Origin of the sequence: Moraxella sp. CTOTU49803, assembly GCF_032097965.1 — a bacterium.
GTDB lineage: Bacteria > Pseudomonadota > Gammaproteobacteria > Pseudomonadales > Moraxellaceae > Faucicola > Faucicola tetraodonis.
Genome location: NZ_DAMCJP010000003.1, coordinates 92409 through 194553 on the forward strand (window position 1 = coordinate 92409; position 102145 = coordinate 194553).

The 102145-nt window shown below is 44.0% G+C and carries 88 protein-coding genes and 3 tRNA genes (1 of these 91 running past the window's edge); 49 read left to right on the forward strand and 42 right to left on the reverse strand.

The window, feature by feature from the left end; genetic code table 11:
- From RT422_RS05805 to rnt, 3 genes are all read left to right on the forward strand, one after another.
- Positions 1–163: the end of a hypothetical protein gene (locus RT422_RS05805; protein WP_313421625.1), read on the forward strand. It extends 1370 nt beyond the left edge of the window; the window shows 163 of its 1533 coding nt (coding positions 1371–1533); the start codon falls outside the window, past its left edge; the stop codon is at positions 161–163.
- Between the two features lie 176 nt (positions 164–339).
- Complete coding sequence (gene pyrC / locus RT422_RS05810; RefSeq protein WP_313421626.1) at positions 340–1422, forward strand: dihydroorotase; 1083 nt, start codon at positions 340–342, stop codon at positions 1420–1422.
- A gap of 43 nt (positions 1423–1465) precedes the next feature.
- Positions 1466–2200 (forward strand): ribonuclease T, encoded by a 735-nt coding sequence (rnt, locus tag RT422_RS05815; RefSeq protein ID WP_313421627.1) that lies wholly within the window; start codon positions 1466–1468, stop codon positions 2198–2200.
- A 67-nt stretch (positions 2201–2267) separates the two neighbouring features.
- Here the strand turns inward: rnt and RT422_RS05820 are convergent, their stop codons facing one another.
- The 4 genes from RT422_RS05820 to RT422_RS05835 all read right to left on the reverse strand — a co-directional run bounded on the left by RT422_RS05820 (position 2268) and on the right by RT422_RS05835 (position 5924).
- Positions 2268–3467: a hypothetical protein gene (locus RT422_RS05820; RefSeq protein WP_313421628.1), complete on the reverse strand. Its 1200-nt coding sequence runs from the start codon at positions 3465–3467 to the stop codon at positions 2268–2270.
- A gap of 187 nt (positions 3468–3654) precedes the next feature.
- Complete coding sequence (locus RT422_RS05825) at positions 3655–4284, reverse strand: 3-oxoacid CoA-transferase subunit B (protein ID WP_065252965.1); 630 nt, start codon at positions 4282–4284, stop codon at positions 3655–3657.
- A 17-nt stretch (positions 4285–4301) separates the two neighbouring features.
- Positions 4302–5009, reverse strand: a complete 708-nt coding sequence (locus tag RT422_RS05830; RefSeq protein ID WP_007114900.1) for a CoA transferase subunit A — start codon at positions 5007–5009, stop codon at positions 4302–4304.
- A 279-nt stretch (positions 5010–5288) separates the two neighbouring features.
- Positions 5289–5924 carry an FxsA family protein gene (locus RT422_RS05835; RefSeq protein WP_060994365.1) on the reverse strand — a complete coding sequence of 212 codons (636 nt, stop codon included), beginning with the start codon at positions 5922–5924 and terminating at the stop codon, positions 5289–5291.
- A 270-nt stretch (positions 5925–6194) separates the two neighbouring features.
- Between RT422_RS05835 and ruvC the strand changes: the two genes are divergently transcribed.
- The 6 genes from ruvC to RT422_RS05865 all read left to right on the forward strand — a co-directional run bounded on the left by ruvC (position 6195) and on the right by RT422_RS05865 (position 11613).
- Complete coding sequence (gene ruvC / locus RT422_RS05840; protein WP_060994366.1) at positions 6195–6797, forward strand: crossover junction endodeoxyribonuclease RuvC; 603 nt, start codon at positions 6195–6197, stop codon at positions 6795–6797.
- 166 nt (positions 6798–6963) lie between these two features.
- Complete coding sequence (purU, locus tag RT422_RS05845) at positions 6964–7824, forward strand: formyltetrahydrofolate deformylase (protein ID WP_100270229.1); 861 nt, start codon at positions 6964–6966, stop codon at positions 7822–7824.
- 103 nt (positions 7825–7927) lie between these two features.
- Positions 7928–9325 (forward strand): MFS transporter, encoded by a 1398-nt coding sequence (locus RT422_RS05850; RefSeq protein WP_313421630.1) that lies wholly within the window; start codon positions 7928–7930, stop codon positions 9323–9325.
- 86 nt (positions 9326–9411) lie between these two features.
- On the forward strand, positions 9412–10515 hold the full coding sequence (locus RT422_RS05855; protein WP_284034267.1) for an ionic transporter y4hA: 1104 nt from the start codon (positions 9412–9414) through the stop codon (positions 10513–10515).
- Between the two features lie 266 nt (positions 10516–10781).
- Complete coding sequence (gene lysM / locus RT422_RS05860; RefSeq protein ID WP_284034266.1) at positions 10782–11291, forward strand: peptidoglycan-binding protein LysM; 510 nt, start codon at positions 10782–10784, stop codon at positions 11289–11291.
- Between the two features lie 97 nt (positions 11292–11388).
- A complete protein-coding gene (locus RT422_RS05865; protein WP_313421632.1) occupies positions 11389–11613 on the forward strand; it encodes a hypothetical protein in 225 nt (74 codons plus the stop codon).
- Positions 11614–11667: 54 nt separating this feature from the next.
- Here the strand turns inward: RT422_RS05865 and RT422_RS05870 are convergent, their stop codons facing one another.
- The 5 genes from RT422_RS05870 to leuC form a co-directional block, all read right to left on the reverse strand.
- The gene (locus tag RT422_RS05870; RefSeq protein ID WP_313421634.1) at positions 11668–12993 is read right to left on the reverse strand and encodes a L,D-transpeptidase family protein; all 1326 of its coding nucleotides are present in this window, start codon (positions 12991–12993) and stop codon (positions 11668–11670) included.
- Positions 12994–13209: 216 nt separating this feature from the next.
- Positions 13210–14280, reverse strand: a complete 1071-nt coding sequence (gene leuB, locus RT422_RS05875; protein ID WP_313421635.1) for a 3-isopropylmalate dehydrogenase — start codon at positions 14278–14280, stop codon at positions 13210–13212.
- 146 nt (positions 14281–14426) lie between these two features.
- Positions 14427–15071 (reverse strand): hypothetical protein, encoded by a 645-nt coding sequence (locus tag RT422_RS05880; protein WP_313421637.1) that lies wholly within the window; start codon positions 15069–15071, stop codon positions 14427–14429.
- A 287-nt stretch (positions 15072–15358) separates the two neighbouring features.
- The gene (gene leuD / locus RT422_RS05885) at positions 15359–16009 is read right to left on the reverse strand and encodes a 3-isopropylmalate dehydratase small subunit (RefSeq protein ID WP_007114912.1); all 651 of its coding nucleotides are present in this window, start codon (positions 16007–16009) and stop codon (positions 15359–15361) included.
- Between the two features lie 9 nt (positions 16010–16018).
- Positions 16019–17437 (reverse strand): 3-isopropylmalate dehydratase large subunit, encoded by a 1419-nt coding sequence (leuC, locus tag RT422_RS05890; RefSeq protein WP_099808268.1) that lies wholly within the window; start codon positions 17435–17437, stop codon positions 16019–16021.
- A 247-nt stretch (positions 17438–17684) separates the two neighbouring features.
- Here leuC and RT422_RS05895 point away from each other — a divergent pair, with 247 nt between their 5' ends.
- A complete protein-coding gene (locus RT422_RS05895; RefSeq protein ID WP_065252955.1) occupies positions 17685–18575 on the forward strand; it encodes a LysR family transcriptional regulator in 891 nt (296 codons plus the stop codon).
- A 52-nt stretch (positions 18576–18627) separates the two neighbouring features.
- On the opposite strand, the gene RT422_RS05900 is transcribed toward RT422_RS05895, so the two are convergent.
- Both RT422_RS05900 and RT422_RS05905 read right to left on the reverse strand, forming a co-directional pair.
- The gene (locus tag RT422_RS05900; RefSeq protein ID WP_313421639.1) at positions 18628–20031 is read right to left on the reverse strand and encodes an outer membrane protein transport protein; all 1404 of its coding nucleotides are present in this window, start codon (positions 20029–20031) and stop codon (positions 18628–18630) included.
- A 272-nt stretch (positions 20032–20303) separates the two neighbouring features.
- Positions 20304–20999 (reverse strand): DUF3108 domain-containing protein, encoded by a 696-nt coding sequence (locus RT422_RS05905; RefSeq protein ID WP_065252953.1) that lies wholly within the window; start codon positions 20997–20999, stop codon positions 20304–20306.
- 397 nt (positions 21000–21396) lie between these two features.
- On the opposite strand from RT422_RS05905, the gene RT422_RS05910 reads away from it, so the two are divergent.
- Positions 21397–21690 carry a co-chaperone GroES gene (locus RT422_RS05910; RefSeq protein ID WP_198001374.1) on the forward strand — a complete coding sequence of 98 codons (294 nt, stop codon included), beginning with the start codon at positions 21397–21399 and terminating at the stop codon, positions 21688–21690.
- A gap of 171 nt (positions 21691–21861) precedes the next feature.
- Positions 21862–23502, forward strand: coding sequence for a chaperonin GroEL (gene groL, locus RT422_RS05915; protein ID WP_007114919.1), 1641 nt, complete (start codon positions 21862–21864; stop codon positions 23500–23502).
- Positions 23503–23729: 227 nt separating this feature from the next.
- On the opposite strand, the gene yaaA is transcribed toward groL, so the two are convergent.
- The 8 genes from yaaA to RT422_RS05955 all read right to left on the reverse strand — a co-directional run bounded on the left by yaaA (position 23730) and on the right by RT422_RS05955 (position 30249).
- Positions 23730–24536, reverse strand: a complete 807-nt coding sequence (gene yaaA / locus RT422_RS05920) for a peroxide stress protein YaaA (RefSeq protein ID WP_313421640.1) — start codon at positions 24534–24536, stop codon at positions 23730–23732.
- 101 nt (positions 24537–24637) lie between these two features.
- The gene (gene argF / locus RT422_RS05925; RefSeq protein WP_096489138.1) at positions 24638–25558 is read right to left on the reverse strand and encodes an ornithine carbamoyltransferase; all 921 of its coding nucleotides are present in this window, start codon (positions 25556–25558) and stop codon (positions 24638–24640) included.
- A gap of 126 nt (positions 25559–25684) precedes the next feature.
- The gene (gene alr / locus RT422_RS05930; protein WP_313421641.1) at positions 25685–26770 is read right to left on the reverse strand and encodes an alanine racemase; all 1086 of its coding nucleotides are present in this window, start codon (positions 26768–26770) and stop codon (positions 25685–25687) included.
- 27 nt (positions 26771–26797) lie between these two features.
- A complete protein-coding gene (gene dnaB, locus RT422_RS05935; RefSeq protein WP_282841928.1) occupies positions 26798–28219 on the reverse strand; it encodes a replicative DNA helicase in 1422 nt (473 codons plus the stop codon).
- A 274-nt stretch (positions 28220–28493) separates the two neighbouring features.
- Positions 28494–28952 carry a 50S ribosomal protein L9 gene (gene rplI / locus RT422_RS05940; protein WP_065252950.1) on the reverse strand — a complete coding sequence of 153 codons (459 nt, stop codon included), beginning with the start codon at positions 28950–28952 and terminating at the stop codon, positions 28494–28496.
- A gap of 15 nt (positions 28953–28967) precedes the next feature.
- Complete coding sequence (gene rpsR, locus RT422_RS05945) at positions 28968–29195, reverse strand: 30S ribosomal protein S18 (RefSeq protein WP_036594162.1); 228 nt, start codon at positions 29193–29195, stop codon at positions 28968–28970.
- A gap of 15 nt (positions 29196–29210) precedes the next feature.
- Positions 29211–29639: a 30S ribosomal protein S6 gene (gene rpsF / locus RT422_RS05950; RefSeq protein WP_007114929.1), complete on the reverse strand. Its 429-nt coding sequence runs from the start codon at positions 29637–29639 to the stop codon at positions 29211–29213.
- A gap of 145 nt (positions 29640–29784) precedes the next feature.
- Positions 29785–30249, reverse strand: coding sequence for a hypothetical protein (locus RT422_RS05955; protein ID WP_313421643.1), 465 nt, complete (start codon positions 30247–30249; stop codon positions 29785–29787).
- Between the two features lie 411 nt (positions 30250–30660).
- On the opposite strand from RT422_RS05955, the gene RT422_RS05960 reads away from it, so the two are divergent.
- The gene (locus RT422_RS05960) at positions 30661–30873 is read left to right on the forward strand and encodes a hypothetical protein (protein ID WP_309576718.1); all 213 of its coding nucleotides are present in this window, start codon (positions 30661–30663) and stop codon (positions 30871–30873) included.
- A 138-nt stretch (positions 30874–31011) separates the two neighbouring features.
- Here the strand turns inward: RT422_RS05960 and RT422_RS05965 are convergent, their stop codons facing one another.
- Positions 31012–32484 (reverse strand): L,D-transpeptidase family protein, encoded by a 1473-nt coding sequence (locus RT422_RS05965; protein ID WP_313421645.1) that lies wholly within the window; start codon positions 32482–32484, stop codon positions 31012–31014.
- A gap of 656 nt (positions 32485–33140) precedes the next feature.
- Between RT422_RS05965 and prmB the strand changes: the two genes are divergently transcribed.
- From prmB to RT422_RS06005, 8 genes are all read left to right on the forward strand, one after another.
- On the forward strand, positions 33141–34199 hold the full coding sequence (gene prmB, locus RT422_RS05970) for a 50S ribosomal protein L3 N(5)-glutamine methyltransferase (RefSeq protein WP_313421681.1): 1059 nt from the start codon (positions 33141–33143) through the stop codon (positions 34197–34199).
- Positions 34200–34353: 154 nt separating this feature from the next.
- Positions 34354–35457 carry a chorismate synthase gene (aroC, locus tag RT422_RS05975; protein ID WP_313421646.1) on the forward strand — a complete coding sequence of 368 codons (1104 nt, stop codon included), beginning with the start codon at positions 34354–34356 and terminating at the stop codon, positions 35455–35457.
- A 75-nt stretch (positions 35458–35532) separates the two neighbouring features.
- A complete protein-coding gene (locus RT422_RS05980; protein ID WP_313421647.1) occupies positions 35533–36414 on the forward strand; it encodes a hypothetical protein in 882 nt (293 codons plus the stop codon).
- A 115-nt stretch (positions 36415–36529) separates the two neighbouring features.
- On the forward strand, positions 36530–37633 hold the full coding sequence (serC, locus tag RT422_RS05985; RefSeq protein ID WP_312177290.1) for a 3-phosphoserine/phosphohydroxythreonine transaminase: 1104 nt from the start codon (positions 36530–36532) through the stop codon (positions 37631–37633).
- Between the two features lie 166 nt (positions 37634–37799).
- A complete protein-coding gene (locus RT422_RS05990) occupies positions 37800–39671 on the forward strand; it encodes an extracellular solute-binding protein (protein WP_313421648.1) in 1872 nt (623 codons plus the stop codon).
- Positions 39672–39685: 14 nt separating this feature from the next.
- Complete coding sequence (gene gloB, locus RT422_RS05995) at positions 39686–40486, forward strand: hydroxyacylglutathione hydrolase (protein ID WP_313421649.1); 801 nt, start codon at positions 39686–39688, stop codon at positions 40484–40486.
- Positions 40487–40533: 47 nt separating this feature from the next.
- Complete coding sequence (gene yejB, locus RT422_RS06000; RefSeq protein WP_159374976.1) at positions 40534–41583, forward strand: microcin C ABC transporter permease YejB; 1050 nt, start codon at positions 40534–40536, stop codon at positions 41581–41583.
- A complete protein-coding gene (locus RT422_RS06005) occupies positions 41583–42605 on the forward strand; it encodes an ABC transporter permease (protein WP_284034251.1) in 1023 nt (340 codons plus the stop codon). The genes yejB and RT422_RS06005 overlap by 1 nt, the downstream gene beginning before the upstream one ends.
- A gap of 1 nt (position 42606) precedes the next feature.
- On the opposite strand, the gene RT422_RS06010 is transcribed toward RT422_RS06005, so the two are convergent.
- The gene (locus tag RT422_RS06010) at positions 42607–43017 is read right to left on the reverse strand and encodes a PIN domain nuclease (RefSeq protein ID WP_007114941.1); all 411 of its coding nucleotides are present in this window, start codon (positions 43015–43017) and stop codon (positions 42607–42609) included.
- Positions 43014–43217 (reverse strand): type II toxin-antitoxin system VapB family antitoxin, encoded by a 204-nt coding sequence (locus RT422_RS06015; RefSeq protein WP_284034250.1) that lies wholly within the window; start codon positions 43215–43217, stop codon positions 43014–43016. Before RT422_RS06015 ends, RT422_RS06010 begins: the two co-directional genes overlap by 4 nt.
- A 141-nt stretch (positions 43218–43358) precedes the next feature.
- On the opposite strand from RT422_RS06015, the gene RT422_RS06020 reads away from it, so the two are divergent.
- The 3 genes from RT422_RS06020 (at position 43359) to RT422_RS06030 (ending at position 48609) form a co-directional block, all read left to right on the forward strand.
- Complete coding sequence (locus tag RT422_RS06020; protein ID WP_313421650.1) at positions 43359–45002, forward strand: ATP-binding cassette domain-containing protein; 1644 nt, start codon at positions 43359–43361, stop codon at positions 45000–45002.
- A gap of 186 nt (positions 45003–45188) precedes the next feature.
- On the forward strand, positions 45189–46658 hold the full coding sequence (locus RT422_RS06025; protein ID WP_284034248.1) for a DHA2 family efflux MFS transporter permease subunit: 1470 nt from the start codon (positions 45189–45191) through the stop codon (positions 46656–46658).
- Positions 46659–46836: 178 nt separating this feature from the next.
- A complete protein-coding gene (locus tag RT422_RS06030) occupies positions 46837–48609 on the forward strand; it encodes a GspE/PulE family protein (protein ID WP_313421651.1) in 1773 nt (590 codons plus the stop codon).
- Positions 48610–48720: 111 nt separating this feature from the next.
- On the opposite strand, the gene RT422_RS06035 is transcribed toward RT422_RS06030, so the two are convergent.
- Positions 48721–48807: transfer RNA gene (locus RT422_RS06035), tRNA-Leu, on the reverse strand.
- Positions 48808–48968: 161 nt separating this feature from the next.
- A tRNA-Cys gene (locus tag RT422_RS06040) sits at positions 48969–49042 on the reverse strand.
- 223 nt (positions 49043–49265) lie between these two features.
- Between RT422_RS06040 and folD the strand changes: the two genes are divergently transcribed.
- From folD to RT422_RS06075, 7 genes are all read left to right on the forward strand, one after another.
- Entirely contained in the window at positions 49266–50135 is an 870-nt protein-coding gene (gene folD / locus RT422_RS06045) for a bifunctional methylenetetrahydrofolate dehydrogenase/methenyltetrahydrofolate cyclohydrolase FolD (protein ID WP_036589930.1), read from the forward strand.
- 150 nt (positions 50136–50285) lie between these two features.
- Complete coding sequence (locus tag RT422_RS06050) at positions 50286–50996, forward strand: 50S ribosomal protein L11 methyltransferase (protein ID WP_313421652.1); 711 nt, start codon at positions 50286–50288, stop codon at positions 50994–50996.
- A 266-nt stretch (positions 50997–51262) separates the two neighbouring features.
- Positions 51263–52408 carry a beta-ketoacyl-ACP synthase III gene (locus RT422_RS06055; RefSeq protein WP_099834189.1) on the forward strand — a complete coding sequence of 382 codons (1146 nt, stop codon included), beginning with the start codon at positions 51263–51265 and terminating at the stop codon, positions 52406–52408.
- 134 nt (positions 52409–52542) lie between these two features.
- Positions 52543–53637, forward strand: a complete 1095-nt coding sequence (gene prfA / locus RT422_RS06060) for a peptide chain release factor 1 (protein ID WP_076774066.1) — start codon at positions 52543–52545, stop codon at positions 53635–53637.
- A 1-nt stretch (position 53638) separates the two neighbouring features.
- On the forward strand, positions 53639–54427 hold the full coding sequence (locus RT422_RS06065) for a phospholipase D-like domain-containing protein (protein WP_159676477.1): 789 nt from the start codon (positions 53639–53641) through the stop codon (positions 54425–54427).
- Between the two features lie 15 nt (positions 54428–54442).
- Positions 54443–55975: a lysine--tRNA ligase gene (lysS, locus tag RT422_RS06070; protein ID WP_313421654.1), complete on the forward strand. Its 1533-nt coding sequence runs from the start codon at positions 54443–54445 to the stop codon at positions 55973–55975.
- Between the two features lie 245 nt (positions 55976–56220).
- Positions 56221–57573 carry a S1C family serine protease gene (locus tag RT422_RS06075; protein WP_282849793.1) on the forward strand — a complete coding sequence of 451 codons (1353 nt, stop codon included), beginning with the start codon at positions 56221–56223 and terminating at the stop codon, positions 57571–57573.
- A gap of 76 nt (positions 57574–57649) precedes the next feature.
- Here the strand turns inward: RT422_RS06075 and RT422_RS06080 are convergent, their stop codons facing one another.
- From RT422_RS06080 to rsgA, 5 genes are all read right to left on the reverse strand, one after another.
- Positions 57650–58450, reverse strand: a complete 801-nt coding sequence (locus tag RT422_RS06080; RefSeq protein ID WP_313421655.1) for a pteridine reductase — start codon at positions 58448–58450, stop codon at positions 57650–57652.
- A gap of 327 nt (positions 58451–58777) precedes the next feature.
- Positions 58778–59209 carry a protein-export chaperone SecB gene (gene secB / locus RT422_RS06085; RefSeq protein ID WP_007114956.1) on the reverse strand — a complete coding sequence of 144 codons (432 nt, stop codon included), beginning with the start codon at positions 59207–59209 and terminating at the stop codon, positions 58778–58780.
- A gap of 130 nt (positions 59210–59339) precedes the next feature.
- Complete coding sequence (gene grxC / locus RT422_RS06090; RefSeq protein WP_065264204.1) at positions 59340–59600, reverse strand: glutaredoxin 3; 261 nt, start codon at positions 59598–59600, stop codon at positions 59340–59342.
- A gap of 134 nt (positions 59601–59734) precedes the next feature.
- Positions 59735–60163, reverse strand: coding sequence for a rhodanese-like domain-containing protein (locus tag RT422_RS06095; protein WP_076774070.1), 429 nt, complete (start codon positions 60161–60163; stop codon positions 59735–59737).
- A 131-nt stretch (positions 60164–60294) separates the two neighbouring features.
- A complete protein-coding gene (rsgA, locus tag RT422_RS06100) occupies positions 60295–61365 on the reverse strand; it encodes a ribosome small subunit-dependent GTPase A (RefSeq protein WP_313421656.1) in 1071 nt (356 codons plus the stop codon).
- Between the two features lie 201 nt (positions 61366–61566).
- Between rsgA and orn the strand changes: the two genes are divergently transcribed.
- The 3 genes from orn (at position 61567) to RT422_RS06115 (ending at position 64966) form a co-directional block, all read left to right on the forward strand.
- A complete protein-coding gene (gene orn, locus RT422_RS06105; RefSeq protein WP_065252875.1) occupies positions 61567–62118 on the forward strand; it encodes an oligoribonuclease in 552 nt (183 codons plus the stop codon).
- A 302-nt stretch (positions 62119–62420) separates the two neighbouring features.
- Positions 62421–64115: an AMP-binding protein gene (locus tag RT422_RS06110; protein ID WP_313421657.1), complete on the forward strand. Its 1695-nt coding sequence runs from the start codon at positions 62421–62423 to the stop codon at positions 64113–64115.
- Between the two features lie 86 nt (positions 64116–64201).
- Positions 64202–64966 (forward strand): SDR family NAD(P)-dependent oxidoreductase, encoded by a 765-nt coding sequence (locus RT422_RS06115; RefSeq protein WP_313421658.1) that lies wholly within the window; start codon positions 64202–64204, stop codon positions 64964–64966.
- A gap of 135 nt (positions 64967–65101) precedes the next feature.
- Here the strand turns inward: RT422_RS06115 and hemP are convergent, their stop codons facing one another.
- Positions 65102–65266, reverse strand: a complete 165-nt coding sequence (gene hemP, locus RT422_RS06120) for a hemin uptake protein HemP (RefSeq protein ID WP_072092918.1) — start codon at positions 65264–65266, stop codon at positions 65102–65104.
- Between the two features lie 122 nt (positions 65267–65388).
- On the opposite strand from hemP, the gene RT422_RS06125 reads away from it, so the two are divergent.
- The 4 genes from RT422_RS06125 to obgE all read left to right on the forward strand — a co-directional run bounded on the left by RT422_RS06125 (position 65389) and on the right by obgE (position 70032).
- Positions 65389–66438 (forward strand): NUDIX domain-containing protein, encoded by a 1050-nt coding sequence (locus RT422_RS06125; protein WP_313421659.1) that lies wholly within the window; start codon positions 65389–65391, stop codon positions 66436–66438.
- Between the two features lie 149 nt (positions 66439–66587).
- Positions 66588–67193 carry a lipocalin family protein gene (locus tag RT422_RS06130; protein WP_312534503.1) on the forward strand — a complete coding sequence of 202 codons (606 nt, stop codon included), beginning with the start codon at positions 66588–66590 and terminating at the stop codon, positions 67191–67193.
- A gap of 125 nt (positions 67194–67318) precedes the next feature.
- A complete protein-coding gene (locus RT422_RS06135) occupies positions 67319–68671 on the forward strand; it encodes a glyceraldehyde-3-phosphate dehydrogenase (protein ID WP_313421660.1) in 1353 nt (450 codons plus the stop codon).
- 140 nt (positions 68672–68811) lie between these two features.
- The gene (obgE, locus tag RT422_RS06140) at positions 68812–70032 is read left to right on the forward strand and encodes a GTPase ObgE (protein ID WP_313421661.1); all 1221 of its coding nucleotides are present in this window, start codon (positions 68812–68814) and stop codon (positions 70030–70032) included.
- A gap of 74 nt (positions 70033–70106) precedes the next feature.
- On the opposite strand, the gene RT422_RS06145 is transcribed toward obgE, so the two are convergent.
- On the reverse strand, positions 70107–70988 hold the full coding sequence (locus tag RT422_RS06145; RefSeq protein WP_313421662.1) for a DegV family protein: 882 nt from the start codon (positions 70986–70988) through the stop codon (positions 70107–70109).
- A gap of 314 nt (positions 70989–71302) precedes the next feature.
- Between RT422_RS06145 and proB the strand changes: the two genes are divergently transcribed.
- The 6 genes from proB to clpA all read left to right on the forward strand — a co-directional run bounded on the left by proB (position 71303) and on the right by clpA (position 79270).
- Positions 71303–72451, forward strand: coding sequence for a glutamate 5-kinase (gene proB, locus RT422_RS06150; protein ID WP_313421663.1), 1149 nt, complete (start codon positions 71303–71305; stop codon positions 72449–72451).
- A 102-nt stretch (positions 72452–72553) separates the two neighbouring features.
- Positions 72554–73663, forward strand: a complete 1110-nt coding sequence (hemE, locus tag RT422_RS06155; protein ID WP_284034234.1) for a uroporphyrinogen decarboxylase — start codon at positions 72554–72556, stop codon at positions 73661–73663.
- Between the two features lie 21 nt (positions 73664–73684).
- Positions 73685–74752, forward strand: a complete 1068-nt coding sequence (gene argC, locus RT422_RS06160) for an N-acetyl-gamma-glutamyl-phosphate reductase (RefSeq protein ID WP_313421664.1) — start codon at positions 73685–73687, stop codon at positions 74750–74752.
- A 288-nt stretch (positions 74753–75040) separates the two neighbouring features.
- The gene (locus RT422_RS06165; protein WP_284034232.1) at positions 75041–75901 is read left to right on the forward strand and encodes a hypothetical protein; all 861 of its coding nucleotides are present in this window, start codon (positions 75041–75043) and stop codon (positions 75899–75901) included.
- 42 nt (positions 75902–75943) lie between these two features.
- Entirely contained in the window at positions 75944–76417 is a 474-nt protein-coding gene (locus RT422_RS06170) for an ATP-dependent Clp protease adaptor ClpS (RefSeq protein WP_239742729.1), read from the forward strand.
- Between the two features lie 393 nt (positions 76418–76810).
- On the forward strand, positions 76811–79270 hold the full coding sequence (gene clpA, locus RT422_RS06175; protein ID WP_076774081.1) for an ATP-dependent Clp protease ATP-binding subunit ClpA: 2460 nt from the start codon (positions 76811–76813) through the stop codon (positions 79268–79270).
- 107 nt (positions 79271–79377) lie between these two features.
- Here clpA and RT422_RS06180 read toward each other — a convergent pair whose 3' ends face one another.
- From RT422_RS06180 to RT422_RS06210, 7 genes are all read right to left on the reverse strand, one after another.
- The gene (locus tag RT422_RS06180) at positions 79378–80529 is read right to left on the reverse strand and encodes an AAA family ATPase (protein ID WP_239742727.1); all 1152 of its coding nucleotides are present in this window, start codon (positions 80527–80529) and stop codon (positions 79378–79380) included.
- Positions 80530–80782: 253 nt separating this feature from the next.
- Positions 80783–80867, reverse strand: a tRNA-Leu gene (locus RT422_RS06185).
- A gap of 111 nt (positions 80868–80978) precedes the next feature.
- Positions 80979–81947, reverse strand: a complete 969-nt coding sequence (locus RT422_RS06190) for a serine/threonine-protein kinase (RefSeq protein ID WP_284034231.1) — start codon at positions 81945–81947, stop codon at positions 80979–80981.
- Entirely contained in the window at positions 81944–83716 is a 1773-nt protein-coding gene (locus RT422_RS06195) for a sigma 54-interacting transcriptional regulator (RefSeq protein ID WP_313421665.1), read from the reverse strand. Before RT422_RS06195 ends, RT422_RS06190 begins: the two co-directional genes overlap by 4 nt.
- Before the next feature lie 84 nt (positions 83717–83800).
- Positions 83801–85057, reverse strand: coding sequence for an ATP-binding protein (locus RT422_RS06200; protein ID WP_313421666.1), 1257 nt, complete (start codon positions 85055–85057; stop codon positions 83801–83803).
- Between the two features lie 283 nt (positions 85058–85340).
- Positions 85341–87278, reverse strand: coding sequence for a TonB-dependent receptor domain-containing protein (locus RT422_RS06205; RefSeq protein ID WP_284034228.1), 1938 nt, complete (start codon positions 87276–87278; stop codon positions 85341–85343).
- Positions 87279–87439: 161 nt separating this feature from the next.
- The gene (locus tag RT422_RS06210; protein ID WP_284034227.1) at positions 87440–87928 is read right to left on the reverse strand and encodes a hypothetical protein; all 489 of its coding nucleotides are present in this window, start codon (positions 87926–87928) and stop codon (positions 87440–87442) included.
- Positions 87929–88270: 342 nt separating this feature from the next.
- Here RT422_RS06210 and recJ point away from each other — a divergent pair, with 342 nt between their 5' ends.
- The 4 genes from recJ (at position 88271) to RT422_RS06230 (ending at position 95143) form a co-directional block, all read left to right on the forward strand.
- Positions 88271–90049, forward strand: a complete 1779-nt coding sequence (gene recJ / locus RT422_RS06215; RefSeq protein WP_313421667.1) for a single-stranded-DNA-specific exonuclease RecJ — start codon at positions 88271–88273, stop codon at positions 90047–90049.
- Positions 90050–90334: 285 nt separating this feature from the next.
- A complete protein-coding gene (locus tag RT422_RS06220) occupies positions 90335–91405 on the forward strand; it encodes a helix-turn-helix transcriptional regulator (protein WP_313421668.1) in 1071 nt (356 codons plus the stop codon).
- A 52-nt stretch (positions 91406–91457) separates the two neighbouring features.
- Complete coding sequence (locus tag RT422_RS06225; protein WP_313421669.1) at positions 91458–92525, forward strand: TerD family protein; 1068 nt, start codon at positions 91458–91460, stop codon at positions 92523–92525.
- A 380-nt stretch (positions 92526–92905) separates the two neighbouring features.
- Positions 92906–95143: an NADP-dependent isocitrate dehydrogenase gene (locus RT422_RS06230; RefSeq protein WP_313421671.1), complete on the forward strand. Its 2238-nt coding sequence runs from the start codon at positions 92906–92908 to the stop codon at positions 95141–95143.
- A gap of 124 nt (positions 95144–95267) precedes the next feature.
- Here the strand turns inward: RT422_RS06230 and RT422_RS06235 are convergent, their stop codons facing one another.
- Together RT422_RS06235 and RT422_RS06240 are read right to left on the reverse strand one after the other, a co-directional pair.
- Positions 95268–96620: an adenylate/guanylate cyclase domain-containing protein gene (locus RT422_RS06235; RefSeq protein WP_313421672.1), complete on the reverse strand. Its 1353-nt coding sequence runs from the start codon at positions 96618–96620 to the stop codon at positions 95268–95270.
- 32 nt (positions 96621–96652) lie between these two features.
- On the reverse strand, positions 96653–97090 hold the full coding sequence (locus tag RT422_RS06240; RefSeq protein WP_036601311.1) for an HIT domain-containing protein: 438 nt from the start codon (positions 97088–97090) through the stop codon (positions 96653–96655).
- Between the two features lie 202 nt (positions 97091–97292).
- On the opposite strand from RT422_RS06240, the gene RT422_RS06245 reads away from it, so the two are divergent.
- Positions 97293–99056, forward strand: a complete 1764-nt coding sequence (locus tag RT422_RS06245) for a mechanosensitive ion channel family protein (protein ID WP_313421673.1) — start codon at positions 97293–97295, stop codon at positions 99054–99056.
- Here the strand turns inward: RT422_RS06245 and RT422_RS06250 are convergent.
- Entirely contained in the window at positions 99053–99223 is a 171-nt protein-coding gene (locus tag RT422_RS06250) for a hypothetical protein (RefSeq protein WP_313421675.1), read from the reverse strand. The two genes, RT422_RS06245 and RT422_RS06250, sit on opposite strands and share 4 nt — an antisense overlap.
- A gap of 195 nt (positions 99224–99418) precedes the next feature.
- A complete protein-coding gene (gene nrdA / locus RT422_RS06255) occupies positions 99419–101707 on the reverse strand; it encodes a class 1a ribonucleoside-diphosphate reductase subunit alpha (protein WP_313421676.1) in 2289 nt (762 codons plus the stop codon).
- Between the last annotated feature and the right edge of the window lie 438 nt (positions 101708–102145).

Below are 102145 nucleotides of genomic sequence, written 5' to 3' on the forward strand. Positions count from 1 at the left end.
ATCTAAGGCTAAGGACAAAGCGGTAAAAGAAAAATCGCCAAAAGAAAAAGACAAGTCACCATCATCAAAAACCGCCCCTGACAAAAAATCGGTCAAAAAGCCCGACGATAAGGCTAATAATAAAACAGATAAAAAACCTAGCAATAAATCCAAAATCCATTAACACCGTTATTAAAACGACATAAACTGACGTATTATTTGTCAGTGTACTTGGCTTGCGAATATTTTCATGTCGTTTTTTGCCTAAAACTGCTATGATGCACAAGTTTTTCAACGCTTCAATTATCGGTTTTTGACGTTGTTTTTTTTAAGGCACTCTCAAAACTGTTCGAGGAAATCATGAGCGCAGCGACTGCACCTATCAATACTTTTACTATTACTGCCCCTGATGACTGGCATATTCATTTACGGGACGGGCAGGCGCTTGCTACGACGGTGCCACATGCCGCTGCCAATTTTCGCCGCGCTATTTGTATGCCAAATTTGGTGCCGCCCGTCAAAACAGCCGCTGATGCTATCGCTTATCGTGAGCGTATTTTGGCGCAAGTGCCCAACGACAGTATCTCCCAGCAATTTGAGCCATTGATGACGCTTTACTTGACCGAGTCACTGACAGCAGAAGACATCGAAACCGCCGTTGATTCAGGTGTAGTAAAAGCAGTCAAGTTATATCCTGCAGGTGCGACCACCAATTCTGCGGATGGGGTAAGCCATATCAATCATTGCACCGATGTATTTGCCAAGATGGAAGCGTTGGGTTTGCCGCTTTTGGTACATGGTGAAGTGACGCACCACCATATTGATATTTTTGACCGTGAAAAACGCTTTATTGATGAAGTGATGGTCAATCTCATTGATAAATTTCCAAAATTAAAAATCGTCTTTGAGCACATCACCACCAGTGATGCCGCTGACTTTGTGTTGTCACAGGGCAAAAATGTCGCAGCGACGATTACCCCGCAGCATTTACTGTTTAATCGTAATCACCTGCTGGTGGGCGGCATTAAACCACATTTTTATTGCTTGCCGATTTTAAAACGCCAAAGTCACCAAAAAGTATTACTTGATGTAGCAACCAGTGGCAATCCCAAATTCTTTATTGGCACTGACTCTGCGCCCCATGCGACTCATACTAAGGAAAATGCTTGCGGTTGTGCAGGCTGTTATAGTGCATCGATTGCGCTGCCTTTGTATGCACAAGCCTTTGAAAGCGTGGGCAAACTTGATAAGTTAGAAGGCTTTACCAGTATTCACGGGGCAAAATTTTATGGCTTACCTATCAATAGTGATAAAGTCACCTTGGTGCGTGAAGCATGGCAAGTCCCCGAGCATTATCCTTATCTTGACGGTAAAGATTTGACCCCGCTGATGGCTGGACAAACGCTGGACTGGAAAGTGATGCCATTTAATTTAGCCGTATGATTTTTAATCCTTTATTTTTTCTGTTTTTTCCGCAAGGTAACGTATGACCGCCACAACTGAACCCATGACTATTGCCAACCGTTTTCGCAATTACTTGCCCGTGGTGGTGGATGTAGAGACAGCAGGGTTCAATCCAAAAACCGATGCCTTGCTTGAGATTGCCTGTATTCCAATTTTGATGGATGATAGCGGGCGTTTTTACCCAGGTGAGGCGGTCAATGCCCATATTGAGCCGTTTGAAGGGGCAAATCTTGAAGCTCGTGCTCTGCAATTCACCGGCATCAATCCCCACAGCCCGATGCGAAAAGCCATTGCTGAAGATGAAAAAACCGCCATTCGCCGTATTTTTAAATATTTAAAAACGGTGCGCCAATCGACCCAATGTACCAAGTGTATTTTGGTGGGGCACAATGCGCATTTTGACCTCAGCTTTCTAAATGCTTTAATTGAGCGTACCAATAGCAAAAATCAAAGCCAATTTCACCAGTTCTCCGTGTTAGATACCGTCACCTTATCCGCGCTTGCGTTTGGTCAAACGGTACTGGCGAGAGCGTGTAAACTCGCTGGACTAGAATTTGATGGTAATGAAGCGCATTCTGCGTTATATGACACCCAAAAAACGGCTGAATTGTTTTGTTATATCTTAAATAATTATCCGCTGCTGACGCCAAACTTGGCGAGCGATGAGGCTAATGATGATGAGCATAAGAGTGATGGGCGTCAGGATAGCGATGACGAGGCCATACTAGTGCTATCTGACGACCCGACTGATGGCTAAATTTTTTGGTAGTGGTTTGGATGTTTAACCTTGTTTAATACCCAAATCACGGCATTCATCCAAATCTTTAAACTTTAACTGCTACAAATATCAGTATCATGAATATAATCAGCGCCGCAGTCGCAAGCGTCATTTTTTTGCCATAGCTAGTATCTTCGCGTTGGGTTTGCTTTAGTAATGACAGGGTGGCAATACCTTGCGAAATACGCATGGCGTCAGGGTGACCATGTGCCGCAGCCAGCTCTAGCCAGTATTTGCCCATCTCGCTATCTTGCTCGACCCCATGTCCTGCATAGTAGAGTTTACTGAGTAATTTCTCCGCACGATTATCATGCTGCGAGGCTGCTTGTTGCAACAGTAGCAAAGCTTGTTGGGAGTTTTGAGAAATCTTGAGTAAGTGATTGCCTTCAAATAGCCACAGCGCTTGGCGCAGTAATGCATCAGTAAGACCATTCTCGGCAAATTTATCAATCACTTGTACGGCTTTTGCCAAATTATCTGCTGATATAGTCTTTTCGACTACATTTTCTTCGAGTACACTGCTTTCTAATAAGTTGCTTTCTAATAAATTGCCACTTGATTGCGCTGTTTGAATCAGCGCAACTGCTTTTTCATACATTGCTCGGCTTTGTTCTGTCATGTCTGAATCAAGCCATTGAATGGTCTGCAAATCCTGTGCAAGCTCGCCAAAAATCGCATGTTTGTTGACCACTGCCTGCGAGTCGGCAATGGATTTTCGCTGATTGAGCAGTCCTTCATGCAGTGTGGGATTGAGTAGCGCGGCTTCAACCTCTGCCTTATAGCGCGCAACTTCCTCTGCTTGGCGCTGCTGTTCTTCAAATTGCTTTTGCTGTTCAATTTGTTTGGCTTGGGCTCTTGCTTGCGCAATGACTTGGCGATTTGAGCGTGTTTTTGATGGGATTTTGCTAGTTAGCGATTGAGAAGTAAGGGGGTTTTTGAGCGAAGTGGGCGGCACCGATGAAACCGTTGGTTGAGCCACGCGTAAAGATTTATCAGTAGCAGGGGTGGCATTTTCTGATACTGCTTCATGATCATTGGGCATATCCATGATATTGGGCGCATCAATCACTGGGGTGATTTGCATCACTGTTTGGCTAAAATCTGGCACCTCGGTAAAGTCAAACCGATAAATTTGCGGCAATGCCACGCCGTCATCGGCAGCCATCTCATTGGGATACTTACGATCACTCAGCGGATTGTCTTCATCGGTGATAAATTTGGGATGAGATAAGCGAGATGCAATCATGGTGTTGGATAAATGTTGATAGTGATGTCATTATAGAGGACAAATCAGCGAAAGTAAAAAAGCCAAAATCATAAAAAAGGACAGCGTCACTGTCCTTTTTTATTATCCTTTTTCACTGCCCTTTTAATGGCAATTAAACGCTGACTTGTGACAGCGCTATTATCTTACAGTTGTTATTTTGCAGGTGTTATTGTGCAATGGTTACGGGTGTTTTTGATTGTAATTCTTCAAACGTGACACCGTCTGCTAGCTCAACCAGTTTTAAACCGTTATCGGTCACATCCATGATGGCTAAATCAGAGATGATACGATTCACCACTTTTTTGCCTGTCAGGGGTAGCGTACATTCAGCCAATACTTTTGGCTCACCATGTTTGTTGGTATGTTCCATCAATACAATGACGCGTTGAACGCCTGCGACCAAGTCCATCGCGCCGCCCATGCCTTTAACCATCTTGCCAGGAATCATCCAGTTGGCAAGATCGCCAGTGTCTGAAACTTCCATCGCACCCAAGATAGCAAGGTTGACTTTGCCGCCACGAATCATGGCAAATGACTGTGAGCTTGAGAAAAAGCTCGCACCGGTCGCTGTGGTGACGGTTTGTTTACCCGCATTGATTAGATCGGGGTCAACTTTATCGGGTGTTGGGAATTCATCAATCCCAAGCAGCCCATTTTCTGATTGTAGCCAAACGTTGACGCCTTCTGGAATATAGTTCGCCACTAAGGTCGGTAAACCGATACCTAGATTGACATAAAAGCCGTCTTGTAGTTCTTTTGCGGCTCTTTGTGCCATTTGTTCACGAGTCCATGCCATGGTAATCTCCTTATATCCTAGTTTGTCTGTTCTTTGGTCGTCACTTTTTCGATGCGTTTTTCTGGGTTGGCATTGACCACGATGCGATGCACATAAATACCCGGCAAATGGATTTGGTCGGGGTCTAGCTCGCCAGTTTCCACCAACTGCTCAACTTCGACAATGGTGACTTTACCTGCTGTGGCGACATCTGGGTTAAAGTTACGCGCCGTTTTGTTGAACATCAAGTTGCCCGCTTTATCGGCTTTTTGGGCTTTGACCAGTGCCACATCAGCGACTAATGAGCGCTCAAGGATATATTGACGACCGTCAAATTCACGTTCTTCTTTACCTTCAGCAATTTGGGTACCTACGCCAGTGGCGGTAAAAAACGCAGGGATGCCCGCACCCCCGGCACGCAGTTTTTCTGCCAGCGTCCCTTGTGGGGTCAATTCAACTTCCAATTCACCCGATAAAAACTGACGTTCAAATTCTTTGTTTTCACCCACATAAGATGCAATCATTTTTTTGACTTGGCGAGTCTCTAGCAATAATCCCAAACCAAAGCCATCGACACCAGCGTTATTGCTGATACAGGTCAAATCTTTAACGCCGCTATCTCGCAAGGCTTCAATTAAAGCTTCGGGGATACCACACAGACCAAAACCACCCACCGCAATCGTTTGTCCATCTTTGATGACGCCCTCAAGTGCCGCAGCTGCGCTGTCATATACTTTGCTGGTCATACATTCACTCCTTGTTGCTAACCAATGTTGCTAATATCATTTACCAAAAATAAAAACATTTACCAAAAATAAAAATTACGCTCAAACCTAAAAATTCCAAAACGAAATAAATCGTATCGTTATAGATTTTATATAACAAATTTCGTCTTAAGTAAATCACATTGCATGAATTTTTGCAAAAAGTAAACCCAGTTTTTCGCAACAATAGGGCATAAAAAAAGGCATACTAAGGATGCCTTAAATTTATCAATGTTTAACAGTCAATTTTTTATCCACTGTCTAGTCATCATTGGCAGAGCGGGTGATGCGTTTGGCGTTCGAGTTGACCGTTTTGGCTTGTCCGTCAATGGTCGTGCCAAATTTACCGCCGTTGTTATTTTTGCTACCAAAGCCCCCAAAAGGATTTTGTCCGCCCATACCACCAAATGGATTTTGACTACCAAACGGGTTTTGTCCACCCATGCCGCCAAGACCCCCTAAGCCACCCATTTTTGAGGGATCCATACCGCCCATTTTACTTGCCATCATTTGCATCAATTTTTCTGGGTTTTTAGTGGCATAGTCTTTAGCAAAGGCTTTAAACTTATTTTGTACCGCGGGCAATAACACAATAAGTGCTGCAATATCACTTAAAATACCGGGCAGTACCAATAAGATACCTGCCACCGCAAAAGCAATCGCTTTAACCACAGAATTTTCATTGGGGCGCATCGCAGGGTTAAGCATGGCGGCTTGCGCTTGTCCAGCCATTGGTTTTAAGGTGGCTATGCCTTTTTTAATGAGGGCGGCACCCACAAAGCCCGCCACGACAAACCATAAAAACACCCACCAGCCACTGACAAATTGTGCGATTAGATACCAAACCAGCATCTCAATAATCAACCAGACAATGGCAATCCCAACTATATTTCCCATGAAAATACGATTCCTAAATTGTGAATAAACTATAAAGAACAAATGATGAATCATTAACCCATGCAATAATGATGGGGGTAATGCATAAAACTATCAAATAGTTTTTTGAAATTCAGCAAATTTTTCGTTAAATTTTTGATAAATGCTATAATTTGACGGCATTTTTAGCTTCGATATTTTTAGTTTCGATGTTTTTAGCTTCGACTGCATTTTTAGCAAAATTTTTTTGTGGGTATCTTTTTTTACGAGCATGTTTTACGAGCATCTTTTATGAGTATCTTTATTGGTATTGACCCAGGCTCACGTCTGACAGGCTATGGCATCATTCGGTTGAGTGGGGATAAACTTGAACATTTGGATGCAGGCACGATTCATGCTTACAGCCAAGGGGAAACCATGCCCGAGCGGCTCAAGCGGATATTTGATGGGATTAGCCGTATCGTTGAGCATTATCAAAAATACACCAATGAACCCATGACCGCTGCCATCGAGCAAGTATTTATGGCATCAAACCCCGATACCGCGCTCAAGCTTGGGCAGGCGCGGGGTGCAGCGATTGCCGCTATGGTTGCTAAAGATTTGCAAGTAGCTGAATATACCGCACGGCAAATCAAACAAGCGGTATGTGGCTATGGCGCGGCAGACAAAGAGCAGATTCAGCTTATGGTGATGCGCTTGTTGAGCCTTGAGATACAGCCGCAAGCGGATGCGGCAGATGGCTTGGCGTGTGCGATTTGTCATGCGTATCATAGCCAGACACTGAATAAATTGCTCGGTGGGGCAGCGGTAATCGCTGGTCAAAGCGCAGGTGGACGCTCAAAGAAAAAAGGGCGCTGGCGATTGACCGAAGTTGATTTGGGTAATTTAAGTTAAAACGCAGGTTAAAAGATAGGTTAAAATTTAGGTTAAAAGGCAGTGGGTAAACGAATCTCAAGAAAATTTTTATATCCCACAAGGCTTTTGATGGGTTTAGACTTCTTTGTCAGCATAAAAATCGCTACAATGGCATCTTTTGAAAATTGAACACAAGAAGTACCTCATGAGCCAACTAGCTACTGCAACTTTATTGATTAAATGCCAAGACCGCGCAGGCATTGTGCAAGCTGTATCCGAATTTTTTTATCGTTATGGCGCCAATATTATCAGCCTTGACCAATACTCGACTGAGCCCGAAGGCGGTCAATATTTTATGCGCCTTGAAATGGCTATCAATGATTTAGACAATATCATCGACAACATGAAAGGCAGTTTTGAGCATACCGTCGCTCGCATCTATCAAATGGAATGGAAACTATTTGATAATAGTAAACGTAAAAAAGTGGCGATTTTGGTGTCCAAATATGACCATGCGCTACTTGATTTGCTGTGGCGCTGGCAACAAGGACAACTAGATTGTGAGATTACCTGTGTCGTCAGTAATCACCATGATTTGCGCCAAGCGGTAGAAAATTTTGGTGTGCCATTTCATCACGTAGCTGTGAGCAAAGACAATAAAGTACAAGCAGAGGCAGAGATTCAAGCGCTGGTCAAAGACTGTGATTTGTTGGTGCTGGCGCGCTATATGCAGATTTTATCCGCTGAATTTACCGCCGCCTGGCACATGAAAATTATCAATATTCACCACTCATTCTTGCCAGCCTTTGTCGGCGCCGATCCATACCGCCAAGCCTATGAAAAAGGCGTCAAACTGATTGGCGCCACCGCGCATTATGTCACAGCCGACCTTGACCAAGGACCGATTATTGAGCAAGACGTGCACCGTGTCAGCCATCGCCACCATGTGGCAGAATTGCGGGCGATTGGGCAAGATGTCGAGCGTAGCGTGCTGACCCGTGCCGTGCGTTGGCATCTACAAAACCGGGTGATTGTCACAGGCAATAAAACGGTGGTATTTAACTAATCTTTCACCCGTTATTTGTTGTCATTGCAGCTTATCTTGTTATTAGGGCGTAGGTTTTACGCCCTTCTCATTATTATAAAAATAATCTACCTGTGGTAGTCCTATGCCGTTATCAAAGTCGCCTGCGCCACCATCCAACACTCATATGACCCACTATAAAACCTTGGGCTTACTGCTCACCTTATATTTGGCTCAAGGCTTGCCCGCAGGATTTATCACCCAAGCCTTGCCAGCGATTTTACGTGAATACAAAGTTTCACTGGTTGCCATTGGTTGGTCAGGACTGATTTTGGTACCTTGGGGGCTTAAATTCTTGTGGGCTACTGTCGTGGACGGCTATTATTCACAGAAAATCGGACGCGCCAAAAGCTGGATTTTGCCGATGCAAGGGTTGTCGATAGTCATCCTGACTGCGGTGGCATTTTTTGAACCGCATAATTTGGCACAAACCAGTTCGGTGATGACATTGTACGGGATGTTATTTACCTTAAGTCTTATCGGTGCGACACACGATGTGGCGACGGATGGGCTAGCAACGCGTTTGCTTAAAGAGGCTATGGCGCCCAAAGAACCGTTGACCCATGATATGCCTGCGCCTACTCCTGATTCGGTGACTCAGACGACCAATCACCATCATCGCCAAAGCCAAGGCAATGCCGTACAAGTCATCGGCTATCGGCTGGGGCTTATTGTCGGTGGCGGTGTTTTACTGATGCTGTTAGAACAATGGGGCTGGCGTAATAGTTTTCTTGCCATGGCGGCTTTGGTGGCACTTAATACCGTGCCCATTGTGTTTTTTAAAGAGCACACCCACACCTCGGTTATACCCGCCAAAAAACAAGTACAGGCAGCAAAATCTGGCAGTTTTAAGGCACTAAAAAATTACCTTAGCCACCATTATCAGTATTTTTGGTCATCGCGGGAGATGCTATCTTGGCTAGGCGTGTTATTGACCTTCAAAATTGCTGATGGTATTTCAAGTGGTATGGTCAAACCGATGATGGTCGATGTTGGACTTAACTTGCAGCAAATTGGTTTTTGGGCAACCATCTTGGGCTCGGCGGCCTCAGTCGCTGGGGCAGGGGTCGCCACAATTTTGATGAAACGACTCACTCGCTTTGCGTCCCTGCTGTATTTTAATCTTGCCCAAGCGCTGACCACAGGGTTGTATGGCTTGGTGGCTTATGGGTTTTATCATCAATTACTGACTGATTTTTTGTGGCTCTATGTCGTCAATGCGCTGGAGCATTTTTGTGCATCGTTGGCGCTGATTGCGATGCTTACGACCATTATGCATTATTCACGCCCTGCCAATGCGGGGAGTGATTTTACTGTGCAGGTTTGTCTGTTGACGGTGTTGGGCGGCTCGGCGCATTTTGCCAGCGGCTATATGGCGCATTTTTTGGGCTATCAATGGCATTTTTTGGTGAGTATGCTGATTGGCTTTGTTTGCCTTGCACCAATAATTTACTGGCATAAATTACAAAATAATGAGAAATAATTTCATTTTTAATTGAATTTTAATATTTTTGACCATATTATCTATTTATATGATAAATTAGAAAATATAGATAGAGCGGAGGGGATATGGCAAAAACATTTTGGCTGAACCAAAAATATAATATCAATTTACCCATTTGGACGTTATTGTCGCCAAGTATTGCCGCTTTAGTGCTTGCGGTGCATTTGATTTGGCATCCCTCGGGTATCATCATGAATACCGTGACGGCGATTTTTTTGATGGGGTCAGTTTTTGCTGCCGTACATCACGCTGAGGTGATTGCTCACAAAGTGGGTGAGCCTTTTGGTACGTTGGTTTTGGCATTGGCGGTCACCGTGATTGAAGTGGCACTTATTTTGGCACTCATGAGTAGTAGCACACCCACCGATGCCGCCGTGCTTGCCCGTGATACGGTATTTGCAGCAGTGATGCTGATTTGTAACGGGATTATTGGTATTTGCCTGTTGATTGGTGGTATCAAAAATTACGTACAGCGTTATAGTTTGCATGGCAGTAAAGCGGCAATTAGTGTGTTATTGGCGATTGCATTAATCGTATTTATTTTACCCAATTTTACCACCTCTGCCGCAGGCGGTTTTATGATTGGCGCTCAGCTGCTGTTTGTAGCGATTTGCTGTTTGATTTTGTATGCCGCATTTATCTTTACCCAAACCATTCGTCACCGTGATTATTTTATTGCCGACGGTGTAGATGATCAGCATCACAGTGATAATGCGCTAACCACGGCGATGAGTGTAGGATTTTTGTTTTTCAGTTTGGTGACGGTCGTGGGTCTTGCTAAGATGTTGTCGCCTGCGATGGAAGCGGCGCTGCTGGCGATGGGTATGCCAAAAATTGTGCTAGGGATTATTATTGCTGCTTTGGTACTGTTGCCTGAATCTATTGCTGCGGTAAAAGCTGCCTACAACGACCAACTGCAAAACAGTTTAAATTTGGCGTTAGGCTCGGCTTTGGCGTCTATTTCGTTGACAATTCCTGTTATCGCGCTTTATTCAATGTTCACAGCAACGCCCGTCATGTTTGGGTTGTCTGCCAAAGAAGGGCTAATGCTGGTTATTACGCTGATGATAACCATCAATACTTTAAGTACCGGGCGCACCACTTTTTTACATGGCATCATCCATTTGGTCATGTTAGCCACTTTTGTGTTTTTCTCAATTATCCCCTAAAGGAATAAATGGCATAGAAAATTGGCGTAATAGATGAAAGACTACTTGCAATTAGTAACATTCCTTTACTAAATACTTATGCTCATTAATTTAAGTTTTTGCTAATCTAGAGGGCAACTAGAATAACGCCATACTTAACACGATTATCGTTGTAGTGATTAGAGGTCATTCTAGTCATTTGAGGTGTTGAAACGATCATTTAAGAGTTTCAACGAACCATACATTAAAAATTGTGCATTAAAATATTACAACATAAGGAAAAACAAATGGGACTATTTAGCTTTGCAAAAGACATCGGTGATAAAATCTTTCATCGTAACAAAGACGCTGCGCCAGCATCGACACCTGCATCAAACATAGCACCAACCGCAACGCCTGCAGCCTCTAATGAGCCATCTGCACAAGAGATCGCGAACTTATTGATTCAGCGCATCCAACAAAATGCCAAAATTGACAATCTATCAGTCAACTATGACGGTAACACTGACAAAGTAACTATTAATGGTTCTGCTGCTAACCAAGCAGAGCGCGAAAAAGCCATTCTAGCGGCAGGTAATGTACAGTATGTTGCACAAGTGGAAGACAACATCACGGTTGCGACGCAAGAGCCAGAATCTCGTATGTACACAGTGAAATCAGGCGATACGCTGTCAAAAATTTCAAAAGAAGTGTATGGCGATACCAACCAATACAACAAAATCTTTGAAGCCAACAAACCATTACTCTCTGACCCAAACAAAATCTATCCAGGTCAAGTGCTTCGTATCCCAGCTTAATTTTTACCTTAAGCCTTTTAAAAAACCAGTGACTCCTGTCGCTGGTTTTTTTATAAAAAAATTTGCATATCGATAAATAAAGTTTTAAGGATAAACCATGAAAAACCAAAAACAATTAATCAAATTGGGTGAGCAACTGGAGAAAAATCCGTCAATCGCTCAATCTAATTTGCCAGTTAAGCCCCGTAACTACTTGGCATTAAACCCACTGCTACAAAAAGGCGGACTGCATGAAAAAGACGATGTGGATATCGCCCGTAAGAAACAACGCAGGCAGACCAAGCAGGATTTGAGAAAACAAGTTTGGCGACAAGAATCGTAATAACCAAAAACCCCAAATTTAGGGGTGTTTATTTGACGCCTATACAATATAAACTTATTCAAATACCACGTCTGCGCCATCGGCTATCGTGCCATACAGACTTAGCGCATCCCAATTGGTCAAACGCACACAACCGTGTGATTTTTGTGCGCTGATTAACTCAGGCTCAGGCGAGCCATGAATACCATAGCCACGTTTTGATAACCCAATCCAAGCGCGCCCCACAGGATTGTTGGGTCCTGGTGGTAGCCACTTTTCTTTGGAAGAAAAATCAGTATTATAGGTGGGGTTTAATACCCGGTTTTTAACTTTTAAACTGCCAGACGGTGAGGGGGTGTAGTTAGAACCCACGGTTGTTGGGTAGCTTGCAACGAGCTCACCATTAGCAGAATAGGCGTATAGAATATTTTTCTTTTTATCACTCACAACCTTAGTCACTTCCGTCATATTGGGCTGATAAGGATTGTACACGGTGATAACGTTACCTGCTTTGAGTGGCGTGGTGGGGTTTAATCGACTCACCAGTTTTTGGCTCATATGGAACTTTTCAGCTACTGCTTCACGCGCTGATTTGTATTGCATGTCTTTGGGCGCTTTGGTGATAACCAAATCATCGCGCGTTAGCTGATAATTGATAAAAATCGGCTGCTTATTTAAAGTCTCGTTGCTGGTTAACGCTGACCAAGTGGCTTCATCCATCGTGGTGGTTACGGGCAGATTGTGCTTTTGCTGAAAAATCTGCATCGCTTTGATGGTGTTTTTATTCATTATCCCAGTCAGCGCCCCCACACTATGCCCATGCCAGTTAAGCAGTGCTTGGGTCTTAAATACCAGCAGTTCATCAGGCTTAATGAACACTTGTTTTGATGGTAACGTGTCTTTGTCAGCCACGGATGACGGATTGTCATTAGCCGATTGTTTGAGTGCAGCATAGTCAATAGTTGATTGAAAACCTGGCGTAGATTGGGTCGCTGAAGCAGATGCGGTTGATGCGGCTTGTGACGCGACTACCGCAGAGGCAGGCATGGCTTTTAATTCAATTGCGCCTGTGGGTGACCAACTCACTTGGTTTACTTGCTGGGCAACCATCGGTAAATTATCAGTGGTATAGGCAATCTCTGGCAAGGCTTGTTTCAGTCGTTGCTGCACCAAGCTTGCGCCAATAAACTGTTGACTGACATTGGCTTTTAGCGTTGGGGCAGGCGAAGAGGCAGCGACACTTGCGGTTGTACTGGCTGCAGTACTAGTACTAGCTATAGTACTTGCTGTCGCAACTGTGGGTACATCCATCGCTTGATTGGGTGACTGTTGACAGGCAGATAAACTGATAGCAAGCAGTAGGCTTGTAAAGCAAGGTAAGATTTTATGATAAGAAGACATAGTCATTGAATTTTAAGAAAAATTTAGCAAGTGAGGATGGAAGGTCATCGAGGTTTTAGAGAAACGATAATGGCATACTATAGCAAAACTGGTTTCAAGATAAGCAGGATTTTACAAATTTTTCAAAAAAATGTTGGTAAAAATGCCATAGAAAAAGGCAGGTTAGACCAGCTAACACTACCTTTAATGCAGGGTAAAAATTAGGGTAATCAAAGATTATAAGTTAGCGATGACCGCATCACCCATCTCTGAGCAAGAAACCAGCGTGGTGCCTTGTTCAAAGATATCGCCTGTGCGTAACCCTTGTTGCAATACTTTTTGCACTGCTTGCTCAACCTGTGTGGCACGGGCTTCATCATTGAGGCTATAGCGTAACAGCATCGCCAATGACAAAATGGTTGCCAACGGGTTGGCTTTATTTTGACCGGCGATATCAGGGGCAGAACCATGCGATGGTTCATATAGCCCTTTGCCTGTGTCATTTAAGCTTGCTGATGGTAGCATACCAATAGAGCCAGTCAGCATTGAGGCTTGATCTGATAAAATATCGCCAAAAATATTGCCGGTGGCAATCACATCAAACTGTTTTGGGGCTTTGACCAGCTGCATCGCTGCATTGTCGACATACATGTGAGTCAATTCAACATCTGGGTATTCGGCAGCCACTTCAGTGAAAATCTGCTTCCAAAACTCTGTGGTCTCAAGCACGTTGGCTTTATCAACTGAACAGAGTTTTTTACCGCGTTTTTGCGCCGCTTCAAAGGCGACTTTGGCGATACGGCGAATTTCTGATTCGCTGTATTTCATGGTGTTGTAGCCTTCTTTCTCGCCGTTTTCAAGCGTGCGAATACCGCGTGGTTCACCAAAATAAATATCGCCGGTGAGCTCACGGACAATCAAAATATCTAACCCAGATACCACCTCAGGTTTTAAAGTTGAGGCATTGGCAAGCTCTGGATAAAGAATGGCTGGGCGAAGATTGGCAAATAGATTTAAGTCTTTACGAATCGCCAGTAATCCACGCTCTGGGCGCACTGAGCGTTCAAGGCTATCATACTGTGGGCCGCCGACAGCACCGAGCAATACCGCATCAGCCTTGCGGCACAGGGTTTGGGTAGCTTCTGGATAGGGTGAGCCATGCGCATCATACGCTGAGCCACCTAACAGCCCATACTCATAGCGAGCGTCTAAGCCTTGCTCGATTAATTTGTCCAATACTTTGACAGCTTGTCCAATGATTTCAGGACCAATACCATCACCTTGTAATACGGCGATCTGTTTTGTCATGTTACTTCCTTCACGTTAATCCACAACTTTTTGCTGACAACGCAGCTTTTAAAATTTTGTTAGTTTCTAAAAAATAATCGAATCAGGCATTATTGAATGACGCTTTCTTGGATAAAGCTTTTTGTGAGAAAAGCTTTTAGGGGCATCTATAAAGCAATCTTTATAAATTCATTCGATAAAGCGCCTTGCTGATTAGGTTTTTTACACCATTGATTGGTAAGTTTGGCATTTTCATACAAATCAATACACAGGGGCGTTGGGGCAGACTGCGCTAGCAAACTATAATCGGTCTTTTGAATTTGGCGGTAGGCTTTGAGCTCATAGCGTTTACCGCTTTCAAAACGATGGATAAAACTGAAACTTTCAACTGTCGTCAAATCTTCATCCAAATAAAAACGGGTGGCAACCATGTGCTGACCACTGGGAAAACTTACCAAGTAATTTGGTATAGTAGATTTGCTCTGCGGCTTACTCATCAAAGGTGTGACGGTCACTGGGCTAGTCACTGAGCTATGGTTGCCAAGTGTTGCGCTCGGGGCGTGAGTCGATTGATTGATAATTGACAACTTGCCAATACGATTGATTTCACAGGCATAGATACCCGTACATTTTAGTGTGCTTTTGCCTGCAGCAATCGGTTGCGGCGCTGTTACCACTGAGGGTTTGGCGCGTGCGCTTGGCTGCTTTGTCATTGATTGACAGCCAGATAGCGCCACTGCCGAATAAATCGCAATGGCTATACCTACAACAGGCAAACAGTCAGGGCGAAAAAAGCGCTTCGTAAACATCATGGTCGTTATTCCCTCAAATCAAAAAAGGCAACTAAAATATTGCAGTAACAGGGTGGCTGCCATAGTTAGACGATGATAATTATGGCGGATGATGCCATGATTTAAACACAGTCATAGGCACGCTAAAATGTGACTAACATAACCAATATGCCAACCTTTGTCAAAAAATGCCTTTTTTATACGCGGCTTATACGCAGGTTGGGATAGATGATGGATAAGTTCTCAATGATAAATCATCAATGATGAAACGCTACTGACAGTGTAAATTTACCTAACCAAGCAGCACTTTAAGCTGCGCCTGTGCCAAATACCCAAGGGCGTGATTGTTTGGCGTTTTCTTCATACGCTTTGATGCTATCAGCTTGCTGCAATGTCAGACCAATATCGTCTAAACCGTTGAGCAGACAGTGCTTACGAAATTCATCGACGTCAAACGCATAGCTTTTGCCAGAGGGTGAAATCACTTGCTGCTTTTCTAAATCCACGGTTAATTGGTAGCCATCTTGGGCAAAACATTCGGCAAACAATTCACTGACCGCATCTTCGCTTAAAATCACTGGCAACATGCCGTTTTTAAAGCAGTTGTTGTAGAAAATATCGGCAAAACTTGGCGCAATCACCGTGCGAAAACCGTATTCTTCAAGCGCCCAAGGGGCATGCTCACGGCTTGAACCACAACCAAAGTTTTTACGTGCAAGCAAAATGTTAGCACCTTGATAACGGGGCTGATTTAAAATAAAGTCAGGGTTAATGGGGCGTTTGCTATTGTCTTGACCGGGATAGCCTTCGTCCAAATAACGCCATTCATCAAATAGATTGGCACCAAATCCTGTACGTTTGATAGATTTCAAAAACTGTTTTGGAATGATTTGGTCAGTGTCCACGTTTGAGCGGTCTAGCGGGCAGACAATGCCTTGCTCAAGGGTATATTTTTTCATAGTTCTACCTTAATAATTTCTCACGTCAACAAAATGACCGGCTAATGCGGCAGCGGCGGCCATGGCAGGGCTGACCAAATGGGTACGCCCACCATTGCCTTGACGACCTTCAAAGTTACGATTGGAGGTACTGGCGCAATGTTCTTTTGGCTGTAATTTATCCGCATTCATGGCAAGGCACATCGAGCACCCTGGCTCCCGCCATTCAAAACCGGCTGCGGTAAAGATTTTATCCAGACCTTCGCTTTCTGCTTGTTGTTTAACCAACCCAGAACCGGCTACCACAATCGCTTCTTTGACGCTATCTGCGACTCTGCGACCTTTGATAACCGCCGCCGCTGCGCGAATATCTTCAATACGTGAGTTGGTACAAGAGCCGATAAACACCCGATCGACTTTGATGTCAGTGACCGGTTGACCCGCGGTCAAACCCATATACTCATAGGCGCGTGTCCAAGCCTCTTTTTGTACGTCATCTTTTGCGGCATCTAGGGTAGGGACGTGTGCGCTGATATCCACCACCATCTCAGGGGAGGTGCCCCAAGATACTTGGGGGGCGATGTCCGCGCCTGCCATCTCAATGACGGTATCAAACACGGCATCAGCATCTGAATGCAGGGTTTGCCAGTAAGCCACGGCTTTATCCCACATTTCACCCGTAGGCGCATAGGGACGACCTTTGACGTATTCAATGGTGGTGTCATCAACGGCCACCATACCAACGCGTGCGCCCGCTTCAATCGCCATATTACACACGGTCATACGTCCTTCCATGCTCATGTCACGGAACACATCGCCTGCAAATTCAATGGCGTAGCCTGTGCCGCCCGCGGTGCCGATTTTTGCAATAATCGCTAGTACCACGTCTTTTGGGGTGACACCTTCACCCAATTTGCCATCGACTTTGATAAGCATATTTTTCATCTTGGTTTGCACAAGACACTGCGTTGCCAATACATGCTCAACTTCACTGGTACCGATACCGTGGGCAAGACAGCCTAACGCACCATGGGTTGCGGTATGTGAGTCGCCACACACCACCGTCATCCCAGGTAACACTAAACCTTGTTCTGGGCCTACCACATGCACAATGCCTTGGCGCACGTCATTGATGGTAAATTCAGTGATGTTAAATTTGGCACAGTTTTCATCGAGTGTGGCTACTTGCAAGCGAGAGACGTCATCTTTAATGCCTGCCACCCCTTCTTTACGTTCGCTTGCCACCGTCGGGACATTATGGTCAGGGGTGGCGACGTTTGCTGACAAACGCCAAGGGTCACGATTGGCTAATGACAAGCCTTCAAATGCTTGTGGGCTCGTGACTTCATGTAATAAATGACGGTCGATATAGATAAGACTAGAACCGTCGTCTCGTTGATTGACTAAGTGATCTTGCCAAAGTTTATCATAAAGCGTTTGCGCTGCCATGACACATATCCTATGGTTTTTTTATAAAGGGGCGTAGTAATCGGGTAAACAATAACGCCATTATAACAAAGAAAAATGATAATTTTAATTGATGATTTTTATATTTTATAAAAATTTTAGGAATGTATTGGGCAATTAAATAAATTGTATTTGTGCATACGTTGTCTTATAATCTTATTTAATGTATTTTTTAAAGAATGAAACTTTTATTTATATCAAATGGTAGGGTTTTAGTTTTGGGGGAAAGATGAATACCACAAATTTAAATACTTTTTTAGCGGTTATGCAAACAGGTAGTATCTCGCAGGCGGCTGATAAACTATTTATTACACAGCCTGCAGTGAGTAAACGTATCAAAAACTTAGAAGACGAATTTGATGTCACCCTTTTTGATACTGTGGGTCGTGGTATTATCCCAACCCAAGCGGCACATGACTTGATACCCCATGCCAAACGCTGGCTAGATGATTACGACAATCTAAAAATTAATCTTAAAAACCGCCAGCAAACAGTATCAGGCAAACTGATTATCGGTACCAGTCATCATATTGGCTTACATCATTTGCCAGCTGTCCTCAAACAATTTATCCAAAGCTATCCTGCGGTACAGCTTGAAGTGCATTTTGTCGATTCTGAGCAAGCGCATAAAGCAGTCCTTGATGGCGACTTGTCATTGGCTTTTTTAACGCTACCCCCTGTGTATGATAAACGTCTAAATTATCATATGCTATGGTCAGATCCGCTGCATTTTGTGACAGGCATTTTATCGCCACTCGCGCATAAAATGAACGTGACGCTTGAGCAATTGGCCAACTATCCAGCGATTTTACCCGCCGCCAATACCTTTACCAGCCAAATCACTTTAGCTGAATTTGCCAAATATAACTTAAAACCGTATGCCACCATGAGCACCAATCCGCTGGAGTCGATTCGTATGTTGGTATCGGTTGGGCTAGGCTGGTCGGTGTTACCGCAGACGTTAGTCAATCAAGATTTACAGCCGATTAACATGGATACCCCCGTTGAGTTGCAACGCTATTTGGGGTTGGTCACTAACCCCAATATCACGGTATCTGCAAGCATGGCAGCCTTGCTTGATATGTTAGGATTAGAGGTGGATGGTAAACATCGCGATTAATGGTTCGACATAAAAAAAAGCCTATCGATGTGATAGGCTTTTTTTATGAGACTTATTTTTTCTGATAAGTTAAACGCAGCCCGTAAATCCAAGCATCGTTGTTTTGGAAATCACCCACTAAGTCGCCATTGGGGATTTTTGATTTGGCATCGCCAAACATCAAATATTTCACGCCTGCCGACACGGCGACTTCGGGTGTAACATTGTACTTGGCGCCTAGACCCACATTCCAATGACCTTCCACAGGTCCTAAGGTGGTGGTGGGATCACCCGCGCCGCTATCCCAACCCACTGAGCCTGATACTGCCCATTGATTACTTAATTTTTTACCCAAGCCCACTTCTGCTGCCCAGCCATCATCTGAGTAATCAATCAAGTTTAAACCATTGGGATATAGGGGTTTAAAATCCGCGCCGGTGGCTTTTTTGGTCGTTGCATTATACAGAGGCGGTTTGATTGAAAAATCACTCCAAGGTACCCAGCGCAGTTTTGCGGTCAACAGCGTGGTTGGATTAAGACCTGTTTGAAAGTCAACATTCACAGATTTTGGGGTAGTGATGGTCATGTCATAACTGCCTGATTCGCCAGTTGCTGGCATGTATTCATACGCTACGGTGTCATGATCAATTTCAGAGCGATAAGTCAACGCCGCTTTAAGCGCAATTTCAGGTTTGCTATAGGCCAAACCTGCCATCCAACCATAACCATTCGATTGGGCAAAGATACCATCATAACCTTGGGTCGAATTGTAGGCTGTACCGCGTAAATGCACTTCACCTTCTAATTTTTGTAATACCGGCCCGCCATATACTTGCCAGTTATTTTTTTCGCCAAATTTGACCCCCACCAAACCCGTGAAGTTTTTACTATCAACGGAGGCATTGGTACCTTCGTTGGGATGCTGAGCGATATTGCTTGCTAGATTGTAGGCTGCCCCTGCTTGCTGTGCGGTTTTAACCGCGGTAGCCGCGTTATAAGCGAGTGTTTGGTTGGTTGGATCTGCTTTTGCAGCGGCGGCGGCAGTTTTTGCAGCTGTGGCGGCTGCTAGCGCCGCTTGTCCTGCAGCAGCAACCTGCTGCGCGCTGACTGTACCATTAACAAAGTTATTATTGCCTGTGAACTCAACATCCGCGCCCCACGGCTGGTCAAAAAACACACCCACACTGACTTTATCGTTGACGTCTGCTTTTGCCCCATAATTGATAAAATCATAGTTTAGCGCCATGTTATTAATATCGCGACCTTCTTCATACGTAGTTGGCGAAGGGGTGGTGGCCGCATTGTCTTTGCCACTAATCGATGGGTCGATGGTGATTCTTTCGATGTACGCAAAAGTGCCATCTTGCGTAAACCCCCAACTTGGCTGAGTTGAGCGGTCAAGCCCTGCGGCTTGGGCAGCGCTAGCAAATGAAATGCTGGCAATAGCGAGTGTTAAGGATTGCAATCTTAATGACATGAAATACTCCCTTTTACATGGATATTGATAAAGTGCGAATTGGAGAGCTTGCTAAAGGTTGCTAACAGATATGAGAAACTTAGACAGGATAGTGAGGCCTTCCAATGGACCCACAAAGAATAGTTAAAAACTTACGCCTTGACAACTTATGGCTTACAAAAATAGCGCCAATTTCTGACCTGATAAGTCACTAATAGCGTATTTATAGTGACATAAACATAAAAAAACACCGATTAATATAATCGGTGTTTGAGTCAAAACATAACAAAGTATTAATTTACTCTCGCCAAATTCATTTCCATTTTTTTACCATCATTGTTTTGAACGACTTTAACAGGTAGATAATCGAGTTTTGGGGCTAACCAAAAACTGGTTTGACGGTCTTTATCATCATGTACGCGATCGATACGCACCACATCAAAAGTACCCGCTGGCACGGTAATGCGAGTCATGGCAGATTTTTTGAAGGGCACCGCTTCAACGGTATTGCGATCTGCCATGTAATAGTTACCACGGAACTTGCCTGCTTTTAAATCTTCCCGAATTTGAATTTCTAAACTTAAATCATCATACGCAGGCTGTGGCAAAGCAATGACTTTGTTTTGACCTTTATAATTGGTGACCAGTTGTTTTTTTGCGTTATTAAAGTTTAATGTGGTAGTTCGACCCGTCCCTAAGATTTTGTATTGGGTTAATGCGCTCACCGGTAAGATAGCGCCATTGGTATTGACAAAATTGGCGGTTTGCTTGGCACTGGCTAATTTACCGACACTTGCATTAACATTATAAAAATACTGATTGCCAGTTTGGGTCAATACACGGCTTGCGGTACCATTATATTTGCCTTCAATATTAAAATTATAGGTTGCATTAAAAGGGGCAACTGCCGCATTCGCTATAGAAGTGATAGCCATCGCTGACACGAGTGAAGTACTTACTAACAGTTTTTTTACTAAAGAATTTTTCATGTTTCATCCATCAAATAACGTTCATAAGGTTAAATCTATTTGGTATGCATACAGTAGTATTGACGGCAAGCAAATACAAGCCAGTTAACAAAAGATTGTGATTGTGCAATAAACGACAGTCTTTATGAGGTATTTGGGTGAAGGGGTTAAAAAAATGACAACAAATTGCAAAATTTCGTAATTTTCTGCTTGAACAAACTGGCATACATCCCCACTGTTAGACAGTGAATTGATAACATGTGATAAGCATATGATTATGTATGCAAACAGATAGTTATCATCTTTTTGTGGTCGGCAAAATAGCGGTGGTCTTTTGAGCTAACCTCTGAGCTGATCACAGCTTTCAAAGCTAACTACGGCTTTCAAACAATAATTTAACAGTTAATTTATGGAGTAGATTATGGCAATTCGTCCTTTACATGATCGTATCGTCGTGCGTCGCAGCGAAGAAGAACAAAAAACGGCTGGCGGTTTATTACTAGCAGGCAGTGCCCAAGAAAAACCTTCTCAAGGTGAAGTGATTGCAGTAGGTAATGGTCAAATCCGTGAAAACGGTGATGTACGTGCGCTCGATGTCAAAGTCGGCGACAAAGTACTCTTTGGTCAATATGCCGGCTCAACGGTTAAAGTAGATGGTGAAGAATTATTGATTATGAAAGAAAGTGATGTATTGGGTGTGATTGAAGGTTAATCAGTCATTACTTTAAACAATCGTTTTTTACCCAAAAGCTAATTTACTTAGTCTTAATTTACCTGGTCTTAATCTAACTGGTTAAGTACTTGGTAAAGTAATTGATAGCAACCGTGGTAGCAATTTGGACTACCTTATACAAATAAAAATTTATAATTTGGAGAATTTAACATGGCTAAAGATGTAAAATTTGGTATTGATGCCCGTGCAAAAATGATTGATGGCGTCAACGTATTGGCAAATGCGGTTAAAGTGACATTAGGCCCTAAAGGTCGTAACGTGGTTATCGACAAATCTTTTGGCGCACCCACCATCACTAAAGATGGCGTATCAGTGGCTAAAGAAATCGAACTTGATGACAAATTTGAGAACATGGGTGCACAGCTGGTCCGTGAAGTTGCAAGTAAAACCAATGATGTTGCAGGTGACGGTACTACCACAGCGACTGTTTTAGCCCAAGCGATTTTGCAAGAAGGCATGAAATCAGTTGCCGCTGGCATGAACCCAATGGACTTAAAACGTGGTATCGATAAAGGTGTACGTGCTGTTGTTGCACAAATCCACGCGTTTTCAACCCCAGCCAATGACACTAAAGCCATCGCACAAGTTGGCTCTATCTCAGCTAACTCTGACCAAACTATCGGTGACTTAATCGCTCAAGCGATGGAAAAAGTGGGTAAAGAAGGCGTAATCACAGTTGAAGAAGGTTCAGGCTTTGAAGATACCCTTGAAGTCGTTGAAGGTATGCAATTTGATCGTGGCTACATCAGCCCATACTTTGCCAATAAAGCAGATACGTTGACCGCTGAACTAGAAAACCCATTAATCTTGTTAGTCGACAAAAAAATCAGCAATATCCGTGAGTTGATTCCACTGCTTGAAAACGTGATGAAATCTGGTAAAGCCTTACTGATCATTGCTGAAGATGTTGAAAACGAAGCCTTGGCAACTTTAGTTGTGAATAACATGCGCGGCGGTTTAAAAGTTTGTGCTGTCAAAGCCCCTGGTTTTGGTGACCGTCGTAAAGCGATGCTTCAAGATATCGCAATCTTAACGGGTGGTACAGTTGTATCAGAAGAACTGGGCATGAGCTTAGAAACTGCGGATTTATCAGTATTAGGTACTGCCAAAAAAGTGACGGTTGGTAAAGAAAACACTGTGATTGTCGATGGTGCCGGTCAAAAAACTGAAATCGATGATCGTGTTGCCTCTATCCGTCGCCAAGTGGAAGAATCAACCTCTGATTATGACAAAGAAAAGCTACAAGAGCGTATTGCTAAACTCGCAGGCGGTGTGGCAGTTATCAAAGTCGGTGCGGCGACTGAAACTGAAATGAAAGAGAAAAAAGACCGTGTGGATGATGCCTTGCATGCAACTCGTGCTGCCGTCGAAGAAGGCGTTGTAGCAGGTGGTGGTGTGGCATTGGTTCGCGCTATCTCTGCGCTTGACAATGTCAATGGTGACAATGACGACCAAGCCGCGGGTATCAACATTCTACGCCGTGCGATGGAAGCACCACTTCGTCAAATCGTGACCAACGCAGGTGATGAAGCATCTGTGGTGGTAAACCAAGTCAAAGGCGGTCAAGGTAACTACGGTTACAACGCAGCGACTGGTGAATATGGCGATATGCTTGAAATGGGTATCTTAGACCCAGCCAAAGTCACTCGCTCAGCGCTTGAAAACGCAGCATCTGTGGCAGGCTTGATGCTTACGACAGAAGCAATGATTACTGACCTGCCAAAAGACGACGCTGGCGCTGCTGCCATGGGTGGTATGGGCGGCATGGGTGGTATGGGCGGCATGATGTAATCTAAAGATTATATCCTACTCAAGCCATTTAGCTAAAATTAAAACCCTATTAAACTTCAGTTTAATAGGGTTTTTTAATTAGGGAAATTATCACAACCATGACGATGGAACTACCGACCGCTTCACTACCACAAGCCAACACCATCGGTGTATTCAATAAAAATGTGTTAAAAGATAGTATGAGTGTGGATTTATGGGCGAATATTTTGCGTTAAATGGCGGCGCAGTTAATCATTATCCCGTCTAAAAACATACTCAGTTGAGCTTGAAGCATTTTCAACAAACTGATAGCCTTCCAAGTTAAAGTCTTTTAACTGTTGCGCGGTTGTCAGCTGATTTTCAGCGGCAAAACGCACCATCAAGCCGCGTGCCTTTTTGGCATAGAAACTTACCACTTTATATTGACCATCTTTGCCGTCTTCAAAACGGGGCGTGATAATATCCGCGCTGATTTTTTTGGGATTAACCGCCTTGAAGTATTCGTTGGAAGCCAAGTTTACCAAAACTTTGTGTTTATTTTCTGCCATGCGTTGATTGATGAGATTGGCAAGCGTATCGCCCCAAAATTGATACAAATTATCGCCTCTAGGATTTTTTAGTTTTGTGCCCATTTCCAAGCGATAGGGTAGCATCAAATCAAGCGGTTTTAACAAGCCGTACAACCCAGACAATATTCCTAATCGCTCATTGACATAATGGACTTGTTGTTCAGTCATTTGCTGCGCTGCCAAACCTGTATAGACATCGCCATCAAATAAATACAGCGCCGCTTTAGCAGGTATGTCAGCATGATCGGTGCTAAATGGCTGGGTAGTATCCCATCGCCAATTTTGGTTGCGCACGGCATTTAATTGCCCAAGTTTACCTGAAATACTCATCAACGCTGACAACTCGGTTGGTGCTAATGTTTTTAATTCACCCATCAATTCGCAAGCGTGCGCCATCAAAGCAGGCTGGGTGTAATGCTGACTAAAATCAAAAGGTAAATCATTTTTTTCATTCAGATTTTTGGCAGGCGAGAGCACAAAGTACATGGGGTATGTTCCGTTTACTTTATCGGTTAAGAATTCGAGCTGTTAAGATAATGATGATAATGGCAGAGCAGGGCGCAAAGATAACGCCCAAGCCACATAGACTAGGCGAGTTTGATTTTATCGGTTAACAAGAATTCCATCAGCGCTTTTTGGGCATGCAGACGATTTTCGGCTTCATCCCATACCACAGCGCGCGGATCCTCAAGCAAATCATAGGAGATTTCTTCGCCGCGGTGGGCAGGCAGACAATGCATAAATAATACGTCTGGATCGGCTTTATCCAGTAATGAGCGGGTCACCATATACTGGGCAAATCGCCGCGCACGAGTATTTTGCTCGCTCTCTTGCCCCATACTTGCCCATACATCGGTGGCGACCAAATGCGAGCCTTTGACCGCCTCATTAACATCTTCGACCAGCTCAACACAGTGCGAATACTGCTTGATGAGGTCGGCATTGGGTTCAAACCCATAAGGCGCGGAAACCCGCAGTTGAAAGCCAAATTGATGCGCAGCATGGATAAAAGAAGCGCACATATTATTGCCATCCCCAATCCAAGTCACTGTTTTGCCTTCGATGCTACCACGGTGCTCTATAAAGGTTTGGATGTCGGCTAGTAGCTGACAAGGATGCTGCTCGTCAGTGAGTGCATTGATAACAGGCACTTGTGAATACTGGGCGAATTTTTCAACAATACTGTGTTCAAAGGTGCGAATCATGACGATATCGACCATGCGTGAGATGACACGTGCTGAATCTTCAATCGGTTCGCCACGACCTAGCTGGGTATCGCGAGGTGATAGAAATATGGCATGACCGCCAAATTGTCCCATGCCTGTTTCAAACGAAATACGGGTACGGGTACTCGATTTTTCAAAAATCATCCCCAAGGTACGACCGACAAAAGGCTGATAAATAACCCCTTCATGCTGCATCAAACGCAGTTCACTGCCGCGTTTAATCACTTGCATCAATTCTTCTTTGCTAAAATCCAATAACGTCAAAAAATGGCGGGTACTCATTGCCTGTCCTACATCCCAATTTTGTCAATAAACATTACAGTAAACTATCAGTATAGCGGATTTATCCAAACTGTCTAGCAAATTGACGCATTTGTGTCACTTTAACATCCGTCACATAGTTAACAGTTACGACTGATAAATCCACGTTGGACGTCGGGTGACCACGCTTAACAGCTCATAGCTAATAGTATCATTCCAGCTACCCACTTCATCAATAGTCGGTGCGTTACCCCAAAGCTGGACAGGGCAGTCAAGGTTTACCTCAGTAGTATGGGTTAAATCAACCATCAACATATCCATCGCCACGCGACCGATGATAGGCGCCTGTTGACCTGCGACCACGACATAGGCATCATCGCTAATCACCCTTGGATAACCATCAGCATAACCCACACTGATAATGCCGATGCGCGCTGGGGCTTGGGCAGTCCAGCGACTACCATAACCCACGCTATCGCCCGCTTTTAGCGTATGAATTGCCATGATGCTGGCATTAAAATGCATGACAGGCTGCAGATTTAGCTGTTTGGCAGTGGCATGATTTACAGGTGTTGCCCCATACAAGATAATGCCTGGGCGCACCCAATCATAATGGCGGTCTGACCAGTTGACAATCCCCGCTGAATTACACAATGAGCCTTTAATCGCTGGGTTGACTTGGTCACGTAGCATTTGTAGGGTTGAATCAAACAACTCAAATTGTTGTTGGTTATTGGGATGATCGATGGCATCAGCGTTGGCAAAATGGGTGGTCAAAACAATCTCATAGCCTGAGCTAGTTAATTGCTGAGCAATTTCCTTGATTTCATCCGATGTAAAGCCAAGGCGGTTCATGCCAGTGTTTAGTTTTAGCCAGACGGTTGCGCCGGTTTTTGCAGGCTGCTGCAACGCCCAGTCTAATTGGCGTTGGTGGTGTACCACGCACTCGATTTGATGCGCTGTACAATATTGCCATTCTGCTAATGAAAACGCGCCTTCAATCACTACCATTAATTTTTGCCAGCCCGCCTGTTGTAGTTCTATCGCTTCTTGCAAACAAGCGACACCTAGGGCATCGGCTTGTGCTACGGCGGGTAAACAGTTGACGGCGCCATGCCCGTAGGCATTGGCTTTCACCATGGCTAATACCTTGGCGGTCGGGGCATAATCTTTGACGCGTTGTAAGTTATGGGTAAGCGCTGCTAAATCGATGGTGATGCTGGTTTGACGCACAATCTTGACCTTGTTGCAGTAAAATTTTTATTCATCAGGTTCGCTAAAGGAAGCGGTTTGGTAAAATTCAGGGGTTAAGTTACCAAAACGGGTAAATTGCCCTTCAAAGGACAGGCGCACCGTACCAATAGGTCCATTACGCTGTTTACCAATAATGATTTCAGCTGTGCCTTTAGCATCGCTGTTTTCATTATAAACCTCATCACGATAAATGAACATAATCAAATCGGCATCCTGCTCAATGGCACCCGACTCGCGTAAGTCCGACATAATCGGGCGTTTGTTGGGGCGATTCTCCAAGCTCCGATTTAGCTGTGATAAAGCGACCACAGGGCAATTCATCTCACGGGCAAGCGCTTTTAAGCTTCGAGAAATCTCCGAAATCTCACCCACGCGGTTGTCGCCTAAGCCTGGGACTTTCATCAATTGTAGATAGTCGACCATTACCATCCCAAGTTTGCCATCATTGTCTTTGGCAATACGGCGACAGCGCGAACGAACCTCAGATGGCGGTAGCGCAGTACTGTCATCGATATACAATTTTTTAGCATGCAGATGGGCGATGGCATTGGAAAGTTTACCCCATTCATCTTCATTCATTTGACCTGAGCGCAAATGGGTTTGGTTGATAGCCCCCCAAGAGGACAATAGACGCATCACAATTGACTCGGCAGGCATTTCCATTGAAAACACCACCACCGGCAAATCGGTATTGTGTAAAATACTTTCTGCTAAATTCATCGCAAATGTGGTTTTACCCATCGAAGGACGAGCTGCCACGATAATGAGATCGCCTGCTTGTAGCCCTTGGGTTTTGTTATTGAGCTCTTCAAACGGGGTCTTAAGCCCAATCATGCCTTCAGGATGGTCTTTAAGTTCTTGGATATTGTTGACGACATTGGTAATAACATCGCTCAGTTGGGTAGGACCCTTGTGTTTAGATTGGCGGCTATGGGTTTCATTGATGGCAAAAATTTCGCTTTCAACGGTGTCTAAAATATCACTGACACTTTGATTTTTTGGGTCAAAGGCAAGCTCTAGCATATGGCTGCCGGCTTTAATGATTTGGCGTAAGGTCGAAAATTCCCTGACCCGCTGCGCATAAGCAGTCAAGTTAAACAGCGTCGCTGGGCTTTGTGATAGGATATCGCCTAGATAATCGCTACCCCCCGCAGGCTCAAGCAGTTTTTGCATATCCAGCCAGTCCATCACCATAGTGGCATCATACGGCTCATTGGCATTGGCAAGATGAGAGATGGCATCAAAAATATATTGATGGCGCTGTGCATAAAAATCATATTTGGTAATAATATCTGAGATGCGATCAAACGACTCTTCAAGGCTCATCAGCGACGCTAGGACGGACTTTTCTAAGTCCATACTGTGCGGTTGGTGCTGCGTCAGCGAAGTATTCTTAAGATCGTTCTCTTTGGTTTTATCGTCTGCCATGATGACCTGTGATAAAGTTATTTTAAATAATTTGAAAGGGCAAAAGTTTGCTAAAAGTTATCGGTTGCAAATTGTGAGTCTAACACACGCATCGAAATAGAACAGTCAATATACCGAAAAAACCATCCAAATTCTAATGAGAAAAATATAAAAAATCGGCAATTTTTTTGAATGAAATCAGCTTGAATTTTAGGCTTTTTTGTTGAATTTTTACGCCGCAAACAATAAAAAAAAGAGACAGCAAAGCCATCTCTTTTTTAAAGTAAACTATCAATTAAGCAGCTGAATCTTCTGCCAAGATAGTGACTTGAATGTTGGTCATTACATCGTGATGTAATTGGATATCAACATTGTATTCGCCAATTTGACGTAATGCACCTTCAGGCAATTTAACTTCTGAACGGTCAACAGGTAAACCAGATTTGGTTAAGGCATCGGCGATATCGCGAGTACCGATAGAACCAAATAGTTTGCCTTCATCACCTGATTTTGCACGGATGATAACATTGACGTCTTGTAGCGCTTCAGCACGGGCATTAGCAGCGGCTAATTCATCAGCTTCTACTTTTTCAAGTTCTGCACGGCGTGCTTCAAATTTTTCGATGTTAGAAGCAGTGGCTGGTAATGCTTTACCTTGTGGTACAAGGAAGTTACGACCGTAACCTGCTTTTACATTAACAGTATCGCCTAGTTTACCTAGGTTAGCGATACGTTGTAATAAAATAACTTGCATATATCACTCCTCGGTTTATTTTTGGCTGTCAGTGTAAGGAACCAACGCAAGATAACGCGCTTGTTTGATTGCTACAGCCAATTGGCGTTGATATTTGTTTGAAGTACCAGTGATACGGCTTGGTACGATTTTGCCACTTTCAGTGACATACTGTTTTAGGATTTCGATATCTTTATAATCGATATGGGTAATGCCTTCAGCAGTAAAACGGCAAAATTTACGGCGGCGATAAAAACGTGCCATGATTAGTCTCCTTAATTATTCGTCGTTGTTGTCTTCAGCATCAACTTCTGACTCATCATCATTTGATTGATAGTCATCTTGAGCTGTATCGTTACGGCGTGAAGCTTTACGAGCACGTTTTTCTTCAGCACTTTTTGCTAATGGTGATTCTTCAGTAATCGCTTCGTCACGACGGATAACTAAGCTACGGATGATAGCATCGTTATAACGGAATAATTCTTCAAGCTCATCAAGCGTTTGTTGACCCGCTTCAATGTTTAATAGCACATAGTGAGCTTTGTGAACTTTGTTGATTGGGTAAGCTAATTGACGACGACCCCAATCTTCTAGGCGATGGATAGCACCACCTTGTTCTTTTACTAAGTTGATATAGCGCTCAACCATGCCAACCACTTGGTCGCTTTGGTCTGGGTGAACCAATAATACCAGTTCATAATGTCTCATAAAGACTCCTCACGGATTAAACAGCCGTTGACCCCGTGTCAACAGCAAGGAGATTGAATGCACCTAAGTTAGAATCATCTAACTATATTGGTATAAACAAGGTGCGCTATTATATAGTAGCACACACTCAGTAGCAAGTTAATATTTACTTAACAAATTCACCCACGCATTGCTGCAAGGTATTCGATACCGCACGCGCCACAATGACATTGCGCGCGGTCGGGTCGACTGCTGCTGTGGTCAAATCAACAATGGTGACGGACTGCGGGGCTTTTTCGCTGACGCAGCTACAGACATTGCTCGCTACCTCTGCTTGCTTGTCGGAAGTCATCAAAACGCTGCCCAAGCGCCAGTATTGGTTATTTTGTAATTGAGTTTGGCATTGTTGATTCACCGCGGCTTTAAATATCGCCATACCCACATTGTTGGCAGTGCCGATGGTGTTATTAGCATCCATCACACCAGTACCAGTGGTAGAGGCGCAACCGCCCAAGGCTAGGGCTGAGCCAATTACTGCAGCGGCACTTCCTATGCGTTTAGTAGCTTGGCGTTTATTAACTAGGCGTTTAGATGTCTTGATAGCGGCGAAAAAAGAAAATTGTTGGTGCATGTTAAATACTCCTGTTCTTTATTGTGTTAAACAATTGATAAACACCGCTAACATAGCAGATTATAAAGAATTTTTTTTACCCAAATTTTTATCCAAGTCATGTTATTGGGTCATAGTTACTAAAAAATGTGCCATCAAACTTAAAAAACTGGGTGGAATTTTTTTTCATCAATGTTTATAAAGCCAATTAAATTCCTCGATATCGATGATATTAATCGGAAAAAAACGCGAGTTTTTTAGATTTCTCAATAAATTTGATTCAAATTAAACCTTACTAAAAATGTGGAATTGATAACCAATTGTTTTAGGTTGTGCATTTGTTTAATCTTTTTTTTCCTTGTTTTGAGTGTGGAATTGGACTATAACTATACCTAACAAATACATCTATTTACGCAATGATAAGGAGTTGTTATGAACTGGCAATTATTTAGCGTAATTTTTACAATCGCTTCTGGTGTGACTATCGGTGTTTTAATGACCATTGCGCTGGTAACTGGTTTTGACCAAATTCCACACATTATAGCCACAGCGATTGTCGGTTTAATCCTATCTATTCCAATTGCATGGATTGTCGCCAAAAAAATGCAAACACTGACTACTGCCAAAACCCCAGTTGCGCGATAACAAAGTACGCTAGATAAATAACTAAAACCGCTAAAACCGCTTAACTAATAATAGCTAAGCGGTTTTTTTATGGCTAATAAGGTTAAAAGTGTATAGCACTCACGCTAGACTGTGGTGCTAAACGCTGTGGCACAATAGCTACTGTAAATCTACTTTAGTGCCCGTATCAACATTGGCGTACACCTCAAGCACATCCCAGTTGGTTAAGCGAACACAGCCGTGCGAGGCTTGACGGCTAATGCCTTCAGGAACGGGCGAGCCATGAATCCCGTATGAGGGTTTACTCAGTCCCATCCATACCACACCGACTGGACTTTTGGGTCCTGGCGGCAACATAAACACTTTTTTATCTTTGCCTTCACCGCTACTGGCGCGGTACCAAGGGTTTTTAACACGATTGACAATACTAAAGGTACCCGTAGGAGACGGTGTATCACTACTACCGACCGTGGTAGGATAAGTGGCAATTAATCTATCGCCATTATAAGCGTATAAGATATTGTCGGCTTTTTTGGCAACCAAACGGGTGATTTTCTCATTGAGCGGCGCGCCTGGGTTAAAGACGGTGATGGTTTCACCCACAGTGAATTTTTTATCGCTATTAAGCTTTTTAAGATAGCGAATATCCATGTGGAAACGTTCAGCCAACATTTCTTGGACGTCTTGATAGTATAGACCTTTCATTTTAGATTTGGCTTCACTACCACTCGGTGTTGGCTGATACGGACCTTTGATATCTTCTTGCGTCAAGGTATAACCGACCAACACAGGCTGATTGGCAGGAATTTTTTCATTTAACAGTTTCCAAACTTCCGCGCTCATACGGCCATCTTGGGGTAGTCCATGCATGGCTTGGAAATTTTTGAGCGCTTTTTTGGCATTCATACCCCAACCGCCATCAATTGGACCCGGTGAAGCATGATTCCAATCTAACAAGGCTTGAAGTTTTAAGGTCGTTGCTGAGTTAACATTTTGACCAGGTTTCCAGTCGGCACTATTGACTAGCTGTGCGTAGTCAGACAAATTTAGGGTAGAAAAACTGGCAGGTGTTGTTGCTGTTTTATTGTTACCCACTGTTGTCGGGTCAAAATTTGGCGCAGCCGTTGTGGTATTGTTGACTTCTTCAGAGCTCGCGCCTGCGACACCTGCACCCGAAGTATAGTCACTATCGATACCTGTTTGGGTGGCATCTTCTTTAATGCCTAATGCCGTGGTGGTGGCTGGGATTGGGGTTAAAGGGATATCGGTTGCTGCTGGCGTTGGTTTTGCCGCCGTCACCGCAGTAGCCGAGGCGAGTTTCGGCGTGGTGGTAGATTGTGTGACGCTAGCTGCGGACTTGGCTGTTTGCGTTTTTTTAGCAGTAGTCGTTGCGGTTTTGCTTTCCGGTTTTTTAGCCGTTTTGCTATCGGTGGTGGTTTTTTTAGCAGTCGCGGCTGCGGTAGGGGTGCTCGCCGATTTCGTGGTGGCAGTTTTAGTCGTTGTCGTTGTTTTGGTAACAGCTTTGGTGGCGGGTGCCGTTTTGGCGGTAGTGGTGTCTGAGACCGTGTTGGTGGCTGCAAATGCTTGATTGGCAATCAGACAAGCTAGGGTAGATAATACAAATTTTTTCATAGATTGACTCAATAATCGGCAATAACAAATAAAAATAAGGGACAATATAAATAACGTACAGTAAAAGCATAAATTGGCAGCAATTATACTATAAAAACCAACTTTTCAGGCAATGGCTCATTTGTTAGCTGCACGACAATCTAAGTCTAAGTAGCGTTTGCCAAAGCGTTTAACAACCTTACGCAATAGAACCTCGCTGCACACTTAATTTTTACGCCGTTAAATTGTTGTATAGATAAATTGTCCCATAGGCGAATTTACATGCTTTAAGTCTAACATTAACAAATCGCACGATAGACAATGGTAAAATTTTTTAACCAAGCGGTATTTTTATAGCAAGATTAACCCAAAAAAGTGTTTAAAATATTTAGCCCTGCGCGCAACAGTTATTTTTACCATGTTTATTGAACAGCTCGATGATGAAAAATTGAATTGTACAAATCTGTGGCCCTTTAGCTTGTTAAATAACTTTAGCTCGTTAAATAATTTGTAAAAAAATCAAAGTATATTATAATTTTAATTCAAAATTTTTTAGGTTAACCACTATGTCATCATCGCCATTTGCATCAGCCAATGTTTCTCACACGCCATCTTTTGACCAAAATCAAGATTCACAAAACCTTGAAGATTTGCAAATCGATCTGCAAGCACTTGATATGGATGAAGAAAGCGAATCAGATGACATCTTTGACACCATGCAACAAGAGTTTGCTGAAGCACACCAAACCCTAAAAACGATTCGCGATTTTATCCGTTTTGGAGTCAGTAAATTACGCGAGCATGATGTGGTAGTCGCGCAAGGTACCACAGATGAGTTTGCTGAAGCTTCTGCCATTGTGCTACAAACCTTGTCGCTTGATTGGTCTGCCGATGAGCAAATTTTAGATTGTCGCCTGACCAATAGCGAAAAATCAGAAGTATTGACATTGTTGCAGCGCCGTATCGTTGAACGTAAACCTTTGAGTTATTTAATTAATTTGTCTTATTTTTGCGATTTGCCATTTTATGTGGATGAGCGGGTATTGATTCCACGCTCGCCCATTGCTGAGCTGATTCGCCAGCAGTTTTATCCCTATTTTGAGCCGAATGATTTGGTTGAAAAAATCAGTGGCCCTACTAATGACAAAAAATTTCATGACCACGGATTGTATGATAAACAGTTAGCACAACCAGAGCGTATGCTTGATTTGTGTACAGGGTCAGGCTGTATTGCCATTGCCTTGGCAAGCCGTTTCCCTGATGCAATGGTCGATGCCAGTGATATCGACAAGAACGCGCTAGAAGTGGCAGCGGTCAATGTGGAACATCACCACATGAACCATCAGGTCAATTTGATTGAGTCAAACTTATTTGAAAAAGTGCCTGCAGAAAATCAATATGATTTGATTGTGACCAACCCGCCGTATGTCGATGCGGCAACGATGGCAGATTTACCACCCGAGTTCTTGCATGAGCCAGACCATGCGTTGGCAGCGGGACAAGATGGCTTGGATTTGGTGCATCATATTTTATACAACGCCCCAGATTATCTGACTCGTGACGGCTTGCTGGTGTGCGAGGTGGGGGATAGTGAATGGGCACTACGCCAAGCCTATCCTGAAATTCAGTTTGATTGGTTAACCTTTGCGCATGGCGGACATGGGATTTTTGCCATGGATTATGATGAATTGATGGAAAATCGGGCATATTTTGAGCAGTATGTGAGTGTTTCTTAGTAAGCGGTTGTTTAGGGTTGCTATCTTTAACTTGTTGATTGGGCTTGTTGATTTAATAAGTTGGATAATGGTTAAAAAAAGCAATATATGAAAAAGGTGCAACAAACCTATTATTTTATTTGCAAGCATTCATGAAATAGTAAGCGGAGCGTAAATGGCAGGCAATACCATCGGGCAAGTTTTTACCGTTACCACCTGTGGCGAATCACATGGTGCAGGACTCATGGCAATCGTTGACGGTGTGCCACCAGGTTTGCCTTTAACCGAAGCAGATCTGCAAATTGACTTGGATCGTCGTAAGCCCGGTACTTCAAAATTTGCGACCCAGCGCCGTGAAGACGATGCAGTTGAAATTATCTCTGGTGTGTTTGAGGGTAAAACGACAGGCACTTCTATCGGGCTGTTGATTCGCAATACCAACCAAAAATCCAAAGATTATAGCGATATTAAAGACACCTTTCGTCCCAATCATGCCGATTATACTTATAGCATGAAATATGGGTTTCGCGATTATCGTGGCGGTGGTCGCTCATCAGCGCGTGAAACGGCAATGCGAGTGGCAGCGGGCGCGATTGCCAAGAAATATTTGAAACAACGGCTAGGGGTAGAAGTTCGCGGTTATGTGACCCAGATTGGTAATGTGGTTGCCAAACAGATACCTGAAAATACGATTGATTGGGAATTTGTCAACAGCAACCCATTTTTTTGTGCGGATATAGACGCCTTACCAAAGTTTGAGCAGCTGATTACCCAATGCCGTGAGCAAGGAACAAGCTGTGGCGCAAAGCTTACCATATTGGCATCGGGCGTGCCTGTGGGATTGGGTGAGCCTGTGTTTGACAGGCTTGATGCGGATATCGCCCATGCGATGATGGGCATTAATGCAGTCAAAGGCGTTGAAATTGGCGATGGCATGGCAGTGGCGGGACAGTTTGGGCATGAATCTCGCGACGAGTTAACCTTGGACGGCTTTAATGCCAACCATGCCGGGGGAATTTTAGGGGGGATTTCATCGGGTCAGACGATTGTAGTAAGTATTGCGCTAAAACCTACTGCCAGTATCACCACGCCGGGTCAAAGCATTGATGTTCACGGCAATGCCGTAGAGATGCTAACCAAAGGGCGCCATGACCCTTGTGTCGGTGTGCGTGCTACGCCGATAGCAGAAGCCATGCTTGCCATTGTGCTGTTAGACCATTATCTGCGTCATCGTGGGCAAAATGCAGATGTCACTATGCCGCTCACCCCGATTGTATAATTTTTTAATAGGGGTATTTGGTTGCTATAAGGTTGCTACAATGCGTTGCCCCATTCAACTTGAGTTAACATTGGTATGACTGTGCCTGACCTTACCCTTGATGAGCAGCAGTACGATGCCTGGCAAAGCGAAATACTGGCGCAGATGGGTATTACACGTTGGGTGCGCCAAGATTGCCCTGTCAAAACGTTTGCTAATCTAGAAGATTTTGAGGTTGTTTCTTCCTATCAAGCGGTTGAGACGCTTGCTGCCATGCCACAGCAGTTACCACCAGCTCAAACTGGGTTAACGAGCGAACTTGCGCCCATTGATACAACGCCAGACTTCAATCATCCTGTTATTGCGGATGATGCCGTTGATAGCGCAGTAGAATTACCCCCAGCGAGTCTGGCAGATTTTCACCCCCATGATGTAGCTTTACCCAACGATTCATCTTTACCCCATTATTCACCTTTAAAAAGCGACCCTGCGCCAAATAGTGATAGGTACAGTGATGCTGGGCAGAGTGATGAGCTATTCAATAATGAACAGCTCAATAATGAACAGCTCAATGATGAATTGCTCACTGCCAGTTTTGATGTGCAGGCGATAGTGGGGGGTGAGTGGACACTGGTGGTTGACAGTCATTTTTTGCAAACGGACAGCCGCCAACAGCAGTTATGGCAACAAATCATCAGTGGGTTAAAAGCATCAGTGCATTTTTTTAACTTTCCCTTGCTTACCGATAGCCAGAATTTACCCAAAGCCACGGTGCAATTAATGAGCAGCTACCCGATGGCAGTCGCAGGGTTTTCAGGATTTTTATATCGTATTAATCAAGGCAATCCCAAGGTGGGGGCATTGACGCCATTGCCTGACTGTCTAGATGAACAACCCATACAGCGTCTGCCGTATCTGCTGGATATGCTCGATGATTATCGCTTAAAACGCCAACTTTGGCAGTTGCTATCAAGTTAAGCTTAAAAGCTGCCGATTGATGCCGCATCTTTATGATTCATCGACTAGCCATATTGTGGTAAAGTATTTTTTTATTTCACACGATAACATTTCACACGATAAAAAGGAACGTGCTATGAGTGTCAGCTTTGATCAACGTGTTGCTAACTTTTGTGCAGGCCCAGCATCTATGCCGACTGCAGTGCTGCAAAAAGCGCAAGCCGAATTGTTAAATTGGCAGGGCTCAGGCATGTCGGTGATGGAGATGAGCCACCGTAGCAGTGAATTTGTGGGCATTGCCTCAAAAGCCGAGCAGGATTTGCGCAAGCTGATGAACATTCCTGACAATTATAAAGTGCTATTTTTGCAAGGTGGCGCAAGCTTGCAGTTTTCAGCCATTCCATTGAATTTACTCAAAGGGGAGGCTGATTATTTAGACACCGGCATTTGGTCTAAAAAAGCCATCAGCGAAGCCAAACGCTATGAGCAAGCGGGGCTAGGCAAAATCAATGTCGTCGCTTCTGCCAAAGACAGCAACTATACTATTGTCCCTCCACGTGATAGCTGGCAACTTAATGACAACGCCGATTATTTCCATTATTGCCCCAACGAGACCATTAATGGCTTGGCGATGTTTGATGTGCCAGCGGTCAATGTACCCATCGTGGCGGATATGTCATCTTGCATCCTCTCTAGCCCAATAGATGTATCAAAATTTGGACTGATTTATGCAGGTGCACAAAAAAATATCGGTCCTGCGGGTTTGACGCTTGTGATTGTCCGTGATGATTTGATCGGTCATGCCAACTTAGTTTGCCCAAGTATCTTGGACTATAAAAACCAAGCCGATAATGATTCGATGGTCAATACCCCAGCAACTTTTTCTTGGTATTTGGCAGGTTTGGTGTTTGAGTGGTTACTTGAGCAAGGGGGTGTCGAGGCAATCTATCAACAAAATTTGTTAAAAGCGCAAAAGCTGTATGAATTTATCGACCAAAGCGATTTTTACCAAAACCCTGTCAACAAAGACAACCGCTCAATCATGAATGTACCCTTCACCTTGGCAGATAGTCAACTTGATAAAACCTTCTTAGCTAAAGCCGACGAAGCCGGATTGTTGAATCTTAAAGGGCACCGTACAGTGGGCGGCATGCGCGCCAGTATTTATAACGCGATTGATTTGGCGACCATTGAAAAGTTAATCAAATTTATGCAGCAGTTTGAACAAACTAGCGTATAAAAAGATTTAATAATCGTGCTACATTAAGACTTAACAGCTAAAATGCTTGTTAAGTCTTTTTTATAGTTAGTGGGTGTGGGGCATATGAGAGATAACAGCTAGCAATACCAAGGGTTTTTGAAAAATAGTTGAAGGGGTTATGGGGATGCAAGTGAAAAAAGACAGGATGATAAAACCAGCCCACTGGATGAGGGCAGTCACTCGCCAGACATTTGGCAAAAAATGCTGGGTGCTGGGCTTATTAGTGGTCGCGTCCGCTGCCAATACTGCTATCATCACTGGCACATCTATCGCTCACAACAGCACCGCACAATTTGCCCATGTCTCTCATTTACCGTATGCCAATCCCAACGCCCCCAAAGGCGGTGTGTTGAGCCTATCTGCCATCGGCACCTTTGACAGCATTAATAAATGGATTGATGTCGGTACGCCTGTGACCGGCACCGATTATTTGTTTGAAAGTTTGATGACAGGCTCGCTTTCTGAAGCGTTTGTGCAGTACCCACTACTGGCGGATAAAGTCACTTATGACCCAGATGACCCAAGCTGGGTTATCTATCACATCAACCCCAAAGCCTATTTTTGGGATGGCACGCCTGTGACGGCGCAAGATGTCAAAGCCAGTATGGATGCGCTGCTCACAAAAGGCGTGATGAGTATGCGTAGCTACTTATCGGATGTCAAAGAAACGCAAGTGATAGATCGACAAACCGTCAAATTTATTTTTAAATCCAAAGACAACCAAGAAATCAAACTGACCGTCGCGCAAATGCCGATTTGGTCAAAAAAATCGATTGATGGCTATTTTGATAAAGTCGGACTGACGCCACTGATGGGCAGTGGCGCATATAAAGTCGGCACAATCGATGCAGGACGCGCCATTACTTATGTGCGCGACCCCAATTATTGGGGTGCCAAACCTGACGCAGGCGTGGTGGTGAATGTCGGGCGTTATAATTTTGACCAAATTAAGTATGTATATTATCAAAACCCCGAAGTGGCATTTGAAGGCTTTAAATCCGGCGAATATTTTTTCCGTGCCGAAAACAAAGCGCGGACATGGTCGACGGGTTATAACTTTCCTGCCGTCAAAGCAGGCATGATTACCAAAGCGCAAATCGCCAATAACAACCCCGTACCGATGCAAGCGATTGTGATGAATTTGCGCCGACCGATTTTTCAAGATATTCGGGTGCGCCAAGCGATGACACTGGCGTATGATTTTGAATGGCTCAATAAAACCATGTTTTATGGCCAATATGAACGCTTGCAAAGCTTTTTTCATGGGTCAGCGCTTGCCGCCACTGGCATGCCAACGCCCCAAGAACTGGCGGTTATCAATCCGCTATTACCTGACCTTGAGCCCATTCAAAGACAGGCTGTTTTAAGCGACTGGCAAGCCCCCAAATCAACTGGCGATGGATTTAATCGAGACAATTTATTAAAAGCGCGTGAATTGCTGCTACAAGCAGGTTTCAAATACCAAAATATGAAGCTATATCAGCCCGATGGTCAGCCCGCCAAACTGGAATTTTTATCCGCCGATGACAAGAATGCGCGCATTGTGTTGCCTTTTTTACGTAACCTGCGACGACTCGGGTTTGATGCCAGCTTTCGCCAAGCCGATGTCCCCCAGTACCTAGAGCGCACTCGCAGATACGACTATGACATGATTATCGATATGTTTGCCCAAAGTTTGTCCCCTGGCGCCGAGCAAACCTATATGTGGGGCTCACAAGCCGCAGACGAAAAAGGCAACCAAAACTCGGCGGGTATCAAAAACAAAGCCATTGATGCGGTGATTGCCAAACTCATAGTGTCGAAGAATCGTAACGATATTGTGCTATACAGCAAAGTATTAGACCGTCTGCTACGGGCGGGCTATTATGTCGTGCCGACTTATGGCAAGCATACTGACAATGTGGCGTATTGGAAATTTTATGAGCATGGGCCGCTGCCAAGCAATGCCATCGGTATCGATTATTGGTGGGTGAACAAAGACAAACAAGCACAAGTCATGCAGTATTTAGGAAAATAATAAGGAATAAAACAATGCTAAAAATCCACCCAATCCCAGCCTTCACTGACAACTATATTTGGGCGATTATCAATGATGGAACACACGAAGTGATTATTGTTGATGCTGGCGATGCGGAGCCTGTTTTAGAGTTTGTCAACCGTGAAAATCTAACCATCACCCAAATGTGGGTTACACATCATCACAGCGACCACATCGGCGGCGTAACAGCATTGGCAAATGTGTTTCCAAACGCACAGATTTTTGCGCATGCCAATATTCACCCATTAATCAATGCCACACAGTTAATCCCCGTCGCTGAAGGGCGCGAATTAACCGCTTGGGGCAGTCCTGTGCAGGTGTGGCAGGTGGCAGGGCATACCGAAAATCATTTAGCTTACTTAGTGACGCTTGATAACCGTCTGCATATTTTTTGTGGAGATACGCTATTTCGCGCAGGTTGTGGCCGGGTTTTCACCGGCACGATTGAGACGTTGTTTGAAAGCTTTGACCGTTTTGCGCAGTTACATGACGATGAAACGCTATTTTATCCTGCCCATGAGTATACCTTGTCAAATCTTAACTTTGCCCAGTTTATCGAGCCCAATAACCCAGCCATTGCACAGGCAATAGCGCATGACAGTGAGTTACGCGAGCAAAATACGCCAACCTTGCCGACCACGCTTGCCGATGAAAAAGCCATCAATCCGTTTATGCGTGCGGTGCTTGCACCCAGTGATGAGATGATAAAAACCGTACAAACGCAAACAGGAATTGAGGATGACAGTCCGTTTGAGATATTTAAAGCCTTACGCCAACTAAAAAATAACTTTTAAGGGCAACAATTAAAGGTAACCATTAAGGCTAATAATGAGGGATAACCATGGGCAAATATATTCTTAAACGGCTGTTGTTAATCATCCCCACCTTGTTTTTGATTCTGCTCACCAATTTTGCCATTGTCCAGTCGGCGCCGGGCGGTCCTGTCGAGCAAAAAATATCCCAAATTGAAGCAGAACAAAAACAGGGCGCCACCCAAACCCAACTGTCCACGACCACTTATCAAGGCAGTCGCGGTTTATCGCCAGACATGGTCGAGGCTATCAAAAAACAATACGGCTTTGATAAATCCGCGCCTGAGCGATTTTGGCTCATGCTGACTAGCTATGCCAAGGGCGATTTTGGTACCTCGTTTTTTAAAGGCAAACCGGTGGGCGAGCTGATTTTGGATAAAATGCCCGTGTCGATTTCGCTAGGGCTTTGGAGTACGCTACTGATTTATTTAATCGCTGTGCCGCTTGGGATTGCCAAAGCCAGACGCCATAATTCACTGATGGATAAAACCACCGCGTTGCTGCTTGCGGTGAGTTACGCTGTGCCTGTGTTTGTGCTTGCGGTGGTGTTACTGGTGATGTTGGCAGGGGGGAGTTATTGGCAGATTTTTCCGCTGCAAGGCTTGGTGAGTGAGAATTTTGATAAGCTGTCCACGTTTGGCAAAATCAAAGATTATTTTTGGCATTTGGCATTACCCATTACGGCAAGCACGATTGGCGGGTTTGCGGGACTCGCGTATTTGACCAAGTTTAGTTTTATGGAAGAATTGAACAAACAATACGTGCTGACTGCTCGCAGTAAAGGGTTAAGCGAAAAAAAAGTGCTATACGGTCATGTATTTCGCAATGCGATGATGATTATTATTGCAGGCTTGCCGTCGGCGATCGTGGGAATATTTTTTACCGGTAATTTTTTGATTGAAGTGATTTTTAATTTGGATGGTTTGGGACGACTGGGGTTTGAAGCGATTGGGCAACGCGATTATCCGGTGATTTTTGGCACGTTGTTTATTTTTACCTTGATGGGGCTGATTTTGCAGTTGATAAGTGATGTGACTTATCATCTCATTGATCCCCGTATTGATTTTGAGGGTCGCTAATGCTGATAAAACATCCCGTTTGGCAAGCGCGCATTCACCGCTTTCGGCGTAATCGGTTGGGATTTTTTTCGCTCATCATGTTTAGCCTGATTTTCCTTGCCTGCATGGGGGCAAACCTTATCGCCAATGACAAGCCGATACTGGTCAATTACCAAAATCACTGGTATTTTCCCATCGTCAAGTCTTATCCCGAAACCACCTTTGGCGGTGTATTTGAAACCGAAGCCAACTACCAAGACCCTGTGGTTAAAGACCTAATCAACCAGCATGGCTATATGATTGAGCCTATCATACCGTTTGCCGACCAAACGCCAAGTGTGAGTCGTGATGTGCCGTTCCCTGCGCCGCCAAATAGCGAGAACTGGTTCGGTACCGACGACCAAGGTCGAGATGTTCTGGCAAGGGTATTGTATGGCTTGCGTGTCTCGCTATTATTTGGGTTGGCGTTGACGGTGGCAGGGTCAATCATTGGCATTGCAGTAGGGGCGGTGCAAGGGTATTTTGGCGGCTGGACGGATTTGGTGGGTCAGCGGTTGATGGAAGTGTGGGGCGGTCTGCCACAGCTGTTTATGATTATTATTTTAGTGAGTTTGTTTAGCCCAAGCGTGTTTGTGTTGTTTGGCTTAATGCTGCTCTTTGGCTGGATGGGGCTCGTTGGTCTGGTGCGTGCTGAGTTTTTGCGAGCGAGAAATTTTGATTATGTGCGGGCTGCCAAGGCGATGGGCGTGAGTGATGGCAAGATTATGTTTCGCCATATTTTGCCCAATGCGATGTCGTCGAGCCTGTCGCAGTTGCCGTTTATTTTGACGGCAAATATCACGGCACTCACCACGCTCGATTATTTGGGCTATGGCTTGCCTGCAGGGTCGCCGTCTTTGGGGGAGCTAATCTCACAGGGAAAAGATAATTTGGATTCACCGTGGCTCGCTTTGGCTGGGTTTTTTAGTTTAACGATTGTGTTGTCGCTGCTGATTTTTATTGGGGAAGCGTTAAGAGATGCGTTTGACCCACGGCAGTCTTGAATTAACTAAAATTCAATGCAGCAATCAACCCAAAATGCTGAGTAAACGGAATAAAATCCCTATCGCAAAATAACAGGGGTAATTGATGTTCAACGCAAAAACTAGCAATCATCACATCATTGGCTTTACGAATGGTAATGCCTTGCTTGCGTAATTGGCGGTAATAATCAGCGTATTTAATCGCATTTTGTTGGTTTAAAATATCGTAACATAATAAACTATCAAGGGCATTTTTGGCTTGATTGTAGTCTGTATCAAGGCGAAAACCTTGCAAGATTTCCATCAAAATCACATCAAAAATCGCCACATTACTTGCCTCAAGTTGCGTGTCCAAAAAATCGGTGTGAGGTGTTGAATGACCGTTAAAATAGTCTATCCAAACGCTAGTATCAGCGATGATAGGCAAGTTCACCCTTCAACACCTGTTTTACGCATTTCGGCTAAGTCGCCTTCCCAATGCAGGTTGCCCCGCAAGTCACGGATTTTTTGTTGTTGGCTTTTTTGCAAGAGTAGCTTTAGCCCTTGTTCGACGGCTTCTTTTTTAGTTTTAATGCCTGTGGCTTGTAGGGTCTGTTGCATTAGATTGTCATCTATTATGATGTTAGTTCGCATATCATTTCGCCTTTGTGTATGATTCTTTGATATTATACACATTTTAATAAATAGTTAAAAGGATAAAAATATGAGTTCAGGTTTTGTGGCGGGGACGCTCGTGCATACGGATAAAAGTTTGACCATTCAAGGAAATGATAAATGAGCGAGTTACTCAAAGTCAAAAACCTAACCATCAAATCCGCCACCCAAACGCTAGTCGATAACCTATCTTACACCCTGCACACAGGCGAAACCCTCGCCATCGTCGGTGAATCGGGTTCGGGAAAATCCCTCTCAAGCCTCGCTTTACTCGGACAGCTGCCAAATAGCCTAAGTATCACAGGACAAGCCCATTTAACAGACAGCCAAACTGACAAAGCTATCATTTTACCCATCGAACAAAATAGCCTAAGCAATCAAAACAAACCAAAACAGACCGAAAACCTATTTCGCCAAATCCGTGGCAAACGTATCGGCATGATTTTCCAAGAGCCAATGACCGCCTTAAACCCACTCCACACAGTGGGCAAACAAATTGCCGAATCGTTAAGTCTGGCTGGCGTGGCAAAAAAACACTGGCGACAGCGTACCCTAGAGCTGCTTTCCCAAGTCAACATTGCTGACCCTGAAAGCAAACTTGCGCGCTATCCGCACGAGCTCTCGGGTGGACAACGACAGCGTATCATGATAGCGATGGCACTGGCGCAAGACCCTGACATTATTATCGCAGACGAGCCGACTACCGCCCTAGATGTGACTTTACGCCATGAGATTTTGGGTTTACTGCATCGGCTAAAACACGAGCGGGGCATGGCGATGATTTTGATTAGCCATGATTTAAACCTTGTCAAACGCTACAGTGACAACCTCATCGTCATGCAACAAGGCAAGGTCATAGAGCAGGGGGCGACCCAAGCGATTTTTGACCATCCGCAGCAGGATTATACTCGCTCATTGATTTATCAAGAGTTTGGACAAAGTTTGCCCATCATTGACAATTCACCCAGTGTTTTGGAAGTTAAACAATTAGCCATTGCTTTCCCCCAAAAAAACAATATATTGGGTCAAACCACCCAATGGTTTGAGGCGGTCAAAAGGTTAAATTTGACCCTTGCACAAGGGCAATCCTTGGGTATAGTGGGCGAGTCGGGGTCTGGCAAAACCACCACGGCTTTGGCACTCATCAAATTATTGGCGAATGCCACCAAGGTGCAAGGTCAGATTTTGCTGTCAGCCAATGCTCACATGACGGACGTTTTAGCGTTGTCGAAAAAAGCCTTTTTGCCGTATCGGTTAGATATTCAAATGGTATTTCAAGACCCGTATGCCAGTATCAATCCACGGTTTAGTGTGTTTGAGATAATTGAAGAAGGGCTAACTATTCAAGGTATGGCAAAAACGGAGCGTGAAAAAGCGGTGTTAGCAGCCTTAGACACGGTGCGGTTGCCACGAGATTTTGTCAGCCGTTATCCGCATGAGCTTTCAGGCGGTCAGCGTCAGCGGGTGGCACTCGCGCGGGCATTGGTGATGAAACCCAAAATTTTGTTACTCGATGAGCCCACATCAGCGCTTGATAGCAGCACCCAAGTGGCAATGGTGAAGTTATTGCGAGATATTCAAGCAAACTTTGGCTTAAGCTATATTTTTATCAGCCATGATTTGCAGGTGGTTAAGGCATTGTGCCAAACGATACTGGTATTGAAAAATGGCAAAACACAAGCATATGATACGACAGACAATATCTTCACCCAACCACAAAATCAGTATGTGACTGCCCTAATTGCGCACAGCGGTGAAAACTAGCGGGTTTGCTATCAAAGTATTAGAAAGTTAACAATTATCGTGAACCACATTGTTACGTAAGTTTACTTGGTTATAGCCAATTTATCCTAGTCATTTAACCCTAGTGATTTTATTACAAGCACTTATATAGCTACTTGATTACATGCACTTAATTACACCCCCTTTAGCAATTGTTAAAAATTAATCATGCCAAATTCCATCATTACCGAAGACAAAAAGCCACAGCATGACGTATTTGCTATAGCTGCCTTGACCCCCGCGCAAACCAAATATTTGCCAATCGTGGTGGCAATCGCTTTGTTTATGCAAATTTTAGACTCAACGGTGCTCAATACCGCTTTGCCTGCGATGGCGCATGATTTGAATCAGCCTGCGTTATCAATGCAGTGGACAGTGATTAGCTATGCGCTCACCTTAGCAATTTTTACCCCGATTAGTGGTTTTATTGCTGATAAGTATGGCACCAAGACCACCTTTATGGTGGCGATTGGCGTGTTTACCGCAGGCTCGATGATGTGTGCGGTATCACCAACCCTTAATAGCCTAATTTTTTCTCGCGTGGTGCAAGGATTGGGCGGTGCGCTGCTGATGCCTGTGGGCAAGTTGACGCTGATTAAAAGCTATCCGCGAGAACGTATGCTGTCGGTGATGAATTATGCGGTGATGCCTGCGATGATTGCGCCCGTGATTGGACCTTTGGTCGGGGGGTATTTGGTGGAGCTGGCAAGCTGGCATTGGATTTTTTTGATTAATATTCCTATGGGGGCATTGGGGATGTGGGCAGGGTGGAAACTGATGCCCAACTATTTACAGCGCAATCCCAGTATGGATTTGCTTGGGTTTTTACTGTTTGGTGGCGCGATGGCAAGCTTTACCTTTGCGCTCGAGTTTGCCAATAACATTCATGCCGATAATCTGGCTTCAGCGGTTTTTCCCGTGATGGTTGCTTTATTGGCGATTATGCTGCTTATTGGCTATTATTATCACGCCAAATACTCAGAATCGCGTAATGGACAACAACCGCTATTTGGCTTGGATTTATTTCAAGTGCGTACCTTTCGCGTGGGTATAGTGGGCAATTTGCTGACCCGTTTGGGGATGAGTGCGATTCCTTTTCTACTGCCGCTACTGCTGCAAGTGGTGCAGGGCTATTCGCCGTCACAAGCGGGTTGGATGTTGGCACCTATTGCGGTGGGCGCACTGTTGACCAAGCCGCTGGTCACGCGTATTGTGAAGCGATTTGGCTATCGTAGAACATTGGCGGGCAATACCTTGTTGATTGGCGTTAATATCATGCTGCTATCACAACTCAATCAAACCACGCCGATTTGGCTAAGTGTGCCACTTTTGACTTTTATGGGGGCGTGTAATTCGCTACAATTTAGCACGATGAACACCATTAGTATTGCACGGCTTCGCCCAAGTCAAACCAGCAGTGGCAATAGTTTATTGTCGGTTAACCAACAATTGGCGATTAGTTTTGGGATTGGCTTTGGGGCGATGCTGTTACATTTACTGACGCCCGCTCGCGCTTCTCTAGCACAGACGCAAACCGCGTTTTCATACAGTTTTATCATTTTGGGTATCATGACGATTTTATCTGGGCTGTATTTTTTGCGGTTGCACCGATTTGATGGCAAAGGACTATACCAGTAGCCGCCCTTATATTCTTGCCCATATTGTCGATACTATATTGTCATTGTCGATATAGGTTATCTAGCCATACCGATGGATAGTGTGGTGATTTATTTCACTCATTTTTATGATAATTTTAATCCTTTAACCCGATTGCCCCTAATTGCTATTCTATTGGCGCAATCGTTTTGGAAACCCTATGCTCTCCAATGCTTTTTCAATGATAATTGATACCCGTTGGTGTCTTGATGAACTGCTAAAAGATGGCATCATTGACCAACGTGATTATAATTTGGTGATGACCCATAACCGCAAAACCTTGCATCCCTTGCAAGTGATTGCAGGCTTTCATCTAGTCGATAAAACCACGCACATGGCGCTCAGTCTTGACCAGCTTAATCGCTGGTTGGCACAAAAAGCAGGTGTTGATTATGTACGTATTGACCCGCTGAAAACCGATGTGCCCTCAGTGACATCGATTATGTCATTTGAATATGCGCGCTCGCAGCACATTTTGCCAGTCGCCGTCACCCAAGATACGGTGGAAATCGGTACTGACCAGCCATTTTATCAAGATTGGCAGCTCAATATTGCGCATATCGTGTCGCCCAAAAAAATCAAAACCGTATTAATCAGTCCCGAGCAAATCAACCGCTATCGTCAAGAATTTTATCAAGTGACCAAAGCCATTGCGGGGGCAAACCATCAGCAAAAACGCGCAGATGCCGATATCACCAATGTCGAAGCGTTATTACAACTGGGCAATGCCGCCAATATTGAAAACCCCGATGCCAATGACCAACACATCGTCAAAATTGTCGATTGGTTATTACAGTACGCCTTTGACCAGCGTGCCAGTGATATTCACTTAGAGCCGCGCCGAGATAAAAGCAACGTGCGTTTTCGTATCGATGGTATTTTGCATACCGTTTATCAAATGCCGACTGGGATTATGACCGCGGTAGTGGCTCGGATAAAAATCTTAGCAAGACTCAATGTCGCTGAAAAGCGTAAACCGCAAGACGGACGGCTCAAAACCCGTACCCCTAAAGGTCAAGAAACCGAGCTGCGGCTATCGACGCTCCCGACTGCGTTTGGGGAAAAATTGGTGATGCGGGTATTTGACCCAGAAGTACTGGTGCGCTCTTTTGAGCAATTGGGACTGACAGGGCGAGATTTACAAAAATGGGATGACATGACCCGGAAAGCCAATGGCATTATTTTGGTTACAGGTCCGACAGGCTCGGGTAAAACCACGACGCTGTACAGTACCCTCAAAAAACTGGCGACAGAAGAAGTCAACGTCTGTACCATTGAAGACCCGATTGAAATGGTGGAGCCGTCGTTTAACCAAATGCAAATTCAAAACAATATTGATTTGACCTTTGCTGATGGTATTCGCTCATTGATGCGTCAAGACCCCGATATTATCATGATTGGCGAGATTCGCGATACCGAAACCGCAGAAATGGCGGTACAAGCCTCGCTGACTGGGCACTTGGTGTTATCGACTTTACATACCAATGATGCACCCAGTTCGTTAACAAGGCTGCATGATTTGGGCGTGGCGCCGTTTTTAACCTCAGCGACCATCTTGGGCATCATGGCACAGCGTTTGGTGCGTACCCTTTGCCCGCATTGTAAATCCAATAAACCCATGAATGACATTGAGCAGCAGACTTGGCAGGCGTTAGTCAGTCCTTGGAAAGCCGCAGCCCCAGATAGCATCAATCATGCCGTTGGCTGTGAACATTGCCGTAATACCGGGTATCTTGGGCGAGTGGGATTGTATGAAATCATGGTGCTTAGTAATGCGCTTAAAAAATTGATTAGTGAAGGCGCTGACTTGTCGCAAATCGCGCAAAAAGCCTACCAAGATGGATTGCAGCCGTTAAGACTGGCAGGCGCGAAAAAGATTGCTGAAGGGGTGACGACGTTTGAAGAAGTGATGAGAGTGGTGCCGTTAACTTAGGCGGCTACCCATTATTTGAAAGACAATAAGTAAAATTTGAAAAGCAACAGGTAAAATTCAAAAATAACCGGCAACAAAAAAGCCTAAACGTAAAAGTTTAGGCTTAATCAATGGTGCCCGGGGCCGGACTTGAACCGGCACGCTCGTAAGAGCGAGGGATTTTAAATCCCTTGTGTCTACCAATTTCACCACCCGGGCAGGGTAGTCACAGGACTGACGCTTGGCGTCGTGTGGTGTCTGTGTCAGAAGTGGGTGCTATTATAATCAGTTTTGTTAACTTTGCAAGCAATTTTTTACGATATTTTTTCGCGTTTATTGCTGACTCATAATAACAAAACAATAGTACCGCAAAATGAAAATGGAGGCTGAGGCCGGAATCGAACCGGCGTCCGCGGATTTGCAATCCGATGCATGGCCACTGTGCTACCCAGCCATTTCATTTAGGTTTGCTATGATAGCAAAAATTTTTAAAAGTGCAAGGACTTTTTTAGCCATTTAAGCGATGTGATGAAGGATGGTGAAGGGCATTCGAGCGCTAATTTAGCGGTTAAACATTTTCAATGGATGTTATCACACCGCAAAATCGGTTAAAATAACGCAAATTTTTTGCTAACCGACTTTTTGTTGACCGATTCGTTATTGATTGAGGAACCACCATGACTGCGACAGTTTTAGATGGCAAAGCGTATGCCAAACAAATGGAAGCTGAACTTGCTGAGCGGGTTGCCAAGTTAAAACAAGACTCTGGACGCACGCCGATTTTGGCAACGATTTTGGTGGGTGATGATCCTGCCTCTGCAACTTATGTCAAAATGAAAGGCAATGCCTGTCAACGTGTGGGTATGGATTCCTTAAAAGTTGCCATGCCACAAGCCACCACCACCGAGCAACTATTGGCAAAAATTGCCGAGCTTAACAACAATCCAGACGTGCATGGGATTTTGCTACAACACCCTGTGCCCAGCCAAATCGATGAGCGTGCCTGTTTTGATGCCATTGCACTGGCAAAAGATGTGGATGGCGTGACTTGTTTAGGCTTTGGCAATATGGCGATGGGCGAGCCTGCGTATGGTTCTTGCACCCCGCAAGGCATTATGTATTTATTAGAAAAAAACGGCGTTGAGCTTGCTGGTAAGCATGCGGTGGTCGTGGGTCGTAGCGCGATTTTGGGTAAACCGATGGCGATGATGCTATTAAATGCCAACTGTACTGTGACCATTTGCCACTCACGTACCCAGAACTTGGCAGAATTGGTCAAACAAGCGGATATCGTGGTGGGTGCTGTCGGCAAACCAGAACTTATCAAAAAAGATTGGATTAAATCGGGCGCCGTGGTGGTCGATGCAGGGTTTCATCCGCGCACCCATGCGGATGGCACGAGCGGTGGCGTGGGTGATATTGAGCTGACAGGTATCGAAGCGATTGCCTCAAGCTATACCCCAGTGCCCGGTGGCGTAGGTCCAATGACCATCAATACACTCATCCGTCAAACGGTAGAAGCGGCAGAAAAAGCAGCAGCAAAATAATGGATTTGAATTAAAAAAGGAAGTGTTTGAAGCTTCCTTTTTTTGTACATTTTTTTTGTATTCATTTTTTTACCATGACTTATGACTGGAAATCTTTACGTGACTGTTGTTAAAACTTCCGCTTATAAAAATTCGCCCTATAAAACTTCAATGCCATCAAATACTTCTGACCCATCAACCGTTTTTCACCAACTGATTACCGCATTGCAGCAAGTGTTGCCTAGCGCTAATCTTGCCAAGACATACGTGCCATTATTATCTAAGCCGAATCAACCTTTTTATTTATGGCTTATTGATCCAGATTTTTGTCATGAAGATTTGACGCCAGCGGTGATAGAAAATCTGTGGAAGAATTGTCCATATTGGGTGTTTGCATGGGCGTCAGGGCAAGTGTTGGCGCAGTATATTTTGCAGCAGCCACAGATGGTGCGCAATAAAGTGGTGATGGATTTTGGCGCAGGGTCGGGGATTGTCGGTATTGCCGCAAAAATGGCGGGTGCAAAACGGGTCATTTGCTGTGATATTGATAGCGTGAGCCTGACTAGTTGCCGAGCTAATGCGCAATTAAATGGGATAACGGTTGAACTGCTAGATAATTTATTTGAGTTAAAACAGCAATTGGGCATGGATAAAGTCGATGTGCTGTTGGTCGCGGATGTGCTGTATGACAAAGCCAACTTGCCGTTATTAGATGTGTTCTTACAATACGCGCATGATGTTTGGGTGGCTGATAGCCGCGTCAAAAACTTTGCTCACCCGCGCTACCACAAGGTAACGACGTTGGATAACACAACCACCTTGCCCGATATGGATGAAGCCAAGCAGTTTAACCAAGTAGTGCTTTATCGCAGTACGGATTAACTCAGAAATAGCAGGGAACAGCAGTATAGGTAGTGTATGCTCACAAAAAACCCTCGACTTTGCTTTCTATATTTTTAAGGCTATGAAATAATTTGTAACATAGTTATCGCATTATCGCTATTTTCAAGGCATAATAAGCCACACCCCTATTTTTAATCATCTGTTTGTTCAATACCATTCCCGATGTCATGCATCGCGGCATCATTATTGATGACAACAGCTAGATGATTACCTTCCCGTTTTACGTTTAGAAAAGGAATCCTAATATGAGTATTTGTATCACTGCCACAGGATTATATACCCCGCCTTACAGCATCAGTAACGAAGAGTTGGTCGCTACTTTTAACCAATATGTTGATAACTATAATGCCAAAAATGCCGATGCCATCGCCCGTGGTGAAAAGACCGCACTTGTGCATTCGACGGCTGAATTTATCGAAAAAGCCTCAGGTATCAAATCCCGCTATGTGATGGAAAAAGACGGAATTTTGAACCCAGATATCATGGCGCCTGTGATTCCTTATCGCAAGCTTGGCGAAGAGATGTCTATCATGGCAGAAATGGGTCTAGATGCGCTCAAACAAGCACTGGACAATGCAGGTCTACAAGGTAAAGACTTAGACGGTATTATTGTTGCTTGTTCAAACTTCCAACGCGTGTATCCTGCCATCGCCATTGAAATCCAACAATATATTGGCATGCAAGGCGGTTTTGGCTTTGATATGAACGTCGCCTGTAGCGCAGCAACCTTTGGTATCGCCCAAGCGGTCGGTCTGATCAAATCTGGCACCGCCAAACGTGTCGCCATGGTCAATATCGAAATTACCTCAGCGCACCTTAACTGGCGCAACCGTGACAGCCACTTTATCTTTGGGGATGTGGCAACGGCGACAATTATCGAAGAGCTCGCTACACCCAAAGGCTATGAAATTTTAGATAGTCATTTGTTTACCCAGTTTTCGACCAATATTAAAAATGAATACGGCTTTTTGGATCGCAGTGAATTCTTAGCCGCTGGCACACCGATGTATCCTGATATCGACGCACCTGTGACTGACAAATTGTTCTTGCAAGAAGGTCGCAAAGTATTTCGTGAAGTGTGCCCTGCCGTGTCCAATTTAATCCTTGAGCTGCTCCATAAAAACCACGTTGAGCCACAACAGCTCAAAAAAATGTGGCTACACCAAGCCAATGCCAACATGATTGATTTGATTTTACGCACCGTGTTGGGCAAAGAAGCGGATAAATCAATCGCGCCTATGGTACTGGCAGAATATGCCAATACCAGCTCCGCCAGTCCCATGATTGTGTTTCATAAACACCAAGAAAATATGCAATCGGGTGATTTGGGTGTGATTTGCTCGTTTGGCGCAGGTTACTCAATTGGAGGTGTGTTGGTCAAAAAAGTCTAAGCTTTTTATTGCCTCTCACGAAACTCATGCAAATCCCCCCAAAATGTGGCAAAATATCCGATTATTTTGCCATTTTTATTTTTAAGCTCTAAATTGAGCCAAAAATTTTAAGTCATTATTTTTAAGCCATCATTATGAAAGAATCTTTACGTTTTCGCCTTGACCAAATGTCTGACCGTTTCGAAGAAGTCACCGCCATGCTGTCTGAGCCAGAAACCATGAATGACAACAAAAAATTCCGTGAATTATCGGTTGAGCACAGTGATTTATCCGCATTGGTCGATGTCTGGGGCAAATACCGCCAAGCGGAAGAAGATTTGGCAACCGCTGAAGAAATGCTGTCGGATGCAACGGGTGATGGCGACATGAAAGAAATGGCGCAAGAAGAAATCCAAGCCGCCAAAGACACTATCAATGAGCTTGAAGACGTGCTCAATGTGATGATGCTGCCTAAAGACCCGAATGATAAAGTGCCTGCCTTCTTAGAGATTCGAGCAGGGACGGGCGGCGATGAAGCGGCAATTTTTAGCGGCGATTTGTTCCGGATGTATGAGCGTTATGCGGCAACCCAAGGTTGGACAGTGGAAGTATTGTCCGAGAATGAAGGTGAGCATGGCGGCTATAAAGAAATCATCAGCCGCGTATCGGGTACGGGTGTGTATGGCCGCTTAAAATTTGAGTCGGGCGCACACCGGGTGCAACGGGTGCCAGAGACTGAAAGCCAGGGACGGGTGCATACTTCGGCTTGCACGGTCGCAGTGATGCCAGAGGTTGAAATTGACGATACCGTGGATATCAACCCTGCCGACTTGCGTATCGATACTTATCGTGCCAGTGGGGCAGGTGGTCAGCATATCAATAAAACCGACTCTGCGGTGCGTATTACCCATATTCCAACAGGTACGGTGGTCGAGTGTCAGCAAGAGCGTAGCCAACACGCCAACCGCGATAAAGCCATGAAAATGTTGGTATCCAAAATTCAGCAAGAAAAAGTACAAAAACAAATTGATGCGTCAAGTGATATGCGTCGCAATTTGGTCGGTAGTGGTGACCGCTCGGAGCGCATTCGCACTTATAATTTTCCCCAAGGGCGTATGACCGACCACCGTATTAATTTAACCTTGTACAAACTCGATGCCATTATGCAGGGTGACTTAGATGAGTTACTTGACAGCCTACTGCGTGAGCACCAAGCCGATTTGATGGCTTCGGTAAGTGGGGAAGAATAAGATGGCAAAATTTTTAAATACCAGTGGCACGACATATCATCTTGAAGAAATGATAAAGAAGGCTTCTGACCGCCTTATTTTAATTAGCCCTTATCTAAAGCTCAATGAACGAGTTAAAGAATTACTCGAAGACAAAAATCGCCTAAAAATTGATATTCGCATTGTATATGGTAAAAGTGATTTACAGCCCGAAGAGATTAATTGGCTAAAAGGCTTGGATTTCGTGCGTACCAGTTTTTGCAAAAATTTACACGCCAAATGCTATCTGAATGAGAATGAATGTATTATCACTAGCTTAAATCTTTACGAATTTAGCCAAGTCAATAATAACGAAATGGGCGTATTGATTAGTCGTGATAGCGATAGCCAGCTATATGCCGACACTTACGAAGAAGTGCAACGCATTATCCGCATTAGTGAAGAAATCAAAGTATCTGCCGATAAAGTAGAACCCAAAAAAGTCGAAATTCAGCCAAGCGAATTGCCGAAAAATGAGCTGGCAAGTGAGCCAAAAAAACCACGCAATTTTGACAAATTAACTATCAGTAAACTTGCCGATAAGCTCGGTATAAAGTCGAATGAGTTAAGCGAAAAATTAGAGCAATTAGGGTATATCGAAACCAAAGGTAAAAATATTTTCTTAACGGAAAAAGGTAAACAAGCAGGCGGTGAAACCAAAAAGGGGCAGTATGGCTATTTCACCGTTTGGTCAGTGGATTTAGATGTGTCCATTCAAGACGATAAAGGCACATCCTTAGCTGACAAATTATTAAAATTGTTTAGTTTTTAAATAAAGGGTAATATCATGTCAAACCAATCGCAAACTTCCGAAAATGAACATCCAGTCGAAGACGTCAACGAACTTATCAAACAACGTCACAGCAAACTTGATTTAATCAAACAATCAGGCAAAAATCCTTACCCAAACCAATTCAAACGCAAAGAATATGCCCAAGACTTGCAGCAGCAATTTGCCGATAAAGACAAAGAAACATTGGCAAACAGCGATAAAGTCATGGTGACAGTCGCCGGTCGTATCATGCTCAAACGGGTGATGGGTAAAGCCAGCTTTGTGACCATTGCCGACATGACAGGGCGTATCCAAGCCTATGTCAGCAAAAACGACTTGGGCGAAGAGATTTATAATGACTTTAAAACATGGGATATCGGTGACATTATTGGTGTGACAGGTTATGTATTTCGTACCAACACCGGTGAATTATCTGTGCATGCCACCGAAGTACAGTTATTGACCAAATCACTACGCCCACTGCCAGACAAATTTCATGGGTTAAGCGACACTGAGGCTCGCTATCGTAGCCGTCATCTTGATCTGATGACCAATGAAGACAGCCGTAACGCCTTTATTATCCGTAGTAAAGTCATTGCTGGTATTCGTGAGTATATGCTAAATGAGCGTTACATGGAAGTCGAAACCCCGATGATGCACGTCATTCCAGGCGGTGCGGTGGCTCGTCCATTTGTCACCCATCATAATGCGCTTGATATGCCGCTTTTTTTACGCATTGCGCCAGAGTTATACTTAAAACGTCTAGTCGTCGGTGGTTTTGAGCGTGTGTTTGAGATTAACCGTAATTTTCGTAACGAAGGGGTATCGGCGCGTCACAACCCAGAATTTACCATGATTGAGTTTTATCAAGCCTATGCCGATTACGAGGATTTGATGAAATTGACCGAAAATATGTTTGAAAAACTGGCAAACGATATTTTAGGTACCACGGAGATTGATTATCAAGGTGAAGCAATTAGTTTTAAAGCCCCATTTGAACGCTTGCCAATGACCAAAGCGATTGAAAAATACGCGGATAATTTTGACATGAGCAAAATTGCAGACCGTGATTATCTAGCGGATTATGCCAAAAACGTACTCAAACAAGACGTTAAAGACATATTTGGGATTGGTAAACTGCAAACCATCATCTTTGAAGAAACCGCAGAAACCAAACTGCGTCAACCAACCTTTATTACAGAATATCCTGCCGAAACTTCACCACTAGCACGCCGTAACGATGACAATAGCGAGATTACTGACCGTTTTGAACTATTTATCGGCGGGCGTGAAATTGCCAACGGCTTTAGCGAACTCAATGACCCAATCGACCAAGCTGAGCGCTTTAAACAACAAGTGGCTGAGAAAGACGCAGGCGATGATGAAGCGATGCATTATGATGCAGAGTTTATCGAAGCCTTGTCCTATGGCTTGCCACCGACTGCAGGCGAGGGCATCGGTATTGACCGTTTGGTGATGTTATTTACCAATGCACCGAGTATTCGTGATGTGATTTTGTTTCCGCATATGCGCCGCAAAGACGTTTAAAAAATGCCAATATAGCATTAATATAGCGATAGCTTTCAAAACCGCAGTCATTATTGTGACTGCGGTTTTTTATGATAATCCAGTCATCATTGAATATAATAATGAAGCCAGTAATATCAAAGATATCTTTTGAAACAAAACTAATAAAAAATCGGCTCAACTCACCAAATAATCAGTGTTAGACTAAACTGTATTTTTCGCTCAAACCCGTCTATTTTCTGACCTATCGTTGAGAAACGTTGACTATGACAGACCCCCGTTCAGACAAGCCTTTGGAAACCCCACCTGTTTTGCCGCCTACGTATCGTAAACCTAACAAATTTACTCTAATACTACCCTGGATTTTGTTACTACTAGTGCTGTTGGCGGGCTTGTGGATGATGACCAAGCCACAGTTGCCTTGGCAAAAAAATCAAGCGGTGGTAGCCAGTCAGCCCGGGTGGCAGCCGCCGAAATCTGAGCCTGTCGATACCAAAAAACTCGGTGACAATCCAAATGCTGCGGTGGCATCTTATCACAATGCTGTCGCTGTCGCTGCGCAGTCAGTCGTCAATATCTATACCACGCAAAAAATCGAGGAGCATCCCTATATGAATGACCCGATGATGCGCCGCTATTTTGAATATCACGGTATCCCCAATGGTGAAAGCGATAATACCAATTTAGGCTCGGGTGTCATTATTTCGCAAGATGGCTATATCGTCACCAACTCGCATGTGATTTCTAAAGCCGATAACATTATCGTGATGCTCAATGATGGTCGCAAGGCAACGGCAAAAGTCATCGGCAACGATGTAGAAAGTGATTTGGCGGTGATTAAGGTTGATTTGACAGGGCTGAAACCCTTAGGATTTCGTGAACAGTCGACCCAAGTGGGCGATGTGGTGTTGGCAATTGGCAACCCATTTGGGGTCGGTCAAACCGTCACCCAAGGTATTATTTCGGCAACGGGGCGCACGGGACTGGGTATCAACACAGTGGAAGATTTTATCCAAACCGATGCCGCTATCAATCCCGGTAACTCAGGGGGTGCACTGGTCGATGCTTATGGTCAGCTGGTTGGTATCAACACCGCGATTTTTTCACGCTCAGGTGGCTCGATGGGTATTGGATTTGCCATTCCTACCGAGATTGTTAAGCTTGTGATGAATGGCATTATTAAAGATGGTAAAGTGCACCGCGGCTGGCTTGGGATTGAATTACAAAGTTCGATGAAAGACCCAACCAAGCTGAGTGATGACACCCAGGGCGTTGAAGTGATGAACGTGATGCGCGATGGTCCTGCCGCCAAAGCGGGCTTGCAAAAAGGGGATATCATCACCGCAATGGATAATAAACCTGTAGATGATGCCAACACGCTGATTCAAATGGTCGCACGTAAAGCACCCAACAGTGTGGTTAATCTACAAGTGATGCGTAATAAAGCGCAAAGTAGCGTCAATGTGACCCTAGGCGAAAGACAACCCCAAGAGACTTTGACCGAGCTACCCACGTCACAAAACTTTGACCAAAATAATGACAGCGCTAATCAAAATGGCACCACCAATGAGGATGACATTCGAGCAGAGTTAATGGAATTACTGAAAAAACATCATTAAACGTTATTCAAAACTTCAAAAGTTTGCTGCGTTGCGGTTAGTCAGGTACTTTACCCACTCTGGCTGCCTGCTGTTATTACCTGCTTTCATTGCCAGCTAAGGTCAAACCACGCCCGCCATCCACTGCAATAATCTGCCCTGTGATATACGGGGCAGCTGCCAAAAATACCGCCACTTGCGCGATATCTTGCGGTGTGCCAATTCTTTTTAACGGTACGGCGCGGCAGATTTTGTCAATCGTTTCAGCGGTGAGCGCTTGCTCAGAGCCCTCTATGGGTAAAATGTTAATACCCGGCGCGATACCATTGACGCGGATATCGGGCGCTAGTTCGATTGCTAGCGACTGCACCATCATTTGGTGCGCGGCTTTTGCCATGTTATAGACCGTATAACCCCCAAATGGCTTGCCATTGGCGTGAATGTCCAAAATGCTGATAATGCAGCCTTGCGATTTTTTTAGATAAGGGTATAAATATTGGCTGATAAATAACGGGGTTTGCGCATTGGTCAAAAATAAATTTTGCCAGTCTTGCTGAGAGATTTGACCAAAGGGCGTCGGGTAAAACCGTGAGGCATTATGAACTAGACAATCCAATCGACCAAAACTGTTGACTATTTGCCAAGTCAATTGTGGCAACGTTTCAAAGTTCTCTAAATCCCCTTGCACGCTTTTTGCTGACTGTGGGCGAATGGCATTACAGTAATTAACAAGTTCGATGGCTTCTGATTCACTGGTATGGTAATGGATAATGATATTATAATTGGCTTGGTGCAGTGCCAGCACAAGCGCCCGACCAATTCGTTTGGCGCCACCTGTGACACACGCCACACGGCACGGATTGGATACTTCGCTCATCGCGGCTGGATTCAACATCATTTGCTACCTATGTCTATTTGATTAAGCGTTTATTTGATTAAGCGGTTTGTCGTTTTAATCATTTATGCTTTAATCCATATAAGCCCAATTGGTTGGGATTGGAAAACCCCATGATTATCACACACCTTGAACGAGCGACACAACTTTATCAAGCGCTGCAGGATTATCAGCAAAGCACCCATGCTTTTAGCCAAAGCATCACCAAATGGCGCACCAGGTCCTAACGATTTACCTTAAATCTACATAAAAAAAGAGCAGGGCTTATCCTGCTCTTAATTTTTGACACTTAAAAATTAGTTAGCTTTAAAATAGTTAACTTTAAAAAAATTAGTTACCTTGCTCAAGCGTTTGTTGATAGGCTTGGTCAAAATTGACTGGCGCAAGTAACAATTGTGGGAAACTACCACGGGTCACAATGTCACTGACCACTTCACGGGCATAAGGGAACAATACGTTTGGACAATATGCACCTAAAATTGCGCCCAATTGTTCTTCAGGGATATTTTGCAACATAAAGATGCCAGCTTGGTGTACCTCTGCGATAAACGCGGTTTCACCACCGTTATTGGCAGTCACGTTAACGGTTAATATTACTTGGTAGTGGTCATCATCCAACTTTTCAGCGGCACTTGATAAGTTGATATCAAGCTCTGGTTGCCATTCACGGGTGAATACATCTGCACCCGGTACTTCTAATGACATATCTTTAACATAGATACGTTCTAGCGCCAGTTGTGGTAAGTTTTGTTCATCTGCCATGATAGTGTCCTCAATTAACTGTTTTTACGGGAATTATAACAATATGACAGCTTTAACTTTGTTTAAAAACTATCAACTGTATTTATAATGTGGGTGATTTATCTAGTAAAGTTTTTTAATCTGCGAACAATTAATCCGCTAATAGACCATCAAGTTTGCCTTGACGCTCAAGACCAGCGAGTTGGTCATAACCGCCAATAAAATTATCGCCAATAAAAATTTGCGGTACTGTGCGGTAATTATTGGTTTTTTGCGCCAATGCCTGACGTTCTTCTGCGGTCACATCATACATGTTAACTTCTTCAAAAGCTTGGCCTTTGTTTTTTAATAGCATTTTAGCTTGCATACAGTAGGGGCAAGTCGGTGTGGTATAAATTTTCACCATAGCCATAACAATCTCCTTATTTCTGGATTTTTTAAAATGGGTTAAAAGCTTATTATCAGATACCGATGAGATAATAAAGCGTTATTGATGGTTATGGGGCTTGGCGATTTAAATTTCAAATTGTGAACAGCCAACCAATCTTATTTGGTTTTGCCGGGCACGGTTTTTTCTACCACTAAAGGTAAACCTGCGGCTTGCCAATTGGTAATACCACCATCGAGACGATACACGTTGTCGTTACCAATCATTGCCACTGCAGTACCCGCGGTCATACCCATTTGGCAAACGATGATAATAGGATGGTCAGCACTGCGAAGTGCGTCAACGTGATCTTTTAGCTCAGTAAACGGGATATTGCGGCTGCCTTTGATATAGCCTTTTTCAAAATCTTTTCGTGGGCGGATATCAATCAGCTGAGCGTTTTGGTTGTTGACCATTAAGCCCACTGCATTTGGATTGATTTTTTTGCCGCCGCGTTTGTTCTCAAGCATAAAAAATAGCACAATTAGCACAAACATGGTGCCAAATAAAAATGGGTGATGACCCATAAACTCAAACCAACGTTCCAAGATATCCTCCACAGGGGCGTTTCGTCAAAATTATCGTTTGATTGCCCATAAAAAATTGACTGTATTATAACGGTAGTTGTCAATTTTAAGAAACTTTTATTTAGTCTAATATTTAGTCTAAAATCGCAAGTTTAAAAATCCTGCGAAGCCGCTTCTTGTTGCAGAAGCACCAAATTATCCACCCGCCTTGCTAGTACCTGTCCGTCTGTCACCGCCTGCCACATCGCACAATTGGGTGTGGACTCGGTATGTTTGCAATCGCGAAAACGGCAGTAGGGGGCAAGCGGCGCAAGCTCGATAAAGCCTTGCAAAATATCATCAGGGGTCAAATGCCAAAGCCCATATTCGCGAATACCGGGCGTATCAATAATGGCACCTTTGCTGAGCGCCATCGGGTCAAACGCTAAAAATCGGCTGGTGGTAGTGGTATGTTGACCCAACTGTGAAATGGTTGAAATTTCATTGACCGATTGTCCTGCAGCAGGCAATAACTGATTGACCAAGCTGCTTTTGCCAACCCCTGATTGACCGGCAAAAATCACGTTCTTGCCGGCAACGGTGTTTTTTAGTTGGGTTAAATCACCATTAGATTGGGTCACCAAGGTGGCATAGCCAAGCTGTTGATAGGCTGACAGTAGCTCTACAACCTCGCTATGACTACCATCTGCCAACAAATCGGCTTTATTTAAAATCAGCAATGGCGTGATGTCTGAGTGATGGCAAGCCACCAAATACCGATCAATCAGCTGGGCAGACGGTAGCGGCAGCGGCGCAAATACGACTGCTAAAATATCGACATTGGCGGCGATGGGTTTGAGCTTGTGATAACGGTCAGGGCGGTTAATGATGCTTTGTCTATCATAAATCGCTTCAATGCGCCCAAGTCCTGTATTTGGGTCAGCGACAAAGCGGACTTTATCCCCAGTGGCAATCAGTGGCAAGTTGGTACGGGTGTGACAACGCCAAACACTGTGCAGGGTGATGGGTTGCCAAAACGGTTCTGGCTCGTTAGCGGCGACAATCGGTTTTTCAGGCAGGGTTTGCGGTAGGCTAGTGGCTTGGACTTCGAGCTGCTTGCCGAAGTTTGCGACAACAATGCCATCCATCAGCTGGGCATCGTCCAGCACTTGCTGGGATTTTTGTTGTTTTTGGATGCGGCGGGTTTGCTGGTCAGTGAGTTTACGTTTACGGATTAACGCCATACGCTATCCACTACATCAGCCACTAGGGGATTTTTTACCATACTAACACCTTATAAAATTTTGCAATACTTTTGGACTCGCTACATGAGCACGCATGGCTACATGCGCACGCATGAGCAATTGCCAACAAAACCGATATTTTACCTGTAAAATCTGCTAAGATGGCGGATTATTTGTTAAAGAGTATGAAAAGGCAACAGTATGGCGGTTGATAAAAAACATCTGATTTGGATTGACCTTGAGATGACAGGTCTAGATACCCTCAACGATACCATCATCGAGATAGCGACGATAGTGACTGACAGTGAACTCAATATCTTAGCGGAAGGTCCTGTGTTTGCCATTCATACGCCTGACATTGTGCTCAACAGCATGGATGATTGGAACACGCGCCAACATGGGCAATCGGGACTGATTGACCGTATTCGCCGTAGTAACGTGACGATGGCTCAAGCAGAAACCGAAACCATTGCATTTTTGAGTAAGTATGTCGAATCAGGACGCTCACCGATGTGTGGCAATTCGATTTGCCAAGACAGACGGTTTTTGGCACGTCAAATGCCAACGCTTGAGCGGTTTTTTCATTACCGCAATTTAGATGTGTCAACGGTCAAAGAGCTGGCTTATCGCTGGCGCCCCGATATTTTGTCAAGCTTTGAGAAAAAAGGCAATCATTTGGCACTTGATGATATCCGTGATTCGATTCGTGAACTGCGCCATTATAAAGAGCACTTTTTTAAATTTATTGGTTAACAGTAGAATTTTTAAAACGATACAATTCATATCATAATACTTGAAATTATCCAAAATTTTAGGCATCATAAGCTGACAAAAGGAATTTGTTAGCTTGACTTGGTACAAGTAAATCGAGATACAAGTAAATCAGCGTGAGTATAAATCAGCGATAGTTGCGAGCCCATCGTCAAAAAACTGGTTGTATTAACTCAAATTTATTTCAAGCTAGATTTATTTTAAGTCAGGGTTATTTTAAGCCAGTGGGTGACCGTTGACACTGGCACTTATTCCTATCTCATGGACGACATTAGGAGCCTGTCATGGACAATTTTGACACCCAAACCGCGCAATCTACCCATCCTGATTATCAAAACTACCGCTATCAAAGCTACATCGACCAATTCAATATCGATGAACTTGAACAGCAAATCCTGCAAGGTTGCCGCATCAATGGTATCAACGCCTATGTAGAATGTGTGGGTCGTCATGCCCAGTCTGATAAGGCAAATAAAGTCGCGCTAGTGCATGAAGACACTCAGGGTAATATCCATAAAATCACTTACGCACAGCTCGATAAACTAAGCGGTAAAATGGCAAATCTGCTCACTTTTTTGGGGGTGAAAAAAGGCGATCGGGTATCAACCATGCTGCCCCGTACACCGACTTTGTTAGCGGTGATTGTGGGTGCCTGGCGCATCGGTGCGGTATATCAGCCATTATTTACCGCATTTGGTGTCGAAGCGATTGAATACCGCCTTGAAAAAGCCGCTACCAAAGTGGTTTTCACCGACAGCCATAACCGTGAAAAATTCAATGACATAAACCCACTACCAAACATGGTGATGGTGGGCAGCGAGCAAGCCGCCAAACAATATGGGGATTGGCATTTTGATAGCCTAATGGCAGCGCAAAGGGAAGACTTTGAACCTGTGATGCTAACAGGGGAAGATCCTTTCTTGCAAATGTTTACTTCAGGTACCGTGGGCAAGTCAAAAGGTGTCGCAGTACCAGTTAAAGCGCTAACCGCATTTTATTTGTATATGGTACATGCAGTGGGTCTAAGCGATAATGATCAGTTTTGGAACATGGCTGACCCAGGTTGGGCCTATGGCTTGTATTATGCGATTACAGGACCTTTGCTAGTCGGTGCTACTACCCACTTTAATGAGTCAGGGTTTGATGCCAAGCATACATTAGATTTTATCAAAAACCATAAAATCACTAATTTAGCCTCATCACCCACCGCATTTCGTATGATGAAATCAAGCGGTGTTTTTGACAACAAAGCTGATGAGTTACCGCTATTGACGCGTATTAGCTCAGCGGGTGAGACGTTAAATACTGAAGTGGTGACGTGGATTAATGACAATCTTGGCGCATCTATTCTTGACCATTATGGACAAACCGAATTAGGGATGGCGTGCTGCTGCCATCATAAGTTAACCCATGATCAGCCAATTGGCTCAATGGGTATGCCATTGCCAGGTTACCGCTTGGCGGTACTGGATGAAAACTTTAATGAACTAGGCGCAGGCATCCAAGGTCAACTAGCCGTTGATGTGGCCAACTCGCCATCCTTATTTTTTCAAGGCTATACGTGGAACGAAAAAAATCCGTTTGAAAAAGGCTATTATCTGACGGGCGATATGGTCGAACAGCATGATGATGGGACTTTTTGGTTTGTCGGGCGTGATGACGATATTATTACCACCGCAGGGTATCGCGTGGGTCCTACCGATGTCGAGAACACGGTAATGGAACACCCGTCGGTAGCGGAGACGGCGGCAATTGGCGTGCCAGATGACATACGCGGTCACATCATCAAATCCTATGTTGTACTCAAAGACGGATATAGCGCTAATAACGAGTTAGCCAAAGACATCCAAAGCTTGGTGCATGCACGGTTATCTGCCCATGCGTATCCACGTATCGTTGAGTTTATCGATGCCTTGCCAAAAACCCCAAGTGGTAAAGTACAGCGTTTTATGCTGCGTAGCATGAGCGTGGCGCACTAACAAAAATTTTATCCCTATGCAAAAAAGTATCTAGCGTTATATAGGCTTTTTTTATCAACAAAAAATAACAGGTTAACGGAAAAATAATGCAAGTACAAAATAATACATTTTTGGTCACAGGCGGCGCGTCAGGTCTAGGTGAAGCGACAACCCGTTATTTGGTGGCGCATGGCGCAAATGTTATCATCGCCGATCTCAATCAAGAAGCCAGTGACAAATTGGTCGCTGAATTGGGCGATAAAGTGATTTTTGCAAAATGTGACATCACCAGCGAAGCGGATGTCAAAAATGCGATTGAAGCGGGTGTGACCAAATTTGGTAAATTATCAGGGTCAATCAACTGCGCCGGTATCGTGGTGGTGCAAAAATTACTGGACAAAGAAGGCAATCCAGCCGATTTAACCACCTTCGCCCGTGGTATCCAGATTAACCTCATCGGTACTTTTAATGTGGCGCGACTGGCGGCGGCTGCGATGGCAAAGAATACTGCAGACAGTAATGAAGATAAAGGTGTGATTATCAACACCGCTTCAATTGCCGCATTTGATGGTCAGGTCGGGCAGGGCAGTTACTCGTCATCCAAAGCAGGTGTGGTGGGCTTAACTTTACCACTCGCGCGTGAGCTGCAGCGCCATCAAATACGTATCATGACCATCGCCCCAGGGGTGTTCGGCACACCGATGATGGCAAGCCTGCCAGAAGCTGCCCGTACCAGTCTTGAGCAAGCCGTGCCTTTTCCCAAACGTTTGGGCAATCCAGAAGAATTTGCTAAATTGGTGGTACACATCATCGAAAATAGCTATCTTAATGGCGACGTCATTCGTTTGGACGGGGCTATTCGCATGGGTTAATTCAGGGGATTGTTGCCAGTAACTGCGCACAGTGACTAGCAACAGTAACTATCAACTTAGCCCTCTAAAAAAGCCACTCTCAAGAAGATTGGCTTTTTTATTTTAACAATTTCACGGGGACTATTTGGTAAGTCACTATTTGGTGAGTATTAGGCGGTTATTACGGGTCAATCGAAGACGGTATTCTTCGCCGTCATGCTGAATGCGAATCTCTTTGGTCAGCGCAAATAAATGATTGGAATATAGCGTAGGCAAGGAACTTTGTTGGGTGAGATTAGCGCGATTTAATAAGTGTAGCATGGGATACTCCTTTTCTCTGTAAGATGGACGAATAGTGTTTTTAATTGATAATGATTATCATTTATATTTAATGGGTCGTCAAGTGACTTTTTTCACTTTTTCATCAAATTTAATGCTTTATAATGGGTAACAATCAACAGTTTGAGAAAAATATGTCAAAAGTCGTCAATGTGGCAGTCGCGGTGATACATTTTAACAATCAATATCTACTGGGATTTCGCCATGCCAGTCAACACCAAGGCAATCGCTATGAGTTTGTTGGGGGAAAAATTGAGCCAAATGAAACCCCAACACAAGGGTTAATCCGTGAAGTCTATGAAGAGATTGGCTTGGATATCGCGCAAAATACCGCAGTCAAAATGGGGGTAATACGCCATGATTATGCTGATAAAACCGTGGCATTGCACGTTTTTAAAGTTGAAGTGAGTCAAGCGCAGTTTGATGGTTTGCAAGAAGGTAAAGGCAAGGAAGGTCAAGCCGTCACATGGGTTCATCAGTCAGACTTGGTCGCCAATCAGTACGCGCTGCCCGATGCCAATGCCCGCATTTTAGAGTGGTTAAAATTGCCCAATGCGATTTATATCACGCAGTCTTTAGATATCTTCATTGGTGTGGATAAGTGGGTTGATTTTTATAGCCAAAAACTGCCCGACGATGCCCATTGTTATCTTCGCCCGCAAACCAGCGATGAAAATGCCACCGCTATGATTGATGGCTTACTAAGGATAAGGGCGGATATCACCCCGATTATTCAATATGCAACACTAGCGTGCTTATTTAAGTGCTTACCTGAGCGATTAGATGCGTGGTTAAAAAACGGCATGGTACATTTAAATCACCAACAACTCATGACGCTTGATTTCTCAAGCTTATCAAAAAATTATCGCTATTTTGCCAGTTGCCATGACCAACATAGCCTAAGCAGAATAAATACCTTGGCAACCTCGCATACTGTCATGGGCTGTTTTTTATCCCCGGTGAAAGCCACACCGACACACCCAGAAACCTTTCAAAATGGGGGCATGGGCTGGCAAGCGTTCGGCGAATTAGCAAAGCTTAGTGATGTGCCGGTGTTTGCGCTGGGCGGGGTGGGGCAGGCAGATTTAGCCACCGCCTATGAGCATGGGGCGATGGGAATCGCGGGTATTCGGTTATTGGTCGACAAGGTATAAAAACTAGCCAACAGGTTGACAATAGCGCATTCGTTGTAACAACTGGCTGACAAAAAATGCCCCAATAGTCACCGTTTGAGCGTTTATTTTGAGCTAAAATGAGTACTTTAATGCGCAGTAAGACTGAGTAAAATAAGGTGATATACACAATGAAACTGATGAGTAAAAAAACGCTAGCAGTGGCAGGTATTGCAGGGACATTGCTTGCGATGAGTGCTTGCTCCACCACCCCCACCAAAACTACCGCAACCAAAACAACCGCCAAGCCCACAAGCGTTGGCAAAGCTCAGGCGGTGCAAAGTGTCGATTTAAACCGTTATGCGGGCAAATGGTACGAAATCGCCCGTTTACCGATGTTTTTTCAGCGGAACTGTGCCAGTGATGTTACCGCCACTTACACCCTACAAGCGACAGGCAAGGTGGAAGTCAATAACCAATGTATGGGCAAAGATGGCAAACCCATGCAAAGCATTGGTGAGGCCACCAAAAATGGCGACAGTGGCAGTAAACTCAAAGTTACTTTCTTGCCGCAAGGACTGCGTTGGTTGCCTGTGGGTAAAGCCGACTATTGGGTGCTTGCTTTAGACCCCAATTATAGCCATGCGTTGGTGGGTACGCCAAATCAAAAATACTTGTGGATTTTGTCACGCACACCCACGATGGATGAAGACACTTATCAAACAATGGTCGCTACCGCAAAATCTCAAGGCTACGATGTCAGTAAATTGCAAAAAACCGTACAAAATAGCCGATAATCTAGGTAGTTGAAACACCCTGCTTTAAAATTGCTAAAACGCCTAAATTCCGTTACAATTTAGGCGTTTATTTTTGCTGCATTTTCCACAGATTTTATTTTTCCTTCACAAAAAAAGGTCATACTATGTCTGCCAATCTCTACCAAGACCACCTCACTACTCGCAAAAATCAAGAAGCCCAAGCGGTTCAGCTATTAGTTGAGCTAAATACCCTAGCCAATAAAGGCGTCAACGTGTTGTTTTTTGGCAACCGCATTGCGCTAAATCTTGTTGATATCATCGCTCATCATGACAAAAACGCCCTTAACATCGCTGATACACTCGCTTTCGCCACCGCGTTAAACGACCAAAATCTAAGCCATACTACGGTGGACTTGGGTCAAGCGCTCAAATCAGGCAAACAAGCCGACAGCTTTACCAGCGGTGACGAAGTGCCTGCGACAGATGTCGTGTTGTACGGTTTTGGTCGTATCGGTCGTATTTTAGCTCGTTTGCTGATGAGCCGCCCTGCCTCAGATAAAGGCTTACAATTAAAAGCCATCGTCGTCCGTCCAGCCGGTGAAGCAGATTTGGAAAAACGTGCAAGTTTGCTTGAGCGTGACTCGGTACATGGCTGGTTTGATGGCTCAGTGGTGGTGGATAAAGCAAACAGCGGTATCATCGCCAACGGTCGTTTTATCAAAGTCATTTATGCCGCTGACCCAAGCGAAATCGACTACACGTCTTATGGTATCGACAATGCCCTAATCATCGACAATACCGGTAAATGGAAAGATGAAGCAGGTCTTGGCAAGCATTTACAGTCAAAAGGTGCCAAAAAAGTGCTATTGACTGCCCCAGCGTCGGGCGATATCAAAAACATCGTCTATAATGTCAATGATGACACCATCGGCAGTGATACCATCGTATCAGCGGCAAGCTGTACCACCAATGCAATTACTCCTACGCTCAAACTGTTAAACGATAAATACGGCATTGAAAACGGTCACATGGAAACCATCCATGCATTCACCAATGACCAAAACTTGGTCGATAACCACCATAAAGCCGAGCGTCGTGGGCGTGCTGCAACGTTGAATATGGTGATGACAAGCACAGGTGCTGCCAAAGCGGTCAGTAAAGCGATTCCAGAATTAAAAGGCAAATTGTCAGGTAGCTCGGTACGTGTACCAACGCCAAACGTGAGCCTTGCGATTTTGAATTTGAATTTCAAAAACCCGGTCAATTCAAGCGATGAACTCAATGCCTTTATCAAAGAAGCCACTGAGAGCGAACAATGGCAAGCGCAAATTGCTTACTCAGATTCGGATGAAGCCGTTTCTACCGACTTTGTGGGCTGTGAAAAAGTGGCGATTTGGGACGCCAAATCTACGCTTGCGCAAGAGAACCGTGCAGTCATGTACCTATGGTATGACAACGAAATGGGCTATAGCACCCAAGTATTGCGTGTCGCTGAAACCATGGCAAAAAATGCCTAAGCGTTAAGGACGACTACAAGACCGCTCAAGTTTGGGCGGTTTTTTATTGGATAAAATTTTAAACATCGATTGTTCAAATTTTTCTTGCTAAAATTCATGCTATAATATTTGGTTATCCAAGAATTTAAGGAAAGTCTTCAATGCGTTTTATCGATGAAGCAATCGTAACAGTCAAAGCAGGCGACGGCGGCAATGGTATCGTCAGTTTTCGCCGAGAAAAGTACGTCCCCAAAGGCGGCCCCGATGGCGGTGATGGCGGCAAAGGCGGTGATGTGTACGTGGTGTGCGACGACAACACCAACACCCTCGTCGATTACCGTTTTACGCGTCGCTATGATGCCAAGCGCGGCGAAAATGGCGGTGCCAAAAACTGTTCAGGTCGTGGCGCGGATGATATCTATCTATCTGTGCCCATCGGTACCACCGTGGTTGATACCGAAACAGGTGAGGTCTTAGCGGACTTGACCAAAAAAGGGCAAACGGCGAGGATTGCCAAAGGCGGTGACGGCGGGCAAGGCAATACCCATTTTAAAACCTCCACCAATCAAGCACCACGACGTGCCACCCCAGGTTTTCCAGGCGAATTAAAAGTCTTGAAATTTGAGCTAAAAGTGGTGGCTGACGTGGGTCTTATCGGTCTGCCAAATGCGGGTAAATCCACCTTTATTCGTCAAGTCTCTGCTGCCAAACCCAAAGTTGCCAATTATCCGTTTACCACTTTGGTACCCAATCTAGGTGTCGTGGATGTGGGTAAACACCGCTCATTTGTCATGGCAGATATCCCAGGGCTGATTGAAGGCGCCTCTGAAGGGGCAGGACTGGGTATTCGCTTTTTAAAACACGTCGCTCGTACCCGTCGATTATTGCATCTTGTCGATGTACAGCCCATTGATGGTAGCGACCCGGTGGCAAACGCCCAAGTGATTTTTAATGAGTTAGAAAAATTCTCGCCAGAGCTGTCAAAACTGCCACAGATTTTGATTTTGAACAAAATCGACCAAGTGCCCGCAGAGTCATTAAACCAACTTTGTACCCACATCGTGGCAGAGCTTGGTTGGACAGGGATGGTTTTTCGTACCTCCACACTCACGGGGGAAGGGGTTGATGCCGTGGTTTGGCATTTGATGAACGAAATCGAGCAAGAGCGCGAGCTGGAAGAAACCGATCCTGACTTTGCTGAAAGTCAGCGTTTGCGTTTTGAACGACTGGAAGCGGAAGTGCGCGCCAATACGGAAGAACAAAAAGAAGCGTATCGTGCCAAACGTAAAGCTGAGCGTGAAGGTCGCGCATTGGATGAAGATGATTTTGATGACGACGACTACGATGACGATGATGGCGTGGAAGTGGTCTACGCACCTTAGCGGTGATTGAAATAGCTTTAAAAAGGTTAGCGCGGGCTAACCTTTTTTATTAGCTGAATTTAGATAAGAATAGGTCATTTTTTTAATGCTTTGACAATATGGGGTAATTCACCATAAAACACCCCAATACCTGTTCCCATCAAGCCGTGATTGGCGAGCGAAATGGTGGACACGCGAATAACGGGTAAATCATGCCAACCGAAATGCGTCGCCAATATTTTTTTAAAAAATTCGGTACTTTCATGATGCCCCGTATCTGTCAAATAGATAAACGCGGGTTGATTTGCGGCAAATTTTTCGACGGTTTTTCCCATGGTGGTCAAGGTTTTTTCAAGCTTGCGCACTTTTTCTACCGCGACAATCTCACCAATTTGATTAATTTGCATAATCGGTTTGATATCAAATAAGTTGGCAACAAATGCAGCAGGGGCGGACAATTTTTTGTTGCGAATAATATAGTCCAAGTCGCTGAGGGTAAATAAAAATTCACTGCGACGACGCAAATCGTCAAGCTTTTTTGCCACGTCTTCAAACGATTCACCTTGCTCAATCAACACTTTTGCCTCATACGCCAGCGCCCCTTCAGCAATATTGAGTGTTTTGGTGTCATACACAAAGATGTGAAGGCGATTGGCATAATGTACTTTGAGTTCTTCTAGCATGGGCAAAGTTTGGCTAAATTTGGACGAGATGCCGCAAACAAATACCTCAGTGACCCCGCGAGCAATCAAATCATTAAACAACAGATGCATATCATGGATGGATGGTGGAAATGTCCTCGCCACCGATTTGAGGTTGGTTTTCATGATGGTTGCCAGACGCTCACTGGTGATATTTTTACCATCGATAAAATCAACGTTATTGATGTTTACGTGTAAGCGCAGAATGTCCATGCCTTGCGACAATCCAAGGGCTTCAAGACAAGATGAGGAGGTGGTGACAACAGCTCTTTTCATAAATTTGATAAACCCAGTAGCACATGACGATGAGCAAATTTATATAAAAGCAAAGTTGATAGCAAGTTATCCTCATCCAAATTGAGAACACCTCAAGTCGATATTTTTTAGTTGACAATGTCAATTTATTTTTTCAATGGTTGCTATTTGATTGGGATAGAAATGCATATGACAAAAACGTGTGATATTTAACGGATACCGGCATTGAATTAGCATTTATAAACCCAGTAAAAATTGTTACAATGCTCAGCCAAGCCATTATGGCATTTAATTTGATTAAAAAATTGCACTTGACTGATTATGACTGCCAACTTATGACTGCCACCGCCTCACCTAGCTCAATTAAAAAAGCCCTTAAGTCCAACACCATTGTGGTAAAAATTGGCTCATCGCTACTGACCAATAATGGCAAAGGCTTGGATCGCACCGCAATTTATGAATGGGCGAAGCAAATCGCCAAGCTGCATAATGAAGGTTATCAAGTATTGCTGGTATCCTCAGGGGCAGTGGCAGAAGGGGTGGTGCGGATGAATTTGGAAGAACGCCCCAAAAAACTACAAGCCTTGCAAGCCTGCGCTGCCATTGGGCAGATGGGCTTGATTGAAACTTGGTGGTCGGCGTTGATTCAGTATGGTGTACAAAGCGCGCAGTTGCTACTGACACATGACGATCTTGCCAATCGAAATCGTTATCTCAATACCGCTAGTACGTTAAATCAGCTACTTGAATGGCGCGTGCTGCCTGTTATTAATGAAAATGACACCGTCAGTGTCGATGAAATCAAATTTGGTGATAATGACAGTCTAGGTGCGATGGTGGCTGCCATGGTCAAAGCTGATTTATACATTATATTGACCGACCAGCAAGGCGTATTCACCGATAACCCTCGTACCAACCCGGATGCCAAGCTGATTAAGACCGAACGGGCAATGGCAGATTATTTGTTTGACGTGGCGGGAGATGGTGGCAAATTGGGTCGTGGCGGGATGATTACCAAAATTCGCGCAGCAAGGCTTGCGGCAATGGGTGGTTGTCCCACCGTGATTGTCAGCGGCAGCATCGATAACGTGATTAATCGCGTGGTCAAAGGGGAATCGTTAGGTACGATGCTCACTACCAATGACGATGATAAACGCATTGCCAAAAAACAATGGCTAGCCGCGCATCTGCGTATGGCAGGTCGCTTGGTGATTGACGATGGCGCAGTGGATGCCATCATTAAAAATAACAAAAGCTTATTGCCTGTCGGTGTGATTGAAGTGCAAGGTGATTTTGATGAGGGCGATGTGGTGGAGTGCGTTGATAAAACAGGGGTACGTATCGCGGTCGGTCAGGTGGATTTCTCATCAAATGAAGCTAAGCGCATCGCTCGCAAACGCAATAGCGACATCGAAGCGATTTTGGGTAAAAATGAGGAACGCCACGTGATGGTACATCGTGATAACATGGCGATTATCGTATAATTTTCGACAATTTTTACTTAAAACTTTAACTAATTTTAGACTGATACAATAGTATTTTATCCAAGATTATTTTTACCCAAGATTATTTTTAAAGGCAACGACATGACCCATAACTTTCCGATGTTAAAAAATGACCGCATTTTAAGAGCCATGCGTTTTGAATCTGTGGATGTGACCCCTGTGTGGATGATGCGACAAGCTGGTCGATATTTGCCTGAGTATAAAAAAACCCGTGCCCAAGCCGGTGATTTTCTATCCCTATGCAAAAATACCGATTTGGCGACAGAAGTCACCATTCAGCCATTTCGCCGTTTTGAGTTGGATGCGGCGATTTTGTTTAGTGATATTTTAACCATTCCTGATGCGCTCGGTCTGGGTCTGTATTTTGAAGCAGGGGAAGGTCCAAAATTTCACAAAACTGTCAGAAGCATGGCAGAGGTCGAAGCCTTGCCAACTGTCGCTATGGCAGATGCACTTGACTATGTGATGAAAGCGGTGACCAGTATTCGTCATGCGCTGGCAGGTCGTGCGCCATTATTTGGCTTCTCAGGTAGTCCGTGGACGCTAGCGACCTATATGATTGAAGGCGGTAGTTCTAAAGAATACCGCTATGCCAAAGCCATGTTGTATGGCGAACCTGACACCTTGCATGCGCTGCTCGCTAAAATCACCGATGCCGTGATTGATTATTTGCTAGCGCAAATAGCAGCGGGGGCGCAGTTAGTACAAATTTTTGATAGTTGGGGCGGGGCATTGGCGCATCGCCAGTTTGTTGAATTCTCGCACCATTACAACACTAAAATTGTGGCGGCGATCAAAGCAACATACCCAGAGGTACCTGTGGTATTGTTTACCAAAGGTGGCGGATTGTGGTTAGATACCCAATGCCATAGTGGCGCGGATGCGCTAGGGCTTGATTGGACAATGCCACTAGATAGAGCCCGCAGCATCGTCTTTGAACAGCAAAAAGCATTGACCAAATTGCACAAAAAGCGGCATACAGGCATCGCGCTGCAAGGTAATCTTGACCCAGCGACATTATTTGCATCGCCTGAGCATATTCGCCAGCAGACGCATTTGATGTTACAAGACGCCTACAGCCTCGGTGACAGAACAGGCTATATAGCAAACCTAGGTCATGGGATTAACCAATGGGTTAATCCTGACCATGCCAAAGCTTTTATTGATGCGGTGCATGAATACAAACTTTAATAACAATATTAGGAGACGACCATGATCAAAGTAGGTATTGTCGGTGGCACAGGCTACACTGGCGTAGAGCTAATTCGACTATTGAGTCGTCATCCACAGGCACAAGTGACGATGCTGACATCGCGCTCAGAAGCGGGCAGACGCGTCGATGATATGTTTCCAAGTTTGCGGGGCGTGACCGATTTAACATTTTCGGATTTGGATGAAAAAAAATTAGCAGAATGTGATGTGGTATTTTTTGCTACGCCACACGGCGTCGCGATGAAGCATGCCAGATTTTTAACCGAAAATGGCACTAAAGTCATCGATTTGGCGGCAGATTTTCGTTTGCAGTCGCTACAAGATTTTGAAGCTTGGTATAAACTTGAACATACTTGCCCCGATATTTTAAAAGATGCTGTGTATGGGTTACCCGAAGTCAATCGTGATGCCATTGCCAAAGCCAAGGTCATTGGCAACCCAGGTTGTTATCCCACCACAGCGATTTTGGGGTTAAAACCGCTAATCGATGCCCAAAACAGCCAGCAGCAGGCATTGATTGAACCTTGGATTATTATTGATGCCAAATCAGGCGTCTCAGGTGCGGGTCGCCAAGCCAAAATGAATTTGTTATTTAGCGAGACCTCGGATAGTTTTAGCGCCTATGGCGTGGCAGGTCACCGTCACGCTCCAGAGATTACCCAAGGGATTGACCAAATATTGGGTCAAAGCAAGCGCTTTCAGCCGCATGATATCCGCTTTGTACCCCATTTAGTACCCATGATTCGCGGTATGTTTACCACGATTCATGTTCGGTTGACGGCGGCAGGTCAAGCATTGGATTTACAATCCTTATATGAAACCAGCTATCAAAACGAATATTTTGTAGACGTCATGCCAAAAGGGATGTACCCAGATACCCGTAGTGTACGGGGTAGTAACTATTTAAGAATTGCGGTGCAAACACTAGAAAATAGCCCAATGGCGACGATTTTGGTGGTACAAGATAATTTAGTCAAAGGTGCGGCAGGACAAGCCGTGCAAAATATGAACGTGATGTTTGGGCTCGCAGAGCAAACAGGGTTGGCGTTGGTTGCCGTCGTGCCTTAAGTTATTTCTTGAATAAGTTGTTTTCTTAAGCTATTTATGGTTAACCTGTTTAGAAATATTAATGCCATAACAAGCATTGCCTTATTTTTTTAGCCAAAAAAATATGACGCTATGATGAAATGGGCTAACTTTATTATTTTTTCAGTCAATAAATTTAGCTGAATTCATCATAATTTTTGTTTATAATGGGATTCGCTTTAATGGATGTCATATTCATCAACCCTTTTTGAGCTATCATCAGTACTGTGATTATCCATGTTTTGATCGTTTTTCAATTTGAGTATCTCTATGGATTTGCCCGAAGATCATAACTCTTCTCAAACTTTGCCAGAAGCACAACGCAATTATATTACCCAACCCAACAAAATATCTGGGTGGTTGATTGCGTTTGGGGTTAGCTTGTTGTTAGTTGCCATCATTGCACTGGCGTTAGGTCAACGCATTGGTTATCATCGCGGCTTAAGCTTTGCTGCTGAAGAAGCGAAAAAAACCGCCGCAGGTCTTGAAATCTCTGCAGAAAACATCAAATCATTAAAGCTAAAATCCGATACGTTGCAAAGCCAATTAACCACCGCGCAGCAAGAGCGTGATATCAGCTTGGCGAACCTATCAGCACTGCGTACCGATATTCAAGATTTAAAAGTCACTAACTTACAGCTTGAACAAGGTCAGCAATTCTTAACCACGTCGCTTGCCAAAAAAGGCGGTATGAGTTTACAAGTCATCGGGGCAAAAATCGCACCGTTGCCAGAAAATGCCTATGAATACCGCTTTGATGTCGGTATGGTCGATCCGTCAAATCAGCCAAAAAATCTGATTCCAAAATTGACCTTGCTCGATGAAGTTAATATGGTCGAAGTCCCATTGCAACCCAATAGTTATTCGATTCATGGGATTGCAAGAATTCGCGGGCGTTTTTTGATGCCCAAAAACTTTGTACCCAAACAAGTGAAACTTGAATTAACCGCCGGCAACCAAAAAACTGAGCAAGTGTATGATTGGCAACTCGGTCAACCGATTGATAACATGCCATATACGCTTGAAGAAACGCCTGAAGCGGATAAACGACCCGTGAGTTCGACCGACAGCACGCCAGTAGCAAGCACAGCCAATACGCAAAAACCTGCCGCAACGACTGCTGCAAAGTAGTATAATCAATGTTTAATCTAATCTTAGGTAAATGTTCAATTAATGATGCTTCAAACGCTTAATTTTTCTCGTCAATCAGTCGTATCACAGCCAACCACCACGAATATGGATTGGCATCTACCGGCATGGTTGCCAACACAGTCCCCTAAACAGCCACTTAGCCAATCACCAAATTCATTGCCAGCCCGTTTGACCGACATAGAAGGCGAGCCAAATACCGACCCCGTCGAAGATGTGCTATTGGCTGACCCTGAACTTAAAAAACCACAGATGTATGCGGTGGTCATGTATAACGATGACTATACGCCAATGGAATTTGTGGTGGATGTTTTACAAAATCATTTTAAACATACGCTAGATTCAGCTATCAGTATTATGCTTGCCATTCATCACCAAGGCAAAGGAATTGCCGGTATATACCCTAAGGACATCGCAGAAACCAAAGCCCAAGCCGTCAACCGTGAAGCGCGTCAGGCAGGCTATCCGTTACTGAGTCAAATCGAACCACAAGGTTAGTGGCAGTTTGCTATTTAACCCCGTTTTATTTTTGGTGGCACCTCCTTTCTATTTTTTATTCATCATTGAATTTTTTGCCATTTTAAAACCCGCCATTAACTACGTTTTATCACTTGAATTTATTAGCAATGTCATTATATTAAACGTAATGATTTTGATTTTTCCCATTTTGTCATCTTTCATTTTTACTTCCTTTTAACCGAACTTAGCATGATTAGCCAGATATCCATAAGATATTTGGTGCTGAGGTGACGGCAAATGAAACTTGAGAAAACATCAACGCAAATAACCATCAATAGCAATAACGACGTCAAACCAATCAATTAGATAACGCATGATTTTTCAAGTAGGACAAAATCAAAAACCGTCGGTGACAAGTATTAAGGACATCTTATGTTAAGTTTAGAATTACAAAGCACGTTGCGGTTGGTAGTGACACTCGCAAAACAGCGTGCACACGAATATTTAACGGTCGAGCATCTGCTATTGGCACTGTTAGAAAATGAAAATGCGGTAGAAGCCTTGGTGGCTTGTGCAGTCAATGTGGATCAGCTTGGCAAAGATTTGACCCAGTATATTGATGAACATACCCCAACGGTCGATATCAACGAAGATTACTCGCCACAACCAACGCGCAGTTTTGACCGTATCTTGCAGCGTGCGATTTTTCATGTGCAATCGGTTGCCAGCAGCCGTTTGGTAGAAGGTTCAGATTTGCTAGTGTCGATGTTCTCAGAGCATGACACCTACGCGGTATACTTGCTTAAAAAACAAGGGGTTACGCGGCTTGAGTTAACCCAGTACCTATCGCATGGCCAAGACAAAAAAGTACGCGACAAATTAACTAGTGTTGAAACTGAAGAAACGGGTGAAAAAGCTAATAAAGACCCATTGACTGAATTTACCATTAATCTCAATCAAAAAGCCTCTACGGGCGGCACTGATCCGTTAATTGGTCGCCAAGCAGAAATCGAGCGTACCGCGCAGATTTTATGCCGTCGCCGCAAAAATAATCCCCTACTGGTGGGTGACCCAGGGGTGGGTAAAACGTCGATTGCTGAAGGATTGGCATGGCTAATTGTCAATGACAAAGCACCGAAACCATTATCAGGCTGTGTGGTTTATAGTTTAGATATTGGTGCCCTGATTGCCGGTACAAAATACCGCGGTGATTTTGAAAAACGGATGAAAGCGCTATTAGATGCCTTAAAAGCTAAGCCCAATGCGATTTTATTTATTGATGAAATCCATATGATTATCGGCGCAGGCTCATCGATGAGCAGCAATATGGATGTGTCAAATTTAATCAAACCTGCGTTGGCATCAGGTGAGCTGCGTTGTATCGGCTCAACCACCTTTACCGAATACCGCCAAGTGTTTGAAAAAGACCATGCCTTAAGTCGTCGTTTCCAAAAAGTTGATGTTAACGAGCCATCGATTGATGAAACGATTGATATTCTACGCGGTCTGAAAAAACAATATGAGAAATTCCATAACGTAAGTTATACCGATCAGGCGCTACAAAGTGCTGTGCATTTGGCGGTAAAACACATTCACGAACGCTTTTTGCCTGACAAAGCCATTGATGTGATTGATGAAGCGGGTGCATTTGTTCGCCTGCAAAAACAAGCTGAAAATCAGGTTGAATCTAGTGTGGACAGCAATCAATCCGTTGATGCCGTCGCAAATGACAAGCTATCAAATCAGCCTGTGGTGGATGAAGACGCACTTGTCGATGATTTGGATGCTAGCCATGCAGCAGATGGTGTTGTCGAACCTGAAGCTATGTTAAGCGAAGCCGATAATAAAGTAATTGATGCGGCACAACAAGATGGCGAAGTGGTGATTGATGTCCCGCAAATTGAATACATTATCTCAAAAATTGCGCGCATCCCGCCAAAATCAGTCTCAACGGATGACAAATCGGTGCTGCAAAATCTTGAAAGCAACCTAAAACATCTGGTGTTTGGTCAAGATGAAGCCATCAAAAACTTGGCAGATGCCATCAAGTTGTCACGTGCAGGCTTAAAACCAGATGATAAACCGATTGGTTCGTTTATGTTTGCCGGTCCTACGGGTGTCGGTAAAACTGAAGTCAGTCGTCAGTTAGCGAATTTGTTAGGCATTGAGCTGGTTCGTTTTGATATGTCTGAGTATATGGAAGCACATACGGCGTCACGCTTGATTGGGGCACCGCCAGGCTATGTGGGCTTTGATCAGGGTGGTTTATTAACCGAGAAAATCAATCAATTCCCGCATTGTGTACTATTGCTAGATGAGATTGAAAAAGCCCATCCTGATGTATTTAACTTACTGCTTCAAGTGATGGATCATGGCTCGCTCACTGACAATAACGGCCGTACATCAAGCTTTAAACAAGTGATACTGATCATGACCACCAATGTCGGTGCTGATAGCATCAGTCGCAACAGCATGGGCTTTACCAAACAAGACCATAGCCGCGACAATAGTGAAGCGATGAAACGGATGTTTACCCCAGAGTTTCGCAATCGTTTAGATGCCATCATTCAATTTAACCCATTGGATCAAAATGTCATTGTATCTGTGGTTGATAAGTTCTTGGTTGAGCTGCAAGCCCAGCTCGATGACAAAAAAGTGGTGCTTGAAATTGATGATGAGGTCAGAAATTATCTGGCAGAAAAAGGTTACGATCGTCTCATGGGTGCACGCCCAATGAACCGCTTGATTCAAGATGAAATCAAAAAACCATTGGCAGAGCAAATATTATTTGGTGATCTGGTCAATGGCGGTACGGTGTCGATTCGTATGAATGCCGATAAAACAGCGATTGAGCTTGTGCCCATTGATGAAAAGCAAATCGATAATGTTTAGTAATGTCTAGTATAAAAAAAGGAGCCACTGAGCTCCTTTTTTTTATGCCTACTGATGATGTTTAATGACTATATTTAATGACCATCGCTAATGATTATAATTAATGATTATACAAAACCAAATTTGGGTTTTTCTGCTTGTTTCTCTCGATAGGACAGATGATCCATGTTGGTTAGCTCTGCCAATGAGTGCGGTTTATTGACGGTGATAGCTTTATCAATCGATGCCAAAAACGCGTTGGATTTTTTAACGGACAATTCTTTGAATTTATACTCAGCTATCAATCGACCTTTACGCAGCAGCGCGGGGTCAATTTTTGAGATATCGGAGTTAAAGGTACAAATAAACTGACACTCCAACACATCCGACAGCATACCATCAGCAATGTTCAAAATCGCCGATACCACATCGGTATTGGCGTTATCAATGCTACGTTCGGCAATGTAGTTTTCACAGTCTTCAAGCACTAATACCGAGTTTTTATTATCCACCAATAGTGACATAAATTCAGGGTTGGTCAAATACCCAATCATAGTAGTGGGCACAAAGATGAATTTTTTATTAGGCACTTGGCTGGTTAGCCATTTGATATAGTTGGTTTTACCTGAGCCCGCCACGCCATGCAACAGTACCACGCCTTTACCATCGTGATTGAGTGACTCTTTGATATGCTGATGCACAGGCAGAAAATCCTCGTGATACATGGTATCTAAATTGATGGGAAATGGCTTGATACGATGGGTTTTAAACACAAAACCATGGACTTCTTTAAGTAAAATCGATACTTTAGCCTCTTGCGAGACATACTTTTGCAAGTATTCATCAAACACGTTTTTGACACTTGCCGCCGAATGCGGATTGGTCGAAATATAGTAAATACTGACGACTTTTAACAAGCCTGACTCAAAGATGTATTCGTCATAGTCATTTGACAAATCTTCATTGGTGAGCATGAACACTTCATATTTGGGATGAAAATAACAAGCTTCACGCTCATACAATGTATTATTTTTATGCGAATAGGCGACGGTAGTAAAATCGGTGCAACGCTCAAAATCTTTAAGCTGCTCTTTGCGAATCACCATATCATGGTTGCCAACATGCACCCCAGGGAAAATATCATCGAGTAGCGACTCAAAAGGGTTATATTTGCTAGCGTATTGGATGTTGTCTTCAATAAGTTGAACAGTATAGGGCGGCTCAGAGGAGGCGCTGAGCAGCTTTCGCGGCTGGTAATAGGGCGATTGTAAAATTTTCATAGGAATATAGGCTTGTAAAAGGCAGTAGAAAAATTAACATAGTTAGCAATAAACAAGCTAACTATAGAGATGGGGCAGTTAATACTAGATGCAAGCTAAAAAGTAGCTAGTTGGCAATCAGTTAAAAATTTTTTAGCAACACAGTGAGCAACATACGGGCTAACAGTAAGCAATGGTGAGATAAGATAGACAGGAATTTTGGGCATAAAAAAACCTGCGAGAGGCAGGTTAATTTAACTAATACCGATTTGAGTGGTGGGGCTGAAGAGACTCGAACTCTTACACCTCGCGGCGCTGGAACCTAAATCCAGTGCGTCTACCAATTTCGCCACAGCCCCATGAGTTGCCTCAAAGTGTTGACTCAATATTTGTATCAGTGTCTTTGTGGTTGGCTATTATATAGAAAATTTTCGCTTTGGCAAGGGGTTTTTTTAAAAAAATCGTATTTTTTATTGGTTAAGTAAAATTTTTAGCGCATTGATAATATTCGATAAGTCATTAATACGGTTTTCCACACGTTTTGCCAGCAACTTGTCAATAAAAGGCTGGCAAGCTTGGCAAGCAAATTCTGATAACTGATGATTTGGGCATAAAAAAGGCACGGGCTGTTGGCAATGCGCGATTGCCCAATTAGGATAATCATCTGCCATAAAAGGCAGATATCCCATCAATAATTCATACCATATCACCCCCAAGCTATAGTAGTCGCTAAACTTGTCAACAGGCTGTCCTGTGAATTGCTCAGGACTCATGTAGGCGGGTGTACCAGCAGTGTAAGTTTTGCAGTTCAGTGAAGCATTTTTTCCCATAGCATCGCTAACACCAAAATCACTCAAACCAAAATCAATTAACACCACCTCAAGATTGGGTTTTACAATAAAGTTGGCGGGTTTAAGATCCAAATGCATCAGCCCACATTGATGTAAACGGTTGACCACTTGGCAACTATGTAAAAAAATGGTCATTTTTTGCTGAAGACTGAGTATGGGCAATTTAGCATGCGCATACATCAAGGATTTTAACGTCTCCCCTGAATGATAGGACATGACCAGACAGGGACTAACAGATTGCTGCGGCTGCTGTTGGTCAAAGATGAGGGTGTCGGGTAGAACGTTTGAAGCATACAGCGTGGGAATGCCGCTTGTCGCATGGGTGCTGTCTATCGCTAGGCTTTGGCAATGATGAAGGGCGTTAATTTCTTGCTCAAAATGGGCGAGATTGGTTGCGCTAAAGTGAGGTAGTAATTGTTTAACCACAACGGCTGTAGGCGGGGAGTGAGTTGAATACCATACCCCATACCAAAGCTCGGTATGGTTGAGTGGATTTGAAGGTGATAGTGGCTGTAAGTCAGTAACGACCGACTGACAGCCATTTTTTATGATAACCAGTACTTTGTGAATTGACCTTGTCTCAATCATGATGGCTTAACGGGTCTGCCTTCAATCAACTGCTGGTATTTTCGGGTCACGGTATTGCGCCCCCAACCGAGTAGGTCAGCCGCTTGTCCTTTATGCTGAGCAGTATGGGCAAGTGCCACTTCGAGCAAACATTTCTCAAACATCGGATAAGCGGTTTGCAAAATGTCATACTGTCCTTCAGCCAGTGCTTGCTGTGCCCAGACTTGCAGTGGCGTGATCCAATCTGCAGTTGCGCCAGCTTGTGGTGCAGGTAAGGTCGGTACGACCGTCGTAGTAGGCAAAGGCGTTGGTAGCTCACTCGAATGGGGACTGAGATTAACACTGGGGCTGTCACTGCGAGCTGGCAAAGATGACAGATGTTTGCTAGCAGGTGCCTCAAACTGAGTGTCGTGCTGATAGTTATGTGTCTTATGTGTATTGGGCTCACGTGTAGTTATAGGCGTACTATCTTGCGATTCAAACGCTTGTAAAATCTCGGGTGGCAAATCACTGGGCTGAATGGTTTGCCCTGTTGTCATCACACTGAGCCAGCGGCAGGTATTTTCAAGTTGACGCACGTTACCTTGCCAATGATAGCTTTGCAAAATATGCATGGCAGACGGTGTGATGGTTTTGGTCGAGGTATGCATGCTTTTGGCGATATTTTGCATAAAAAAATCGATTAACAGCGGAATGTCTTCGCGGCGCTCACGTAGGGAAGGTAGCGCCAGTCGAATGACATTGAGCCGATAAAACAAATCTTCACGAAACTTGCCTTGCTGCACAAGGGTTTCTAAGTTTTGATGGGTCGCTGCGATGATACGTACATCGACTTTAATGGGTTTGAGACCACCGACACGGTAAAACTCACCATTGGCCAAGACGCGCAGCAAACGCGTCTGCGTTGGTAAAGGCATATCGCCGATTTCATCCAAAAATAAAGTGCCGCCATGCGCCTGCTCAAAACGTCCTTGACGCGTGGTAGTCGCACCCGTAAACGCGCCTTTTTCATGACCAAATAGTTCAGCTTCAATCAAATCATGCGGAATCGCCGCCATATTGAGCGCGATAAATGGTTTGGATTTGCGTGGCGAATGTTCGTGTAAGGCACTGGCAATCAGCTCTTTACCCGTACCTGATTCGCCGGTGATGAGTACTGTCATCGGCATATGCGACAAGCGACCAATCGCACGAAAGACTTTTTGCATGGCAATCGATTGCCCGATGATGCCCGATGGGTTGGTGGGGGCTTTTTCTGGCGCGACTGCTACTTTTTGCGCTGGCGGCTGCTGTGCATCACGAATCAGAGAGTCGTTGTAGTTCTCAGACTTACTGAGCTTTTGTGTTTGGTTTGACTGGCTTTGCAGGCAAGCTTTTTTTACCATGGCAATGGCATCATCTAACTCAAACGGCTTGGGTAAGTAATCAAATGCGCCTGATTGATAGCTATCCACCGCAGACTGCACATCGGCATGCGCGGTCATGATGATGACAGGAATTTGTGCAAAGGCTTGTTTGATTTTACTGCTAAAGTCCAAGCCGTTCATCATCGGCATTCGAATATCGGTGACGATGATGCTTGGTAAGGAGGCACTATTGTCACTCTTCGGTTGACTGTCTTGCCCACTATCTTGTAGCAGCCGCCACGCCGATTGCGCATTGCCAAAGGTTTGCACTTGAAACCCACTATCTGTCAGCGTATCTTCTAAAATCATACGTAACGCTTGGTCGTCATCGATGACCCAAACAATAGGCTCGGTGGTTGGCGTTTTATTATTGGTATAAGTCATATAAAAACCCTATATGGGAAACTGTAGTATTTAAAAATTCATAGCCGATCAGTCATGATGCTGTGGTGTACCACGCTTAAACTATCATTTGGTTATTTGCCGAATTTGCCAAGGTAAAAAAATCGTAAACAGGGTTTCACCTGGCTGAGAGGTCACACTGATTTGCCCTTGATGGCGCTGAATAATGTCATGAGCAAGTGCCAGTCCCAATCCTGTACCATTGGCGCGTCCTGTGACCAAAGGATAAAAAATTTGCGGTAACAACTCACTATCAATGCCCAAGCCATTATCAATAAAATCAACCCGCAAGACGCTTTTATGTCGTATATCGCCAATAGTTTGTTGGTGCTGAATACGGGTCTTTACCGTGATGACAGGCGACACAATGTCGTTTTCATTGAGCGCTTGTATCGCATTATTGACGATATTCATAAATACTTGTACAAGCTGGTCTTTATCAGCGGTGATTTCTGGCAACGATAAATCAAAGTCTCTGACTAGACTAATATTGGGGTTTTGTATTTCTGCCAACGTTAGCACATGCTGCAGGGGCTCATGCACGTTGATTACTTGCCAGTTGGGCAAATTTGGCGCGCCCAGCAATTGGGTCACCAAGTTGTTGAGTCGTCTGGTCTCATCCATGATGATACTCAGATAATTGGCGACCTTTTGCGCCTGGGTGTCGTTAATATAGCGCACAATCCCATCAGATTTCATGATTTGATTAAAATTCTTCTCAAGCAGTTGGCTTGCCCCAAGGATGCCTGCTAAAGGGTTTTTGACCTCGTGTGCCATACTGCGAATCATTTGGCGGGTTATCAAATGTTGGTGATTTTGATATTGTTCTTGTTGAATACGACTTTCGCGATCTTTTGCCCAAATTTCGATCAAATAGAAAAAACCCGCAGCGGTTTCTAATGGGGAAACCCCATAATCGACCAATAATGGTGCACCAATCCCTTGAGTGCTTAGCCCTAAAATGGTGCAATCATGATGGATGAAGGCTTGGTACATTTTTTTGGTATGTTCAAATTGGTTTTGCAGTGCCAATTTGACCTGTGCTTTGGTTTTTTTATGGGTTATCGGGCCATCATCCGTATGCGATTGCTCTGATGCTTGCGTTAGTAATTTTTCATAGTTTGCGGGGGTTAAAATATCGATAACATTTTTATGAAGTAAATGCTGCTGACTGACTGACAAAATCTGCTCTGCCGTCGCATTGATATAGACGCACTCATAGTTGCTGTCAGCGACAATTAACCCCGATAGTAGGTTATTGAACATGTCCTCAAACAGGTTCTGGTTGGATTTAAGACTAGGTAAAAAAGTAGGATGGGTCATTGGATAACTACCACAAATTTGAGCAATGGTTAAAGTGCAATTTAAATGCCAACAACCTATTGGATAATGTTTGGATTATTGTCACAACAGATAAATAATAGAACGATGGGCAGCAAATCAGTCATTGAATATAAAAAAATCACTCATTTATAGCAACGGGTTGTTTGTAGTATGATATATTTTGAACCAAAATAGTGCAAAATTTAAAACTTAATTGCTAAAAAAAGACATATAAAAAAAGGGCATAAAATCTATGCCCTTTGATGTACTGCAGATATAAAAATTAGAACCATTGGTAGGTTAGTGAGATGAAGGAATTAATGCCTTTTTGTCGATAGCCATAAACTGTCTCATAATCTTTATCTGTGAGATTGTTAAGTCGGCTGCTAATGGTTAGGTTGGGACTGACATAATAATTCCCAGTCAGGTTCAACAAGGTGTAGCTGTCTAGAGTTTGTGAATTGTTGGCATCACGATAACGCTCTCCGACGTGTTGTAGCTCCGTTCGAATGTCATATTTTGGCTGTTGATAGCCTAGGTAAACAATACCTTTGTTTTTGGGTTGATAAATTAATTCTTTGCCCGTTTTTTTATCTTCAGTATCTAGATAATCATAACCTAGACCAAATAAAGTATTATTTAACTGCCAGTCACTGGTTAACGAAATACCATTAATATCCGCTTTATCTATATTTTGCATTTGACCTGCATAAGTAAGTGGGTCGGTGGTTACCCAAGCTAATTTATCGGTAAATTTAGATTGGTAGGCTGTTAGGCGTGTGTGTTGATGATGATTGCTGTTTTCAATAAAGATTTCTGCATTTTTGCTGGTTTCAGGTTTTAAGTTGGGATTTTCTGAGCCTGGCCAATACAAATCGTTGAATGTGGGGGCACGAAAATTGGTTGCGTATGATGCACCAATGCGAGTGTTGGGGCTAAGACGATACGCACCGCCCACATTGTAGGTGGTTTTGCTATCAAATTGTGAGTTATCATCGTGACGCACATTTAATTGCACATCATATTTATCTTGAGCGAGCTGATATCCCAAAAACCCACTGTTGATAGTGCGGTGGGTCACGTCATAATCATTAGAGCTATCAACTTCTTGTTTTAAATTCTCATAACCACCGATAAGCTTACCGAGTGGCAACTGATAGCCAAGCTGTATGGTTACTTGTTTCTGAGTCGTATTGATTACATCGTCTAGGCGACCTGTTTGCCAATCTGCACCATCATACGTGGTAGATTTATCATAACTTTGACCATATTTAATATTGGCAGACAGTTTATCTTGTTGATAATCGGCAAAAGCTGAGACAGCCGCGTTTTTTTGGTCAGCATACGCGTTTGGCACTTCTGAACCACTATCAATATCTGTAGTGGATTTTGCAAATAATCCTGTTGCTCCAATTTCAACATTGTCATTGACTTTATGCTTGGCGACCAAACTTGCGTTTTTGGACTCAAAACCGTCTTTGTCAGCATGATGTATGCCGAACTGAGCGTAAGGTTTCGTCGCGTCAATGCCATTGGTCTTTTCATAACCCGTAGAAAGGCTTAAAGTCGTTGCAGAATTAACCAGTTGTCCTGTAATTTGCCCTTTATAGCTGTTTTCTGTGCCACCGCCAACAGTCAATGCGACATTAGACTGTTGGGCGTTTTGACCTTTAGTAAAGACTTGAATCACGCCGCCCATCGCATCTGAGCCATAAAGACTTGAGCCAGAAGCACCATAAACTATTTCTATTCTATCGATTTGGTCGACTGGTAACAGCGATAATGCTGCTCCACCTGCGGTTGCAGAGCTGTAACGAATCCCATCGATTAATACTAAGACTTGACTATTGGAGTAACCACGCAATCTGACACCACTGCTCGCACCATCCCCACCATTTTGAGTAACATATATGCCACCTTGTCCACGAAGTACATCAATCACGCTTTGACCGCGATAACGTTGTAATTGTTCTTCATCAATCACGCTGGTTTGGGCGATGGTATTCTTGACAAGCGTCGGCGTTTTGGTTGCCGTGGTGGTAAAAGTAAGGCTCGGCAACGTCGTTTCAGCTTCGCTAGTAGCAGCGTCGCTAGTCGCCGCATGAGCGCTAACACCAGTCATGGACATGCCAATAATCACCAAAACGCTTTGCGTTATTGGATGGATATTAAAAAATGGCTTTTTGATAAAACGTGGTGATGTCTGACAGGTATAACGCATAACTTGACCCAAAAAAATAGTTTAAAGACACATTGTAGAAAAATATCGTTACATAAGCTATTACTTTTGCTTGGTTATTGCTCATTAAAGCTTGAGAATTTTTCAATAAAAAACCCCTCTAGTAACTAAAGGGGTTTTGATACAAGCTTTCGTATCAACAGTTAGTTGGCTTGTTGCTGTAATTTTTTAGCTTTTTGGTAGCATTCATTGATGTGATTTTCAGCAATTTTTTTAAACATCAAATAACCGATGGTACCTGCCACTAATTGACCACCAAATGGTACAAATTTGGTGACCTGCTTAGCGATAATACGACTACCAAAACCTTGGAAAGTTTTTTTGGCGATACTGCGCGTCACCACTAACCCTGCAAAATCCACTGCTTTATCTTTTAATTGGTTGATTTGTGCGCCGTTGTTCAAATCTACAGCTGTTTGGGCGGGTTCAATTAAACCAAATTTAGCAGAAATTTCAGGTAGCAATTTTGATAACAGCGTGGCGTCCACCGCAACGTCTAGCAGCGGCACAGGAACAACCGCGGCTGCTGCCGATATTTTGGCTTTACTTTTAATCATCGCCTCACATTCGCGTTTGATTTTTTCTAAGTCAAGTTTTGGGTCGATGGTTTTGGTCGAATTTTCTGCTGACATAATTTTTCCTTCTAAAAAATTTCAATTATCAATAGTAAAGGTAGTATTGCAAAACGCTTGCAACAAGAGATGATTATTCATTAATGGTCATTGATACTGTTTCATTAATGGTAAGTAATGACTCTTTGGTTTGATTATAACTGAGTGTAAACGTATGAATAAGCATCTTTTTGCAAAAAAATGCTAATGGTTTGTAGTGGCATTATTACGATATGCAAAACGCACAAATAGCTACGAAAGCTGATGGGGTGTTTTTCATCATTTTGCTGTTGTAATTTTGCCTATTCACTCTCATTATGCTAGTTTGTTCTCTCTACTTTATTTGGCAACCATGATAAATTTATGTTGACTGTGACTCCCCGTTTTAGTGCGACCCATATTGACGAGATTCCCCGCGATTTACAGCCGTTGGCGCAGACATCGATGACATTAGCCCGCGTTTTGGCTGGGCGGGGCGTGCAAGATATGGCAAATTTAGACACCGCCTTCAATAAGATGTTACCTGCAAATTCGCTGACTGGCATTACCAAGGCAGTGGCGCTGCTTGACAAGGCGATTGATACGCAGCAAAAAATACTGATTGTGGGTGATTTTGACTGCGATGGCGCGACTAGCACGGCACTGATGGTAAGGGTGTTACGTGAAATGGGTGCGCAGGTTGAGTTTTTGGTGCCCGATCGTTTTAAGTACGGTTATGGACTGACGCCAGAAATTGTTGCGCTAGGTATTGAAACCTATCATCCTGATGTGATTGTCACGGTTGATAATGGTATCTCCAGCCATGCGGGGGTCGAGCTTGCCAAAGCCAAAGGGCTAACGGTGATTATTACCGATCATCACCTGACGACGCAGGCGACACCAAACGCCGATGCCGTGGTCAATCCCAATCAGCTGGGCTGTGATTTTGCTAGTAAATCATTGGTAGGGGTTGGGGTGGCATTTTATGTGCTAGGCAACCTTGCCAAGGTCAGACGCCAAGCCAACAAATCCACCACCCAAGTGAGTCGCTATATTGATTTGGTGGCACTTGGTACGGTGGCGGATGTGGGCGTATTAGACCAAAATAATCGCATCTTGGTACACCAAGGCATCCAAGCCATCAAGCAAGGTCGTTGCTGTGTGGGTATTTTGGCGTTGTTGGAGCAGGCGAGTCGGCAGGCAGCCGACATCACGGCTCAAGATTTTGGTTTTATTTTAGGACCCCGCATCAACGCCGCAGGTCGTATGGATAGTATGCGGATAGGCATTGACTGCTTACTTACCGATGATTGGGGGGAGGCACAGCGGCTTGCGCATCAGCTCGATAAACTCAATCAAGAGCGCCGCCAAGTCGAGCAGGGCATGCGACAACAAGCTGATAGTGTATTAACAACGCTTGAGAATCCATCTGAGCAAAGCGCCGTAAATCAAGTAACGCACCGCAAACGCAGTATTATTTTGTATCAAGATGATTGGCACCAAGGGGTGATTGGCATCGTCGCAGGCAGGCTAAAAGAAAGCTACCATGTGCCTGCTATCGTGTTTGCCCCTGCGGATACGTCATTGATTGAAGATGACGATCCTATCAAAGGCTCTGCACGCTCCATTGAAGGCATTCATATCCGTGATGCCATTGAATCAGTCGCGCAAACCTATCCCGAACTTATTAGCCACTTTGGCGGGCATGCGATGGCGGCAGGTCTGACAATCAAACGAAAAAACTTTGAGCCGTTTTGTAAAGCGTTTGATGAGGTAATTGCAGCGGTGGCTGATGAGGTATTTGCAGAGACGTTATATAGCGATGGCGAATTGACAGCTGGTGAATTCACGGTCGATTTTGTAGATAGCTTGCAGACGTTGGCTATTTGGGGACATGGTTTTGTGCCACCGATATTTGATGGGGTGTTTGTGGTGCAGGATTATCGGGTGTTAAAAGAGCGGCATTTAAAATTATGGTTATCGTATCCCGATGTCCCTTTTACTATCGAAGCGATTTGGTTTAATGCTGACTTTGACGCGATAGCTTTGTCTGCCATCAATCGCAGTGTGTCAAAAGTGCATTTACTCTATGAGCTGGAGAAAAATTTATTTAATGGACAAACCAAATTACAGTTAAGGGTAAAAAAGGGTGTGCTCCTCTAATCAAGCGTTTTTGCTCATTCATACACAATCTGATAACCATAACACCCAATAAAGATGATAAACGACATAAAATGACATGTTAATATAATTTATTACCTATAATGCGCTAAATTTTGCTAAATTATGCAGGTATCAAGGTGTTAATTTTTAGCGTTAATTTTTTTAAATTTTAGTAAGACTTTGGCGCTTAGCTGGCTATGATTTAACCGTTTGTCTTTTAACTAGATATCTTTTAACTGGCTGTTTTTTAATTATCTATCTTTTACCTGCGTATGGAGAATTGCCATGAGTAAATCGCTTGCCAACAATGCAACCGCAACGACGGCTCGGCAATGGCAAATCCTCTCACAGCTGGATCGCAAACGTTGGCTCGGTACCACCCATATCAAAGAACAGCTTGATTTGATGGGTTTTGATATCAGTTTGCGAACTATTCAGCGAGATTTAAACGCTTTGGCAACGCGTTTTCCGATTGAAAAAAACAATACCAATCCACAAGGTTGGCGCTGGCGTGAAGATGCACCGATGCAAAGCTTGCCGCACATGAATTTGTCGCAAGCGGTGGCGTTTAGTATGATGCGCCATAATTTGACCCAGCTATTACCGCCGGCTATTTTAGATGAATTGATTCCGTGGTTTGACCTAGCGAATCGGCAACTCAAAGAAAGCAAAGTGGCAAACACTTGGCTCGATAGAGTGCGTATCCTGTCAGCCAATCAACCGCTCATCCCGCCATCGGTCAATCCAGCCGCCAAAGACGCCGTCTATGATGCATTGTTTCAAAATAAAAAACTCATCGCCTGTTATAAAGCGCGCGGGCGAGAGGAAGCGCAAAAATACACCTTAAATCCGCTAGCCATTGTGCAGCGTGGTGTGGTGATTTACTTGATTGCCTCGCGAACTGACAGAGCGTCTGACGATGTGCGCCAATTTGCTTTGCACCGTTTTGAAAGTGCGGAAGTGAGCGCAAGCGACGCGCAAACCCCGAAAGATTTTAATTTAGACAATTACATCAACACAGGCGCGATGGGGTTTAATTATCCGTTGTTCCAAAAACTCATGCCTGAGAGCGAAAAAAACAACCACGAGCCCCCCATACAGCAAGTGCAGTTACTGTTTCATCCGTTATCGGGGGCAAGTTTGCTTGAAAGCCCATTATCAACTGATCAGCAAAGCTGGGAAGACGACGAAGGATTGCATATCACAGCCACAGTGAACATGACCTCCCAACTGGTATGGTGGCTACGCGGTTTTGGTAAAGGACTGCGAAAAATCGAGCCTGAGATTTTATCAATCGCCGTCTTTGAAACCCAAACGCCAAACCAACAACCCACCGCCCAAACAATAAGCGAATAACTAACAAACGCCCAAGTAAACTAACTACTTTGTCCGATTTTTCGAGAATTTTATGAAACATACTGATAATAACACCCTTGAATCCACTGCCACCGACACCAACTCACAGCAGCCTAGCAACCCAAAAACCACGATTTTATACAGTGATTTGACGGACGATTCGCCGATTGTTAACGCTGTCAAATCGCCTGATAATCTGACACCCAGCACTACTACAGAAACGTACCAGATTATTTCGACGCAGTTTGCCGACCCAACGCCAGCACCATCGGTTGAAGTGAAAGCGCCCGTCAACTCATCCAATTTGACCGATAAAAACCCCAATGAGGCGGTATTGGCAAGCACCTCACCGCTGCACCATTCGCTACACAAAGTGCCAAAAATCAACCCCATGACTGATGACAAGATTTTGCAAAAAAGTCATCAGTTAGCCATTACCCAAGACGATCAACTTGAAGATGATAAAACAGCGACAGGTATAGCCGTTGAGCATATGGATGTGGTACTCAAGCAGTGGTATTTTACCGTGCAATGGCAGCACACACAGATGCCAAAATCAGGGCTTTACAATAAATTTAAAAAACGCACGCAAGCCATCGACCTAGACTTATCCTGCTTACTTTGTAACCGATATGGCGAGGTAATCGAAACCGTTTGGTTCAAAAATGTCCGTGATAAAGCGCAATCAGTGCGTCATCAAGGCGATGAATTATTGGGCAAAAAACCATTAGGCGCTATCGATGACCGCAAAGAAGACCCGTACAACAATCAAAGCACAAAACTCAATGATGCCAACTTAAACCAAGAAAGTATGGTGCTTTTTTTAAGTAAGCTGCCGCCGCAAGTATTTCATGTGGTGATGATTGTGTCATCTTATCATGGCTATGCGCTTAGCAAAGCGAAACAAGCGTCTTGTCAGCTCAGTGATGATGAAGGCAATGTGATTAGTGAGTTAGCTTTTACCAAACTGCCGACTGATACTAAGGCATTATGGTTTGCCAGTCTGACCCGTTCTGCCGATAGTTGGCGCTACAACACCGAGCATCAACCTTTAGATAATAACAAGATGGCGCTAATTGAAAAAGAAGTGAGTGAAAAATTGGTACGTACGGCCAGATAACTTGAGTGTAGCGTAAGCTTATTGATTCTCATGGGTAAAATAACCAAGCAATTTTAAAGCCAAAATTTTATACATTTGAGGATGTTGCCATCGCGTCTGTCAGTGATTGGATATATTCGACACTGTGATACTGTGGTACACTATGACAAAAAAGGGATTGTCTTAATCGATAGGGATACATCGCATCTGCATTATTTTTCTCCTAAATATAGGTATTCCTAGATACATTATTGACTCATTATGCGGTAACCGTATACTTTGCGTTTAAAATGGTCAATCACATTTTATCCCCTAATTAGTAATACTTACTGTGAAATTTCTCACGCTGCTAGATGCATCATCTAGTATCTCAATTAACATTCATATAAAAGAGGTTCTCTATGGCTAGTGGAAAGTCAAATATTATCTATACCTTAACTGACGAAGCACCGCTACTGGCGACTTATTCACTACTTCCTATTATTGAAACATTTACCAAACCTGCTGGCGTTGAAATCACTAAAACCGATATTTCCGTTGCCGCGCGTATATTGGCAGAGTTCTCCGACTACCTGACCCCAGAACAACAAGTGACCGATAATCTTGCTGAGCTTGGTCGGTTGACTCAAGACCCAGACACCAATATCATCAAATTGCCTAATATCAGTGCCTCAGTGGCTCAGCTGCAAGAATGTATTGAAGAGTTACAAGCTAAAGGCTACAACATTCCTAATTACCCAGAAAACCCAACCACAGACGAAGAAAAAGCCCTCAAAGCCCGTTATGGTAAATGTTTAGGGTCTGCGGTAAACCCCGTATTACGTGAAGGTAATTCCGATCGCCGTGCCCCAGCTGCCGTAAAAAACTATGCCAAAAAACACCCGCATTCAATGGGTGAATGGAAACAATGGTCAAAAACCCACGTCTCTCACATGGAAGAAGGGGACTTCTACCATGGCGAAAAATCAATGACCCTTGATAAAGCGCGCAAAGTTAAAATGGAACTCATCACCAACAGTGGCAAAGCTTTGGTGCTAAAACCCGAAGTTGCCTTACAAGACGGTGAAGTGATTGACTCAATGTTTATGAGCAAAAAAGCCTTAATCGAGTTTTATGAAAAAGAGCTAGAAGATTGCCGCGAAGGTAAAATCCTGTTCTCTCTACACGTCAAAGCCACGATGATGAAGGTATCACATCCTATCGTATTTGGTCACTGCGTAAGAGTATATTACAAAGATGCATTCGAAAAATGGAACAAAACCTTTGACGAACTAGGTATTAATGTTAACAACGGTATGGCAGGACTATACGAAAAAATCGAAACCCTACCGACCACTATCCGTGAAGAAATCGTCCGTGACCTGCATGCCTGTCAAGAACATCGCCCCGCGTTGGCAATGGTGGACTCAGCGAAGGGAATCGATAACTTTTATTCGCCAAATGATGTCATTGTAGATGCCTCAATGCCAGCGATGATTCGTAACGGTGGTAAAATGTGGGCAGCGGATGGCAAGCCTTACGACTGTAAAGCGGTGATGCCAGAATCGACCTTTGCCCGTATTTACCAAGAAGTCATCAACTTCTGTAAATGGCATGGCAACTTTGACCCAGCGACCATGGGTACCGTACCAAACGTAGGTTTAATGGCACAAAAAGCGGAAGAATACGGTTCTCACGATAAAACTTTTGAAATCCCAGAGGCAGGCGTTGCCAATATCACTGACATTGAGACAGGCGAAGTATTGATGTCACAAAATGTTGAAGAAGGTGATATTTGGCGTATGTGTCAAGTCAAAGATGCGCCAATTCGTGACTGGGTAAAACTGGCAGTGACGCGTGCACGTAACTCAGGCATGCCAGCTATCTTCTGGCTTGACCCATACCGCCCACATGAAAATGAGCTCATCAAGAAAGTAAAAAAATACTTACAAGAGCATGATACCACAGGGCTAGATATCCAAATTATGTCTCAAGTTCGTGCGATGCGTTATACCCTTGAGCGTGTGGCGCGTGGTTTGGACACCATCTCAGTCACAGGTAACATCTTACGTGACTACTTAACTGACTTGTTCCCAATTCTAGAATTAGGCACGTCAGCCAAAATGCTATCAATCGTCCCATTGATGGAAGGCGGTGGTCTTTATGAGACAGGGGCAGGCGGCTCAGCCCCAAAACATGTCGAGCAGTTGGTTGAAGAAAACCACTTGCGCTGGGATTCACTCGGCGAGATGCTGGCGCTTGCGGTATCTTTAGAAGACTTGGGCATTAAAGAAAACAACCCACGGATAAAATTACTGGCAAAAACCCTAGACTTGGCAACGGGTAAACTGTTGGATAACGACAAATCACCGTCACGCCGTACCGGTGAGCTCGACAACCGTGGCAGCCATTATTATCTAGCCAAATACTGGGCAGAAGAATTGGCGAACCAAGAGGAAGATAGCGAGCTTAAAACCAAGTTTGCGCCGCTTGCTCAAGCATTGTCAGAAAATGAAGACAAAATCGTTGCTGAATTAAATGATGTTCAAGGTCAAGGTGCGGATATTGGCGGTTACTATAAACCAGACCAACAAAAACTAAGCCAAGTGATGCGGCCAAGTGCGACATTTAACCAAGCATTGGCTTCGTTTGATGCCTAATTCAATAGTATAAAAAAAGCCGAAGCTGGATGCTTCGGCTTTTTTAGTATCTGTAAATAGTTAAACATAGCTAAGCTAAGAGTATAGCTGAGTTAAAAAAACGGGTGAGCCAAAACCGTCAACATCATTGTTTGTGCTTTTCTTCAACAAGCGCCAATGCAGATTTTAGCTGGTTAGTAATATCATTTTTATCATAATTACGAATATCATGAAAATTTAAATGCAGGTTAAACCCAGGTAAGCTAAAGTCCACCCAATCGGTTTGCTCTATAGATTCCCTGTTGGGTTCAAGCAATTCCCACACATTCATGGCATCTTGAAAGCCCTTAAACTTAAGTTGCCCCACGGCTTGGCAATGATGGACATGACCAATTAAATTAAACGTGCTTTCGCTGATCAAAATTTGATTGTTTTGCGCGGCAGTTTCAAGGCGAAAGGCAAAATTGGCCTCTTTTCCAACCACGGTATAAGTCATACGATTGCGGCTGCCAAAATTACCGACATAACAATACCCAGTATTGATACCCATACGTACATGCAGCCCTTCAAAACCGAGTAATCGCCACTGGTGGCGCAGTACTTCCATCTCACGGCGCATCTCGATGGCCATACTGGCACAAGCAATCGCGTTATCACGGTCATTACCACCCATATCGCCAAAATAGCACAATAACCCATCACCCAAAAACTTATCGAGGGTCGCCCCATATTTTTGGCTCACTTGGGTCATACGGTCAAGGTAAGTATTTAAAATATTGGCTAAATGGTCGGAGCTAATATGATCCGACAAATCGGTAAAGCCAACAATGTCCGAAAACAAAATAGTTAGCTTGCGACGTTGATTAATGACTTCAACCTTGGTGTTATTTTTGACAATGGGCTGCCAAATCTGGGGAGGCAAAAAACGGGTTAATTTATTGGTTACCTTGACTAAGGTATCAATCCGTGCCTGCTGCTGCGCAAGCATTTGATTTTTTTGGTGTAAGCGAACTACCATGGACCAAATATGATAACCAACAATCAAGATATCGGTAAATACAATGGCGAAATTTAAAATGTCTTCTTGCTTGGCCGACAAACTAATGGCAGGTAATAAAAAATGCGCGAATATCAGACTAAGTAGACCTACTGCTACGGTTAATAATACCAACGAAACGGTGTATTTGGTATTGGAAAAAATCAGGCGAATTAAAATCAACAACCATAACGCAAGGCTTGGGATATAGTTAAACTGCAACATACCCGTTGCCAACGCCATCAGGGTTAATACACTGGCCGAAGTAATGTAGTGATGGGGCCGGATAACACTCAAAGTGGTGACAATAACGCCTACTACCAACAGCAAAATACTGAGCATATGATAAATGGGCGGTACGTCAAGAGAGGTTAAGGTAAGCAATACAACAAAAAATGCCACCAACTCAATGAATTTCGGACTTTTTAGATTGGTCGAAAGACCTTGAATGGATTCACGCAATTTAGTTCGTCTACCTCGTAGTAAAATTTTTTTTAGACGTTCATTTGCCAATCAAATGGCATATCACGATGACCCCGCAGTGCCATCATCAGTGTCTGCTGCATATGGCTCAGCACCTCAGGGGTATAGGGGATGGCTGGATTGCCCCATACGGGATTGGGCCAAGCAATGTCATTTTGGTAGCGCACGATATGATGAAAATGCAATTGCGGTACTTGGTTGCCAAGCGCGGCGATGTTCATTTTGTCGGCTTGAAAAGTTTTGGCAAGCTGACTGGATAGCCAGCTAGATTCACGTAAAAACTGGGCTTGGTCACTGGCGGACAGTTCATATAATTCTTTGATACCTGGGACACGCGGAATTAGAATCAACCAAGGAAATTGACAGTCGTTCATCAAGCGGCAAGTAGATAACGGAAATTCGCCCACCAAAAAAGTATCTTTTGCTAGTTGTGGATGTAAATTAAACATAATAACTCAATGCATTTAAAAGTGTTTTTGGAATTTAAAACTGATAAAATCAAATAATGCGCGTATTTTAGCAGTTATACCTACAAGACGAAATACTTTATTCAGAATAAGCGCATTGCAATTTAAGATTTCTTAAAGCATAAATCAAGGCCGTTTATTTAGCCTAACTATGTTTTAGCGTTTTACAAATTTTGGGAAGTTTATGCAGTTGTTAAAGTCTATTAACCAATGTCAGCGTCATGCTGATGCACCATCTTTATACCGCCGTTGTTTTATGATGGCATTGTTTGCTTTACTCATGGTTATCACCAGTGTCAAACCCACCGCTGTATGGGCGGCTGATAGCAGCAAATCAGCCAGTAGCGCCAGCGGCACGGCAACCCCACAAGATACCTTTGGGCGGGACACCCCGCGCGGCAGCGTGCAAGGATTTATTCAAGCCTTGGCAAAAAGTGATTGGATGCTCGCCAGTCGTTATGTGGATTTAAGTTCTACCAAAGACCCCAGTGGCACGCTCGAATCTTTAAAATCGGCACTCGATAGCGGCGGACGTATCAACGAGCAGCTACAAATTAGCAATGACCCTACCGGCAATCTCGATGACAAACTAGCGCCCAATCTCGATAAGGTAGGGGAGATCAACAATCCCACGGCTGACAAAAAGAGTATCGACATCTTAATGCAGCGTGTCAAACAATCTAACGGCACCAATATTTGGCTGATTTCACAACAAACCTTGCAAGAAGTTGCGTCGTTATCACTCGTTACCCAGCCGACACTGGTAGAAAAGTACATTCCCAAACAATGGATTGAGAAAGATATTAAAGGCTATAGTCTTGGGCACATTGCGGCAGTGATTGCGCTCATGATAGCAACTTATCTCGCCTGTCTATTGATTAGCCAAATCTTATATATGATTATCACGCGGATTTATCTAGCGACTCACCCAGATAAAGAAAAGCAATTTCCGATTGATGGGCGCGTGGTTGTGCCTGCCGCAATGGTGCTGACAGCGGTGATTATCAAAGAAGCCATGATTGTAGTGGGTATTAATTTGGTTGTGCGCAATATGGCGTCCAACCTTGCCGATATTTTATCTTGGGTATCCATGGTATGGTTGATTTTACGAATTTTGGATTTGATTTTTAAACGTGCAGAAAACTATGCCAGCAATAACCATCATCCAGAGCGGCTATCTGTCCTAAATCTGCTACGAAAAGTGGTAAAATTGATTTTGATTGCGATTGCGACCATTGTGATTTTGGGTAATCTAGGCTACGACTTAACCACAGGTATTGCCGCATTGGGGATTGGTGGTGTGGCGTTGGCCTTGGGTGCACAAAAAACGGTTGAAAACTTGGTGGGCAGCGTGTCGGTCGTTGCTGACCAGCCTGTGAATGTGGGCGACTACTGTCGCTTTGGCACGCAAGAAGGTACGGTTGAAGACATCGGTATCCGCTCCACCCGTCTGCGTACCACCGATCGCACGGTGGTAACAATTCCCAATGGTAACTTCTCATCGATGAGTATTGAAAATGTCTCACAGCGCGACATGTTTCATTTTTCGCAAGTATTCTATATCTCGCGCGATAGCGACATCGATAAATTACGTGAATTTATGGAGCAAACACAAATTTATATCACCAATCATCCGGACACCAACAGTGTATGGAATCAAGTGCGTATCTCTGGTACTCAGCAAGACGCGTATCTTGTTGAAGTGCGATGCTATCTCAATGTGAAAGGGGCGATGGATTTTAATCAAAAACAAACTGATATGATTTTAAAAATCGCGGAGATGATGAAAGAGGTGGGACTCAAAAATGCGTTACCGACCAGCCGTGTGATGATGGGCAAACCGATTGATATTACCTATTCAAATTTTGCTAATACTGTACCTGTGAAAGATAAAGTAGCGGGGTCAGAAAAACTGGCACAATCGGACAAGCCTGATACCAAGCCTTAGTGACTCATAGTTTTGACATTGGCTTTTGAATTGGGCAGGGTGGTGGCAGGTGTGGCATCACCCAAGTCAACATAGACAGGAATCGGACTGTCATATGTTTGCGGCAAAGAAGCACACGAGGTAAGGTTCATCAGTAAAATGGCATAAACAATCAACGGGTTTTTCAAGTTCAAACATCCTATGTAATAAAAATCCATGCAAGGAAAATTTCTAGGCTTTTAATAATAAAAACCTAGATATTACGTCAAAATGATTTAGACAATCAATTTAATGAGATATGCCATTTTTATTTATTTTTACAAAAGATAAATCACTGAATAAAAAATAGGGATAATCCATCAGTATTATCCCTAAATAATCTTTTATAAAGTACAAGCCCCGCCAGCACAGCCATTTTCTAGGTCGTCTTGGGCATCATTTGCGCCGTCACGGGTGTTATGATAGTACAGCGTCTTAACGCCCAATTTATACGCCATCAACAAGTCTTGAATCATCACCTTCATCGGTACACGGCTATCTTCAAACTTGGTTGGGTCGTAGTTGGTATTGGCTGAGATACTTTGGTCAATAAATTTTTGCATAATCGCCACAAGACTCAAATAACCCTTGTTATTTGGCATTTGCCATAATAGCTCGTATTGATCTTTGAGCTTATCAATCTCAGGCACCACTTGTTTTAAAATACCGTCTTTTGATGCTTTGACAGATACCAGACCGCGAGGTGGCTCAATGCCATTAGTTGCGTTAGCAATCTGGCTAGAGGTTTCTGATGGCATCAAGGCGGTCAAGGTCGAGTTGCGAAGACCGTGGGTTTTGATATCGTGACGCAGTGCTTCCCAGTCGAGTTGTAGCGGCTCATTACAAATCGCATCAATGTCTGCTTTATAGGTATCAATCGGTAAAATACCTTGTGAATACGTGGTATCGCCAAATGCAGGACACGCGCCTTGCTCTTTAGCCAGTTTATTGGACGCCACCAACAGATAATACTGTAAAGCTTCAAAAGTGCGATGGGTTAAACCGAGCGCCGTAGGATCTGAATATTTGGTACCGTTTTTGGCAAGATAATAGGCATAGTTGATGACACCAATACCCAGCGTGCGGCGTTTCATAGAGCCATTTTTAGCAGCGATAACCGGGTAGTCTTGGTAGTCAAGCAAGGCATCTAGGGCGCGTACGATCAATTCCGCTGGCTCTTTGATGTCTTCTAGTTGGTTGATTTCACCCAAGTTAATCCCTGACAGCGTACAAAGGGCGATTTCACCGCTTTCATCATTGATGTTGTCAAGCGGTTGGGTCGGTAGCGCGATTTCCATACATAGGTTAGATTGGCGAATTGGCGCGACACTTGGGTCAAACGGACTATGGGTGTTGCAATGGTCAACGTTTTGCACATAGATACGACCCGTGCTGGCACGTTCTTGCATCATCAAGCTAAACAACTCTTGCGCGGGCACACTGCGTTTGCGAATGGAGTCATCTTGCTCATATTGCTCATACAAACGCTCAAACTCGGCTTGATCGGCAAAAAAAGCATCGTACAAACCTGGCACATCCGATGGTGAAAACAGGGTCACGTTTTGATTTTTAATCAAACGTTGATAGATGGTTTTATTGATTTGTACGCCATAATCCATGTGGCGAACACGGTTGTCTTCTACACCGCGGTTGTTTTTGAGCACCAGCAAATTTTCCACTTCTAGATGCCAAATCGGGTAGAACAAGGTCGCTGCACCACCGCGCACGCCGCCTTGTGAGCAGCATTTAACAGCAGTTTGGAATAGTTTATAAAAAGGAATACAGCCAGTGTGCTGCGCTTCACCGCCACGAATTGGACTACCTAATGCGCGAATACGACCCGCATTGACACCAATACCGGCACGCTGTGACACATACCGCACGATGGCACTGGTGGTGGCGTTGATACTGTCTAAGCTATCATCGCATTCAATGAGTACACATGAGCTAAACTGACGCGATGGGGTACGCACGCCTGACATGATTGGCGTTGGCAGTGAGATTTTGAAAGTAGACGTGGTGTCATAAAAGCGCTTGATATAATCTAATCGCGCGGCCTTATCATATTGTTTGTCGTAACTGGCAAACAGACACATACCGACGAGCATGTACAAAAATTGTGGGCTTTCAAAGACTTGTTTGGTGACGCGGTCTTGCACCAAATATTTGCCTTCCATTTGTTTGACGGCGGCATACGCAAAGCTTAAATCACGGTTGTGGTCAATATAGTCATTGAGTATATCAAATTCTTCTTTGCTAAAGTCTTGCAAAATATGCGCATCGTAACGACCTTCTTGGGTCAGTTTGGTGACATGGTCAAACAAATGCGGTGGCTCAAATTGACCAAACGCGATTTTGCGTAAATGAAAAATTGCCAATCGCGCTGCCAAATACTGATAGTCAGGTGTTGCTGCAGAAATCAAATCCGCGGCTGATTTAATGATGGTTTCATGGATGCTTTTGGTGGTGATTTTGTCATAAAACTGGATGTGTGAGCTGATTTCTACTTGCGAAACAGACACATTATCGAGCCTTTCTGCTGCCCACTCGATGACTCGGTGAATCTTATCCAAATCAATTTTTTCCAAACGCCCATCGCGTTTTTGCACGAGGATATCTTCAGTACGAGTCATAATACGTTCCTTTTTTTACCTGTTTATCAACGTCATATCTGTATGTATTAAAAAGGCGCTGAGTGAGAGGTGGTGAGATAAAAATGCCAAGTAAAATAGCTAACCGAAAGTATAGTGAGTGAGTGTGCCTCTTTTAAATACCGCTTTTGAGCCAAAGCTACATCACGTATGTAGCATCGCAAAGTCATTGCCGTATTATTGCAAGGTTTTGCAAAAAACTACTATATCTAGGGGTTGTTTTATTATTTCGCACAATATAGCCTAAAAAAAATTGTAATTCTAGCTTGTATTTTTATCATTTTTTTGCCTATTTTTCTGCAAAAATCCTAGACGCTTGATTTTATTAGCAGTTCATCAAGTCAAGCAAAAAGATAAAAAATTTGTAATTAACCCCAGTTCGACATAAGCTATACCCTAAGGCTTTGAATTAGCAAGCAA

What these genes read in the sequence shown, in the direction of transcription:
- RT422_RS05965 (WP_313421645.1), bottom strand. Translation starts at nt 32,484, where the DNA reads ATGAAAAAATTTGTATTATCTACCCTAGCTTGTCTGATTGCCAATCAA.
- dnaB (WP_282841928.1), bottom strand. Translation starts at nt 28,219, where the DNA reads ATGGCAGACGATAAAACCAAAGAGAACGATCTTAAGAATACTTCGCTG.
- proB (WP_313421663.1), top strand. Translation starts at nt 71,303, where the DNA reads ATGACTGCCACCGCCTCACCTAGCTCAATTAAAAAAGCCCTTAAGTCC.
- folD (WP_036589930.1), top strand. Translation starts at nt 49,266, where the DNA reads ATGACTGCGACAGTTTTAGATGGCAAAGCGTATGCCAAACAAATGGAA.
- clpA (WP_076774081.1), top strand. Translation starts at nt 76,811, where the DNA reads ATGTTAAGTTTAGAATTACAAAGCACGTTGCGGTTGGTAGTGACACTC.
- rpsF (WP_007114929.1), bottom strand. Translation starts at nt 29,639, where the DNA reads ATGAGACATTATGAACTGGTATTATTGGTTCACCCAGACCAAAGCGAC.
- groL (WP_007114919.1), top strand. Translation starts at nt 21,862, where the DNA reads ATGGCTAAAGATGTAAAATTTGGTATTGATGCCCGTGCAAAAATGATT.
- RT422_RS06135 (WP_313421660.1), top strand. Translation starts at nt 67,319, where the DNA reads ATGTCTGCCAATCTCTACCAAGACCACCTCACTACTCGCAAAAATCAA.
- RT422_RS06200 (WP_313421666.1), bottom strand. Translation starts at nt 85,057, where the DNA reads ATGACCCATCCTACTTTTTTACCTAGTCTTAAATCCAACCAGAACCTG.
- RT422_RS05850 (WP_313421630.1), top strand. Translation starts at nt 7,928, where the DNA reads ATGCCGTTATCAAAGTCGCCTGCGCCACCATCCAACACTCATATGACC.
- RT422_RS06125 (WP_313421659.1), top strand. Translation starts at nt 65,389, where the DNA reads ATGGGTAACAATCAACAGTTTGAGAAAAATATGTCAAAAGTCGTCAAT.
- secB (WP_007114956.1), bottom strand. Translation starts at nt 59,209, where the DNA reads ATGGCAGATGAACAAAACTTACCACAACTGGCGCTAGAACGTATCTAT.
- RT422_RS05820 (WP_313421628.1), bottom strand. Translation starts at nt 3,467, where the DNA reads ATGATTGCATCTCGCTTATCTCATCCCAAATTTATCACCGATGAAGAC.
- RT422_RS06165 (WP_284034232.1), top strand. Translation starts at nt 75,041, where the DNA reads ATGGATTTGCCCGAAGATCATAACTCTTCTCAAACTTTGCCAGAAGCA.
- leuC (WP_099808268.1), bottom strand. Translation starts at nt 17,437, where the DNA reads ATGGCAGCGCAAACGCTTTATGATAAACTTTGGCAAGATCACTTAGTC.
- lysS (WP_313421654.1), top strand. Translation starts at nt 54,443, where the DNA reads ATGTCAAACCAATCGCAAACTTCCGAAAATGAACATCCAGTCGAAGAC.
- RT422_RS06205 (WP_284034228.1), bottom strand. Translation starts at nt 87,278, where the DNA reads ATGCGTTATACCTGTCAGACATCACCACGTTTTATCAAAAAGCCATTT.
- RT422_RS06190 (WP_284034231.1), bottom strand. Translation starts at nt 81,947, where the DNA reads ATGATTGAGACAAGGTCAATTCACAAAGTACTGGTTATCATAAAAAAT.
- RT422_RS06225 (WP_313421669.1), top strand. Translation starts at nt 91,458, where the DNA reads ATGAAACATACTGATAATAACACCCTTGAATCCACTGCCACCGACACC.
- RT422_RS05900 (WP_313421639.1), bottom strand. Translation starts at nt 20,031, where the DNA reads ATGTCATTAAGATTGCAATCCTTAACACTCGCTATTGCCAGCATTTCA.
- orn (WP_065252875.1), top strand. Translation starts at nt 61,567, where the DNA reads ATGGCGGTTGATAAAAAACATCTGATTTGGATTGACCTTGAGATGACA.
- RT422_RS05835 (WP_060994365.1), bottom strand. Translation starts at nt 5,924, where the DNA reads ATGGGAAATATAGTTGGGATTGCCATTGTCTGGTTGATTATTGAGATG.
- hemE (WP_284034234.1), top strand. Translation starts at nt 72,554, where the DNA reads ATGACCCATAACTTTCCGATGTTAAAAAATGACCGCATTTTAAGAGCC.
- ruvC (WP_060994366.1), top strand. Translation starts at nt 6,195, where the DNA reads ATGAGTATCTTTATTGGTATTGACCCAGGCTCACGTCTGACAGGCTAT.
- prfA (WP_076774066.1), top strand. Translation starts at nt 52,543, where the DNA reads ATGAAAGAATCTTTACGTTTTCGCCTTGACCAAATGTCTGACCGTTTC.
- RT422_RS06170 (WP_239742729.1), top strand. Translation starts at nt 75,944, where the DNA reads ATGATGCTTCAAACGCTTAATTTTTCTCGTCAATCAGTCGTATCACAG.
- RT422_RS05955 (WP_313421643.1), bottom strand. Translation starts at nt 30,249, where the DNA reads ATGCACCAACAATTTTCTTTTTTCGCCGCTATCAAGACATCTAAACGC.
- RT422_RS06025 (WP_284034248.1), top strand. Translation starts at nt 45,189, where the DNA reads ATGCCAAATTCCATCATTACCGAAGACAAAAAGCCACAGCATGACGTA.
- rpsR (WP_036594162.1), bottom strand. Translation starts at nt 29,195, where the DNA reads ATGGCACGTTTTTATCGCCGCCGTAAATTTTGCCGTTTTACTGCTGAA.
- lysM (WP_284034266.1), top strand. Translation starts at nt 10,782, where the DNA reads ATGGGACTATTTAGCTTTGCAAAAGACATCGGTGATAAAATCTTTCAT.
- RT422_RS05870 (WP_313421634.1), bottom strand. Translation starts at nt 12,993, where the DNA reads ATGTCTTCTTATCATAAAATCTTACCTTGCTTTACAAGCCTACTGCTT.
- RT422_RS05825 (WP_065252965.1), bottom strand. Translation starts at nt 4,284, where the DNA reads ATGGCATGGACTCGTGAACAAATGGCACAAAGAGCCGCAAAAGAACTA.
- obgE (WP_313421661.1), top strand. Translation starts at nt 68,812, where the DNA reads ATGCGTTTTATCGATGAAGCAATCGTAACAGTCAAAGCAGGCGACGGC.
- RT422_RS05830 (WP_007114900.1), bottom strand. Translation starts at nt 5,009, where the DNA reads ATGACCAGCAAAGTATATGACAGCGCAGCTGCGGCACTTGAGGGCGTC.
- RT422_RS06130 (WP_312534503.1), top strand. Translation starts at nt 66,588, where the DNA reads ATGAAACTGATGAGTAAAAAAACGCTAGCAGTGGCAGGTATTGCAGGG.
- recJ (WP_313421667.1), top strand. Translation starts at nt 88,271, where the DNA reads ATGTTGACTGTGACTCCCCGTTTTAGTGCGACCCATATTGACGAGATT.
- rplI (WP_065252950.1), bottom strand. Translation starts at nt 28,952, where the DNA reads ATGCAAGTTATTTTATTACAACGTATCGCTAACCTAGGTAAACTAGGC.
- RT422_RS06230 (WP_313421671.1), top strand. Translation starts at nt 92,906, where the DNA reads ATGGCTAGTGGAAAGTCAAATATTATCTATACCTTAACTGACGAAGCA.
- rsgA (WP_313421656.1), bottom strand. Translation starts at nt 61,365, where the DNA reads ATGGCGTTAATCCGTAAACGTAAACTCACTGACCAGCAAACCCGCCGC.
- RT422_RS05880 (WP_313421637.1), bottom strand. Translation starts at nt 15,071, where the DNA reads ATGATGTTTACGAAGCGCTTTTTTCGCCCTGACTGTTTGCCTGTTGTA.
- yejB (WP_159374976.1), top strand. Translation starts at nt 40,534, where the DNA reads ATGGGCAAATATATTCTTAAACGGCTGTTGTTAATCATCCCCACCTTG.
- argC (WP_313421664.1), top strand. Translation starts at nt 73,685, where the DNA reads ATGATCAAAGTAGGTATTGTCGGTGGCACAGGCTACACTGGCGTAGAG.
- RT422_RS06110 (WP_313421657.1), top strand. Translation starts at nt 62,421, where the DNA reads ATGGACAATTTTGACACCCAAACCGCGCAATCTACCCATCCTGATTAT.
- RT422_RS06195 (WP_313421665.1), bottom strand. Translation starts at nt 83,716, where the DNA reads ATGACTTATACCAATAATAAAACGCCAACCACCGAGCCTATTGTTTGG.
- RT422_RS05990 (WP_313421648.1), top strand. Translation starts at nt 37,800, where the DNA reads ATGATAAAACCAGCCCACTGGATGAGGGCAGTCACTCGCCAGACATTT.
- RT422_RS06240 (WP_036601311.1), bottom strand. Translation starts at nt 97,090, where the DNA reads ATGTTTAATTTACATCCACAACTAGCAAAAGATACTTTTTTGGTGGGC.
- RT422_RS06210 (WP_284034227.1), bottom strand. Translation starts at nt 87,928, where the DNA reads ATGTCAGCAGAAAATTCGACCAAAACCATCGACCCAAAACTTGACTTA.
- RT422_RS05960 (WP_309576718.1), top strand. Translation starts at nt 30,661, where the DNA reads ATGAACTGGCAATTATTTAGCGTAATTTTTACAATCGCTTCTGGTGTG.
- RT422_RS06020 (WP_313421650.1), top strand. Translation starts at nt 43,359, where the DNA reads ATGAGCGAGTTACTCAAAGTCAAAAACCTAACCATCAAATCCGCCACC.
- rnt (WP_313421627.1), top strand. Translation starts at nt 1,466, where the DNA reads ATGACCGCCACAACTGAACCCATGACTATTGCCAACCGTTTTCGCAAT.
- RT422_RS06065 (WP_159676477.1), top strand. Translation starts at nt 53,639, where the DNA reads ATGGCAAAATTTTTAAATACCAGTGGCACGACATATCATCTTGAAGAA.
- RT422_RS05980 (WP_313421647.1), top strand. Translation starts at nt 35,533, where the DNA reads ATGACTGTGCCTGACCTTACCCTTGATGAGCAGCAGTACGATGCCTGG.
- pyrC (WP_313421626.1), top strand. Translation starts at nt 340, where the DNA reads ATGAGCGCAGCGACTGCACCTATCAATACTTTTACTATTACTGCCCCT.
- nrdA (WP_313421676.1), bottom strand. Translation starts at nt 101,707, where the DNA reads ATGACTCGTACTGAAGATATCCTCGTGCAAAAACGCGATGGGCGTTTG.
- prmB (WP_313421681.1), top strand. Translation starts at nt 33,141, where the DNA reads ATGGATGAAGAAAGCGAATCAGATGACATCTTTGACACCATGCAACAA.
- hemP (WP_072092918.1), bottom strand. Translation starts at nt 65,266, where the DNA reads ATGCTACACTTATTAAATCGCGCTAATCTCACCCAACAAAGTTCCTTG.
- argF (WP_096489138.1), bottom strand. Translation starts at nt 25,558, where the DNA reads ATGAGTACCCGCCATTTTTTGACGTTATTGGATTTTAGCAAAGAAGAA.
- RT422_RS06050 (WP_313421652.1), top strand. Translation starts at nt 50,286, where the DNA reads ATGCCATCAAATACTTCTGACCCATCAACCGTTTTTCACCAACTGATT.
- RT422_RS06055 (WP_099834189.1), top strand. Translation starts at nt 51,263, where the DNA reads ATGAGTATTTGTATCACTGCCACAGGATTATATACCCCGCCTTACAGC.
- RT422_RS06115 (WP_313421658.1), top strand. Translation starts at nt 64,202, where the DNA reads ATGCAAGTACAAAATAATACATTTTTGGTCACAGGCGGCGCGTCAGGT.
- grxC (WP_065264204.1), bottom strand. Translation starts at nt 59,600, where the DNA reads ATGGCTATGGTGAAAATTTATACCACACCGACTTGCCCCTACTGTATG.
- RT422_RS06145 (WP_313421662.1), bottom strand. Translation starts at nt 70,988, where the DNA reads ATGAAAAGAGCTGTTGTCACCACCTCCTCATCTTGTCTTGAAGCCCTT.
- RT422_RS06015 (WP_284034250.1), bottom strand. Translation starts at nt 43,217, where the DNA reads ATGCGAACTAACATCATAATAGATGACAATCTAATGCAACAGACCCTA.
- purU (WP_100270229.1), top strand. Translation starts at nt 6,964, where the DNA reads ATGAGCCAACTAGCTACTGCAACTTTATTGATTAAATGCCAAGACCGC.
- RT422_RS06005 (WP_284034251.1), top strand. Translation starts at nt 41,583, where the DNA reads ATGCTGATAAAACATCCCGTTTGGCAAGCGCGCATTCACCGCTTTCGG.
- leuB (WP_313421635.1), bottom strand. Translation starts at nt 14,280, where the DNA reads ATGACAAAACAGATCGCCGTATTACAAGGTGATGGTATTGGTCCTGAA.
- RT422_RS06180 (WP_239742727.1), bottom strand. Translation starts at nt 80,529, where the DNA reads ATGAAAATTTTACAATCGCCCTATTACCAGCCGCGAAAGCTGCTCAGC.
- RT422_RS06075 (WP_282849793.1), top strand. Translation starts at nt 56,221, where the DNA reads ATGACAGACCCCCGTTCAGACAAGCCTTTGGAAACCCCACCTGTTTTG.
- RT422_RS05855 (WP_284034267.1), top strand. Translation starts at nt 9,412, where the DNA reads ATGGCAAAAACATTTTGGCTGAACCAAAAATATAATATCAATTTACCC.
- serC (WP_312177290.1), top strand. Translation starts at nt 36,530, where the DNA reads ATGAGTGTCAGCTTTGATCAACGTGTTGCTAACTTTTGTGCAGGCCCA.
- leuD (WP_007114912.1), bottom strand. Translation starts at nt 16,009, where the DNA reads ATGAAAAAATATACCCTTGAGCAAGGCATTGTCTGCCCGCTAGACCGC.
- RT422_RS06030 (WP_313421651.1), top strand. Translation starts at nt 46,837, where the DNA reads ATGCTCTCCAATGCTTTTTCAATGATAATTGATACCCGTTGGTGTCTT.
- RT422_RS06220 (WP_313421668.1), top strand. Translation starts at nt 90,335, where the DNA reads ATGAGTAAATCGCTTGCCAACAATGCAACCGCAACGACGGCTCGGCAA.
- aroC (WP_313421646.1), top strand. Translation starts at nt 34,354, where the DNA reads ATGGCAGGCAATACCATCGGGCAAGTTTTTACCGTTACCACCTGTGGC.
- yaaA (WP_313421640.1), bottom strand. Translation starts at nt 24,536, where the DNA reads ATGTACTTTGTGCTCTCGCCTGCCAAAAATCTGAATGAAAAAAATGAT.
- RT422_RS05865 (WP_313421632.1), top strand. Translation starts at nt 11,389, where the DNA reads ATGAAAAACCAAAAACAATTAATCAAATTGGGTGAGCAACTGGAGAAA.
- RT422_RS06080 (WP_313421655.1), bottom strand. Translation starts at nt 58,450, where the DNA reads ATGATGTTGAATCCAGCCGCGATGAGCGAAGTATCCAATCCGTGCCGT.
- gloB (WP_313421649.1), top strand. Translation starts at nt 39,686, where the DNA reads ATGCTAAAAATCCACCCAATCCCAGCCTTCACTGACAACTATATTTGG.
- RT422_RS05905 (WP_065252953.1), bottom strand. Translation starts at nt 20,999, where the DNA reads ATGAAAAATTCTTTAGTAAAAAAACTGTTAGTAAGTACTTCACTCGTG.
- RT422_RS05895 (WP_065252955.1), top strand. Translation starts at nt 17,685, where the DNA reads ATGAATACCACAAATTTAAATACTTTTTTAGCGGTTATGCAAACAGGT.
- RT422_RS06245 (WP_313421673.1), top strand. Translation starts at nt 97,293, where the DNA reads ATGCAGTTGTTAAAGTCTATTAACCAATGTCAGCGTCATGCTGATGCA.